General features: G+C 71.0%; 99 protein-coding genes and 7 pseudogenes (2 of these 106 cut by a window edge). 43 read left to right on the top strand and 63 right to left on the bottom strand.

Annotated features, from left to right (window positions below):
• From EOE48_RS03845 to EOE48_RS03780, 14 genes are all read right to left on the bottom strand, one after another.
• A protein-coding gene (locus EOE48_RS03845) for a hydantoinase/oxoprolinase family protein (RefSeq protein WP_127727452.1) crosses the window boundary here: on the bottom strand, positions 1-680 show its start. The gene continues 1417 nt to the left of window position 1, outside the view; only the first 680 of its 2097 coding nucleotides appear in the window; the start codon lies at positions 678-680; the stop codon falls past the left edge of the window.
• A gap of 79 nt (positions 681-759) precedes the next feature.
• Entirely contained in the window at positions 760-1554 is a 795-nt protein-coding gene (locus EOE48_RS03840) for an ABC transporter permease (protein ID WP_127727451.1), read from the bottom strand.
• A gap of 2 nt (positions 1555-1556) precedes the next feature.
• Positions 1557-2435: an ABC transporter permease gene (locus EOE48_RS03835; protein WP_127727450.1), complete on the bottom strand. Its 879-nt coding sequence runs from the start codon at positions 2433-2435 to the stop codon at positions 1557-1559.
• 17 nt (positions 2436-2452) lie between these two features.
• Positions 2453-3529: an ABC transporter ATP-binding protein gene (locus tag EOE48_RS03830; protein ID WP_127727449.1), complete on the bottom strand. Its 1077-nt coding sequence runs from the start codon at positions 3527-3529 to the stop codon at positions 2453-2455.
• Between the two features lie 11 nt (positions 3530-3540).
• A complete protein-coding gene (locus EOE48_RS03825) occupies positions 3541-4590 on the bottom strand; it encodes an ABC transporter substrate-binding protein (RefSeq protein ID WP_127727448.1) in 1050 nt (349 codons plus the stop codon).
• Between the two features lie 239 nt (positions 4591-4829).
• Positions 4830-5543: a TetR/AcrR family transcriptional regulator gene (locus EOE48_RS03820; RefSeq protein ID WP_187371310.1), complete on the bottom strand. Its 714-nt coding sequence runs from the start codon at positions 5541-5543 to the stop codon at positions 4830-4832.
• Positions 5544-5778: 235 nt separating this feature from the next.
• A complete protein-coding gene (glnT, locus tag EOE48_RS03815; protein ID WP_127727446.1) occupies positions 5779-7077 on the bottom strand; it encodes a type III glutamate--ammonia ligase in 1299 nt (432 codons plus the stop codon).
• Between the two features lie 90 nt (positions 7078-7167).
• Positions 7168-8517 carry an FMN-binding glutamate synthase family protein gene (locus tag EOE48_RS03810; protein WP_127727445.1) on the bottom strand — a complete coding sequence of 450 codons (1350 nt, stop codon included), beginning with the start codon at positions 8515-8517 and terminating at the stop codon, positions 7168-7170.
• A complete protein-coding gene (locus tag EOE48_RS03805; RefSeq protein ID WP_127727444.1) occupies positions 8517-9206 on the bottom strand; it encodes a GltB/FmdC/FwdC-like GXGXG domain-containing protein in 690 nt (229 codons plus the stop codon). The genes EOE48_RS03810 and EOE48_RS03805 overlap by 1 nt, the downstream gene beginning before the upstream one ends.
• On the bottom strand, positions 9206-10099 hold the full coding sequence (locus EOE48_RS03800) for a class II glutamine amidotransferase (protein ID WP_127727443.1): 894 nt from the start codon (positions 10097-10099) through the stop codon (positions 9206-9208). The genes EOE48_RS03805 and EOE48_RS03800 overlap by 1 nt, the downstream gene beginning before the upstream one ends.
• A 375-nt stretch (positions 10100-10474) precedes the next feature.
• Positions 10475-11080, bottom strand: coding sequence for a sarcosine oxidase subunit gamma (locus tag EOE48_RS03795; protein ID WP_127727442.1), 606 nt, complete (start codon positions 11078-11080; stop codon positions 10475-10477).
• The gene (locus EOE48_RS03790; protein WP_127727441.1) at positions 11073-14102 is read right to left on the bottom strand and encodes a sarcosine oxidase subunit alpha family protein; all 3030 of its coding nucleotides are present in this window, start codon (positions 14100-14102) and stop codon (positions 11073-11075) included. The genes EOE48_RS03795 and EOE48_RS03790 overlap by 8 nt, the downstream gene beginning before the upstream one ends.
• Entirely contained in the window at positions 14099-14386 is a 288-nt protein-coding gene (locus tag EOE48_RS03785; RefSeq protein ID WP_127727440.1) for a sarcosine oxidase subunit delta, read from the bottom strand. Before EOE48_RS03785 ends, EOE48_RS03790 begins: the two co-directional genes overlap by 4 nt.
• Positions 14387-14398: 12 nt before the next feature.
• Positions 14399-15649, bottom strand: a complete 1251-nt coding sequence (locus tag EOE48_RS03780; RefSeq protein ID WP_127727439.1) for a sarcosine oxidase subunit beta family protein — start codon at positions 15647-15649, stop codon at positions 14399-14401.
• Positions 15650-15870: 221 nt separating this feature from the next.
• Here EOE48_RS03780 and EOE48_RS03775 point away from each other — a divergent pair, with 221 nt between their 5' ends.
• Positions 15871-16785: a GlxA family transcriptional regulator gene (locus tag EOE48_RS03775; RefSeq protein ID WP_127727487.1), complete on the top strand. Its 915-nt coding sequence runs from the start codon at positions 15871-15873 to the stop codon at positions 16783-16785.
• 5 nt (positions 16786-16790) lie between these two features.
• Here the strand turns inward: EOE48_RS03775 and EOE48_RS03770 are convergent, their stop codons facing one another.
• Positions 16791-17396, bottom strand: a complete 606-nt coding sequence (locus EOE48_RS03770) for a helix-turn-helix domain-containing protein (RefSeq protein WP_127727486.1) — start codon at positions 17394-17396, stop codon at positions 16791-16793.
• A gap of 296 nt (positions 17397-17692) precedes the next feature.
• Here EOE48_RS03770 and EOE48_RS03760 point away from each other — a divergent pair.
• Positions 17693-18121: pseudogene (locus EOE48_RS03760) on the top strand (transposase); the annotation flags it as partial.
• On the opposite strand, the gene EOE48_RS03755 reads toward EOE48_RS03760, so the two are convergent.
• The 4 genes from EOE48_RS03755 to EOE48_RS03740 form a co-directional block, all read right to left on the bottom strand.
• A complete protein-coding gene (locus EOE48_RS03755) occupies positions 18087-19604 on the bottom strand; it encodes an FAD-binding oxidoreductase (RefSeq protein ID WP_127727437.1) in 1518 nt (505 codons plus the stop codon). The pseudogene EOE48_RS03760 and the gene EOE48_RS03755 overlap by 35 nt on opposite strands.
• A gap of 10 nt (positions 19605-19614) precedes the next feature.
• The gene (locus EOE48_RS03750) at positions 19615-20928 is read right to left on the bottom strand and encodes an MFS transporter (RefSeq protein ID WP_127727436.1); all 1314 of its coding nucleotides are present in this window, start codon (positions 20926-20928) and stop codon (positions 19615-19617) included.
• A gap of 81 nt (positions 20929-21009) precedes the next feature.
• Positions 21010-21762, bottom strand: a complete 753-nt coding sequence (locus tag EOE48_RS03745) for a glucose 1-dehydrogenase (RefSeq protein ID WP_127727435.1) — start codon at positions 21760-21762, stop codon at positions 21010-21012.
• A gap of 199 nt (positions 21763-21961) precedes the next feature.
• Positions 21962-22921 (bottom strand): LysR family transcriptional regulator, encoded by a 960-nt coding sequence (locus tag EOE48_RS03740; protein WP_127727434.1) that lies wholly within the window; start codon positions 22919-22921, stop codon positions 21962-21964.
• A gap of 136 nt (positions 22922-23057) precedes the next feature.
• On the opposite strand from EOE48_RS03740, the gene EOE48_RS03735 reads away from it, so the two are divergent.
• Positions 23058-25628, top strand: coding sequence for a 2-oxoglutarate dehydrogenase E1 component (locus tag EOE48_RS03735; protein WP_127727433.1), 2571 nt, complete (start codon positions 23058-23060; stop codon positions 25626-25628).
• A gap of 987 nt (positions 25629-26615) precedes the next feature.
• Positions 26616-27821, top strand: coding sequence for a helix-turn-helix transcriptional regulator (locus tag EOE48_RS03725; RefSeq protein ID WP_127727431.1), 1206 nt, complete (start codon positions 26616-26618; stop codon positions 27819-27821).
• 1 nt (position 27822) lies between these two features.
• Here the strand turns inward: EOE48_RS03725 and EOE48_RS03720 are convergent, their stop codons facing one another.
• The gene (locus tag EOE48_RS03720; RefSeq protein WP_127727430.1) at positions 27823-28752 is read right to left on the bottom strand and encodes a ribokinase; all 930 of its coding nucleotides are present in this window, start codon (positions 28750-28752) and stop codon (positions 27823-27825) included.
• 158 nt (positions 28753-28910) lie between these two features.
• On the opposite strand from EOE48_RS03720, the gene EOE48_RS03715 reads away from it, so the two are divergent.
• On the top strand, positions 28911-29615 hold the full coding sequence (locus tag EOE48_RS03715) for a GntR family transcriptional regulator (RefSeq protein ID WP_246153941.1): 705 nt from the start codon (positions 28911-28913) through the stop codon (positions 29613-29615).
• 311 nt (positions 29616-29926) lie between these two features.
• Here the strand turns inward: EOE48_RS03715 and EOE48_RS29730 are convergent.
• From EOE48_RS29730 to EOE48_RS03695, 4 genes and pseudogenes are all read right to left on the bottom strand, one after another.
• Positions 29927-30083 (bottom strand): annotated as a pseudogene (locus EOE48_RS29730) (pyruvate kinase); the annotation flags it as partial.
• Positions 30080-30205, bottom strand: coding sequence for a hypothetical protein (locus tag EOE48_RS30175; RefSeq protein WP_281292723.1), 126 nt, complete (start codon positions 30203-30205; stop codon positions 30080-30082). The gene EOE48_RS30175 and the pseudogene EOE48_RS29730, both read right to left, overlap by 4 nt.
• An 11-nt stretch (positions 30206-30216) precedes the next feature.
• Positions 30217-31296 (bottom strand): tartrate dehydrogenase, encoded by a 1080-nt coding sequence (locus tag EOE48_RS03700; RefSeq protein WP_127727428.1) that lies wholly within the window; start codon positions 31294-31296, stop codon positions 30217-30219.
• A gap of 44 nt (positions 31297-31340) precedes the next feature.
• On the bottom strand, positions 31341-32639 hold the full coding sequence (locus EOE48_RS03695; protein WP_127727427.1) for an MFS transporter: 1299 nt from the start codon (positions 32637-32639) through the stop codon (positions 31341-31343).
• 155 nt (positions 32640-32794) lie between these two features.
• Between EOE48_RS03695 and EOE48_RS03690 the strand changes: the two genes are divergently transcribed.
• Entirely contained in the window at positions 32795-33520 is a 726-nt protein-coding gene (locus EOE48_RS03690; RefSeq protein WP_127727485.1) for a GntR family transcriptional regulator, read from the top strand.
• Between the two features lie 134 nt (positions 33521-33654).
• On the opposite strand, the gene EOE48_RS03685 is transcribed toward EOE48_RS03690, so the two are convergent.
• The 10 genes and pseudogenes from EOE48_RS03685 to EOE48_RS03640 all read right to left on the bottom strand — a co-directional run.
• Positions 33655-34416, bottom strand: coding sequence for an SDR family NAD(P)-dependent oxidoreductase (locus tag EOE48_RS03685; protein ID WP_127727426.1), 762 nt, complete (start codon positions 34414-34416; stop codon positions 33655-33657).
• Positions 34417-34429: 13 nt separating this feature from the next.
• Positions 34430-35422, bottom strand: coding sequence for an acetamidase/formamidase family protein (locus tag EOE48_RS03680; RefSeq protein WP_127727425.1), 993 nt, complete (start codon positions 35420-35422; stop codon positions 34430-34432).
• 22 nt (positions 35423-35444) lie between these two features.
• A complete protein-coding gene (locus EOE48_RS03675; RefSeq protein ID WP_127727424.1) occupies positions 35445-36155 on the bottom strand; it encodes an ABC transporter ATP-binding protein in 711 nt (236 codons plus the stop codon).
• Positions 36148-36888 (bottom strand): ABC transporter ATP-binding protein, encoded by a 741-nt coding sequence (locus EOE48_RS03670; protein WP_127727423.1) that lies wholly within the window; start codon positions 36886-36888, stop codon positions 36148-36150. The genes EOE48_RS03675 and EOE48_RS03670 overlap by 8 nt, the downstream gene beginning before the upstream one ends.
• Positions 36885-37934 carry a branched-chain amino acid ABC transporter permease gene (locus EOE48_RS03665; RefSeq protein WP_425463616.1) on the bottom strand — a complete coding sequence of 350 codons (1050 nt, stop codon included), beginning with the start codon at positions 37932-37934 and terminating at the stop codon, positions 36885-36887. The genes EOE48_RS03670 and EOE48_RS03665 overlap by 4 nt, the downstream gene beginning before the upstream one ends.
• 11 nt (positions 37935-37945) lie before the next feature.
• On the bottom strand, positions 37946-38818 hold the full coding sequence (locus EOE48_RS03660) for an ABC transporter permease subunit (RefSeq protein WP_127727421.1): 873 nt from the start codon (positions 38816-38818) through the stop codon (positions 37946-37948).
• Positions 38819-38982: 164 nt separating this feature from the next.
• Positions 38983-40218, bottom strand: a complete 1236-nt coding sequence (locus tag EOE48_RS03655) for an urea ABC transporter substrate-binding protein (RefSeq protein ID WP_127727420.1) — start codon at positions 40216-40218, stop codon at positions 38983-38985.
• Between the two features lie 25 nt (positions 40219-40243).
• Positions 40244-40882: an ANTAR domain-containing response regulator gene (locus EOE48_RS03650; protein ID WP_127727419.1), complete on the bottom strand. Its 639-nt coding sequence runs from the start codon at positions 40880-40882 to the stop codon at positions 40244-40246.
• A complete protein-coding gene (locus EOE48_RS03645) occupies positions 40879-42036 on the bottom strand; it encodes a transporter substrate-binding domain-containing protein (RefSeq protein ID WP_127727418.1) in 1158 nt (385 codons plus the stop codon). The genes EOE48_RS03650 and EOE48_RS03645 overlap by 4 nt, the downstream gene beginning before the upstream one ends.
• Positions 42037-42264: 228 nt before the next feature.
• Positions 42265-42701 (bottom strand): annotated as a pseudogene (locus EOE48_RS03640) (LysR family transcriptional regulator); the annotation flags it as partial.
• Between the two features lie 105 nt (positions 42702-42806).
• Here EOE48_RS03640 and EOE48_RS03635 point away from each other — a divergent pair.
• From EOE48_RS03635 to EOE48_RS03625, 3 genes are all read left to right on the top strand, one after another.
• A complete protein-coding gene (locus EOE48_RS03635; RefSeq protein ID WP_127727417.1) occupies positions 42807-43529 on the top strand; it encodes an SDR family oxidoreductase in 723 nt (240 codons plus the stop codon).
• A 41-nt stretch (positions 43530-43570) separates the two neighbouring features.
• The gene (locus EOE48_RS03630; RefSeq protein ID WP_127727416.1) at positions 43571-44305 is read left to right on the top strand and encodes a 3-oxoacyl-ACP reductase family protein; all 735 of its coding nucleotides are present in this window, start codon (positions 43571-43573) and stop codon (positions 44303-44305) included.
• Positions 44306-44369: 64 nt separating this feature from the next.
• Complete coding sequence (locus EOE48_RS03625; protein ID WP_127727415.1) at positions 44370-44765, top strand: nuclear transport factor 2 family protein; 396 nt, start codon at positions 44370-44372, stop codon at positions 44763-44765.
• Between the two features lie 163 nt (positions 44766-44928).
• On the opposite strand, the gene EOE48_RS03620 is transcribed toward EOE48_RS03625, so the two are convergent.
• Complete coding sequence (locus tag EOE48_RS03620) at positions 44929-45675, bottom strand: pirin family protein (RefSeq protein ID WP_127727414.1); 747 nt, start codon at positions 45673-45675, stop codon at positions 44929-44931.
• Positions 45676-45953: 278 nt separating this feature from the next.
• Between EOE48_RS03620 and EOE48_RS03615 the strand changes: the two genes are divergently transcribed.
• The 4 genes and pseudogenes from EOE48_RS03615 to EOE48_RS03600 all read left to right on the top strand — a co-directional run bounded on the left by EOE48_RS03615 (position 45954) and on the right by EOE48_RS03600 (position 50598).
• Positions 45954-46571, top strand: a complete 618-nt coding sequence (locus EOE48_RS03615) for a glutathione S-transferase family protein (RefSeq protein WP_127727413.1) — start codon at positions 45954-45956, stop codon at positions 46569-46571.
• A 57-nt stretch (positions 46572-46628) separates the two neighbouring features.
• Positions 46629-48692 carry a 2Fe-2S iron-sulfur cluster-binding protein gene (locus tag EOE48_RS03610; protein ID WP_127727412.1) on the top strand — a complete coding sequence of 688 codons (2064 nt, stop codon included), beginning with the start codon at positions 46629-46631 and terminating at the stop codon, positions 48690-48692.
• 95 nt (positions 48693-48787) lie between these two features.
• Positions 48788-49239, top strand: a pseudogene (locus EOE48_RS03605) (nuclear transport factor 2 family protein).
• Positions 49240-49707: 468 nt separating this feature from the next.
• Positions 49708-50598 carry a LysR family transcriptional regulator gene (locus EOE48_RS03600; RefSeq protein ID WP_127727411.1) on the top strand — a complete coding sequence of 297 codons (891 nt, stop codon included), beginning with the start codon at positions 49708-49710 and terminating at the stop codon, positions 50596-50598.
• 66 nt (positions 50599-50664) lie between these two features.
• Here the strand turns inward: EOE48_RS03600 and EOE48_RS03595 are convergent.
• Both EOE48_RS03595 and EOE48_RS03590 read right to left on the bottom strand, forming a co-directional pair.
• A pseudogene (locus EOE48_RS03595) lies at positions 50665-51489 on the bottom strand (IS3 family transposase); the annotation flags it as partial.
• Between the two features lie 173 nt (positions 51490-51662).
• Positions 51663-53291, bottom strand: a complete 1629-nt coding sequence (locus tag EOE48_RS03590) for an ABC transporter substrate-binding protein (protein ID WP_127727410.1) — start codon at positions 53289-53291, stop codon at positions 51663-51665.
• A 141-nt stretch (positions 53292-53432) separates the two neighbouring features.
• Here EOE48_RS03590 and argE point away from each other — a divergent pair, with 141 nt between their 5' ends.
• On the top strand, positions 53433-54602 hold the full coding sequence (gene argE / locus EOE48_RS03585; RefSeq protein ID WP_127727409.1) for an acetylornithine deacetylase: 1170 nt from the start codon (positions 53433-53435) through the stop codon (positions 54600-54602).
• A 398-nt stretch (positions 54603-55000) separates the two neighbouring features.
• Entirely contained in the window at positions 55001-56701 is a 1701-nt protein-coding gene (locus tag EOE48_RS03580; protein WP_246153930.1) for a M10 family metallopeptidase C-terminal domain-containing protein, read from the top strand.
• Between the two features lie 66 nt (positions 56702-56767).
• Here EOE48_RS03580 and EOE48_RS03575 read toward each other — a convergent pair whose 3' ends face one another.
• A complete protein-coding gene (locus EOE48_RS03575; RefSeq protein WP_127727407.1) occupies positions 56768-57025 on the bottom strand; it encodes a hypothetical protein in 258 nt (85 codons plus the stop codon).
• 102 nt (positions 57026-57127) lie between these two features.
• Between EOE48_RS03575 and EOE48_RS03570 the strand changes: the two genes are divergently transcribed.
• A complete protein-coding gene (locus EOE48_RS03570) occupies positions 57128-60538 on the top strand; it encodes a DEAD/DEAH box helicase (protein ID WP_127727406.1) in 3411 nt (1136 codons plus the stop codon).
• 48 nt (positions 60539-60586) lie between these two features.
• Here EOE48_RS03570 and EOE48_RS03565 read toward each other — a convergent pair whose 3' ends face one another.
• From EOE48_RS03565 to EOE48_RS03555, 3 genes are all read right to left on the bottom strand, one after another.
• Positions 60587-60877, bottom strand: a complete 291-nt coding sequence (locus EOE48_RS03565) for a type II toxin-antitoxin system RelE/ParE family toxin (protein ID WP_127727405.1) — start codon at positions 60875-60877, stop codon at positions 60587-60589.
• Positions 60878-60880: 3 nt separating this feature from the next.
• Positions 60881-61126, bottom strand: coding sequence for a type II toxin-antitoxin system ParD family antitoxin (locus EOE48_RS03560; RefSeq protein WP_127727404.1), 246 nt, complete (start codon positions 61124-61126; stop codon positions 60881-60883).
• 65 nt (positions 61127-61191) lie between these two features.
• On the bottom strand, positions 61192-61866 hold the full coding sequence (locus tag EOE48_RS03555) for a cupin domain-containing protein (protein ID WP_127727403.1): 675 nt from the start codon (positions 61864-61866) through the stop codon (positions 61192-61194).
• Positions 61867-61979: 113 nt separating this feature from the next.
• Here EOE48_RS03555 and EOE48_RS03550 point away from each other — a divergent pair, with 113 nt between their 5' ends.
• The 7 genes from EOE48_RS03550 to EOE48_RS03520 all read left to right on the top strand — a co-directional run bounded on the left by EOE48_RS03550 (position 61980) and on the right by EOE48_RS03520 (position 67695).
• Positions 61980-62747 (top strand): ABC transporter substrate-binding protein, encoded by a 768-nt coding sequence (locus EOE48_RS03550; protein ID WP_127727402.1) that lies wholly within the window; start codon positions 61980-61982, stop codon positions 62745-62747.
• An 8-nt stretch (positions 62748-62755) separates the two neighbouring features.
• The gene (locus EOE48_RS03545) at positions 62756-63409 is read left to right on the top strand and encodes an amino acid ABC transporter permease (protein WP_127727401.1); all 654 of its coding nucleotides are present in this window, start codon (positions 62756-62758) and stop codon (positions 63407-63409) included.
• Positions 63406-64137: an amino acid ABC transporter ATP-binding protein gene (locus EOE48_RS03540; protein WP_127727400.1), complete on the top strand. Its 732-nt coding sequence runs from the start codon at positions 63406-63408 to the stop codon at positions 64135-64137. The genes EOE48_RS03545 and EOE48_RS03540 overlap by 4 nt, the downstream gene beginning before the upstream one ends.
• Before the next feature lie 12 nt (positions 64138-64149).
• Entirely contained in the window at positions 64150-65436 is a 1287-nt protein-coding gene (locus tag EOE48_RS03535; RefSeq protein WP_127727399.1) for an NAD(P)/FAD-dependent oxidoreductase, read from the top strand.
• Positions 65437-65488: 52 nt separating this feature from the next.
• Complete coding sequence (locus EOE48_RS03530; RefSeq protein ID WP_127727398.1) at positions 65489-66193, top strand: SDR family oxidoreductase; 705 nt, start codon at positions 65489-65491, stop codon at positions 66191-66193.
• A gap of 228 nt (positions 66194-66421) precedes the next feature.
• Complete coding sequence (locus EOE48_RS03525) at positions 66422-67105, top strand: hypothetical protein (protein WP_127727397.1); 684 nt, start codon at positions 66422-66424, stop codon at positions 67103-67105.
• Entirely contained in the window at positions 67102-67695 is a 594-nt protein-coding gene (locus tag EOE48_RS03520; RefSeq protein WP_127727396.1) for a PIN-like domain-containing protein, read from the top strand. The genes EOE48_RS03525 and EOE48_RS03520 overlap by 4 nt, the downstream gene beginning before the upstream one ends.
• A 35-nt stretch (positions 67696-67730) precedes the next feature.
• Here EOE48_RS03520 and EOE48_RS03515 read toward each other — a convergent pair whose 3' ends face one another.
• The 9 genes and pseudogenes from EOE48_RS03515 to EOE48_RS03480 all read right to left on the bottom strand — a co-directional run bounded on the left by EOE48_RS03515 (position 67731) and on the right by EOE48_RS03480 (position 76013).
• A complete protein-coding gene (locus EOE48_RS03515; protein WP_127727395.1) occupies positions 67731-68993 on the bottom strand; it encodes an ABC transporter substrate-binding protein in 1263 nt (420 codons plus the stop codon).
• 39 nt (positions 68994-69032) lie between these two features.
• The gene (locus EOE48_RS03510; RefSeq protein ID WP_425463619.1) at positions 69033-69863 is read right to left on the bottom strand and encodes a carbohydrate ABC transporter permease; all 831 of its coding nucleotides are present in this window, start codon (positions 69861-69863) and stop codon (positions 69033-69035) included.
• Positions 69863-70797 (bottom strand): annotated as a pseudogene (locus EOE48_RS03505) (carbohydrate ABC transporter permease). The gene EOE48_RS03510 and the pseudogene EOE48_RS03505 overlap by 1 nt, the downstream one beginning before the upstream one ends.
• Positions 70790-71287, bottom strand: a complete 498-nt coding sequence (locus EOE48_RS30450) for a TOBE domain-containing protein (RefSeq protein ID WP_425463618.1) — start codon at positions 71285-71287, stop codon at positions 70790-70792. Before EOE48_RS30450 ends, EOE48_RS03505 begins: the two are co-directional and overlap by 8 nt.
• A gap of 150 nt (positions 71288-71437) precedes the next feature.
• Positions 71438-71965, bottom strand: a pseudogene (locus EOE48_RS30445) (ABC transporter ATP-binding protein); the annotation flags it as partial.
• A complete protein-coding gene (locus EOE48_RS03495) occupies positions 71962-72801 on the bottom strand; it encodes a metallophosphoesterase family protein (RefSeq protein ID WP_127727392.1) in 840 nt (279 codons plus the stop codon). The gene EOE48_RS03495 and the pseudogene EOE48_RS30445, both read right to left, overlap by 4 nt.
• Before the next feature lie 370 nt (positions 72802-73171).
• Positions 73172-74083 (bottom strand): polyphosphate kinase 2, encoded by a 912-nt coding sequence (ppk2, locus tag EOE48_RS03490; protein WP_127727391.1) that lies wholly within the window; start codon positions 74081-74083, stop codon positions 73172-73174.
• A 103-nt stretch (positions 74084-74186) separates the two neighbouring features.
• Positions 74187-74936, bottom strand: a complete 750-nt coding sequence (locus EOE48_RS03485; protein ID WP_127727390.1) for a TerC family protein — start codon at positions 74934-74936, stop codon at positions 74187-74189.
• 147 nt (positions 74937-75083) lie between these two features.
• Entirely contained in the window at positions 75084-76013 is a 930-nt protein-coding gene (locus EOE48_RS03480) for a lipid kinase (protein WP_246153929.1), read from the bottom strand.
• A gap of 309 nt (positions 76014-76322) precedes the next feature.
• On the opposite strand from EOE48_RS03480, the gene EOE48_RS03475 reads away from it, so the two are divergent.
• The 3 genes from EOE48_RS03475 (at position 76323) to dnaQ (ending at position 79038) form a co-directional block, all read left to right on the top strand.
• A complete protein-coding gene (locus tag EOE48_RS03475; protein ID WP_127727388.1) occupies positions 76323-77168 on the top strand; it encodes a hypothetical protein in 846 nt (281 codons plus the stop codon).
• An 85-nt stretch (positions 77169-77253) separates the two neighbouring features.
• Positions 77254-78186, top strand: a complete 933-nt coding sequence (locus EOE48_RS03470; protein ID WP_127727387.1) for a thermonuclease family protein — start codon at positions 77254-77256, stop codon at positions 78184-78186.
• A gap of 129 nt (positions 78187-78315) precedes the next feature.
• Entirely contained in the window at positions 78316-79038 is a 723-nt protein-coding gene (gene dnaQ, locus EOE48_RS03465; protein ID WP_127727386.1) for a DNA polymerase III subunit epsilon, read from the top strand.
• Between the two features lie 39 nt (positions 79039-79077).
• Here the strand turns inward: dnaQ and secB are convergent, their stop codons facing one another.
• On the bottom strand, positions 79078-79581 hold the full coding sequence (gene secB / locus EOE48_RS03460) for a protein-export chaperone SecB (RefSeq protein WP_127727385.1): 504 nt from the start codon (positions 79579-79581) through the stop codon (positions 79078-79080).
• A gap of 372 nt (positions 79582-79953) precedes the next feature.
• On the opposite strand from secB, the gene EOE48_RS03455 reads away from it, so the two are divergent.
• The 9 genes from EOE48_RS03455 (at position 79954) to EOE48_RS03415 (ending at position 90143) form a co-directional block, all read left to right on the top strand.
• Positions 79954-80673, top strand: coding sequence for a Tim44/TimA family putative adaptor protein (locus EOE48_RS03455; protein ID WP_187371308.1), 720 nt, complete (start codon positions 79954-79956; stop codon positions 80671-80673).
• Between the two features lie 160 nt (positions 80674-80833).
• Complete coding sequence (gene mltA / locus EOE48_RS03450; protein WP_127727484.1) at positions 80834-82012, top strand: murein transglycosylase A; 1179 nt, start codon at positions 80834-80836, stop codon at positions 82010-82012.
• Entirely contained in the window at positions 82012-82599 is a 588-nt protein-coding gene (locus tag EOE48_RS03445; protein ID WP_127727383.1) for a Smr/MutS family protein, read from the top strand. Before mltA ends, EOE48_RS03445 begins: the two co-directional genes overlap by 1 nt.
• Before the next feature lie 325 nt (positions 82600-82924).
• The gene (gene rho / locus EOE48_RS03440; protein WP_127727382.1) at positions 82925-84235 is read left to right on the top strand and encodes a transcription termination factor Rho; all 1311 of its coding nucleotides are present in this window, start codon (positions 82925-82927) and stop codon (positions 84233-84235) included.
• A 215-nt stretch (positions 84236-84450) separates the two neighbouring features.
• On the top strand, positions 84451-85764 hold the full coding sequence (mnmE, locus tag EOE48_RS03435) for a tRNA uridine-5-carboxymethylaminomethyl(34) synthesis GTPase MnmE (protein WP_127727381.1): 1314 nt from the start codon (positions 84451-84453) through the stop codon (positions 85762-85764).
• Positions 85765-85862: 98 nt separating this feature from the next.
• On the top strand, positions 85863-87758 hold the full coding sequence (gene mnmG / locus EOE48_RS03430) for a tRNA uridine-5-carboxymethylaminomethyl(34) synthesis enzyme MnmG (RefSeq protein WP_127727380.1): 1896 nt from the start codon (positions 85863-85865) through the stop codon (positions 87756-87758).
• A complete protein-coding gene (gene rsmG / locus EOE48_RS03425) occupies positions 87755-88384 on the top strand; it encodes a 16S rRNA (guanine(527)-N(7))-methyltransferase RsmG (RefSeq protein WP_127727379.1) in 630 nt (209 codons plus the stop codon). The genes mnmG and rsmG overlap by 4 nt, the downstream gene beginning before the upstream one ends.
• Positions 88381-89223 (top strand): ParA family protein, encoded by an 843-nt coding sequence (locus tag EOE48_RS03420; protein ID WP_127727378.1) that lies wholly within the window; start codon positions 88381-88383, stop codon positions 89221-89223. The genes rsmG and EOE48_RS03420 overlap by 4 nt, the downstream gene beginning before the upstream one ends.
• 29 nt (positions 89224-89252) lie before the next feature.
• Positions 89253-90143, top strand: a complete 891-nt coding sequence (locus EOE48_RS03415; RefSeq protein WP_127727377.1) for a ParB/RepB/Spo0J family partition protein — start codon at positions 89253-89255, stop codon at positions 90141-90143.
• Positions 90144-90149: 6 nt separating this feature from the next.
• On the opposite strand, the gene holA is transcribed toward EOE48_RS03415, so the two are convergent.
• The 3 genes from holA to leuS all read right to left on the bottom strand — a co-directional run bounded on the left by holA (position 90150) and on the right by leuS (position 94514).
• Positions 90150-91178, bottom strand: coding sequence for a DNA polymerase III subunit delta (gene holA / locus EOE48_RS03410; protein ID WP_127727376.1), 1029 nt, complete (start codon positions 91176-91178; stop codon positions 90150-90152).
• Positions 91175-91714: an LPS assembly lipoprotein LptE gene (gene lptE, locus EOE48_RS03405; protein ID WP_127727375.1), complete on the bottom strand. Its 540-nt coding sequence runs from the start codon at positions 91712-91714 to the stop codon at positions 91175-91177. The genes holA and lptE overlap by 4 nt, the downstream gene beginning before the upstream one ends.
• A 208-nt stretch (positions 91715-91922) precedes the next feature.
• Complete coding sequence (gene leuS / locus EOE48_RS03400) at positions 91923-94514, bottom strand: leucine--tRNA ligase (protein ID WP_127727374.1); 2592 nt, start codon at positions 94512-94514, stop codon at positions 91923-91925.
• A 270-nt stretch (positions 94515-94784) separates the two neighbouring features.
• Between leuS and EOE48_RS03395 the strand changes: the two genes are divergently transcribed.
• Both EOE48_RS03395 and EOE48_RS03390 read left to right on the top strand, forming a co-directional pair.
• A complete protein-coding gene (locus EOE48_RS03395) occupies positions 94785-95462 on the top strand; it encodes a YggS family pyridoxal phosphate-dependent enzyme (protein ID WP_127727373.1) in 678 nt (225 codons plus the stop codon).
• A gap of 80 nt (positions 95463-95542) precedes the next feature.
• Positions 95543-96652, top strand: coding sequence for a PLP-dependent cysteine synthase family protein (locus EOE48_RS03390; RefSeq protein ID WP_127727372.1), 1110 nt, complete (start codon positions 95543-95545; stop codon positions 96650-96652).
• A 273-nt stretch (positions 96653-96925) separates the two neighbouring features.
• On the opposite strand, the gene EOE48_RS03385 is transcribed toward EOE48_RS03390, so the two are convergent.
• The gene (locus EOE48_RS03385; protein ID WP_127727371.1) at positions 96926-99670 is read right to left on the bottom strand and encodes a bifunctional acetate--CoA ligase family protein/GNAT family N-acetyltransferase; all 2745 of its coding nucleotides are present in this window, start codon (positions 99668-99670) and stop codon (positions 96926-96928) included.
• Between the two features lie 231 nt (positions 99671-99901).
• On the opposite strand from EOE48_RS03385, the gene EOE48_RS03380 reads away from it, so the two are divergent.
• Positions 99902-100765, top strand: a complete 864-nt coding sequence (locus tag EOE48_RS03380) for a peptidylprolyl isomerase (protein ID WP_127727370.1) — start codon at positions 99902-99904, stop codon at positions 100763-100765.
• Positions 100766-100786: 21 nt separating this feature from the next.
• Here EOE48_RS03380 and EOE48_RS03375 read toward each other — a convergent pair whose 3' ends face one another.
• Positions 100787-101836 (bottom strand): acyltransferase family protein, encoded by a 1050-nt coding sequence (locus EOE48_RS03375; RefSeq protein WP_246153928.1) that lies wholly within the window; start codon positions 101834-101836, stop codon positions 100787-100789.
• 223 nt (positions 101837-102059) lie between these two features.
• On the opposite strand from EOE48_RS03375, the gene EOE48_RS03370 reads away from it, so the two are divergent.
• On the top strand, positions 102060-102782 hold the full coding sequence (locus EOE48_RS03370) for a DUF4142 domain-containing protein (protein ID WP_187371307.1): 723 nt from the start codon (positions 102060-102062) through the stop codon (positions 102780-102782).
• 89 nt (positions 102783-102871) lie between these two features.
• Here the strand turns inward: EOE48_RS03370 and modC are convergent, their stop codons facing one another.
• Genes modC through EOE48_RS03355 form a run of 3 tightly spaced genes read right to left on the bottom strand, consistent with a single transcriptional unit; the run spans position 102872 to position 106090 of the window.
• Positions 102872-103978 (bottom strand): molybdenum ABC transporter ATP-binding protein, encoded by a 1107-nt coding sequence (modC, locus tag EOE48_RS03365; RefSeq protein WP_127727368.1) that lies wholly within the window; start codon positions 103976-103978, stop codon positions 102872-102874.
• Positions 103975-104658: a molybdate ABC transporter permease subunit gene (gene modB / locus EOE48_RS03360; protein ID WP_127727367.1), complete on the bottom strand. Its 684-nt coding sequence runs from the start codon at positions 104656-104658 to the stop codon at positions 103975-103977. The genes modC and modB overlap by 4 nt, the downstream gene beginning before the upstream one ends.
• Before the next feature lie 49 nt (positions 104659-104707).
• Positions 104708-106090 carry a class II 3-deoxy-7-phosphoheptulonate synthase gene (locus EOE48_RS03355; protein ID WP_127727366.1) on the bottom strand — a complete coding sequence of 461 codons (1383 nt, stop codon included), beginning with the start codon at positions 106088-106090 and terminating at the stop codon, positions 104708-104710.
• 446 nt (positions 106091-106536) lie between these two features.
• On the opposite strand from EOE48_RS03355, the gene EOE48_RS03350 reads away from it, so the two are divergent.
• Entirely contained in the window at positions 106537-107085 is a 549-nt protein-coding gene (locus tag EOE48_RS03350; RefSeq protein WP_127727365.1) for a ComEA family DNA-binding protein, read from the top strand.
• Between the two features lie 12 nt (positions 107086-107097).
• Here the strand turns inward: EOE48_RS03350 and EOE48_RS03345 are convergent, their stop codons facing one another.
• The 3 genes from EOE48_RS03345 to EOE48_RS03335 all read right to left on the bottom strand — a co-directional run bounded on the left by EOE48_RS03345 (position 107098) and on the right by EOE48_RS03335 (position 110664).
• A complete protein-coding gene (locus tag EOE48_RS03345; RefSeq protein ID WP_127727364.1) occupies positions 107098-108714 on the bottom strand; it encodes an adenylate/guanylate cyclase domain-containing protein in 1617 nt (538 codons plus the stop codon).
• Between the two features lie 90 nt (positions 108715-108804).
• Positions 108805-109767 (bottom strand): CobW family GTP-binding protein, encoded by a 963-nt coding sequence (locus tag EOE48_RS03340; protein WP_127727363.1) that lies wholly within the window; start codon positions 109765-109767, stop codon positions 108805-108807.
• A 60-nt stretch (positions 109768-109827) separates the two neighbouring features.
• A complete protein-coding gene (locus EOE48_RS03335; RefSeq protein WP_127727362.1) occupies positions 109828-110664 on the bottom strand; it encodes a creatininase family protein in 837 nt (278 codons plus the stop codon).
• A gap of 283 nt (positions 110665-110947) precedes the next feature.
• Here EOE48_RS03335 and EOE48_RS03330 point away from each other — a divergent pair, with 283 nt between their 5' ends.
• From EOE48_RS03330 to EOE48_RS03320, 3 genes are all read left to right on the top strand, one after another.
• Positions 110948-111535 carry a MarR family winged helix-turn-helix transcriptional regulator gene (locus EOE48_RS03330; RefSeq protein WP_127727361.1) on the top strand — a complete coding sequence of 196 codons (588 nt, stop codon included), beginning with the start codon at positions 110948-110950 and terminating at the stop codon, positions 111533-111535.
• Between the two features lie 104 nt (positions 111536-111639).
• Positions 111640-112329, top strand: coding sequence for an SDR family NAD(P)-dependent oxidoreductase (locus EOE48_RS03325; protein WP_127727360.1), 690 nt, complete (start codon positions 111640-111642; stop codon positions 112327-112329).
• Positions 112330-112516: 187 nt separating this feature from the next.
• Positions 112517-112873 carry a c-type cytochrome gene (locus EOE48_RS03320; protein WP_127727359.1) on the top strand — a complete coding sequence of 119 codons (357 nt, stop codon included), beginning with the start codon at positions 112517-112519 and terminating at the stop codon, positions 112871-112873.
• Between the two features lie 54 nt (positions 112874-112927).
• Here the strand turns inward: EOE48_RS03320 and aroB are convergent, their stop codons facing one another.
• Positions 112928-113177 carry the 3' end of a 3-dehydroquinate synthase gene (gene aroB / locus EOE48_RS03315; RefSeq protein WP_127727358.1) on the bottom strand. It continues 878 nt past the right edge of the window, so 250 of the gene's 1128 nt are visible here — the last part of the coding sequence; its start codon lies beyond the right edge, outside the window; it ends in the stop codon at positions 112928-112930.

The raw sequence follows: 113177 nt of genomic DNA, 5'->3' as shown, positions 1-113177 counted from the left end.
AGGGAGCCGAGATAGGTCTCCATGATCGGGCGCAGATACGCGTTGAGCACCGCGGTCGAGGCGCGCTCGAACTCGCGGAACTCGGCGACGATCTCGGTCGAGGCGCAGACCGGCACGCCGGGCAGGAGGCGCTCCAGCAGGGCCTTGGCGGCGCGCTCGTGCGCCGGGTTGGCGTAGGAATGCAGGAACGTCACGGCGACGGCCTCGACGCCGCGCGCCCGCATGTCGGCGGCGGCCGCCTCGAGGTCGGCGAGCGAGAGCGGCTCGATCTCGCGGCCGGCGGCGTCGATCCGGCCGGCGGCGGCGTAGCACAGCTCCTCCGGCACCAGCGGCGGCGGCCGGACGTCGTCGAGGTCGAACAGGCTCGGCCGATCCTGACGGCCGATCAGCAGGAGGTCGCGAAATCCGCGATTGGTGACGAAGGCGGTGCGGCCGCCCTTGCGCTGGATCACCGCGTTCGTCGCCGTGGTCATGCCGTGGCCGACATAGGCGATCGCGGCGCCGGAGAGACCCTGCGCGGCGACCGCCCGCTTCAGGCCCGCCACGGTGCCGAGCGCGCGGTTGCCGGGCGTCGTCGGCACCTTGGAGACGCTGATGCGGCGGCTCGCCTCGTCGTAGGCGATGCTGTCGGTGAATGTACCCCCGACGTCGGAGGCGACACGAAGCCGGGGGGCGGCCATGATCACTCCCTTGAGGTTGACTGTAACAGTACCGTTTCCGTTACTTTTTCCCGATGAGGTGGGCTCGAAATCCCGTCCCCTACTTCACGAAGGTTCGCGACAGCCCGGCGGTGCGGTCGACGACGAGCACGATCGCCACCGTGAGCGCGATGAGCAGCACCGAGACGGCGGCGACGAGCGGATCGGCCTCGTTCTCGACGTGGTGGAACATCCAGACCGGGAGGGTCGACAGGCGCGGCCCGGTGAGGAACAGCGAGATCACCACCTCGTCGAAGGAGACGAGGAAGCAGAGCGCGGCCGAGGCCGCGAGCCCCGGGCGGATCGCCGGCAGGGTCACGCGCCAGAACACGCGCAGGGGCGAGGCGCCGAGCGTCGCGGCCGCCTCCTCCGCCGCGAGCGGCGCCGCGGCGAGCGCGGTCGAGAGGATCCGCAGGGCGTAGGGCAGCGTCACCACGAGATGGGCGGCGACGAGGCCCGGGAAGGTGGCCAGCAGCCCGAGGGGCGCGAAGACGATCAGGATCGCGAGACCGAGCACGATCGCCGGCAGCAGCAGCGGCGCGGTGAGGAAGCCCTCGAGGGCGCTCACCCACCCCCAGCGCAGCCGCACCAGCGCGACTGCCGCCGGCAGGGCGATCAGCAGGCTGAGCGTCGTCACGATCACCGCCAGGACGACGCTGGTCGCGAACGCGTCGAGGACGGCTCCGCCCGAGAAGGCGGCGCGGTACCAGCGCGTGCTCCAACCGGAGGGCGGGAAGGACAGGTACGGATCGGCGCTGAACGAGATCGGGATGGTGATCAGCACCGGAGCCAGCAGGAAGGCCAGCAGCGGCACCGCGAGCAGGATCAGGGCGGCGGACACCTTGCGCTCGTCCATGGTCATCCGATCCTTCGCACGAGACGGCCGTAGAGGACGAGGGCGAGGCCGAACATCGCCAGGATGACGATCGACAGGGCGGCGGCGAGCGGCCAGTTCAGCGTGACCATCGCTTGGTCGTAGATCTCGGTGGCGAGCAGGAAGACCCGGCCGCCGCCGAGGAGCTTCGGTGTGATGAAGGAGCTGAGCGCCAGCACGAAGGTGAGCAAGCAGCCGAGGGCGATCCCCGGCAGGGTGAGCGGCAGGACGACCCGCAGAAAGATGCGCCAGGGCGGGGCGCCGAGGGTCTGCGCCGCCTCCTCGCAGCGCGGATCGAGGCGCCCGAACCCGGCGAGCAGCGACAGGATCATGTAGGGCATCAGGATCTCGGTGAGCCCGATCACCACCCCGACCGTGTTGAACATCAGCCGCAGCGGGGCCGACATCCCGAGCGCCATCAGCACGCCGTTGACGAGGCCCTGGTCGTAGAGGAGCGCGACCCAGCCATAGGTGCGCACCACCGCCGAGGTCAGGAGCGGGGTGACGACCATGACGAGGAGCAGGGTGCGGACGGTGCCCCGGCAGCGGTGGATCAGCAGCGCCACCGGGTAGCTCAGGACCAGGGTGAGCCCGGTGATGAGCGTGCAGGTGAGCACGCTGTCGGCGAGGAGCCCGGCATAGAACCCGTCGGTGAGGATCGCGTGCCAGCTCGACAGGTCGAAGGTCTGGCGCAGGGTTCCGATCGCCTCGACCTTGAGGAAGGACAGGCGCAGCAGGTTGAGCACCGGCGCGACGAAGCCGAGCAGGTTGACGGCGACGATCGCCGCCAGCAGCGCCGGACCGGCGGGCAGGCGCGCCGGGTTCGGCATGTCGGGGGGCGGCACGGCGAGCGCGGCGGTCATGGGCGCATCCTCCCGGCTCACGCTGCGGCAAACAGCAGGGTGTCGTCCGGCCGCCACGACAGCCGGACGGGCGTGCCGGGCGCCACCGGCCGGGCGTGGGAGCGCGTCGCCTCCTCGACGCAGACCGTAGTGCCGCCGACGGCGACCTCGTAATGCAGCACGTCGCCCGCGAAGGTGGTGCGCGCGACGGTGCCGGCGACGGTGTTGAGGCGGTCCTCGGCCTCCCCGGCCGGCACCGAGACCGGGCGCAGGGCGATGCGGTGGGGTCGGATCATCACGTCGACCGGCCCCTCGGCCGGGACCGTCCCGGTGATGCGCGCCTCGCCGAGGCTCACGGCACCGCCGGCGGCCCGGGCCCGGAACTGGTTGATGCGGCCGACGAAGCGGGCGACGAAGGGGGTCGCGGGCCGCTCGTAGAGGTCGAGGGGAGTGCCGAGCTGCTCGAGCCGCCCGCCATTCATCACCGCCACCTTGTCGCACATCGTCAGCGCCTCGACCTGATCGTGGGTGACGAAGATCGCCGTGATGCCGAGGCGCTGCTGGATGTCGCGGATCTCCACCCGCATCTCGTCGCGCAGCTTGGCGTCGAGGTTCGACAGCGGCTCGTCGAGGAGCAGGATCTGCGGCCGGATCACCAGGGCGCGGGCGAGCGCCACGCGCTGCTGCTGCCCGCCGGAGAGCTGAGCCGGGCGATGCTCCTCCTTGCCGGTGAGGCGCACCAGGGCGATCGCCTCACGCACGCGGGCCTCGCGCTCGGCCCGGCCGATGCCGCGCATCTCGAGCCCGAAGGCGACGTTGCGGGCGACCGAGAGGTGCGGGAACAGGGCGTAGGACTGGAACACCAGGCCCATGTCGCGCCGGTGGGTCGGCACGCCGGTGAGGTCGCGCCCGCCGACGACGATCCGTCCGCCGCTCGCCGGCACCAGCCCCGCCACCATCCTGAGCGACGTGGTCTTGCCGCAGCCCGAGGGGCCGAGGAAGGCGAGGAGCTCGCCGCGGGCCACGTCGAGATCGAGGCCGTCGACGGCGGTGAAGCCGCCGTAGCGCTTCGACAGACCGCGGATCGCGAGGTAGCCGGGCGCGTCGGTGGTCATCGTCGCCTCCCTCAGCGGCTCAAGGGGATGACGCGGCGGCGCCACTGCTCCAGGATCGCGTCGCGCCGTCCGGCCATGGCGATCCAGTCGAGGGGGATCATCCGGTCGGTGTACTTGAGCGCCGTGCGATCGATCGCCTCGGGCGAGACCGCCGCCCGCGCCTTGGCGTTCGAGGGGGCGTAAAACATCTCCTCGGTGAAGGCCTTCTGTGCTTCGGCGCTCAGAGCATAGTCGATGAACTTCTTGGCGGCGGCGGCATTCGGGCTGTTCGCCGTCAGGTTGATGGTGTTGGCCTGGAAGACGCTGCCCTCCTTCGGCAGCACGGCCGCTAGCTTGCCGCCGGAGATGTCGTGGTTGAGCTGCGCCCGGGCGTTCCAGCCGGCCCCGATCGCGGCCTGCCCCGAGACGATCGGCGCGTAGACCTCCGGCCGCGGGTCCCAGGTCTGGACGCCCGGCGCGATGGTGCCCAGAGCCGCGATGCCCTTGTCGACGTCCTTCAGCGGATCCTGCCCGCCCTCCGCCTTGTCGAGGATCACCGTCAGCGACAGCCCGACGATGTCGGGCATGGCCGGGATCGCGACGCGGCCGGCATACGCCTTGTCCCGCAAGGCGTACCAGGAATCCGGGCGCTCCTTGACGAGGTCGGTGTTGGTGAGGAGCACGAGGTTGTCGAAGGTGACGCCGACCCCGGCGAGTTCCGGGCGGCGCGCCTCGGGCACCAGGTCCTTCATGTTCGGGATCTCGGCCTCGTCGAGCTTGGCGAGCAGTCCCTCGTCGGTGCCGGCCTTCGAGACCGCCAGGTCCATGATCACGACGTCGACCTGAGGCGCGGCCTTCTGGGCGCGCAGCGTGCCGAGCATCTGGGCGGAGCTCGGCAGGCCGAAATAGCTGACCTTGATGCCGGGATTGGCCTTCTCGAACGGCGCGATCACCGCCTTGGTGTAGCGCTCCTGGAACAGCACCGGGAACGACATCAGGTTGACGGTCTCGGCGGCGGCGGGCCGGGCGAGCAGCCCGAGCAGCAGGGCGGCGCCGGACAGGATCCGGATAACAGGGCTCATCGAACACCTCGCGGGAACGGGGTTGCCGGGACGCGCACTTCTCGGGATTTGTTTTTTGCAAAAGACGCCACGCTCTGATCTTCGCTGCTCGCGAAAATCGGGCGGATAACACTGTCGAAATAACCCGGGGATGGGGATCCCGCGTCACTTTCCTCGGGCGTGCCGCCCATCCGTTCGGGGCCGCGGTCCGTTCGCTCAGCGGCTCACCCAGAGGAAGGTAACAGTAACGGTTCCGTTACTCAAGTGGACATCGCATCCGAAGGTGCGGGTTTGTCCGCCAACGGTGCGAGAAAGGCGTGCACCACGCTCAGGATGTGAGCGAGACGATCCTCGCCGATCGCGGGATTCGCCGCCGCCTGCCCGAAGGTCGCCGCGATGGTGTGCTTGTTGGCGACCGAGAACCAGCACATCGCCGAGATCGAGATCCACAGTTGCACCGGGTCGAGGCCGGGGCGGAACTCGCCGCTCGTCTCGCCGCGCCGCACGATGTCCCGCATCAACTCGACCAGCGAAGACCGGAGGCGCGGCAGGTGCTCGGAGGCGGCGATGTGCTCGGCCTTGCAGAGATTCTCGGTCGCCACGAGCGAGATGAAGTCCTCATGCTCGAGGTAGTACGTCCAGGTGAACCGGATCAGCCGGGTGACGGCGTCCCGGGGCGCCAGCAGGTCCAGGCCGAGACCCTGTTCCGCCTGGCGCATCGCCGCGTAGGCGGTCTCGAGCACCGTCCGGAACAACTCGTCCTTGCCGCCGAAATGGTGGTAGACGAGGCGCTTGTTGGTCTTGGCAGCCTCGGCGATGTGCTCGATCTTGGCGCCGGCGAACCCTTCGCGAACGAAGACCGCGTGGGCGGCTTCGAGAATGCGCTGGCGCGTGCGCATCGAGCGCTCGGCCTGGCTGCCGGGCCGGTGAGCCGGCTCGAGATGGTCCTTGGACGCGCGATCTGTCATCGTCATCCCGTCCATCCGCGGCGAGCGACCGCCCGCCGGCGCGGGACCGCCCCCGTCCTAAGCAGACTTGCGTCGGCAAGCCAACGCTTCGTCCGCTCAGGTTGCTGTTTTGTCGCAGATCTTTGTCGCAAAACCGGGGGCCACTTTTGCGAGATCTGCTGAGCCGGGGGACGTGGTGCGAACAGCCGGCGCGGCTCCGATCACGGGGCAATCGCTCTGAGGCGATTGCCCTGCCCCGGACTCAGCAATCCAGCGTCGTATCCCGTTCCCACTGGGTCAGGTGGCGGCAATAGGCGTTCCATTCCTCGTGCTTGAGCTTCAGGTAGCTCGGCACGAAGTCCCCCAGGGCCTCGTTCAGGACGGCATTGCCCTCCAGCGCCCGCATCGCGTCGAGGAGGTTGAGCGGCAGGCGCTTCACGCCCGCCACCGTGTGGCCGTCGGTGTACATGTTGAGGTCGAGCCGCGGGCCGGGGTCGCGGCGGTGGCGCATCCCGTCGAGGCCCGCGGCCAGGAGCGCGGCCTGGAGCAGGTAGGGGTTCACCGCCCCGTCGGCGAGGCGGAACTCGAAGCGGCCGCCGCCGGGGATGCGGATCATGTGGGTGCGGTTGTCGCCCGCATAGGTCACGGTGTTGGGCGCCCATGTCGCCCCGGAGGCGGTGCGCGGGGCGTTGAGGCGCTTGTAGGAATTGACGCACGGGTTGGTGATGGCGGCCAGTGCCTCGGCCGAGTGGATCAGCCCGCCGATGAAGTGGTAGCCGTCTTGCGACAGGCCGAGGGTGTCGCTGCGGTCGGAAAAGGCGTTCTCGTCCCCGCGCCACAGCGAGACGTGGGCGTGGCAGCCCGTCCCGGTCAGGTCGGCGAAGGGCTTTGGCATGAACGTCGCCCGCAGGCCGTGCTTCTCGGCGATCGAGCGGGCCATGTACTTGAAGAAGGCGTGGCGGTCGGCCGTGACGAGGGCGTCGTCGTACTCCCAGTTCATCTCGAACTGGCCGTTCGCGTCCTCGTGGTCGGTCTGGTAGGGCTTCCAGCCGAGACCCAGCATCGCGTCGGAGATCTCGCTGACGACGTCGTAGCGCCGCATCAGGGCCGCCTGGTCGTAGCACGGCTTCATCTGCCGGTCGGCGGTGTCGGCGGGCGCCGCGCCGTCGGGGGTGATGAGGAAGAACTCGCACTCGACGCCGGTCTTCATCTGCAGGCTGTCGCGGGCGGCCTCCGCGATCAGGCGCTTGAGGAGGTTGCGCGGTCCCTGCGCGACGGGGCGGCCCGCCATCACGAGGTCGGCCGGCAGCCAGCCGACCTCGGGCTTCCACGGCAACTGGATCAGGCCGTCGGGATCCGGCACGGCGACGAGGTCGGGATCGGCCGGGCTCATGTCGAGCCAAGTGGCGAAGCCGGCGAAGCCCGCCCCGTCGCGGCATGCGCCGGCGATTGCCGCCGCCGGCACCAGCTTGGCGCGCTGGGTGCCGAACAGGTCGGTGTAGGACACGAGGAAGTACTTCATGCCGCGCTCCCTGGCGGCAACCTCGAGATCGAGCGGCATCGCGTGAACCCTCTGGCGGGCGGGCATCGGCGGAAGCCCCACCGCGCGGGCTTCGAGACGATTTTCGGAACTGATCGTCCGAAAATCGTCTCAGAACGGCCCGTTGCCCGGGGCTTCCCGGCCGGGAATCCAGCCGGTCCCGGCGAGCGGCACCTGCGCCATCGCGGCAGCCTCGATCGTCAGGGCGACGAGGTCCTCGGGCTCGAGGTTGTGCAGGTGACTCTTGCCGCAGGCGCGGGCGATGGTCTGGGCTTCCAGCGTCATCACGGCGAGGTAGTTGGCGAGCCGCCGCCCGGCGAGTTCAGGGTCCAGGCGGGCGGCGAGGCCGGGATCCTGGGTGGTGATGCCGGCGGGGTCCTTCCCCTCGTGCCAGTCGTCGTAGGCGCCGGCGGTCGTGCCGAGCGCCTCGTACTCGGCCTGCCAGCGCGGGTCGTTGTCGCCGAGCGCGATCAGCGCCGCGGTGCCGATCGCGACCGCGTCGGCCCCCAGCGCCAGCACCTTGGCGACGTCGGCGCCCGAGCGGATGCCGCCGGAGACGACGAGTTGCACCTCGCGGTGGAGACCCAGGTCCTGAAGCGCCTGCACGGCCGGACGAATCGCCGCCAGCGTCGGGATGCCGACATGCTCGATGAACACGTCCTGCGTCGCCGCGGTGCCGCCCTGCATGCCGTCGAGCACCACCACGTCGGCGCCGGACTTCGCCGCGAGCGCGGTGTCGTAATAGGGCCGCGAGGCGCCGACCTTGACGTAGATCGGCTTCTCCCAATCGGTGATCTCGCGCAATTCCTCGATCTTGATCGCGAGGTCGTCGGGCCCGGTCCAGTCCGGGTGGCGGCAGGCCGAGCGCTGGTCGATGCCCGGCGGCAGGCAGCGCATCCCGGCGACCCGCTCGGTGATCTTCTGGCCGAGCAGCATGCCGCCGCCGCCCGGCTTGGCGCCCTGGCCGACCACGACCTCGATCGCGTCGGCCCGGCGCAGGTCGTCCGGGTTCATGCCGTAGCGCGACGGCAGGTACTGGTAGACCAGGGTCCGCGAGTGCCGGCGCTCCTCCGGCGTCATGCCGCCGTCGCCGGTGGTGGTCGAGGTGCCGGCGAGGCTCGCGCCGCGGCCGAGCGCCTCCTTGGCGTTGGCCGAGAGCGAGCCGAAGCTCATCCCGGCGATCGTGACCGGGGTCTTCAGGTGGATCGGCTTCGAGGCGAAGCGGCCCCCCAGCACGACCTCGGTGCCGCAGCGCTCGCGGTAGCCCTCGAGGGGATAGCGGCTGATCGAGGCGCCGAGGAACAGCAGGTCGTCGAGATGCGGCAGGGCGCGCTTCGCCCCGGCGCCGCGGATGTCGTAGATGCCGGTCGCCGCGGCGCGGCGGATCTCGGCCATCACCTCCGGGGTGAAGGTCGCCGAGAGACGCGGGGCCGTGCGCGGGGCGGGCGGATGCTCGGCCATCAATAGGCTCCGGCGTTGTCGACGTGGAAGTGGTAGAGCGAGCGGGCCGAGCCGTAGCGGCGGAACTCGCCCGCATCGACCTCGCCCGCGAGCCCCGCCGCCTCGAGCCGGGCGAAGAGCTGCGCGCGGTGCTCGTCGCGCATCGCCTTCTCGATGCAGTCGGCGCCGAGGCTCGTGACGCTCCCGCGCACGTAGAGCCGGGCCTCGTAGAGCGAGTCGCCCAGAGCCTCGCCGGCATCGCCCAGCACGGTCAGGGTGCCGGCCTGGGCCATGAAGGCCGACATGTGGCCGATCGAGCCCTTCACCAGGATATCGACGCCCTTCATCGAGATGCCGCAGCGCGCGCCGGCATTGCCGTCGATGAGGAGCATCCCGCCATGGGCGGTGGCGCCGGCCGCCTGGCTGGCGTCGCCGCGCACGTGGACGAACCCCGAGATCATGTTCTCGGCGACGCCGACGCCGGCATTGCCGTTGACGACGACGCTCGCCTGCTTGTTCATGCCGGCGCAGTAATAGCCGACATGACCGTCGATCTCGACGCTCACGGCTGCGTCGAGCCCGACAGCGACGGCGTGGCGCCCGTCCGGGTTCTCGACGATCCAGCGCGTCTCGTTGGTGTCGGGCGCGAGGGCGTGCAGCGCCCGGTTCAGGTCTCGAAGGGCCGAGGTCCGCAGGTCGATGGTCGGCATCAGTGGCGCTCCCAGACGTAGACCCGGGCCGGCTCCGGCTCGAACACGCTGGCCGCCGCGATGCCCGGCAGGCCGACCAGCGCCCGGTACTCGGACCCGAAGGCGACGTAGTCGTCGGTCTCGGCCATCACGGCGGGCTTGCAGGCGATCGGGTCGCGCAGGACGGCGAAGCCCGTCTCGGTGCCGACCACGAAGGTGAAGAAGCCGTCGAGGTCGTCGAGGCTCGCTTCGAGGGCCTGACCCAGCGAGGCGCCCTCGCGCATGCGCCAGGTCAGGTAGCCGGCCGCGACCTCGGTGTCGTTCTGCGTCGCGAAGGACAGGCCGGCGCGGCCGAGGCGCCGGCGCAGGTCGTTGTGGTTCGACAGCGAGCCGTTATGGACCAGGCACTCGTCCGTGCCGGTGGAGAACGGGTGGGCACCGCGGGTGGTCACCGCGCTCTCGGTCGCCATCCGGGTATGGCCGATGCCGTGGCTGCCCGCCATCCCGGCGAGGTCGAAGCGCGCAGCGACCGCCGCCGGCAGACCAACCTCCTTGTAGATCTCCATCCGCCGCCCGGCGGACACGACGTCGAGTCCGGGGGCGTTGGCGCGGAGCCAGGTCCGGACCTCGTCCTCGGCCTCGGCGGGCATCGACAGGACGGCGTGGGTGTCGCGCATCTCGGCCGCGTGGGGCCGGCCGGTCGCCGCCGCGAGCGCCGCGATGCCGGCCCTCAGGGCCGCCTCGCCCGGTCCCCGCAAGGTCAGCTTCAGGTCTTCCGTAGCGGAGCCGTAGACGGCGAAGCCCGCGCTGTCGGGGCCGCGATCCGTCATCGTCCCGAGCATCGATGCAAGGAGCGCGCCGAGCTGTGGCTCGAGCTGCGGATTCTTGAGAAACAGCCCGACGATCCCGCACATCCGGAGATTTTCCCGCGCCGCGTGACGGGAATACGGTTCGCACAGGGACCGGCGCACGTCAACTGAGGATCACAAAAATTTCTTCTCAGGAAAATAAACGCGGTCGGGAGATCCCGTGCAACAGCCGTGCCGGCCGGTGGAGCGACTGGCTGCCGGCCGCCTGCACCGACGCGATCCAGGGGCGAGTGTGCACCCGCGGGGATCAGGGAGGACCGGGCTCCCGCTCCGAGACGGGCGGGTATGCGGACAGGGAGAAGCGCGGCCTCCCTCGGACACGCACGGAAGGAAAGAACTCGCGGCTCCCGGTCGCCGGCGCGGTCGAACGACGACGTCGGCGGTCGGCACCGCTCCAAAAGCCGATCACCGCACCACAGGTCACCCTGCCGCGACGACGTAACCGAACTCCGCCGCCGCCCCGTCGAGCCAAGTCCAGACGCTGACGGCGAAGCTGCGCGGCACCGCGAGGTCGTAGGTCGGGGCGGCGTCGCGCTGCCAGAGCTGCGCACCGACGTGGGCGATCACCGTGACGGCGGCGTCGCCGGGCTCGAAGGCGCGGGGGTGCAGGTCGACCGCGACGCCCTTGCTCAGGGTGTCGCGCGCGCGCGGACCGGTGAGGCGCAGGACGGCGCGGGACCCGCTCTGCTCGGTCACGGCGGCGAGCCCGCGCAGGTCCTCGGCGAGGCCGGCAAGCGCGCGAGGGTCTTCGGCGACGGCGAGCCACTGGCCGGGCGCCGACCAGACGAGGCCGCGCTCGCCGGACATGCAGGCCTTGCCGGGCTCGGGCAGCCCGCCGAACGCCGCGAGGCGACCGGCTAGAGCCCCCTCCCGCCCGTTCGCCGCGACGATCGTCGCGAGGCCGAGGCGATCGCGCGGCGCGACGTGGAGGCCGGGCGCGCCGGCCGTCGCGCCGTACCGGCCCGGCCGCGCGACGCCTCCCCACGGGCTGCACGGTCGCCACAGGGTACCGGCCGCCTCAGCCATGATGTCTCTCCCCCTGCGGGTCGATGAAGGTGGGGGCGCAGATCTCCACCACGATGTCGCCGCCGCGCACCGGATCGTACGCGCGCACCCGCTCGCCGTGCCGCTCCGGCCCGCGCCGGATCAGGCCGAGGCCGATCCAGTGGCCGAGGCTCGGCGAGTAGGCGACCGAGGTCATCGTGCCCTCGTCGGCCTTGAGACTCGGGGCGGCGCCGAGCGCGAGGAAATGGGCGCCGGCGCGCAGGCGCTCCCCCCGCTCGACCGGGCGGAAGCCGGCGAGCGCCGGCCGATCGGGATCGATCAGGCCCGGCCGTCCCGCCATCCGGCGCCCGACGAAATCCTTGTCGCTCGCGACCATGCCGGCGAGGCCGAGGTCGCGGGCGGTGGTCCGGCCGTCGATCTCGGGCCCGGCGGCGTAGCCCTTCTCGATCCGCATCACCCCGAGCGCCTCCGAGCCGTAGGGCGCGATGCCGAACGGAGCGCCCGCCGCCATCAGCGCCGTCCAGGCGGCGTCGCCGCAGGAGGCCGGCACCGCGATCTCGAAGGCGAGCTCGCCCGAGAACGAGAGCCGGAACAGCCGCGCCGGAACGCCGCCCCCGACCGTGACCGCGCCGCAGGCGAGGAACGGGAAGGCGTCGTTCGACAGGTCGAACCCGTCGTCGATCACCGCCCGCAGGGTGTCGCGGGCGCGCGGGCCGGCGATCGCGAACTGCGCCCATTGCTCGCTCACCGAGGCGAGCTGCACGTCGAGTTCCGGCCACAGCCATTGGCGGCCGTATTCGAGGTGCTCCATCACCTTGGCGGCGTGCACGGTCGATGCGGTCATCACGAAGTGCCGCTCGCCCAGGCGGGCGATCGAGCAATCGTCCTTCAGGAACCCGTCCTCGCGCAGCATGAAGGCGAAGGCCGTGCGGCCGACCGCCAGACCCGCGAGGCGATTGGCGCAGACGCGCTCCAGGAAGGCGAGGGCATCCGCGCCCTGGATATCGATCTTGCCGAGGGTCGTGACGTCGCACAGCCCGACGCGGGCCCGCACCGTCTCGACCTCGCGGATCACGGTCTGGAGCCAGTCGGCCTCCCCCGTCCTCGGGTAGTAGGCCGGGCGCAGCCACAGACCGGCCTCGACGAACACGGCGCCGTGCTCCTCCGCCCAGGCGTGCGAGGCGACCCGGCGGGTCGGGCGGAACTCCCGGCCGCGATGCGTCCCCGCGAGGGCGCCGATCGCCACCGGGGTGACGGGCGGGCGGAACACCGTGGTGCCCGCGGCCGGGACCGGCTGCCCGGTCAGCTCGGCCATGAGGCCGAGGCCCGCGAGGTTGGCGGTCTTGCCCTGGTCGGTCGCCATGCCGAGGGTCGTGTAGCGCTTGAGGAGCTCGACCGCCCCGAAACCCTCGCGGTGGGCCAGCGCGACGTCGTCGGCGGTGACGTCGTTCTGGAGATCGACGAAGGCCTTGCCGGCCGCGCGCCGGCCGGACGGGTGCGCCGCCCGCCACACGGGCGTGTGGGCAGTGCTCTCGGGGTCGGTCGCGGGAGCGGGGGCGGGGTCTCCGGCGAACCCGCATGCCGTCGCCGCGGCGGCGCCGGCGGCGCTCCCCGTCTCCAGGCACTCGGCCAGGGTCAGGCGGCCCGCGGCGGCGCCGGCGGCGATCATGCCGCCCGGCGCCGGGCCCGGCACGAAGGCCTGGATCGCCTCCGACCAGACCGGCCGGCGCGACAGGTGCGAATCGAGATGGATCGCGGGGTTCCAGCCATTGGCGGTCGCGAGGCAGTCGCACGCGATGGTGGCGCCGACGCCCCGCCCGTCCACGACCTCGATCGCCGCGAGCCCGAGGCGGCCGCGGGTGCCGGTGACGCCGCCGCCGAGGATCACCCGGGCGCCCGCCGCCTCGGCCCGGCGGCGCAGGGCCTCCGGCGCCCGCGGCCGCGAGTCGATCACCGCCGTGACCTCGCCGCCGGCGGCGAGCACGTCCGCCACCGTGCGCCAGCCGTCGTCGCCGGAGGTGAGGACCGCGATCCGGCGGCCCGGCAGCACGCCGTAGCGGTGGAGGTAGGTCCGTACCGCGCCGGCCAGCATCACGCCGGGCCGGTCGTTGCCGGGAAAGACGTGCGGGCGCTCGATGGCGCCGGCGGACAGCACCGCGCGACGCGCCGCGATCCGCCACAGCCGCTGGCGCGGGGCGTGGGCGGGCGGCACCGCGAGGTGGTCGGATACCCGCTCGACCGCCCCGTAGGCGCCGTGATCGTAGACGCCGAACAGGGTGGTGCGGGTGAGGAGGCGCACCTCCGGCAGGCCGCGCAGCTCGGCGAGGGTCGCGGCGAGCCACTCGGCGGCGGGTCGCCCGGCGATCTCCCGGCGCTCGCCGTTGAGGCGGCCGCCGGGCACGAAGTCCTCGTCGACCACGATGACCCGGGCGCCGGCCCGCCCGGCCGCCAGCGCCGCCGCGAGGCCGGCCGGACCGGCGCCGATCACCAGGACGTCGCAATGGGCGTGGGTCCGATCGTAGCGGTCCGGATCGGCTTGGATCCCCGCCCGGCCGAGCCCGGCGGCGCGGCGGATCAGCGGCTCGTAGAGCGTCTCCCAGAAGGCCGACGGCCACATGAAGGTCTTGTAGTAGAATCCCGCCGAGAGGACCGGGCCGACGAGGCCGTTCACCGCGAGCGCGTCGAGGGCGAGGGAGGGCCAGCGGTTCTGGCTCGCGGCCTCGAGGCCGTCGTAGAGTTCCGCTACCGTGGCGCGAGTGTTGGGCTCGCGCCGGGCGCCGCCCCGCAGCTCCACGAGGGCGTTCGGCTCCTCGGAGCCCGCCGACAGGATGCCCCGGGGCCGGTGGTACTTGAAGGAGCGGCCAACGAGGCGCACGCCGTTGGCGAGCAGCGCCGAGGCCAGGGTGTCGCCCTGGAAGCCGCCGTAGCGGCGCCCGTCGAAGGTGAAGGCCAGGGGACGGATGCGGTCGATCAGGCCGCCGGCGACCCGCTGCGCCTGCGCGGAGGGCGGCGCGTCGGCGCGCCGGAGGGCGGGCGCGGTCATGGAGCGTCTCCGGTCTGCCGGGCGCGGGCGACGGCGCGGGCGGGCGCGACGGAGGCGATGGCGTGGGTGCGGGTATCGCGGGTCACGACGAGCCAGGCGCGACAGCCGGCGGCATGGAACCACAATTCGTCGATCGGCCCCGCCGGGTTGTCGCGCAGGTAGACGGCGTCGTGCAGGGCCTCCGGCGTGGCGGCGTCTCCCCCGGCGATCCTCGGGGCGGCGTCGCCGCGATAGCTGAACTCGCCGTTGTCGCGCTCGCCGCAATACGGGCATCGGATGCGCATCGGTGCGGGTCCTCAATGCAGGTTCGGTTGCGCGCCCACGCCCTTCTCGTCGATGAGATGGCCGGTGGCGAAGCGGTCGAGGCGGAAGGCGGCGGCGTCCGGGTGGGCCTCGTCGCGGGCGACGAGATGCGCGAAGCAGAAGCCGGCGGCAGGCGTGGCCTTGAAGCCGCCGTAGCACCAGCCGGCATTGAGGTAGAGGCCGTCGATCCCGGTGCGGTCGATGATCGGCGAACCGTCCATCGACATGTCCATGATGCCGCCCCAGTGCCGCAGCAGGCGCAGGCGGCCGAGCGCCGGCCACAGCGCCATGCCGCTCTCCATCACGTCCTCGATCGTCGCCAGGTTGCCGCGCTGGGCGTAGGAATTGTAGCCGTCGATGTCGCCGCCGAACACGAGCCCGCCCTTGTCCGACTGGCTGATGTAGAAGTGGCCGGCGCCGAAGGTCATCACGCAGTCGATCAGCGGTTTCACGCCCTCGCTGACGAAGGCCTGGAGCACGTGGCTCTCGATCGGCAGGCGCAGGCCCGCCATGGCGGCGACGAGCGAGGACGATCCCGCCACCGAGAGCGCGATTTTCTTCGCCCGGATCGGCCCGCGGCTCGTCTCGACGCCGACGACGCGCCCGCCCTCGCGCCGGATCCCGGTGACGGCGCAGTTCTGGACGATGTCGACGCCGCGGGCATCCGCCGCCCGGGCGTAGCCCCAGGCGACCGCGTCGTGGCGCACGGTGCCGCCGCGGCGCTGCAGGAGGCCGCCCTTCACGGGAAAGCGCGCATTGTCGAAGTCGATGAACGGGACCATCGCCCGCACGCCGTCGCGGTCGAGGAGCTCGGCATCGACGCCGGCGAGCCGCATGGCGTTGCCGCGCCGGGCATAGGCGTCGCGCTGGCCGTCCGAGTGGTAGAGGTTCAGGACGCCGCGCTGGCTCACCATCGCGTTGTAGTTGATGTCCTGCTCCAGCCCTTCCCACAGCTTCATCGACCGCTCGTAGAACGGGATGTTGCCGGGCAGGCCGTAATTCGAGCGCACGATCGTGGTGTTGCGCCCGACATTGCCCGAGCCGACGTGGCTCCTCTCCAGCACGGCGACGTCGGTGATGCCGTGCTCCTTGGCGAGGTAGTAGGCGGTCGCGAGGCCGTGGCCGCCGCCGCCGACGATGACGACGTCGTACGCGTCGCGCGGGTCGGCGTCCCGCCAGTGCGGCGCCCAGCCCCGCTGCCCCCGCAGGGCTTGAGCCAGGACACTGAGGAGCGAGAAGTGCATCGGGGAACCTGTCGGGAGCGCCGGGCGACCGACCTTCGTTAGCCGGCATCCAGGCCGTCTCGGCTTGCATTTCGCGACGTCTTTCCCGCAAATCGCGCCGAAATCCTCGTCGTGTCCCTCGGAGGCGGCCCTTGGCGACGATTCCGGGAACGGCGATCGCGTGCGGGACGGAGCGGGTCCGGCGGACGATCGGGTTCGTGCTCGTGCCCGACTTCCCGCTGATGGCCTACGCGGCGGCGGTCGAGCCGCTGCGGGCCGCCAACACCCTGTCGGGCGCCGATCTGTACCGTTGGTGGCACGCCGCACCGGGGGGCGGCCCTGCGCGGGCCTCGAGCGGCGTCGCGATTCCGACCGACGTCGCGGTCGGCGCCGCGGTCCCGGGCACCGACCGGGTCTTCGTCTGCGCCGGCGCCAACCCGGCGGCGTTCGACGATCCCGCCCTCTCGGCCTGGCTGCGCGACCTCGCCCGGAGCGGCGCCGTGGTCGGCGGGATCTCGGGCGGTCCCTATCTCCTCGCCCGGGCCGGCCTGCTCGATGGCCGCCGCTGCACCCTGCACTGGGAGCACGTGCCGGCCTTCGAGGAGCAGTATCCCGAGGCGGACGTGGTCCGCTCGCTGTTCGAGATCGCGGGCACCCGCGTCACCTGCTCGGGGGGAACCGCCGCCCTCGATCTGATGCTCCACCTGATCGAACGCGACCACGGCTCGGGCCTCGCCACCGGCGTCGGCGACTGGTTCCTGCACAACCGGATCCGGGAGGGCCTGAGCCCGCAGCGGATGGACCTGCGCCAGCGCCTCGGCGTGCGCGATCCCCGCCTGCTGCGGGTGCTCTCCGCCATGGAGGCCAACCTGGAGGGCCCTCTGGCGCGGACGGCGCTCGCCGCGCTCGCGGGCGTCTCGGTGCGTCAGCTCGAACGGCTGTTCGCCGACGGGCTCGGGCACGGGCTGCACCGGCACTATCTCGGCCTGCGGCTCGACCGGGCGCGCCAGCTGCGCCGCGAGACGGCGCTGACAGCAGCGCAGATCGCCGCGGCGACGGGCTTTGCCGGGGCGGACGAGCTGTCCAGGGCCGAGCGACGGCGGGCGGCTGGAACCCGCGGCGCGACGGTGAACGGCCGAGGCCGTGGACGGGCCTGAAGGGTCTACGTCCGCGGATACGCGATGATCGAGAGATAGGTCATCGGCCGCTCGATCAGCTCGCGCGGCCCGTGCAAGGCCTCCGCGTCGAACAGCAGCGCGTCGCCGGGCTTCAGGTGGTAGTCCTGGCCGGCATGGTGGTAGCGCACCTCCCCGCTCAGCATGAAGATGAACTCGACGCCGGCGTGGCGAAAGCCCGTATAGGCCTCGGCATCCTCCTGCAGCGTGATGAGGTAGGGCTCGAGCACGGTCTCGCCGCGGATGCCGGCACCGAGAAGCTCGTAGATGTGGCCGACCTTGGTGCCGCGCCGCTCGATCACGACGCCCGTCCCCTTCCGGACGTGGGAGCAGTCGCGGCTCTCCTCGAACGCGGCGAACAGGGTGGTGATCGGCACGTTCAGCGCGCGCGCCACGGCGTTGATCGTGGCGAGCGACGGCGAGATCTGTCCGTTCTCGATCTTCGAGACCATGCCGTGCGAGATGCCGGCCGCGGCCCCGAGGTCGGCGAGCGAAAGCTCGCGTTCGCGGCGCAGCGTCCGGACCTGATGCCCCAGGGCGCGCTCGAGGCTCTTGTCGTCTTCGATGGGCGCATTCGAACCGGTATTCAACATGGCGTGCCCGCAAGCTTCGGACGAAGGCGAAGCGGGGGGCTCCCGGTCCGCACGATCGGCTCCGTCATAGCGGATCTGGGCTCGTCGCACCGCGCCCTCCAGCCGGCAAGACCGCGCAGGGAATCACCGCGCGGGTGGTGTCCCTTGGAGTGGTGTAGCTGACCGAGAGCGGGAGAGCCCGCCGGCGCGCCCTCCACAGCGCTGGAGCAGGCGGGATCTCCCGCGGGGGGGGCCATCGGCGGTGCCGGGTCAGGACCGGGCTGCGAGCCACCAACCCCGAACCCGGGAGACCCCCGATGACCGATGCCATGATGAGCCTGCGGGCGCTGGCCGAGAAGAGCGCCGACGCGGACGTGCCGCGCGAGATGATCGGCTTTGCCGCGCAGCGTCTGATGGAACTGGAGGTGGGCGGCCTGACCGGCGCGGCCCACGGCGAGAAGAACCCAGAGCGGCTGGCCCAGCGCAACGGCTACCGTGACCGGGACCGGCAGCCGCGGGCCGGCACGGTCGAGCTGCGCGTCCCGAAGCTGCGGACGGGGAGCGACTTCCCGAGCTTCCCCGAGCCGCGTCGCATGACCGAGAAGGCGCGGGCCGCCGTGATCCAGGAGACCTGCATCCAGGGCATCTCGACCCGCGCCGTCGATGATCTCGTCCAGGCCCTGGGCGGGACGGGCATCTCCAAGCGCCAGGTCAGCCGGCTGTGCCGGGAGACAGACGAGCGCGTGTGAGCAATTTGCCGGGATTCATGATATTATATGGATCGAAGCAGTTCTTTAACTTGCGCATCATCATCATTTCGACGTCGCTTTTGTAGCGCTCGACTTCGCCGATGCGCAGACGGCCGATACCATGTTCCGCCGTGATCGATCCGCCGAGCTTGGCGACGATGTCGTGGACGATCTGATTGACCTCCGGCAGGTAGGACTGCCAGACGCTCCCGTCGCCGCCCTCCGCCTGCAGCGGATTGTAGTGGATATTGCCGTCGCCCAGATGGCCGAAGGCGAAGGATCGCAGGCCCGGAAAGCGTGTTTCGAGCGCTCCGTTCGCCTCCTCGATGAATTGAGCCACCTTCGAGATCGGGACCGAGACGTCGTGCTTGTAGGATGCGCCTTCGAGACGCTGGCCCTCCGGCGTGCCTTCCCGGATGCGCCAGAGGGCAGCGGCCTGCTCGGCCGAACTGGCGACCGTGCCGTCGACCAATTCGCCACCGTCGAGCCCGGCTTCGAGAGCCGACAGCAGGTGGGCTTCCAGAGCGTCGTGCGTGCTTTGATCGGCAACCTCGACCAGCAGGTACCAGTCGTGGCGCGTCGGCAGCGGATCGCGGATGCTCGCATTGTGCTTGATGGCGACGTCCAGGCAGCGTCGCTCCATCAACTCGACCGTGGTGATGCTGTCTCCGAGCGAGGATTTGGCGCGCCGCAGCCAGGAGACCGCGGTGGCCGGTGACGGCGTCGCGAGGAAGGCCGTGGCGGAAGCTTTCGGCAACGGCAGCAGCTTCAGCGTCGCCGCGGTGATGATGCCGAGGGTGCCCTCGGCGCCGATGAAGATCTGCTTGAGGTCGTAGCCTGCATTGTCCTTGCGCAGACCGCGCAGGCCGTCCCAGATCTGACCATCCGGCAGCACGACTTCGAGCCCGGCGACGAGCGCGCGCGCCGTGCCGTAGCGCAGCGCCTGCACGCCGCCGGCATTGGTCGAGAGGTTTCCGCCGATCTGGCAACTGCCCTCGGCACCGAGGCTCAGCGGGAACAGGCGGCCGTTCGCTCTCGCGGTTTCCTGGATGACCTGCAGCACGACGCCGGCATCGACCGTGATGGTGTCGTTCGCGAGGTCGATCTCGCGGATCCTGTTCATCCGTCGCGTCGAGACGACGATCTCAGAGTCGTCGCCGTGCGGCTGGCCTGCACCTGTCAGGCCGGTATTGCCGCCTTGCGGCACGATCGGCGTGTTCGTCCTCGCGCAGATGGCGACGACCGCCGCCATCTGCTCGGTTGTCGCCGGCATGACGACGAGCGGGACCCGACCGTTCCAGTTGTCGCGCCAAGCGACCATCATGGGCTGCATGGCGGCGCGATCGGTGATCACGCCACGCTCGCCCACGACCGCGCGGATCGGATCCAGGATCTCGCGTGCGAACCTCGCGGGATCCGCCGTCAGGTCGCGGGTCGTGGCGCCTTGCGCGATCGAAGCGGTCGGTTCGGCTGTCGTCATACGCGTCATCTCACTCTGCCGGCACGATCTTGGCGACGTCGTGCTTGCGGGCGTGGCCGAGATACAGGGCGATGAAGCCTGCGAGAAGCATCAATGATGCAATCGCGAGCAGCGCGATCTCAATGCTGTTGGTGCTTTGTTTCACGATTCCGATCAGCTGCGGTCCGAGGTAGCCGCCGATATTGCCGATGCAGTTGATGAGAGCGATGCCGACGGCGGCCGCCGCCCCGGTGAGAAAGGCGGTCGGAAGGGTCCAGAACACCGGCAGCGAGACGTTGACGCCGATCAGCGCGATGGACAGCGCGATCAGGCCGCCGACCGGGCTGCTCATGTAGGCCGACATCACCATCCCGGCGGCGCCGACGAACAGGGGCCCGACCAAGTGCCAGATGCGCTCGCCGGTGCGGTCGGAATGCCGGGTCCAGTAGACCATGCCGATCGCCGCCCCGACGCTCGGAAGGCCCGTCAACAGGCCGAGATAGAACGGGTTCGTGATGCCGTGCGACTGCACGAGACCCTTGACGATCTGGGGCATCCAGAAGCCGAGGCCGTAGAGGCCGATGACGGGTCCGAGATAGACGAGCCCGAGCAGCCACAGGCGGCTACTCCTCAGCGCATCCATCAGATGGACGGTGCCGTGGTCGTGGGTCCGGGCGGCCTCTTCGGCACGCATCGTGCTGGTCAGCCAGTCGCGCTGCTCCTTGGTCAACCACGTCGCGTCTTCCGGCTTGTCGGTGAGGTAGTACAGGCAGACCACGCCGAGGACGACGGCCGGAATGGCCTCGATCAGGAACATCCAGCGCCAGCCTTCGAGGCCGAGCAGGCCGTGCATCCCGAACAGCGCCCCGGAGATCGGAGCGCCGATGACACTGGCGAGCGGCGTCGTCAGGATGAACAGGCCGAAGGTGCGGCCGCGGTACTTCGCGGGAAACCACAGCGTCAGGTACAGGATGATGCCAGGGAAGAAGCCGGCCTCGGCGATGCCGAGCAGCAGGCGGAGCGACAGGAAGCTCCACTGGCCCTGGATGAAGGCCATCGCGCCCGAGATGACGCCCCAGGTGATCATGATGCGTGCGATCCAGACGCGCGCACCGAACTTGCGGAGCGCCAGGTTGCTGGGCGGCTCGCACAGGACGTATCCGATGAAGAAGATGCCGGCGCCGAGACCGAAGAGCGCCGGCGAGAACCCCATATCCGCGTTCATGGCGATCGCAGCGAAGCCGACGTTCACGCGATCGAGCCAGCTGATGAAGTAGCAGAGGCACAGGAACGGGATCAATCTCCATGTGATGCGCCGAATCGTGGCCGTCTCGATCTCGTGCATTGGCGTTTCCTCCCTCGGATATTATTGCTAACAATGGGCAGTTATTCTTGTCGTGCTTGATATTCGCCGTCGGCGAATGCGTCAGATGCTCCGGCCGCCATCGATGTCGAGGATGACGCCGGTCAGGAATTCCGCCTCGTCGGATGCGAGAAACAGCGCCGCATTGGCCACGTCTCGGGGTTGGGCGAGTCGCCCGAGCGGCACGATGGCGCGCATCTGCGCACGCAGCTCCGGCGTGTCGTCGCCACCGATGAACGTCTTCAGGAGAGGGGTTTCCGTCGCGACCGGCGCCAGCGCGTTGACGCGGATCCGGGCTCCGGCGAGTTCGAGCGCCAGGGTCTTGGTGAGATTATGCACCGCCCCCTTGCTGGCGTTGTAGTAGGCAAGGCCGGGACGCGGCCGATTTCCGGCCGTCGATCCGACATTGAGGATCACGCCGCCGCCCTGCTTGCGCATGACCGGCGAGATCGCCGCACAATAATGAAAGATCGACTTGAGGTTGACGTCGAACATGCGGTCGAACTCGGCCTCGGGAACGCCCTCGAACGGGCCCTTCTCGTGGCTGGTGCCAGCGTTGTTGACCAGGATGTCGATCCTGCCGAATGCTTCCCGGCCCTGGTCGATCGTCCGCTGCACATCGGCAACCTGAGTGACGTCGGCCTGCACGGCGATGGCGCCTCGACCGATCGTCTCGGCCGCGCGCGCGGCGGCTTCAGGATTCCAGTCGACGACGAGGAGGCGTGCGCCTTCCGCAGCGAAACGTTCGGCGATGGCGAAGCCGATCCCGGAGCCGGCGCCCGTGACGAGCGCGACCTTATCCTGCAAACGCGGCAAATTTTCCTCCCGATTTCCATCCCGTGCGGATGCGACTCCGCCGTCGTTCCGTAGGGAAGCGACAGGGAGCAGTCCGGGGTGGATTGCCGGATATTCACCCCGATCCGAGCATTCGCGAAAAGCCCGGCTGCGCTGATATCAGCTATAACGGTACCGAGCAGGCCGCCCGCCGCGGCTGGGGCTGCCGCGCGCCGGATGGCTATTTCGGTGATCGCAGCGCCCTACCGTCCGCCTTGCGGGTCACGCCGCGCAACACGTCGAGGGGAACGCTGGTCTCGACCGCATCCTCGATGATGCGGACGACCGCACGGACCAGCGGCGTCACAGGCTTGTTGCTCGGCGTGGCGATCACCAGCAATGCGCGCATCGCCGGGGAGGCGAAGGGGCGTACGCGCAGCTTGCCGTCCTTCACTTCGCGATGCACCGACCCGAAGGGCAGCACCGTCGCGCCGACGCCGCGTTCGACCAGTTGCTTGAGCGCCGCAACGCAATCGACCTCGGTCACCACGTGGGGACGAATGCCTTCCGAAGCGCAGGCCGAATCCAGCACGCGCCGCAAACCGTTCTCCGGGCCGGGCAGCACGCATTCGCGACCCGCCAGTTCGGAGAGCATGACCGGATCGTCGTGGTCGTCTCCGTCCGCGGCCGGACGCTCGACGAGAAACAGATCCTCCAACAGCAGCGGCGTGGTAATCAAGCTCGGGCTGCTGCGCGCATCGTAGAGAACGGCGACATCGATCCTCTGCGCTTCGGTCCATTCCAGCAGAATCGCGCTGAATGCTTCGCGGATGCGGAGGCGCGCTTTCGGAAACTCCGCGGCGAAGCGCAGCGCCAGATCGGCACCGAGGCTCGCCGCCAGCGAGGGCGGGATACCGAGCGTGATCTCACCGGACACGTCGAGCGTGCCCGCGGCCAATTCCTCGCGCAGGTCGGAGAGCTGCTGGATCACGCTCTGGCCGACATCAAGGAAGCGCCGGCCGGCTGCCGTCAACGTGACGCCGCGCCCGTGCCGGTAGAAGAGCGGCCCGCGGAGCTCGGTCTCGAGCTTGCCGATCTGCCGGCTCAACGCCGGCTGGCTGACTCCCAGCCGCACGGCCGCGCGCGACAGCGAACCGACCGCAGCGACCTCCAGAAAATACCGGATCTCGAGGAGGTCCACGGCAGATCGCTTCCAGCACCGACACTCCGGTTATATCTTCTATCTCCCAGGGCGCATAGGTCGCGGCGGCGCCGGTGCCTATCATCGCGCGAGCGAGCGCGATCTCGCACATTCCAACGGCTTCGGGGACTTGCCAATGCGGTCATCGCCGCTCTCGAGCGTCAGCTATGCCTATCTCGACGCGATGCAACGGGCCTTCGACGCCGATCCGCAATCGGTCGAGCCCGGCTGGCGGGTCGTGTTCGAGGTTCTCGCCGAGACCGGCTCCCCGGGCGCCGACCTCCGCACGGGGCAGGACGCGCTGTGGCGCGACCGCGGCCACCTGCAGGCGCAACTCGATCCGTTGGCGCCACGAACGGCGACGCACGACCCGCTACAGGCCGTCTATGCCGGTACGCTGGCGATCGAATCCGCCCATATCGACGACGAGTCGCGACGCAGCTGGCTGCGCTCGGCGGTCGAGACCGGGGCCGGCCTGCCCGCGCCCGAAACGCCTCACAGGCTGCTCGCCGATCTGATCGCGGCGGAAGAGTTCGAAGCGTTTCTCGCCAAGAAGTTTCCCACCAAGAAGCGCTTCGGCGCCGAGGGGGCGGAGGCCATCGTGCCCCTGCTGCGCCGCGTGCTGACCCGTGCCGCCAACGAAGGCGTGACGCGCGCGATCATCGGCACGATGCACCGCGGTCGGCTGTCCCTGATGCACAATGTGCTCGGACGTCCCTTCGCCCGGCTGATCGCCGAGATCAAAGGCGCGCATCCCTTCCCGGCCGACGCTGCACGCCCGGCCGACGTTCCGTACCATCTCGGCTACGAGACCGAGCTGATGCTGGACGGCCGCACGATCTCCGTCAGCCTGCTGGCCAATCCATCCCACCTCGAGGCCGTCGATCCGGTGGTTCTCGGCCGCGCCCGCGCAGCGCAGGACGAGGCCGGCGATGCTCGCACGGTTCTGCCGATCATCATCCACACCGATGCCGCCGTGATCGGCCAGGGCCTCGTCGCCGAATGCATTCAGCTCGGCGGTCCTGCCGGCTACAGCGTCGGCGGGACCGTGCATCTGATCGTCAACAACCAGATCGGCTTCACGACGCCGCAGCAGGAAGCGCGCACGTCGCGCTACTGCACCGGGTCATGGAAGGCGGTCGACAGCGTCATCCTGCACGTCAACGGCGACGATCCGGCCGCCGTCGCGAAATCCGCCGACATCGCCGTCGCATGGCGCCAGGTCCAGGGATGCGACGCCGTCGTCGACCTCGTCTGCTACCGTCGCAACGGCCACAACGAGATCGATGAACCAGCCTTCACGCAGCCGACGCTTTACGCCCGCATCGCCGAGCACCCGCCGGTCGCACAGGGATTCGCGCAGCAGGAGATCCGGGCGGGCAGGCTGACGCAGGCCGAGGTGACCGCGATGCGAGACGCCGCGCGGGCGCGACTTCAGGCGGGCTACGACGAGGCTCCGGGCTACCCCATCGAGGCCGATCGCCGTCGGCCCCGGCCGACGTCGCGACCGACCGACGTCGGCGTCAGCGCCGGCACGCTGCAGACGCTCTCCGACCTGCTCGCGGCCGCCCCCGCCGGCATGACGCTGCACCCGCGTATGGGCCGCGTGCTGAAGCAGCGACTGATCGATGCCGCGGGCGTGCCATGGCCGTCCGCCGAGAGTCTCGCCGTCGGCAGTCTGTTGCGCGACGGCGTGGCCGTGCGACTGTCCGGACAGGATGTGGTGCGTGGCGCCTTCTCGCATCGCCATTTCGCGCTGGCCGATTACGACACCGGCGTCACGCATACGAGTCTCGCCCATATCGGCGCGCAGCCGAGTTTCGAGGCCTTCAATTCGCCGCTGTCGGAATATGCCGTGCTCGGCTTCGAATACGGATACAGCCTCGAGCGAAGCGATGCGTTGGTCATCTGGGAAGCGCAATTCGGTGATTTCGCGAACGGCGCCCAGATCATGATCGATCAGTTCGTCGTGGCTGCCGAGGCGAAATGGTGCAATCCCTCTCGTCTCGTCATGCTGCTGCCGCACGGACTCGAAGGGCAGGGACCGGAGCACTCGTCTGCCCGTCTCGAACGGTATCTCCAGCTTGCCGCCGACAACAACATCCGTATCGTCAATCCCTCGACTCCGGCCAACTACTTCCATCTGCTTCGCGCGCAAGGGCTCGGCCGGTACACCTGTCCATTGATCGTGATGGCGGCCAAGAAGCTGCTGCGCCTTCCGGCAGCGCTGTCGCCCGTGACGGATTTCCAGCCGGGCAGCGCGTTCGAGCCGGTGATATCGAGCGTGCCCGACGGCCCGATCGACACCGTGCTGATGTGCTCGGGCAAGATCGCCTACGACCTCGAGGAAGAACGCGCCAGACGCAACGCGACGACCGTCGCCATCCTGCGCCTCGAATGTCTCTATCCGCTGCCGTCCGAGCAGATCGGGGCGCTTCTCCAGCGCTGGCCGGACGCCCGGCTCGTCTGGGTGCAGGAGGAGCCCCGGAACATGGGCGCGTGGAACTGGCTGGACCGCCGGCTCGAAGCCATCGCAACGGATGTCGCCTGCAAGCAGCCAACCTTCGCGTATGTCGGCCGCCCGGAATCGGCATCTCCCGCAGGAAGCTTCCACGGCAATCACGATGCCGATCAGCGAATGATCGCCGCATATGCGTTCTCGTTGAGCGCAGGTGCGGGTTCGAAGGCCAAGAGGCAGGCTGCATGATCGCCGGCCTCGCGAACGAGGTTCGCTTGGTCGGTGGTGAGTCAACGTGCACCTGCGCCTTTCCAGGTCGCCGCCAGGGAGACGTCGCGGACGATTTCCCGGGTCGCCGCGCCCTGTTTCTTCATCGCCGCGGCGATCAAGGCGGAGACCTAAGCAGATTTCGCAAAAGTTTTTGCCGGTTTTGCGACAAAAATCTGCGGCAAAACAAAGACCTGAGCGGACGAAGCGTTGGCTCTCCAACACAAGGCTGCTTAGCTGATCTCGCGGATGCGCATGCCGATGCCGCCGATCGCCTCCGCCGCCCGGCCCGTGGCACCTCGGATTGTCGAACGGCATCGGAACGGGGCCCCTGATCGGCGTCCAATCGGGCCCCCTGTTGCGCGTGGCGCGACGCCCCTGACCAGCCCGGCGAAGCGGGTCGGGGTGGCGCCCGTTGGCGGGCCGGGATGTCGAGCACCACGTCGGCCGAGTGCACGCCCTCGCGCAGCGCCTCGGCACGGGCCGCCTCGAGTTCGCGGCGGATCCGTTCGAGGGCGGCGGGCAGGGCCCAGTGGCCTGCGCGCCGGCTCACGCTGGGAGAAGGGGCAGGTCGAGAACCAGGTCGGGCGGTTGCGCGAGCGCCTGTTCACCCGGAGGCGCGGCGCATGAGCGAAGTCGATTTCCGCGTCGCGAAGCGATCCCGCAGGGATCGCCAGAAGCGATCAATCGGAAATCGTATGAGAAGCCACGGCGAGCTCAACTCCCTGCTGCTCGACAGGGGCGTCGCCCAAGCAGACTTGCGTTGGCACGCCAACGCTTCGTCCGCTTAAATTCTTGTTTTGTCGCAGATTTTTACCGCAAAACCGGCAACCCCTTTTGCGAAATCTGCCTAGCCGAGCCCCCCTGCAGCGCCTCGAAGATCCGGGGCAGCGTCACGCCCCTTGGCGTCCGGAGGCCGTGTCGTTCCCCCGTCCGATGGCGCGAAGGGACGGCGGACTTGCTTGAGAGATGCTCGGCGCACCGTCCCTCGCCGGCGGCATCATCTGTTTGGAGGATGCCGCTGCCTGTTTTGGACTGATATTGGTATTACCGCAACCAGCGAGATCATCGTGGGGCGTCTTGATGCGGGAAGCGCTTATCGACCGGATCTACGAGGCTGCGGGAACCCCGGAGCTCTGGCCGGAAGTCCTTCAGTCGCTCGGCGATACGGCAAACTCGGACGGCGCCGTGCTCACCGTGCTGCCCCCCGTCGGTACGCCCCGCTGGATCGCCTCGCCGGCTTTGGAGCCGCCTCTGGGTCATCGGACGGCCTCGACCTCCTGGCGCAGCGGCAGGCGCACGGCGCAATGGCGCGCCGAGGCCCAAGCGGGCTTCATGCGCGACATCGACCTCGTGTCGGGCTCCTGTGATGGCTGGCCCTGCGAGATCGAGACGCCGTTCTGGCAGGTAGGGACGACGATCCCCCTGCCGACAGGTGACGTGGCGATCGTCACCGCCGAACGTCGGGCCCAAACCGGCCCCCACGAAGCCTCCATCCTGCCCAGGCTCGACGCCTTGCGGCCCCATCTCGTGCGCGCCTGTCATCTCAGCGCCCGGTTCAACTGCGAGCGCTCCCACCTCACCAGCATGACCCTCGACCAGATCGGACTCCCCGCCGCGGTCCTGTCGGCTTCGGGGCGGGTTCTCACCATGAACGCTCGTCTGCAGGAGCGGGAGGAGGTCCTGCCCCCGGGCCAGCACGGCGGTCAGTTGTTCAAGAGCCCGATCAACAGCAATCTGCTGCAGGAGGCGATCGGCAACGTCGTCGGAGGCCGGCATGCGGCGCAGACCATGCCGGTGCGCAGCTATTCCGACCACCGCCCTCAGATCGCTCATATCATGCGCTTGAAACGGCACCCCGGCGACGTCTTCGGTGCCTCGGCGGTGCTGCTCGTCCTCGTGCACGTCGGCGCGCGGGCCGTTCCGGACGACGGCCTCCTGAACATGCTGTTCAACCTCACCCCGGCGGAGGCGCGGCTGCTCCAGGCGCTGGCCGGGGGCTTGCGCCTGCAGAGCTACGCCGAGAGCGTCGGCGTCCAGACGAGCACGGTCCGCACCCAGCTCACCTCGATCTTCAACAAGACCGGGACCAAGCGGCAGGCGGAGTTGCTGAGCATCGTCGCCTCGCTCGCGCTGTTCAGTGGGCAGACGACGAAGTGCTTGGGTGCGGCGTAGATCAAGCCGCGTCGCCGTCCAGGAAGGCGGCCAACGCCTGCGCGGTCGGAAAGGCGTCGAAGGTCCCGAATCGGCAGGTGGTGAGCGCACCGCACGCCGCGGCCTGTCGCAGGGTCGCGGCGAGAGGCTCGTGCGCGAGCAGGCCCGCCATCAGCCCGGCCGTGAAGGCGTCCCCCGCACCGACCGTATCGACTGCCGCCACCGCGAAGGCCGGCTGGTGCAGGGGCGGCGATCCAGGGCGGAACGCCATCGCGCCGCACTCTCCCAGGGTCACCACCAGAAGTTCGAGGCCGCCGTCCAGCAGTGCGGCAATGGCCGGCGTCGCGGCCCGGGCGTCGGCGATGGTGTCGGGAGTTCCGAGGCCGAGGTCGGCGGCCTCGACCGCATTGACGACGAGGATCGCCGTGTCGGCAAGGATCCCCGGATCGATGGGGCGCACCGGCGACGGGTTGAGCAGCGTGGGCCGGCCCAGCGCCCGAGCCAGGGCGAAGGCCTCGCGGGTGGGGGCGTCCGGCGATTCGAAGGTCGCTGCCACGAGGTCCGCCCGCCCGACACGGGCGGCGACGGCTCGGACGTCGTCCGCATCGAGGGCGAGGTTGGCGCCGAGACACACCGCCAGGCAGTTCTCGCCGGAGGCATCGACGAAGGCGACGCCGGCGCCCGTCGAGCCTGCATGTGGCACCAGCATCTCCTCGGAGAACCCGACTTGCGCGAAGGTCGAGCGGACCATCGGGGAGACCATGTCCGTGCCGACCGCAAAGAGTCCGTCCACCGTGATGCCGAGCCGATGCGTGGCGAGCGCGAGGTTGAAGCCCTTGCCGCCAGGCTCCGCCAGGAAGGCCAAGCCATTGAGGGACTCGCCCGCCTGCGGCAGCCGCGCGACCTTGACCGAGCAGGCCATCACGAAGCTTCCGATGACGAAGACGCGCATGGAGTGCTCCGAGCCTATCCGATATAAGCATCTGTAGCGGAGGTCGATCGGACGTGCGCCCCAAAAATCGGACGACAGGCGGTGAGGTCGAGCCGGATTTCGCGGGAGACGAGCGTCCCTCGGTGCTCTCTCTCCTGCGACTGCGCAGCGACACGGCGATGCCGCTGTACCGGCAGATCGAAAGCCAACTGCGCGAGCTCATCCTGTCGGGTTCGCTGCCGCCGGGCGTCATCCTGCCGGCAGAGCGCCAGCTCGCCGACAGCCTCGGGGTCAGCCGCGTCACCGTCCAGCGCGCCTATGCCGAACTCAGCGACAACGACTTCCTTGTGCCGCGCGGGCGCTCCGGCTTCCTCGTACGCCGCCCCCCCGAGCCCGTGCGCCCGGGCATGGACCGGCTCAAGGGCTTCACGGAGGAGATGCGGGAGCTGGGGAAGATCCCGTCCTCGCGCATTCTCGATCGGGCGGTCACCCAGGACCGCTCGATCGCTTCGATCTTCGGCCTGCCCTCGACGGCCCCGTTCCTGCGCCTGACGCGCGTTCGTTCCGGCGACGGCGTGCCGATGTCCCGCGAGGTCGCTTGGTACAACATCCGCGCGGTGCCCGCCCTTGAGACCGGCGATCTCTCCGGCTCCGTCTACGCCTTCCTGGGCGGGCACCCGAACGGCCGTCTCGTGCGCTGCGAGCAGACGGTGGAGGCGACGATGCCGACGGCGGACGAATGCGAGATCTTCGCCTTCGAACGGCCGCTCCCGTGCCTGCTGATCAAGCGCCACAGCTACAATCAGGACTCAGTCATGATCGAGTATGTCGAGGGCCTGTTCCGGGGAGATGTATACCGCTATCGACTGAATTTGAGCGCTTAGTGAATTCAATTGATATATCTCCACGCTCGGCAGGGCGTAGTCGGCTGTATAAATATATCTGCTTATTTTGAATGATTATTAATATCTATGCTTGCGGATTCAGCCGGAAGATCTGTAACGGCGACAGGCGAGCATTGTCGGGAGGCGTTTCCCTGCGGCCGGCGTAGAATACAAGAGGTCATTGAAAATGACCTCTGGTTCCGTTTTCGGATTCCTGCCAAGCCTTTGGCTCGGTATCGAAAATTCGAAATGGGTCGATAGCCCTGTCGATCTCGGGCTTGCCCGAGATCGGAGTCGATGCGTCAGCATCCTGGGCCGTTGGCATAAGTCCTGGAGGATGCCGATCGGGCGACCGACCTCCGTCCCCAGGGCCCGGATCGCGGCGCCAACCCGGGCGTGATCATCCTGCGTGCCATGACCGACGTCGAGGCGGAACGTGTCGACCCCAGCCAGGAACAGGGCCCTCAGCCGGCCACGATCGTGCGGCCGCGCGGCGGCTCCGGCAGGGCCCGGGCGAGGCTGACGGCAGGATCGGCCGCGGCCAGGGCGGCCGCGAACAGCCGCCGCAGGAAGGCTCCGGGCTCGGTCACGGCGCGTCCCCCTACTCGTTGTCGCCCCGGATCGCGGCGATGACCGCATCCGTGACCTGCCGGGTCGTCGCCTTGCCGCCGAGGTCGGGGGTGTGCAGGTTCGGGTCGGCGGTGACGCGCTCGACGGCGCGCATCAGCCGGTCGGCCGCCGGCTTCTCGCCGAGGTGCTCGAGCATCTGGCAGGCGGTCCAGAACGTCGCGACCGGGTTGGCGATGCCCTTGCCGGCGATGTCGAAGGCCGAGCCGTGGATCGGTTCGAACATCGACGGGAAGGCGCGCTCCGGGTTGATGTTGGCGGTCGGCGCGATGCCGAGCGAGCCGGCGAGCGCCGCGGCGAGATCCGACAGGATGTCGGCGTGCAGGTTGGTGGCGACGATGGTGTCGAGGGTCTCGGGCTTGATCACCATGCGCATCGTCATGGCGTCGACCAGCATCTTGTCCCAGGTCACGTCCGGGAAGTCCTGCGCCACCTCGGCGGCGATCTCGTCCCACATCACCATGGCGTGGCGCTGGGCGTTCGACTTCGTCACCACGGTGAGCAGCTTGCGCGGGCGGCTCTGCGCCAGTCTGAACGCATAGCGGATGATGCGCTCGACGCCGCTGCGGGTCATCATCGAGACGTCGGTGGCGACCTCGTTGGGATGGCCCTGATGCACCCGGCCGCCGACCCCGGCGTACTCGCCCTCCGAGTTCTCGCGCACGATCACCCAGTCGAGCTCCGGGCCCGAGACGTGGCGAAGCGGGCTGGTGATCCCGGGCAGGATCCGGGTCGGGCGCACGTTGGCGTACTGGTCGAAGGGCTGGCAGATCGCGAGGCGCAGGCCCCACAGGGTGATGTGGTCGGGCACGTCCGGCGCGCCGACGGCGCCGAAGTAGATCGCGTCGTGGTAGCGGATCTGCTCGCGGCCGTCCGCCGGCATCATCACGCCGTGCGTCTTGTAGTAGTCCGAGCCCCAATCGAAGTGATCGAACTGGAACCGGAACGTGCCGGTCTTCTCGGCCAGGGCGTTGAGCACCTCGACGCCGGCGGCGATGACCTCGATGCCGATGCCGTCGGCCGGGATCGCGGCGATCTTGTAGGTCTTGGTCATGATCGAACTCCGGGTGGGATGAGAGATGCCATCTGAACAGGGGATCAGTGGGCGGTGACGTCGGCTGCTCCAGCACGCCGCCCCGCACGGGCGACGGTGAGGGTCAGCACCGCGGACACGACCAGCAGGCCGGCCACGAAGACCAGTCCGCCGGTGAAGCTGCCGGTCTTGTCCTTGATCCAGCCGATCGCCCAGGGGCCGACGAAGCCGCCGAGATTGCCGATCGAGTTGATCGTCGCGATGCCGACGGCCGCCGCCGAGCCCGACAGGAACATCGTCGGCATCGCCCAGAGCGGAGGCTTGGCCGCGCTGATGCCGACATTGACCAGGCTCAGCGCCGCGATCACCGCGGCGACCGAGGTGGCGCCGCCGGCCAGCACGAGACCGGCCGAGGCGACCAGACACGCGATGGCGACGTGCCACTTGCGCTCGCCGGTCCTGTCCGAGTGACGTGCCCACAGGATCATCGCCACGACCGCGATGGTCGGCGGCACGCCGTTGAGGAAGCCGACCGCCATGGTGGAGAGCCCGAAGCTCTTGATGATCTGCGGCGCCCAGATGCCGAGCGTGTAGAGGCCGGCCGAGGTTCCGAAGTAGATCAGGGCGAGTGACAGCACGCGGATATCGGCGAGACCCGCCATGATGCTGTGCTTGGCGGCCGTCTGCTTGGCGGCCCGCTCGGCGTTCATCTCGGCGACGAGCCATGCCCGCTGGTCGTCGGCGAGCCACTTCGCCTTCTCGGGCCGATCGGTCATGTAGAACAGCACGACGACCCCGAGCACGACGGCGGGCGCCGCCTCGACGAGGAACATCCACTGCCAGCCGTGCAGGCCGAGGATGCCGTCCATGTCGAGCAGCGCGCTCGAAACCGGCGAGCCGAGCACGACCGAGATCGGGGCAGCGGCCATGAACAGCGAGACGACGCCGGCGCGGTATCGGGCCGGGAACCAGTAGCTCAGATAGAGGATGATGCCGGGAAAGAAGCCGGCTTCTGCCGCGCCGAGCAGGAAGCGCAGGGCGTAGAAGCTGTATTCGCCTTTCACGAAAGCGAAGGCGCCCGAGATGATGCCCCAGGTGATCATCACCCGGGCGATCCAGAGCCGCGCGCCGACCTTGTCGAGGATGACGTTCGAGGGCACCTCGAACAAGAAGTACCCAAAGAAAAATATTCCTGCCCCGAAACCGAAGACGGCCGAGGAGAAGCCGAGATCCCTGTTCATCGTCAGCGCGGCGAAGCCGATGTTCACGCGGTCGAGGAAGGCGATGAAATAGAGCAGGCAGATGAAGGGAACCAAGCGCCACGCGACCCGGCGCATGGTCGCTGTCTCGAGCGACACGTCCATCGTTTCCTCCTGCTGCGGCTGCGCTCCATTCATTCTTGAGCGCTATCTTCCATGCAAGCTGGAATGCTGGTTAAAAGGCCGTGAACGCGGTGTCAATCGCTGTTCCGCCGCTGGTATGGAAGATAACAGGCATGCTGCATCGCAGGAGGCGCGGGATGGTGCGGGCGCGGCCCAAGGGACCACGGGAAGGCGGGCAGCAGGGCGAAGACGGCGAGAGGCGGACCTCGCTCGTCGACGACGCTTACGCAGCGATGCGCGCCAACATCCGCGACGCGACCTTCGCGCCCGGCTACCAAGCTTCCGAACAGGAGATCGCGTTGCGGCTCGGGATGAGCCGGACGCCGGTCCACGAGGCGGCGATCCGGCTTCAGGAGGACGGTCTGGTGCGCGTCCTGCCGCGCAAAGGCATCCTCATCCTGGCCCTCGCCCCCGACGACGTGCGGGAGATCTACGACGTGATCATCGCCATCGAGGGTCGCGCGGCCGAACTCGTCGCGGCTCTCCCGGAGGCCGGGCGGGCTGCCGCTGCAGAGGATCTCGACGCACACACGACGAGGATGGAGGAGGCATACGCCCGCCAAGACCTTCCGGCTTGGGGTGGAGCGGATGCGGCGTTCCACGCCGCGCTGATCGAGCACGCCCGGAACGGGCGGATGAGCCGGATCGTGCAGACGGTCAACGATCAGTCACACCGTGCACGCATGCTGACGCTCAACCTGCGGCGCGGTCTCGATGCTTCGATCGCGGAACACCGGGAGATCGCCCACGCGATCCGTTCGGGAGATCCTGGCGCGACGCTGGACGCGGCTCGTCGCCACCGTCTTCGCGCTCGCGATGAACTTCTGCCTCTTCTCGCGAGCTACGGCTTGAAGCACTTGTAGATGCTGCAGGCCTGGAAAACGAATTTTTCAGCCACTTTGAACCGCCCGGAGACTCGAACCGCAGCGCCCTCCCCTGCCCTGCCCCGGTGACCGGCCGGCGCCACGGAACCAGCCCGAGGCGGGAGGGCGCATGCTCAGAACTGAACCCCCCGGGTCAATGCGCCGTCGACGACGAGGTTGGTGCCGGTGATGAAGCTCGCGGCCGGGCTCGCCAGGAACACGGCGGCGCGGGCGATCTCCTCCGGGCGGGCCATCCGGCCGGTCGGGTTGAGGCGCAGGGCCTCGGCGAACAGCGTCGGGTTGCCCTCCTGGATCCGGTGCCACACCCCGCCCTCGAAATAGGTGTTGCCCGGCGACACCGTGTTGGCGCGGATGGCCTTGCCCGCGAGCTGGAAGGCGAGCCCCTGCGCGTAGTGGATCAGGGCCGCCTTGAAGGCGCCGTAGGGCCCGGCCGCGAAGTCGATCTCGCGGCCCGACACGCTCGAGATGACGACGATCGACCCGGCCTCCGAGCGTTCGAGGAACGGCATCGCGGCCTCGACCGCCGCGACGGTGCCCATGATGTCGACCGAGAAGCCGGAGCGCCACGCCGCCTCGTCGGCCCCGACCGCGAGCGCGCTGACGTTGGGCACCAGGATGTCGAGGCCGCCGAGTTCCTCCCCGGCCTGCGCGATCCAGGCCCTGAGGGCATCGGAATCGGCGACGTCGACGGCGCGGCCCGTCGCCGCCACGCCCCTGGCGCGGAGCGCCGCCACCTTGGCGGCGACCTCCTCGTCGCTGCGGGCGCAGAGCGCGACGGCGGCGCCCTCCTCCGCCAGGAGGTCGGCGATGGCGCCGCCGATCCCCTTGGTGCCGCCGGTGACGAGGGCCCGAAGCCCCTTCAGACCGAGATCCATGGCGCGCTCCTGCTCAAGCCAGCGCGATCGACTTCGCGATCGAGGCGCCGAGAGTGTATTTCGGATCGACCATGTTGCCGAGGCGCACCCGCCCGCACTGGGTGAGCAGCATGTAGGCGTCGATCTCCTCGAAGCCGAAATCGCTGGCAAGCCAGCGCACCAGCTCGCGATAGGCGATGCGGGCGGCGTCCTCCATCGGCCGCGACGAGCCGACGGTCATGAAGAAGTCCTGCGTCTCCAGGCGCGGCCATCGGATCGTCCAGCCCTTGATGAGGTCGATCTGCACCGTGGTGTGGGTCGGGTGCTCGACCGCCACGCCACAGAGTTCGCCGTCCCCTTGCGCGGCGTGGCAGTCGCCGAGATAGAGCAGCGCCCCCTTGGTGTTGACCGGCAGGTAGATCACCGCGCCGACGCCGACATCGGGCAGGTCCATGTTGCCGCCGTAGTAGTCGGGCTGGAGCGAGGAGATCGCCTCGATCTCCGGCGAGGTGCCGATCGTGCCGATGAACGGCTGGTACGGCAGGGTGATGCGGTCGTTCCAGCGCACGCCGGTCTCGGCCGTGACCTCGAGCTTGCGCACCCGCTCCGGCAGCGACGGGTTGAGGAGCGCGGTGTCGGCCGTCGCGACGAGGCCGCCGAACTCCGGCATGATCAGCGTCGTGCCGCAGGGCTGGGGCCCGCGCGGGCGGATCGACCTGATGGCGACCGCCAGGCAGTCGCCCTTCTCGGCGCCGTTGACGTAGATCGGCCCGTTCTGCGGGTTGAGGTAGGGGAAGTTCAGGATCTTGGTCGGGCTGTCGGTCTCGTGGCGGATCTTGCCCTCGAAGGCGTCGTGGGTCTCCACCGTGACCACGGCGCCGGGATCGACGGTGAGCACCGGATCGACGAAGGGTCCGTAGACGTAGTGGTAGCGGCCCTGCTCGGCCTCCGTGATGGTGTGCTCGGCGCCCGGCTTGCCCTGGGCCACGCCCTTCTTCGCCATGATCGATTGGTCGAGCCACTGCATGGTCGTCTCTCCCTTGGTTGTGTCAGACGGCGAGGTGGCGCCGCACGAGGTCGCGGTCGTCGAGGTCCCGCGCCGTCAGCTCCGCGACGATCCGGCCCTTGTCCATGACGTAGCTGCGCTGCGCCATCGCACGGATCAGGTCGAGGTTCTGTTCCACGAACACCACCGTCACCCCGGTGCGGCGGTTGAGGTCGACGAGGGTGCGGCCGATCTCCTGCACCACCGAGGGCTGGATGCCCTCGGACGGCTCGTCGAGCAGGATCAGCGACGGGGCGCCGACCAGCACGCGGCCGATCGCGAGCTGCTGCTGCTGCCCGCCCGACAGGGTGCCGGCGCGCTGCCCCCGGCGCTCGCGCAGGATCGGGAACGGGCCGTAGGCGCGCTCGATCTCGAACGGCGTGCTCGGCGGCAGCAGCGAGGCACCGACCGCGAGGTTGTCGGCGACGCTCATGCGCGGGAAGACGTCGCGCCCCTGCGGCACGTAGCCGATGCCGAGGCGCGCCCGCCTGTGGGCGGCGAGACGTTCCACCGCCTGTCCCTTGAAGGCGATGGCGCCCGCGGCCGCCGGCAGGAGACCGATCAGGCTGCGCATCAGGGTCGACTTGCCGACGCCGTTGCGGCCGATCACCGCCACGATCTCGCCGGCCCGGATGCTGAGGTCGACGCCCTGCAGCACCGGCTTGCCGCCGTAGCCGGCGCGCAGGCCCGCGGTCGAGAGGAGCACGTCAGGCATCCTGGGTCCTCCGCGCTGCGTCCGTCTCCCCGAGATAGATCGCCGCGACCGCCTCGTTCGCCACGATCTCGTCGGTCGACCCTTGCGCGAAGGTGCGCCCGACATGGAGCACGGTGACCCGCTGCGCGATCTGCCGGACGAAGGCCATGTCGTGCTCGATCGCCAGGATCGCGACGCCGTCGCGGTTCAGCGCCTGCACCATCTCGCCGGTGGCGAAGGTCTCGGCCGGCGACATCCCGGCGGTGGGCTCGTCGAGGAGCAGGAGGCGGGGTTTCAGGCTGATCGCCATGCCGATCTCGAGCCACTGCTTCTGGCCGTGGCTGAGGGTGCCGGCCCGCTCGCCGGCCGACTCCGCGAGGTTGAGGAAGGCGAGAAGCCGCCGGATCTCGGCCCCGAGGGAGGCGCCCTCCAGGTGGTGCTGGAGCGCGATCTCGAGGTTGTGGGCGACCGTCAGCCCGGGGAAGATCCCCGGAACCTGGAACTTGACGCTGAGGCCCCGGCGCACCCGCTCGAAGGGCTTGAGCGCCGTGATGTCCTCGCCGCGATAGAGCACCTGCCCGCGCTCCGGCGCGTACTCGCCGATGAGCAGGCGGAAGAAGGTGCTTTTGCCCGCGCCGTTCGGCCCGATCAGGCAGTGGACCTCGTTCTCGCGAAGCGCGAAGTCGACGTCGTTGGTGACGTGCAGGCCGCCGAAATGCTTGTTCAGACCCCGGGTTTCGAGAATGGCGGTCATCGCGCGGGCGCCTTCCTGCCGAGGCGCGCGAGCCCGCGCATCAGCGCGACGACGAGGCCCTCGGGGGCGGCGAGCACCACCACGACGAGGAGCAGGCCCATCACCACCAGCGCGTACTGGCTGCCGTAGATCGTCAGGGCCTGGAAGCCGCCCAGCACCGCGAGCGTGCCGACGAGGGTGGCGGTCAGGTCGCCCCGGCCGCCGACCGCGACCCAGATGACCGGGAGCGCGGCCGCGGTGAGCCCCATGCTGGAGGGCGTGATGTACTGGCCCCAGGCCGTGTAGAGCGTGCCGGAGAGGCCGGCCAGCGCCGAACCGATCACGAAGGCGCCGAGCTGGTAGCGCCGCACGTCGTAGCCCAGCATCTCGGCCCGCTCGGGGTTCTCGCGGATCGCCACCAGCACGTTGCCGAACCGGGCGTTCACCAGGATCCGCAGGCCAAGGTAGGTGAGGACGAGGAGGCCGAGCAGCGCGTAGTAGAGCGCGACGTCGGGAAACAGCACGAGGTCGCCGTCGAACCACGGCACGGTGAGCGGCGGCATGCCGCTCATGCCGTTGTAGCCGTTGAGGCGCGCCGCCCCGATGCGCCAGTCGGGTCCGGCGGTCTGCGCCATGAAGCGCTCCATGGCGAGCGTCACCGACAGGGTGATGATGCCGAGGAACACGCCGCCGATCCGGCCGAAGAACAGGAAGTAGCCGAGCAGCGCGGCGAACCCGGCCGCCAGCGCCACCGCCAGCACGACCGCCGCGATGGTGAAGCCGTAGGCCGCGCCGACATTGAGGGTGAGCACGCCGTAGGCGTAGCCTGAGAGGCCGAAGAACGCGGTCTGGCCGAAGCTGAGCGCGCCGCCGTAGCCCCAGATCAGGCACAGGCCGAGCGCCATGAACACCCAGCAGAAGAAATAGGCGGTGTTGCCGACCGTGTAGCCGTCGGCGAACCACGGATAGGCGACCGCCAGGGCGAGCACGACCGCGAAGGCGGCCCAGAAGGCGGGGCCGCGGCCGAGGGTCTGCGGCCCTTCGAGCCGCCGGAGGAGGCGAAGCATCGCGAAATCCCTCATGCCCGCTCGCGCAGGATCAGGCCGGAGATCCCCCGCGGCAGGACCCGGATCACCAGGATCACCGCGACGAGGAGCCCGATCTGGCCGAAGAGCTGGCCCTGCCACGAGGTCAGCCCCGCCCGCACCGCGCCGAGCACCAGGGCGGCGGGCGCCGTGCCGAGGAAGATGTCGGCCCCGCCGACCACCACGGTGACGAAGGCCTCCATGATGAAGGTGGTGCCCATGGTCGGCACGATCGTCATGGTCGGGGCGTAGAGGCCGCCGGTGAGGCCGGCGAGCGCCGCCCCGATCCCGAAGGTGAGCGCGTAGACCTTGCGGGTGTCGACGCCGAGCGCCTCCGCCATGTGCGGCACCTGGATCGTCGCCCGCGCCAGGGTGCCGAAGCGGGTGGCGTTGAAGGCGAGGTAGAGCCCGGCGAGCACGGCCAGCGCCGCCAGCATCAGCACCACCCGGTAGGTCGAGTAGGAGTAGCTGCCGAGCGTGAAGCTGCCGAGGGGCGTGCCGACACCCGGCATGCTGGAGCCGAGCACGATCAGCGTCCCTTGCGTCGCCGCCAGGCTGACGCCCCAGGTCGCCACGATCGTGTCGAGGGGCCGGCCGTAGAGGTGGCGGATCACCAGGCGCTCCAGCACCATGCCGATTGCCCCGGCGACGAGCGCACCCGCCAGGATGCCGAGCGGCAACGGTAGCCCGGCCCGGGTCGTCGCGACGGTGACGTAGGCGCCGCACATGATGAACTCGCCGTGGGCGAGGTTGATGACGCCCATCATGCCGAACACCACCGCGAGGCCGCAGGCGGCGAGCACCAGGAACGCGAACGCGTCCCCGAGTTGGTAGAGGAAGGCGAAGACCGTATCGAGGAGGACCATGCGGGAGCTGTCTCAGGAGTGATCCGCGTTCCGCTCGATCTGCCGAACGAAGATAGAGCGCCCTCCCCTCTCCCGGGTGGGAGAGGGGATCCCGCGCTTTACTCGTTTCGGATCAGATCAAGCGGCGTTCACATGAACCGAAGTTGAAGCCCCGGCAGGGGCCGTCACGGCTTGGGCGGGTTGCTCGGGGTGTACTGCGCCATCGGGTCCTTCTTGGTCAGGTCGCAGCCCGCCTGGCCGAGCCAGTACGGCTTGATGTCGGTCCAGGTCTTGGGGAATGAGATCTTGTGCTTCTCGTCGACCTTGGCGAGGTAGATCGTGTGCGAGACGTGCTGGCTCTTCGGGTCGATGCAGACCCGGCCCTCGGGGGCGTCGACGCAGACGTCGCCGGCGGCGATGACCTTGCGCAGGTCGGCCCGCTTGGTCGAGCCGTTCGCCCGCTCGACCATCTGCTTGTAGAGGTAGACCGCGTGGTAGGAGTTCTCGGCCTCCTGGTTGACGTAGGGCTCGTTGGGAAACTTCGCCTTCCACTTGGCCAGGAACGCCTTGCTCTCGGGGGTATCGACCTCCTCGATGTAGTTGGTCGTCACGTACATGTTGGCGAGGCTCGGCGGCTGGAAGCGCTTGTGCTCGTAGCCCTGGCCGACATTGACCGAGGAGCCCATCGGCACCTTCAGGTTCGCGGCCGCCGCCTGCTCGTAGTACGACGCCTGGGCGGTGCCGACGAGCAGCGTCATCAGGATGTCGGGCTTGGCCTTCTGGATGTTCTGGATCGTCTGCGAGAATTGCGACACGCCGAGCGGGATGAACTCCTCGCCGACCATCTCGCCGCCGTTCTCCTTCACGATGTTGCGTACCCACTCGGCCGAGATCTGGCCGAAGTTGTAGTCGGCCGCGATGGTGTAGACCCGCTTGCCGAACTTCTCCATCATCCACGGGATCAGGGTCGAGAATTGCTGCTCGGGCACGGCGCCGGTCACCACCATGTGGCCGTCGCAGACGCCGCCCTCGTACTGGTTGTTGTAGAAGGCGAAGCCGTCGAGCTGGTCGACGATCGGCCGGTAGGCCTCGCGCGAGGCGGAGGAGAAGCCGGCGAAGACGACGGCGACCTTGTCGCGCTGGAGCACCCGGCGCATGAACTCCTGGTAGCGGGTGTTGTCGGACTGGGTGTCGTAGATCACCAGCTCCAACTTGCGCCCGGCGATGCCGCCCGCCGCGTTGATCTCGTCCGCCGCGAGCTGGATGCCGTGGACCTTGCCGATGGTGGCGACGGCGAAGTCGCCGGACTGGTCCTCGAGCACGCCGAGCTTGATCGGGTCGGCGGCCTGCGCGCCGGTGGCGCCGAGCATCAGGGCGGCCGCGAGGGCGGTCAGGCGGGATCCGTTCCTGGGTCTCGTCATGGTGGGCGTCCTCGTGCTGATGGGGTTACTCGGAAAGGGCGATGCGCCGTGCCGGCGCCGGCACGGCGGGGCGGGCCTGCACCAGGGCCTCGCAATACTGTTCGAGCGGCACGCGGGCGCGCATGCTGTCGCGGCGCAGCAGCTCGAAGGCCGCGTCGTCGTCGAGGCCGCGCTCCTGCATCAGCCGCAGGATCGCCTTGACGACGTGGCGCCGGCCGCGCCGGCGCTCCTCGTGGCGTGCCAGCTGCTCCTCGAGCGCGCGGCGCCGCCCGTGCTCGTTCACCGTGAGGTAGAGGGCGGCATAGACCGAGGCGCCGTGGATCGGCTTGCGCAGCAGGCCGGTGGCGCCGAACTGGAGCAGGCCCTTGAGCCGGCTCGGTGCCTCGACCCCGACGAGTCCGAGTACCGGCACCGGCGGCAGGTCGCGGACTCCGCTCGCCGCCATGCCGGGCAGCGGCAGGTCGCCGTCGACGATCACCAGTGCGCGCTCGGATTCGAGGCCGGCCGGATCGAGACGCGGCGTCTCGCCCGTCGGCCGCACCGAGGCGACCGAGAGACCGAGCTTCAAGAGGGTCGTCACGAGCGTGTCGGTGGCGGTGTGCGGCGCCACGATCAGGTGGGCCTGCATCCCGCTGAAGTTCTGGATCAGCCGGGTTCCGGTCATGACGGCACCACCCTGAGCCGCGGCCGCCGGAGCACCGGGACGATGCGGGGAGCACTGCGCACGAGGTAGGGGTCGGGCGCGACCGGAGCCGGAGCCTCGGCCAGGATCGTGAAGCGCGCCGACGCGGTCGAGAGGCCGATGCGCGGCGTCAGCGCGGCGTGCAACGTGGTCTCGTCGAGGCGCACCGGGCCCTGCGGGGCCTCGACGGCGACCTCGCAGGCGGCCCGCCGCACGGCGGCGACCTCCCCGGTTCCCGCCCGGGCGAGCGCCCGGGCGAGGAGATGGACGGCGATGTAGGCGGATTCCGTATCGGCCGAGGGCGTCGGCCCGTCGGGAAAGCGCGCGGCGTAGGCCGCCGTGAAGGCGCGGTTGCGGGGCGTGTCGATCGACGAGAAGTAGACGCTCGAGCTGAGATGACCGTCGACGGCCTCCGGTCCGATCGCCTCGAGCTCCGGCTCGGCGAGGCTGCAGCTCGCCACCGGCAGCGCGCGCGGCTGGTCGATGCCGCGCGCCCGGCAGGCGCGGCGCAGCTCGCGGAGGAACTGGTAGGCCGAGACGCCGATCAGCGTGTTGAACACGAAGTCCGGCCGCGTCGTCAGGATCGCGTCGATCACCTGCCCGAACTCGGTCTCGCCGACGGCGAAGTAGCGCTCCGCCGCGACCCGCCCGCCGGCCAGCGCCAGCGCCTCGCGCAGGATGCGGTTGTTCTCCCAGGCCCAGATATAGTTCGACCCGACGCAGAAGGCGGTGCGGCCGCCGCGGGCGAGCAGGTGCTGCACCAGCGGCACGATGTGCTGGTTCGGGGAGGCGCCGGTATAGACGACGTTCTCGGAGGTCTCGAATCCCTCGTAATGCGAGGGATACCACAGGAGCCCGTCGCGCTTCTCGAAGATCGGGATGATCTCCTTGCGGCTCGACGAGGTGTAGCAGCCGACGACGTGCCGGATCCCGGCATCCAGGAGCCGGTCGGCGCCCGCGGCATACCCGGCGATCTCGCCCTTCGGGTCCACGACCTCGGGCTCGAGGGCGATCCCGAGGGATCCTGCATTCACCTCCTCGACCGCCAGGACGGCGCCGTTCTGCATGGCACGTCCGACGAGGCCGTAAGGCCCGGTCGTGGAAAACAGGACGCCGATGCGGTGTCTCTCGGTCATCGATACCTTCGGAACGCAAAACGCCCGTCAGCGCGAAGCGCTGCGGGCTGCATTGCCGGACAGGAGTGGGTCGTCTGGCGCAGCAATGGGCATCTTTGCCCTGCGCCTCAAAAACAGGCTCCGCTGTAACGCCGGCGATGTCAAGCCGGTTTCTGCGCGTGCCCAGGGCGATTCAGAGAAGGGGTTTGATGGGGTGACGAGCCGCGGGGTCTGATTCATTCAGGATCGGACGTCGATGCCCTCCTCGATCAGGTCGGCGAAGCGGTCACCGAGGCGGAGGTCGACCGACAGCTTCGGGTGGCGCTCGCGGAGCCGCGGCAGGGCCGGGGCGATCAGGTGCAGGCCGACCGGAAACGGCGCCGTCACCTTCAAGGTGCCGGCCGGCTCGGAGCGGGCGGCGACCGCGGCCTGCTCGATCTCCTCGGCCTCGCGCAGGAGCCGGAGCGCCCGCTCGTGCAGGTCGCGGCCCTCCGGGGTCCGGGTGAGCGAGCGGGTGGTCGGGTGAACAGGCTCAAGCCGAGCGGCTCCTCCAGCCGCTGCACGCTCTTGCTGACCGCCGAGGGCGAGATGCCGAGCGAACGGGCGGCGGCGGTGTCGCTGCCGGGAGAAGCGGAGCGCGCGAAGGCAATGATGCCGGTGAGACGGTCGAGGCCGATCTGTTCCATGACGGCATGATTGAAGCGAAGATCGGCCCGATTATCAAGCTGGGGATGTCGGGCCACTCTCCTCCCACAGGCGCTGCATCGGCGCCGCCGGGAAGGACCACCGTCATGACCAGCACCCTCAGGAGCCGCACCGTCGTCGTCTTCGGCGGCACCTCGGGCATCGGCCTCGCCGCCGCACGGCAAGCCAAGGATGCAGGCGCCCAGGTCATCGTGGTCGGATTCAACGCCGAGGGCGCCGAGCGCGTCGCCGCGGAGAACGGGTTCACCGGTTGGCGCGCCGCCGACGTGACCCGCCCCGAGACGGTCGCGGCGGCGCTGGCCGACATCCCGCACGTCGACCACCTCGTGCTGCTCGCCGGCACGTTCGTGGCCGGCAAGATCCTGGAGGCCGAGGTCGACTACCTGAAGCGGGCCTTCGACGAGCGGATCTGGGCCGCGGTCCACACCTTGCGCGCCCTCGGCGACCGCCTGGCCAAGGACGGATCGGTGACCTTCATATCCGGCGCACTGGCCGACCGTCCCAGTGCCCAGGGCACCGCGGTGCTCGCCGCCGCCTCGGCCGCGATGGAGGCGTTCGCCCGGGGCCTGGCGCTGGAACTGGCGCCGGTGCGGGTCAACACCCTGTCGCCCGGCACGACCGACACCCCGCTGCTCGCCCGCACGCTCGGCGCCCACCGCGACGCCTACGTCGCCGCGCTGACCGAGAAGCTCCCGCAGCGGCGCCTCGGGACGGCCGAGGAGGCGGGCGCCGCGGTCGTCTTCCTGATGAGCAACGGCTTCATGAACGGCGAGACCCTGCACGTCGACGGCGGAGCCCGCCTCGTCTGACCGACCCTCGCCGTCTGGGCGAACGTCCACGGAGATATCCCATGACACATCCCCTCGCCGGCAAGGTCGCCCTGGTCACGGGCGGCTCCCGGGGCATCGGCGCCGCCATCGTGCGGCGCCTGAGCCAGGACGGCGCCGCCGTGGCCTTCACCTACGCGAACTCTCCGGATCGCGCCGAGGCGCTCGCGGCGGAGATCACCGCATCCGGCACCTCCGTGACAGCCCTTTGGGCCGACAGCGCCGATCCGGACGCAATCCGCGGGGCGGTGCAGGCCACCGTCGAGCGGTTCGGGCGCCTCGACATCCTCGTCAACAACGCCGGCATCCTGGTGCCCGGCACGGTCGAGGACGTCACGCTCGCGGACTTCGACCGGCAGGTCGCGGTCAACGTCCGGGCGCCATTCGTCGCCGCGCAGGAGGCCGCCCGCCACATGCGGGAGGGTGGGCGGATCATCTCGGTCGGCAGCGTCGGGGCGGACCGCAGTGGCTTCCCGGGGACCACGGTCTACAGCATGACCAAGGCGGCGGTGGCCTCGCTGACCCGCGGGCTCGCGCGCGACCTCGGGCCCCGGGGCATCACGGTCAACACGATCCAGCCGGGCCCGGTCGTGAGCGAGATGTCTGCCGGGATGGAGGCGATGCTCACCCCGCTGATCGCCCTGGGGCGCATGGGGCAGGACACCGAGATCGCGGCGCTCGCGGCCTTCCTCAGCGGCCCGGAAGCCGGCTTCATCACGGGTGCGGCCCTGACCGCGGACGGCGGCTACCTTGCCTGAACCGACCAAGGTCCCGGCCGGCACCATCCGGCCCGGCGGCATCCAGATGTGAAGGAGAACACCCATGCCCGACACCGAGACCCCAACCGCGGCGGAGCCGGACTACGACCGGCTCCTGCGTGCCAACCTGGATCGCGTCTTCAACGAGCGGGACGCCGGCAAGCGCGCCGCGGCCCTGGACGAGCTCTTCGTGGACGAGCCCGTCATGTACGAGCCTCACGATGTCGTGCGGGGGCGCGCTGCCATCGCCGACGTCGCCGGCAAGCTGCTGGAGCAGTTCGGGCCGACCTTCCGGTTCAGCCCGGTCGGCGCGGCCGTGGGGCACCACGGTCTTGGCACGCTGCGGTGGGAGGCCGGCCCCGATGGTGGGCCGGTTGCCGTTACCGGGACCGACGTCGCCGAGATGGCCGGCGGAAGGATCGCGCGCCTCTGGGTACTGCTCAACCCGCCGTCGACCTGAGGCGCCGGCCGCGTCAAGGCCCTAAGCAGCCTTGCGTTGACAAGCCAACGCTTCGTCCGCCTAGGTCTCTGTTTTGCCGCAGATTTTTGTCGCAAAACCGGCAACCACGTTTGCGAAATCTGCTTAGTTCGAGCGGGTTCGGGCAGGTCAGCGGCCGTGTCGCTCACTGAGCCAGCACGTTCCCGCTGAACATACCGCCCCGGAACACCGGTGCACCCGGATCGGTCGCGAAGAGGACGAGGTCGGCATCGGATCGGGCCTCCGCGCTCCCGCCATCCTCCGTCAGGTAGGCCGTCTCGCCCGCCCGCAGCGCCAAGCCGCCGACCGCGACTTCCCCGCTGAAGACGTGGAGCAGGCGAACCGCTCGGGTTGCCGGAAGCGGAGGCAGGGACAAGGCGGCTCCGGCCGGAACATGCGCGTCAGCGACCCACGCCTGCGCGCGAACCTCCAGCGGCGCGCCCTCAGGTGCCGCGAGGAGGCGCCAAGCGCCGCGGCTGACCGCCTCCCCGAACTCGTGGAACTGCACCCGGGGTTCGAGATCCGCGGCGCGCGGCCGCAGGAAAATCTGCAATGCCTCGACCGGGTCCGGGTCGAGCATCCGCTCCTCGTGCTGGAAGGTGTGGCCGGCACCCATCATCATCAGGCGCGTCGCCGTGATCTCCTCCTCGTTTCCCACCGTGTCCCGGTGCAGCATCCGTCCGGCCCGGACGTAGGTCAGGATCTCGTCGTCGCGATGCGGGTGCATCCCGATGACGTGCCCGGGCGCCACGGTGGCGCGGTCGATCCGCCCGATGGCGCCCAGGCCGCTGTCCCCGCCGCCAAGGCTCAGTCCGGGACGGATGATCTCGACGGCGAAACCGCGGGCCGGGTCGCCCATGCGGTCGCCGCGTCTGAGCGTGGTCACATCCATGGTCGTCGTCCTTTCCCGATAGGCCACCTTCGCCGAGGACCGTAGCGTCGTCGTACCGGCAACAACTACGCCGGCTTCCTGGCCGCGAAGAGACAGGCGTGACCGATCCGAGGGGGCTCGGCCATCCATCCGGTGCCGGTCGAGCCCTCCACGGTCAATTATTCCATCCAAGACAACAATGAACTGCGGAGAGCGACCATTCTCTCGTCCTCCGGATCGCGTCACCTTGCCCATGCGGTCCGGGACTTCTCCCGGCCGCCAAGTCAGGGAACGCGGTCATGAAGCTCTACCATCACCCCCTCTCGGGCCACGCACATCGGGCTCGCCTGTTCCTCTCGCTGCTGGGCGTGCCCCACGAAGCGGTCGAGGTCGACCTGAAGGCCGGCGCGCACAAGCGTCCCGAGTTCCTCGCCCTCAACCCGTTCGGACAGGTGCCGGTCCTCGACGATGACGGGACGGTCGTCTCGGACTCGAACGCCATCCTCGTCTACGTGGCACGCAAGCTCGGGCGAACGGACTGGCTGCCCTCCGACCCTCAAGGCGAGGCCGCCGTGCAGCGCTGGTTGTCGGTGGCGGCAGGCGAGCTCGCCTACGGCCCGGCGGCCGCGCGGCTCGTCACCGTGTTCGGCGCCAAGTTCAACCCGGAGGAGGTGATCGGCCGGGCGCACACGCTGCTCGGTCGCCTGGAGGCCCATCTCACCGGGCGTGATTGGCTGGTCGGCGAGCGCCCCACCATCGCGGACGTCGCGCTCTACAGCTATCTGGCGCGCGCTCCCGAGGGCAACGTCGACCTGTCCGGCTATCCCGCCGTCAACGCGTACCTTCGCCGGATCGAGACCCTGCCGGGCTTCGTCCCGTTCGTCCAGACGCCGGCAGGCCTCACGGCCGCCGCGTGACCTCGCGGGTCCGGGCGCACCCCTGGGTGCCCCCGACCGGAATGGATGGGAAGCACCATGAGCGACGGTACGACGATGACGAAGCTCTCGACCTGGCACCCGGGCGAGACGGCCATCCAGCAGCAGGTCGGCGTCGCCGAGCGCATGGAGGACGTGGGTCGCCGCGTGGTGTGGGACTTCATGCCCGACCAGCACCGCGCCTTCTACGAGCAGATCCCCTTCATCGTGGCCGGCACCGTCGACCCGCAGGGCGACGCCTGGGCGACGCTGGTCGCGGGTGCCCCCGGCTTCATCGGCTCCCCCGGCCCGGTGGCCCTGGAAATCGCGGCGCGGCCCGACCCGAGCGACCCAGCGAGCGCGGGCCTGCGCGACGGCGACGCACTCGGCCTCCTCGGGATCGAGCTGCACACCCGCCGCCGCAATCGCGTCAACGGCCTGATCCGTTCGATGTCGGACGGCGTCATACGCTTCGCCGTCGACCAGAGCTTCGGCAACTGCCCCCAGTATATACAACTGCGCGACCTCGCCTTCGTCCGCGACCCGCGGCTGCCCTTCTCGGGCTCTGTCGAGGAGCGCGCAATGCTCGACGCCGATACGCGCGCCATGGTCGAGGCCGCCGACACCTTCTTCGTCGCGTCCTACGCCGAGCGCGACGAGCGCAGCCAGGTCGACGTCTCGCACCGCGGCGGCAAGGCCGGCTTCGTCCGGGTGGCCGAGGACGGCACGCTCACGGTCCCCGACTTCGCCGGCAACCTGTTCTTCGCGACGCTGGGCAACATCCTCCTGAACGGCAAGGCCGGCCTCGTCTTCGCCGATTTCGAGACCGGCGACCTGCTGCAGATGACCGGCGACGCCGAGGTCGTCCTGTCCTCGCCCGAGATCGCGGCCTTCCAGGGCGCCGAGCGGCTCTGGACGTTCAAGCCGCGCCGGGTCGTGCGGCGGCGGGGCGCGCTGCCCCTGCGTTGGAGCTTCCGGGCGGACGGCTGGTCGCCGAATTCCCTGATGACCGGCGACTGGCGCGAGGCCGCCGACCGGCTCCGGGCCGCGGACCTCGCGACGCAGTGGCGCCCGTTCACGGTCACGAAGATCGTCGACGAGAGCCGCGCGATCCGCTCCTTCCATCTCCAGCCTGCGGACGGGTCCGGGCTGATCCCGCACCAGGCGGGGCAGCACCTGCCCATCCGCGTGCCGCTCGCCGGCGCGGACAAGCCGGTCATCCGCACCTACACGCTCTCGGTCGCCCCCTCGGACGCGGTCTACCGCATCAGCGTCAAGCGGGACGGCGCCGTGTCCCGGCACCTCCACGACATGCTGCGGGTCGGCGACGTGGTCGAGGCGCGCGCGCCGGCCGGCGGCTTCACCATCGACGCCCGGGCCAAGCGGCCCGCCGTGCTGCTCGCAGGCGGCATCGGCATCACGCCGCTCCTCGCGATGCTGCGCCACGTCGTCTACGAGGGTCTGCGCACCCGCGGCATCCGGCCGACCACCCTGATCCAGGCGGCACGCTCCAGGGAGGAGCGTCCGTTCGACCGGGAATTGGCGGAGCTCGCGGGTGCGGCCAAGGGCGCGGTGAAGGTCGTGCGGGTGCTGAGCGCGCCCGGGGATGCCGTGGAAGGCGTCGACTACGACGTCGCCGGCCGGATCGACATGGCGCTGCTCGCCCGCGTGCTGCCGTTCGGCGACTACGACTTCTATCTCTGCGGCCCGACCGCCTTCACGCAGGCGCTCTACGACGGGCTGCGCGGACTGAACGTTGCCGACGACCGCATCCACGCCGAGACCTTCGGCCCATCGTCGCTCGTTCGGAGTGTGCCGGCGGATGCCGAGGCGGCCAAGCTGCCGCCCGCATCGACGGAGCCGGTCCCGGTCGCCTTCCTGAATTCTTCGAAGGAGGCGCGCTGGACACCGGGTTCGGGGTCGCTGCTGGAACTTGCCGAGGCGCGGGGCCTCAGCCCGGAGTTCAGCTGCCGGACCGGGACCTGCGGCACCTGCCGGACCAAGCTCCTGAAAGGTGCCGTCACCTACGCGAAGGCCCCCACCGCGCCCCACGCCGACGACGAGGTGCTGATCTGCTCGGCCACCCCGGCCGCGGGTCGCGGGCCCGTCCATCTCGCCCTCTGACCGGCGGCGATGGCGCAGGGGCCCCTCCCGCCGACCGCCCTCTCGACACGCGTCCACCCCGGGAATCCCGAGGAGAAGCCGACGTCCCGCCCCCGCTGCCGCCGTTCACAGAGGAGAGCGCCATCGAGAAGGTCCGCCTCGCCGAGGACACGGCTGGAACAGCCGCGACCCGGCCAAGGTCGCCCTGGCCGACACGACCGACACGCGTTGGCGGAACCGGGCCGAGTTCGTCACCAGCCGCGACGAGGCCCAGGCCTTCCTCACCCGCAAGTGGAACCGCGAGCTCGACTACCGCCTGATCAAGGAGCCCCGGGCCTTCACCGGCAACCGCATCGCGGTTCGCCACGCCTACGAGTACCGTGACGACAGCGGCCAGTGGTTCCGGGCCTACGGCAATGAGAACTGGGGGTTCGCCGAGGACGGGTTGATGCGTGCGCGCCATGCCAGCATCGATGAGCACCCGATCCGGGACGAGGACCGCAAGTTCCGCTGGCCGCTCGGACGCCGTCCCGACAACCACCCGGGTCTCAGCCGGTTCGGCTTCTGAACCCCCTCTCCAAGACCAGGAGCCCGGCCATGTCGTCCTTCACCCTGGATGGGCGGGCACGCCTGTCCATCGCGCTCGCCTGGGTCGACGGGAACCGTGACGTGCCCGTTCCCCCTGACCGAGGCCCGCAGGCTGGGGCTATGCGGTGCCGAGATCGACGCCGCGGGGCAAGGTCGCAGCTTCGACGCGCGGACGTCTCGCGTCCTGGCGCTCGCCCTCGCGGCCGCCGCGCATGACGGCGACCGTGTCGCCGATGAGCATCGGCTTGCGGTCAAGTCTGGCCTATCCGAGGACGTCTGCCGCGAGATCGAGCGCCCGCCGAAGGCTTCGCCGCGTTGCCTGCCGGCTAGGGGCACGAGCCTCTCGCGCGGTTTACCATGCGGTCGCGGCACCGCGGCGCGCTGACGCGAACGTCTGTATTCTTCACGGCCACGATGGTCGGGCCGCCCGGGACGGGGGAGCAGGGACATGGACCGCTGGCAGGCCATGCGCATCTTCGCCAAGGTCGCGGAGACCGCGAGCTTCGCCGAGACGGCGCGCCTGATGCACATGAGCCCGCCGGCGGTGACACGGGCCGTCGCCGCGCTTGAGGAGACCATCGGCGCCCGCCTGTTCGTGCGCACCACGCGCTCGGTGAAGCTCACCGAGGCCGGTGGGCGCTACTACGAGGATTGCCGGCGCATCCTGGCCGACATCGTCGAAGCCGAAGCGGCCGCCGCAGGCTCGTACGCGACGCCGTCCGGGACGCTCGCCGTGACCGGATCGGTCCTCTTCGGCCACATGCACGTGCTGCCCATCGTGACCGACTACCTCGACGCCTACCCAACCATGTCCGCTCGGACGCTCTTCGTCGACCGGCCGGTCAACATCGTCGAGGAGGGCATCGACGTCGCCGTCCGCATCGGCCACCTTCCCGATTCCGGCTTCACGGCGATCAGGGTCGGCTCGGTGCGCCGCGTCGTCTGCGGCGCGCCGGCCTATTTCGAGCGGCACGGGCTCCCGGCGACGCCGCAGGACCTGAGGGACCACCGCCTCGCGACGTCGACGGGCGCCTGGGCGTCGACGGAGTGGCGCTTCGGGCAGGACCAGCGCGTGACGGTCCATCCCGCACTGGTGAGCAACACCAACGAGGCCGGCATCGCCGCGGCCATTGCGGGCTGGGGCCTGACCCGGGTGCTGCACTATCAGATCGGCTCGGCCCTGCTCGAAGGGACGCTGCAGATCGTGCTCGCCGACTACGAGGAGCCGCCGCTGCCCATCCACGTGCTGTACCCCGAGGGGCGCCAGGCGCCTGCCAAAGTCAGGACTTTCGTCGACATGGCGGTCGCGGCGCTCCGGGGAAGCCGCCTGCTCAACTGAAGCGCCGCGCCGACGCCCCGGACGCACTGAACCGCTCCGGGTTTGTCGGAGGCTGATTGACTTGGGTCAGGCGGCCCAGGCTTGGTCGCCGACGTGGGCATGATAGCGCGCTTCGGCCTCGGCGGGAGGGACGTTGCCGATCGGCGCGAGGAGGCGACGGTGGTTGTACCAGTCGACCCACTCCAGGGTGGCGGACTCGACGGCCTCGAAGGAGCGCCACGAGCCGCGCCGGTGGATGACCTCCGCCTTGAACAGGCCGTTGATCGTCTCCGCGAGGGCATTGTCGTAGCTGTCGCCGACGCTGCCGACCGACGGCTCGATGCCCGCTCCGGCCAGGCGCTCGGTGTACCGGGGAGCCAAGTCTTGCGAGCCGCAGTCCGAGTGATGCACCAGCCCGCTGCCCTGGACGGGACGTCGCTCGTGCAGGGCCTGCTCCAGGGCATCCAGAACGAAGCTCGCATGAGCGCTGCGTGAGGCCCGCCAGCCGACGATGCGCCGGGCGAACACATCGATGACGAACGCCACATAGACGAAGCCCGACCGCGTCGCCACGTCCGTGAAGTCGCTGACCCACAGGGCGTTCGGCCGTGGAGCCTCGAACTGACGGTTGACGCGGTCGAGCGGGCAGGCTGCGGCCGGGTCGGGGGTCGTGGTGTGCACGGTCCTGCCACGCACCACCCCCGCCAAGCCCATCCGGCGCATCAGCCGCGCCACCGTGCATCGCGCGGTCACGCTGCCCTCCCGGGCCAGTTGCCGCCAGACCTTGCGCACGCCGTAGACGCAGAAATTCGCCTCGAACACGCGCTTTATCTCGATCATCAACGCAGCGTCGCTGCGCGCACGAACCGGCTGCTTGTCCGGATCGGCGCGCCGGGCGGCATGCGCGTAGTGTCATGGCTCCATCCTCTCAGAAGTTGGAGCCTCCGGGAAACCCGGGGCGGTTCAATCTCGGGCAAGCCCGAGATCGACAGGCCCCTGACCCATCTCGGATTTTCGATCGCAAGCCAGAGGCTTAGCGAACATCCGAGAACGCAACCGAAGGTCGCTTTCAACGACCGCTGGTATCACTTCGCCACCACGTCCATCGCCAGCGTGTACTGGTCCACCCGCGGCGTGTAGCTCAGCCCCTTGGCGGTGGCCCAGGGCGTGACCTCGAAGTGCAGCGGGATCAGCGGGTAGTCGGCCATCGCGAGCGCCGAGGCCTTGCGCAGCAGCGCCTCGCGGGCGGAATCGTCGATGGTGCGCATCGCCTCGACGGTGAGCGCGTCGACCTCCTTGTTGCAGTAGCGGCCGCGGTTGGTGAAGCCGAGCCCGGCCTCCGGGTTCAGGCACAGCACCAGCGAGTTGAGCGAGTTCGACAGCTCGCCGGAATCGGCGCCCCAGCCGGCGAGGTAGGCCGAGAAGTCGAACTTGTTGCGCCGGGTGAAGAAGGTCGAGGCGGTCGAGGCGTCGATGCTCGTCTTGACGCCGATGCGGGTCCACATCTGCGCCACCGCCTGGGCGATCTTCTCGTCGTTGATGTAGCGGTCGTTGGGGGTGCCGAGCGTGATCTCGAAGCCGTTCGGGTAGCCGGCCTCGGCCAGCAGCGCCTTCGCCCGCGCGGGATCGTAGGGGACTACGGGGAAGTCCCTGGTGGTGCCGAACAGCGGGAAGGGCAGCAACTCGCCCGCCGGCTGCGCCACCCCGCCCATCACCCGCTCGACGATCGCCTTGCGGTCGATCGCCTTCGACAACGCCTCGCGCACCCGCTTGTCGAGGAGCGGGTTCTTGTCCGTCCCGCGGATGGTCGGGGTCTTCCAGCCGGCGCCGTCGAACTGGTCGAGGTGGATGTAGATGATGCGGTTCGACAGTCCTTGCGTCACCGTGAACCCGGCCGCCCTGATCCGCGGCAGGTCCTGGATCGCCGGGGTCTCGATCAGGTCGACGTCGCCGGCGAGCAGGGCGGCGACCCGCGGGCCGGACGAGGGGATCGGCTTCATCGTCACGGTGCCGAAGGCCGGCGCGCCGCCCCAGTAGGTCGGGTTCCCGCTCAGCACGACCTGGGTGCCGCGCTGGTACTCCTTGAGCCGGTACGGCCCGGTGCCGACCGCGACCGCGGGGTTGCCGAAATCGGTCGATTTCGGCGGCGTGCCCATGCCCTCGCAGCCGCCCTTGCGGAAGCGCACGGTCTCGGCCGCCCCCGACGCCTTGGCGCTGAGGATGCCGAGCGCCGTCAGGTTGGTCGGCAGCAGCGGCAGCGGGTTGGCGGTCCTGACGACCAGGGTGAGGGGATCGGGCGTCTCGACCGAGTCCATCGGCCGCACGAAGGTGGCGAAGGAGGACGGCGAGTTCTCGACCAGCGGGATGCGGCAGAAGGTGTAGACCACGTCGCGGGCGGTGAACGGCGTGCCGTCCGAGAACGTCACGTTCGGCCGCAGCTTGATCTCCCAGGTGGTCGCGTCCCGGGGCGTCCACGACAGGGCCAGCGCCGGCACGAGGCGCTGGTCGGGATCGGTGCCGATCAGCCCCTCGAAGACGTGCCGGCGCAGGGCGTTGTTGGGCCCGAGATTGTGGAAGTGCGGATCCATCGAGGTCGCTTCCGCGGACAGCCCGACGCGCAGGTCGCGGGCCTGGGCGCCGCCGGGCAGGGCGGCGAGGCCGGCCAGGAGGCCGAGGGCGGCCACGGAGCGTCGGGAGAACGGCGGACGATTCATGCGGGGATTTCCGTGGGAGGACTGGCCGGGCAAGCAACGATCGTGCGAGGGTTGCCCGGGCCCGCCGGCAGCGTCAATCGCGCCGCCCGGCCGGCCTCTTGCTTCGTCCGGTTTTCCTCGCCCTCCGTTCCGCACGCCCCCATGACCGCTCCCGTCCGCCTCGGCCCCGTCGATCTCCTCGCCACCCTCGTGGGGTTCAGGACGATCAGCGCGTGCTCGAACCTCGATCTCGTCGCCTTCGTGGAGGAGCACGCCCGCGCCTGCGGCGCCGCCGTCGAGCGGGTCACCGACGCGACCGGCGAGAAGGCGGCGCTCTGGATCACGATCGGCCCGGCGGACCGGCCGGGCTACGTGCTGTCGGGCCACAGCGACGTGGTGCCGGTGGCCGGCCAGGACTGGACGCACGACCCGTTCCGGCTCACCGCCGTCGAGGGCCGGCTCTACGGCCGCGGCACCTCGGACATGAAGGGGTTCCTCGCCGTCTGTCTCGCGCTGCTGCCCGAGATGGCGGCGGCATCCCTGACCCGGCCGATCCACCTCGCGGTGTCCTACGACGAGGAGGTCGGCTGCCTCGGCGTGCGGCCGCTGATCGCCCGCATGCGCGAGCGTGGCGTGCAGCCGCTGGGCTGCTTCGTCGGCGAGCCGACCGGCATGGAGGTGGTGATCGGCCACAAGGGCAAGCACGCCGCCCGGGTCACTTTCCGGGGGCTCGCGTGCCACTCCTCGCTGGCGCCGCGGGGCGTCAACGCGGTCGAGTACGCCGCCCGCTTCATCGACCACGTCCGGCGCACCGCCGAGGGGATCGCCCGCGACGGCGCCCGCGACGAGCTCTACGACGTGCCCCACACCACCGGCCTGTCGGCGATCGTGCAGGGCGGCAGCGCGCTCAACATCGTGCCGGACCGCTGCAGCGTCGATTTCGAGTTTCGCGCCATCGCGGCCGACGACCCGAAGGCGCTCGCCGAGGCCGCCATCGCCTTCGCGCGCGACGCGCTGGCGCCCGAGATGGCCCGGGTCGACCCCGCCTGCGGCGTCGAGACCGTGCCGCTCCTCGACTATCCGGGCCTCGACGTGGCGCCGGACCAGCCGATCGTGACCCTCGCCAAGCGCCTCGCCGGCCGCAACAGCCACGCCAAGGTCTCGTACGGGACCGAGGCCGGCCTGTTCCAGAGCCTCGGCGACGTGCCCTCGGTGGTGATCGGCCCCGGGCGGATCGACCGCGCCCACAAGGCCGACGAGTACGTCGAGATCGCGGAACTGGAGTCCTGCACCGCCTTCGTGCGCCGGCTCATCGCCGAGAGCTGCGCGTGAGCGAGGCCGGCTTCCGCAACGCGACAGCAACCGCGTAGCGGTCGCCACGATCCCGCCGGGATCGCCGAGCGATCGATCAGAAACCAGTGACCGCCCGCGATCGGCGGGGTCCGGCCTGAACGCCGCTCCGGCTCGATGTCGCTTGAACGTCCGCCCCGGATCGCAGCTCGTCCGGCGCGGCCCCGCACGGAAACGGACGGGCATTCCTGCCGACGGCCTCGATCCTTCCAGATCCGGAACCGCGCCGGCAGAGCTTTCTTCCCCTTGGTAACTCCCGATCAACATCCATCCCTGATCATCGCGCGTCGTCAGTGCTATTTCGATCAGGAATCAATATTTCCATGTCCAGCATCGGTAGATCGGCAGGAATTTCAGGCAACAATGTCATCGACGGCTTGATGCTGGGAGGAGCGTGGAGCGGTCCCGCGATCGCCTACAGCTTCATGCCCGGCGACATGAATGGAAACGGCATCAAGGATTTTGAGGAAGGCGACTGGAAGCAGTTCTACCGCGAGATCCTCGACGGGATAGAGCATTTTGCCAATATCAGATTCGAAGAGGTCGCCGGACGCGGCAACATCAACTTCAGGTTGGACGAGGGCGGCGGCGGGGAATCCGGTGTTCCCGTGGAGGGAACCACCGACGTCGAGACCGCGGTCGGCATCAACCCCGACGTGGCGGGGTCCGCGGCGGCCGTCCGGCTCGGAACTTTCTCCGTCACCTGGTTCCATGAGATCGGCCACGCCCTCGGCCTCAAGCATACCCACGATGAATTCTCGATCTTTCCCACGCTACCAGGCGTGTCCTGGCCCGGCGACCAGGGAACGACCTACCTGAACTCCCAGATCAACACGGTCATGGGATACACCTATTCGTTTCTCGGCGAGGACAATCCGTTCACGGCAGCGATCGACTTCGGGACCGAAGTCAACGCCCAGCCGGGGTCGTTCGGGGCGATTGACATCGCCGCCCTGCAATTCCTCTACGGAGCGCGCTCGCACAACACCGGCGACGACACCTACCGGTTCGGCGACGACGTCGACGTCAACCGCGGCTATACGACGATCTGGGACACGGGTGGGACCGACACGATCGCGTATGCCGGAACCAGCCGGGCCAAGATCGACCTGCGCGCCGCGACGCTGAGGAACGAGATCGGCGGCGGTGGCTGGGTCTCGACCTCCGAGGGGCTGACCGGCGGCTTCACGGTCGCCAACGGCGTCACGATCGAGAACGCCAGCGGCAATCTCGGCGACGACATCCTGATCGGCAACGACGTCGGCAATCTCCTGTCGGGCCTCGACGGCGACGACCGCCTCGACGGTGGCCGCGGCGTCGACACGCTGATCGGCGGGTCCGGCGACGACACCTACCTCGTCGACGATGCCGGCGACGTCGTCACCGAGCAGGCCGGCGCGGGCTTCGATACGGTGCGGACCTCGCTGTCGGCCTACACCCTCGGCGGAAACGTCGAGGCGCTGACCACCACCGGCACCGGCTCCTTCGCCGGCACCGGCAACGATCTGGCCAACCTCATCACCGGCGGCAGCCGCGGCGACCGCCTCGACGGCAAGGCTGGCGCCGACACGATGGTGGGTGGCCTCGGAAACGATACCTACGTCGTCGACACCATCAACGACGTGGTGGTGGAGCAGGCGGGCGAGGGGGTGGACCGGGTGCTGACGGGCATCAGCTACACGCTCGGCGACCATGTCGAGAACCTCGGCATGGGCACCAGCGCCTCGCTCAGCGGCACCGGCAACGCACTCGCCAACCTCATCGTCGGCAACAAGGGCAACAACGTCCTCGACGGACGCGGCGGCGCCGACACGCTGACCGGGGGATTGGGCCGGGACACCTTCGTGCTGCGGGCGGGCGAGACGGCGGGCGACACGGTGACGGACTTCGTGCGCGGGGCGGACACGCTCGCGTTCTACGGCTTCGGAGCCGACGCGGTGCTGTCGCGCGAGTCGGGCGGCGACCTCTACACCGTGACGAGCGGGGATGGCCTCACGAGCGGCAGCTTCCGGCTGACGGGCGTAGGCAACCTCGACCTGTCGGCGGGGGCCGGCAACACCGACGCGCGGTTCTTCGCGTGAGATGATCCGCGCGGGGAGCGGCCGGCTGCCTCCGCAGGGCCTCGCCGTTCGATCGACCGCCGCGCCTCACCGCCGGCCGGCGAGGCCGTTCATCCGGGCCTCGCGGCCCTGCTCGACGTGCCAGCGCGCCTCCGCCACCTGCCGGCGCAGGCTGTTGCGGCGCCAGCGGTGGAACAGCCGCAGCACGAACGGCCCGCCCCCGCTCCCCGCCTCGTGGCGGGCGAGCCGGCGCAGCAGCCCCGGCAGGCAGGCGGCGGCGGCCTCGCCGGTGGCGATGTCGACGAGGCGGACCTGCCGCAGGAGTTCGGCGCGATAATCCTCCACGGGACGGTTTCCCTTCACCCCGGCTGACATCGCCCTATGCTGATCCTGCCGGCGCGCAGGTCAAGGGTCCCGGGTCTCGCGCGCAACGGATGACGAGCGAGCATGAGCTTCACCGAGGACGACATCCTCCGGGCCTGCGGCCCGCGGGCCCTGGCCGCCGGCCGGGAATACTACGACCAGAACCGCGTCCGCCTCGTCGACGAGGCCGACGACAACGAGTTCGTCGAGGTCGTCTCGACCCGGGTCCGCGGCAGCGGGCGCAACGTCTACGACCAGTACATCGCGATCGAGCCCGCGGATCCGCCGATCATCGAGGGCGAATGCACCTGTCCGGTCGGCTTCAACTGCAAGCACGTCGCGGCCGCGCTGCTGTTCTGGCTCGACATCGAGGGACCGATCGAGACGGCGCCGCCGCCGCCGAGCCCGGAGCAGCGCATCGAGCGGCTGCTGGCGGCGGGCCTGCGTCCGGCCGACGTCTCCCGCGACGGCCTGCCCTACGACCTCGCGCAGTGGCTGGACGCCCTCGGCGAGGCGCAGGTCTCCGGCGTCGAGGCGTATCCGCCGACGGTCAACCAGCGCCTGATCTACATCGTCGCACCGATCTCCGGGGCCCCGCGCGCCGACCGGCTCGGCCTGCGCCCGGTCTCGACCCGCCTGCTCAAGGACGGCACGCCGTCGACATCCGTCATCGGCGTCGATCCCGGCGGGATCTACAACCGCCAGCCGGCCAAGTACCTGCGCCCATCCGACCTGCGCATCCTGCGCGTCCTCGCCCGGGCCCGCGACGGGAACCTGTCGGGCGTCGTCCCGCTCACGAGCGAGGAGGCCGGCGAGGTGCTGCCGGCGGTGCTGGCGACCGGGCGGGCGCGCTGGGGCGCGGTGGACGGCCCGGTCCTGGCGGAGGGCCCGCCGCGGCCGGGGCGGGTGACGTGGCAGACCCTCGACGACACCGCGACGGTGCCGCGGATCGCGATCGAGGGCGACGGCCTCGTGCTCGCCGCCACGCCGCCGGTCTATGTCGACCCCGCGGCCGGGCTGGTCGGGCGGGTCGAGAGCGGCCTGCCGCCGCGGGTCGCCGCCGCCCTCCTCGACGCGCCGCCGGTCCCGGCCGCGGCGGTGCCGGACCTCGACGCGGCCCTCGCCCGCCGGGCGCCCGACCTCGCCGCCCTGCGCCCGCCGCCGCGCGAGACCGAGCGCCTGGAGGGCGTCGCCCCGGTGCCGGTGCTGCGGCTGTTCCGGGCCGACTTGCCGCAGCCGGGCTGGGCGAGTATGGTCATCTCCTCGACCACCGCGTTCCGGCCGCCGACCGATTCGCTGCTGCTGGCGCGGCTGGCCTTCCGCTACGGACCGGTGCGTGTCGCCCTCGGCGAGCCGCGCGCGGCCGTGACGCGCCTGAGCGGCGACCGCCTCGTCACGGCGACCCGCGACCCCGCCGCCGAGCGCGCCGCCCTGCGCCGGCTGATCGGGCACGGCTTCGCCCCCCTGACCGAGCGCCGCCCGCAGGTGCCGCCGGCCCACGTCCACGACCTCGTGCCGGAGGGCGAGGCGGACTGGCGCGAGATCCAGTACCGGGTCGTCCCGGTCCTGCGCGAGGCCGGCTTCGCGATCGAGGTCGCCGACGACTTTCCCGGGCGGGTGGTGCGGGTCGACGGCCGCGTCGAGGCCGAGATCCACGAGGGCTCTGGCATCGACTGGCTCGAACTCGACCTCGGGGTCGAGGTCGACGGCGAGCGGGTCGATCTCGTCGAGCCGATCGTCGCGATGATCGCCGCGCCGGACTTCGACGCCGCCCGGTTCGCGGACGGCGCCGAGGGCGAGGCCCCGGTCTACCTGCCGCTGCCGGACGGGCGCGTCCTCGCCCTGCCGGCCGCGCGCCTCGTGCCGATCGTCGAGGCGATCCGGGAACTCGCCCTCGGGGGCGCCGCCGCCGAGGGCCTGTTGCGGCTGTCGCGGGCGGATGCGGCGAGCCTCGCGCAGTTCGAGGACGCGACCGCGGCGGCGGGCCTCGTCTGGCGCGGCGGCGAGCGCATCCGCGAGATGGGCCGGCGCCTCACCGCCAGCGGCGGCATCCCGCCCGTCGCCCTGCCGGAGAGCTTCCGCGCCACCCTGCGCCCGTACCAGGAGCAGGGCGTGGCGTGGCTCGCCTTCCTGCGCGACGTCGGTTTCGGCGGCATCCTCGCCGACGACATGGGGCTGGGCAAGACCGTGCAGGCGCTCGGCCTGATCGCGATCGAGAAGGCGCGCGGGAGCCTCGACCGGCCGGTCCTCGTCGTCGCGCCGACGAGCCTGATGGCGAACTGGCGCCGGGAGGCGGAAAAATTCGCGCCGGACCTGCGGGTCCTCGTCCTGCACGGCTTCGAGCGCAAGGCGCAGTTCGGCGCCATCGCCGAGCACGACCTCGTGCTCACCACCTACCCGCTGATCGCCCGCGACCACGAGGTGCTGAGCGCGCAGGACTGGCACATGGTGCTCCTCGACGAGGCGCAGACGATCAAGAACCCGGACGCCACCACGACGCAGCTCATCCACGGGCTGAAGGCCGGGCACCGGTTCTGCCTCAGCGGCACCCCGCTGGAGAACAACCTCGGCGAGTTGTGGTCGCTGTTCTCCTTCGCCTGCCCGGGCCTGCTCGGCGAGCGGCGCCACTTCACGTCGAACTGGCGCACGCCGATCGAGAAGCGCGGCGACGCCGAGCGCGGGCGCCTGCTCGCCCGGCGGGTGCGGCCGTTCCTGCTGCGGCGGACCAAGGAGGCGGTCGCCACCGAACTGCCGCCGAAAACCGAGATCACCGAGACGGTCGAGTTCGACGGGCCGCAGCGCGACCTCTACGAGTCGATCCGCCTGTCGATGCACGCGCGGGTGCGCGAGGCGATCGCCGCCAAGGGCTTCGCCCGCAGCCGGATCGTGATCCTCGACGCCCTGCTCAAGCTGCGCCAGGCCTGCTGCGACCCGCGCCTGCTGAAGCTGGAGGCGCGCCAGGCCAAGGCCCGCGCCCGGCAGGCCGGCTCGGCCAAGCTCGACCGGCTGGAGGAGCTGCTCTCGGCCCTGGTCGAGGAGGGCCGGCGGGTGCTGGTGTTCTCGCAGTTCACCTCGATGCTCGACCTGATCCGCCCCCGCCTCGACAAGGCCGGCCTCGCCTACGCGCTGCTGACCGGCCGCACCCGCGACCGCGAGGCCGCCGTGCGGGAGTTCGAGGAGGGCCGCGTCCCGGTCTTCCTCATCAGCCTCAAGGCCGGCGGCACCGGGCTCAACCTCGTCTCCGCCGACACGGTGATCCTGTACGACCCGTGGTGGAACCCGGCGGTGGAGGAGCAGGCGATCGACCGCGCCCACCGCATCGGCCAGGACAAGCCGGTCTTCGTCCACCGGCTCGTCGCCGCCCGCACCATCGAGGAGAAGATGGAGCTGCTCAAGGAGAAGAAGAGCGCGCTCGCCGAATCGCTGTTCGACCCCGACGGCACGCCGACGCTGGCGATGACGGAAGCCGATCTCGACGTGCTGCTGGGGTCGTGAGGGGGACGACTGGATTGGTGCCGCCTGCCCGCCGTCGCACCGGCGGGATCAAAGGTGCCTGCCGACATCCATGCGTTGATGCAGGATCCGCACGACATCGATGGTGGTGGTCCCGCTGATCCGGTAGAAGACGAAGTGCGAACCGATCGCGAGCTTGCGGTAGCCCGGTCGCACATCCTCGGCACTGCGTCCGGCAACCTTGCCGACGGCAAGATTCTCGAAGCCTTCGGCGATCAAGCGCACGTAGCGGTCGGCCTGTGCCTCATCCCAACGCTTGGCGGAATAGGCCCAGATCGCGGCAAGATCGCGCCGTGCTTCGGCCGATAGGCGGATGCGCACCTCTTAACGTTCGGCTGGCTCGCGCATGGCGGCCAGGAACCGGTCGGCGTCGAATTCCTGGAAATCGCCGCTGGCCTCGCCCTCGGCCAGCGCGGCACGAAGTGCGCTCAGCCTGACTTGGCGTTCCTCAAGGAGGCGAAGGCCGGCCTGCACCACCTCGCTGGCCGAGCCGTAACGGCCGTCCTCCACCTGCTGATCGATGAAGCGCAGGACATCGTCGCTCAACGCGATCGGCGTGTTTCGGGTCATCCGTCACCTCCTGCCAGGGTAGTGTACCCAAGAATGGCGTTCTCGGGAACGTGGTGCGCCTCGTCTCAGGTCTTCCTGTCCGCACCACCCGTCGCCTCGGCTGTCGTCCCCACAAAGGGGAGTTGGACCCGCCCCGGCACCGCATTCACCCACACCACCACCGCATCCCCCGCCGCCGCCGGGTTGCCGTAGCGGTGCGGGCGGCGGCTGGCGAAGCGGAAGCTGTCGCCGGCGGCAAGCTCGTGGGTCGCCGCCTCGACGGTGAGCGACAGGCGCCCCTCCAGCACCAGCCCGGCCTCCTCGCCGTCATGGGCGACCATCTCGTCGCCGGTGCTGGCGCCGGGGGCGAGCCGCATCAGGAACAGGCTCAACGCCCCGTCGCCGTCCGGCCGGGTGAGGAGCTGCTTGGTGATGCCGGAGCGCCACAGGGTCAGCTCGGCGCGCTCGTCCGCCCGGGTCACGAACCCCGCCGCCTCGGGCGCCTCGGGACCGAACAGCGCCGAGAGGCCGACCCCGAACAGGTCGGCGATCTGGGTCAGCACCCGCAGCGACGGCGACGACAGCCCGCGCTCGACCTGGCTGAGGAAGCCGATCGACAGCCCGGTCCCCTCCGCCACCGCCTTGAGCGGCAGGCCGCGCTCCCGGCGCAGCGCCCGCAGCCGCCCGCCCACCGCGAGGTCGGCGGCCGCCAGCGCGGGCAGCTCGTGCCCATTCCTTCGCCCTCGGTCAGCCTGTTTCATGAACATGAAATTCGGTTGCACCAGCGATGAGAATATGGCCTGATGTTCATGTCAATGAAATCCTCCCGACCGGCGCCGCCCCAGCTTTCCGCCTCTCGCACAGGAGCACGACGATGAAGCGTCTGGTTCAGGCCGCCTGCGCGGCGGTCGCCCTCGGCCTCGCCGGGCCCGCCGCAGCCCAGAGCGTGCTGAAGGTCGGCTCGACCCCGACCGGCGTGCCGTTCACCTTCCTCGACACCAAGACCAACAGCATCCAGGGCGTGATGGTCGACGTCATCACGGCGATCGGCCGCGAGGCCGGCTTCACCGTGCAGATCGAGCCCTTGCAATTCTCGACCCTGATCGCGGCGCTGACGGCGAAGAAGATCGACGTCATCTCGGCCGCGATGTTCATCACCCCGCCGCGCAAGGAGGTGATCGACTTCTCGGAGCCGGTCTACACCTACGGCGAGGGGCTGGTGGTGCCGAAGGCCGACACCCGCGACTACGCCGCCTTCGCCGACCTGAAGGGCGAGACGGTCGGCGCCCAGGTCGGCACCGCCTTCGTCGAGCCGCTGAAGAAGTCCGGCCACTTCCCCGAGGTGAAGGTCTACGACACCAGCTCGGACCTGATGCGCGACGTCAATGCCGGACGGATCAAGGCCGCCTTCGCCGACGCGCCGATCCTCGCCTACAACATCAAGCTCGGCAACTTCCCGAACCTGCGCCTCGTCGAATCCTACAAGCCGGTGGTGATCGGCTCGGTCGGCATCGGCCTGCGCAAGGAGGACAAGGTCCTTCGCGACAAGATCGATGCCGGGCTCGCCAAGCTCAAGCAGAGCGGCGAACTCGCCAAGATCCTCGACAAGTGGGGCCTCCAGCCCACCGCGAACCCGACCTGAGCGGCCCCATGCAAGCGTTCCTCGCCGATGCGCGCGAGTTCGTGCCGATCCTGCTCCAGGGCGTGCAGCTCACGATCCTGATCACGGTCGGCTCCCTCGTCGTCTCGACGCTGCTCGGCCTCGTCTGGGCGATGATGCGCGTCTCGGGCGTGCGGCTGCTGTCGGGGATCAGCGCCACCTTCATCAACGTGATCCGGGGCATCCCGATCATCGTCCAATTGTTCTACATCTACTTCGTGCTGCCGGATTTCGGCGTCTCGTTCTCGGCGGTCCAGGCCGGCATCATCGGGCTCGGGGTCGCCTACTCGGCCTATCAGGCCGAGAACTTCCGCGCCGCGATCGAGGCGATCGACAAGGGCCAGATCGAGGCGGCGCAGACCATCGGCATGGGCTGGTGGCTGACCATGCGCCGGGTCGTGCTGCCGCAGGCGTTCCGGGCCGCGCTGCCGCCCTACGGCAACGTGATGATCATGATGCTGAAGGACTCGTCCCAGGCCTCGACCATCACGGTCGCGGAACTGGCGCTCCAGGGCAAGCTGATCGCCTCGGCGACGTTCAAGAACACCAGCGTCTTCACCCTCGTGGCGCTGATGTACCTCGGCCTGAGCCTGCCGCTGATCCTGGCGGTGCGGCACTTCGAGAAGCGGACGGGGCGGCCGTGATCGAGCTCGACGACGTGCGCAAGTCCTACGGCGCGGTGCCGGTGCTCAAGGGCATCACCGCGTCGGTCGCCCGGGGCGAGGTGGTCTGCGTCATCGGCCCGTCGGGCTCGGGCAAGTCGACGCTGCTGCGCTGCGTCAACGGGCTGGAGAGCTACGACGGCGGCGCGATCCGGGTGAACGGCCGGCGGGTCGACCGGGCCGACCGCTCGATCCGCGCCGTGCGGGTCCAGGTCTCGATGGTGTTTCAGCGCTTCAACCTGTTTCCCCACCGCACCGCGCTCGAGAACGTCGTCGAGGGCCCGATCTTCGTGAAGGGCGAGAGGCGGGCGGAAGCCGAGGCGCGCGGGCGCGACCTCCTCGCCCGGGTCGGCCTCGCCGGCCGGGAGGAGGCGCGGCCGCCGCAGCTCTCCGGCGGCCAGCAGCAGCGGGTCGCCATCGCCCGGGCGCTGGCGATGCGGCCGGACGCGATCCTGTTCGACGAGCCGACCTCGGCCCTCGATCCCGAACTCGTCGGCGAGGTGCTCGGCGTGATGCGGGCGCTCGCCGAGGACGGCATGACCATGCTGGTGGTCACCCACGAGATCGGCTTCGCCCGCGAGGTCGCCGACCGGGTGCTGTTCCTCGACGGCGGCGTGATCGTCGAGCAGGGCCCGGCCCGCCGGGTCCTCACCGAGCCGGAGCATCCGCGCACCCGCGACTTCCTGCGCCGGGTGCTGAATCCCCTGTAGAGAGTCCCCGCCATGGCCGAGCCGTTCCCCCTCGGGCCCTCGCTCTGGGCCACCACCGCCGCCCCGGCCCCCGAGACCGTGCCGCTCACCGAATCCGGCCGCGCCGACGTCGTGGTGATCGGCGGCGGGTTCTGCGGCCTGTCGACCGCGCTCCACCTCGCCGAGGCCGGCGTGAGGCCGGTGCTGCTGGAGGCGCGCGAGATCGGCTTCGGCGGCTCGGGCCGCAACGGCGGGCAGGTCATCCCCGGGCTCAAGTACGATCCCGACGAACTGGTCGAGCGATTCGGGCCGGAGCGCGGCGAGCGCCTCGCCGCCTTCGGCGCCGGCACCGTCGACACGGTGTTCGACCTCATCGAGCGCCACCGGATGGACGTGCCGCGGACCCGCACCGGCTGGATCCAGGGCGCCCACACCGACGAGGGGCTGGCCCTGGCCGAGCGGCGCGCCGCGCAATGGGCGCGCCGGGGCGCCCCGGTGCGGCTGCTCGACAAGGCCGAGACCGACCGCCTGACAGGCTCGCCGCGCTACCGCGGCGGCTGGCTCGACGAGCGCGGCGCGGCGATCCAGCCGCTGTCCTACGCCCGCGGCCTCGCCCGGGCGGCGCTGGCGGCGGGCGCCCGGATCCACACCGACTCGCCGGTCGCGGGCATCGCGCGCGCCGGCGACGACTGGGTGGTGACGACGAAGGCCGGTCCGCACCTGCGCACCGCGAAGGTGGTGATCGCCACCAACGGCTACAGCGGCGGGCTGTGGCCGGGCCTCGCCCAGACGATCATCGCGGCGAACTCGTTCCAGGTCGCGACGACGCCGCTCTCCGACAACCTGCGCCGCTCGATCCTGCCGGAGGGACAGGTCTCCTCCGACACCCGCAAGCTGCTGCTGTATTTCCGCCTCGACCATACCGGCCGGCTGCTGCTCGGCGGGCGCGGTCCGTTCCGCGAGCCGAAGGGGGCGTCCGACTGGGCCCATCTGGAGCGGATCGTCGGCAAGATGTTCCCGCAGCTCGGCGAGGTGGCGTTCGACCACCGCTGGTGCGGCCGCGTCGCGGTCACCCGGGACTACCTGCCCCACCTGCACGAGCCGGCACCGGGCCTCGTCATCGACATCGGCTGCCAGGGCCGCGGCGTCGGCCTGCAATCGAGCATGGGCCGGGCGATCGCGGCCTATGTCCGCACCGGCGATGCCGGGGCCCTGCCGCTGCCGTTCAGCCCGATCACGCCGCTGCCGCTGCACGGCCTGCACCGCCTCTACGCCTCGGCGGTGATCGCGTGGTACCGGATCAGCGACGGGGGGCTGTAGGGCGCTGCGTTCCGGACTACCGTCGCGTCCGGATCTTTCCCGGAGGGACGCCATGGCAGAGGACAGGGTCGCGATCGTCACCGCGGGCGGCAGCGGCATGGGCGCCGCCGCGGCGCGCCGGCTGGCGCAGGACGGGTTCCGGGTCGCGATCCTGTCCTCGTCCGGCAAGGGCGAGGCCCTGGCGCAGGAACTCGGCGGGTTCGGCCTCACCGGCTCGAACCAGTCGGTGGAGGACCTGACCCGGCTCGTCGAGGGCACGCTCGATCGCTTCGGCCGCATCGACGTGCTGGTCAACAGCGCCGGCCACGGGCCGCGGGCGCCGATCCTCGAGATCACCGACGCGCAGTGGCATGCCGGGCTCGACACCTACCTGATGAACGTGATCCGGCCGGCCCGCCTCGTCGCCCCGGTGATGGTGCGCCAGGGCGGCGGCGCGATCGTCAACGTCTCGACCGCCTGGGCCTTCGAGCCGAGCGCGCAGTTCCCGACCTCGGCGGTGTTTCGGGCCGGCCTTGCCGCTTTCACCAAGATCTTCTGCGACCAGTACGCCGCCGACAACCTGCGGATGAACAACGTCCTGCCCGGCTGGATCGACAGCCTGCCGGCGACGGAGGAGCGCCGCCAGGGCGTCCCGATGCGCCGCTACGGCCGCGCCGAGGAGGTCGCCGCCACGATCGCGTTCCTCGCCTCGGAAGGCGCGGGCTACATCACCGGCCAGAACATCCGGGTCGATGGCGGGCTGACGCGGTCGGTGTGAGGGGGCAGCTTCGAGAAAGTGATGTCCACGCCTCGCAAATCGGCGAAGGGACGGCCGAGTCGAAGCATTCGCGCCGTTCCCCACCACCTATCCTTTCGGCACTAGTTCCTGCTATCAAGCTGGTATGAGACTCGGTATCCAGGACGTCATGCAGGCAGAACGTGGTCTTTGGCTAGGAACGTATGCGATGAGCCGAGAATTGTTCGCAAGGAAGGCTCGAGGCGGCTGATGCTGCACCCTGGCCTCCTTTCATCAGGCATCTACACGGTCCCAGATGCTGCCCGCCTTGTCGAGGCAGAGCAGAACGAAATGCGCGTCTGGATCGAGGGGCGCAAAGGCGCTCAGGATCCGATGATCGAGAATCAACTCGGAAAAATCGGCAATAAGACTGCGATCAGCTTTACGAACCTCATGGAGGTTCGCTTTATATCATTATTCATTGATGCCGGCGTGCGACTCAAGGCGATACGCTCCATTATGAACGAGGCAAAAAACCTTCTCGAACATGCGCACCCTTTTGCAACGAACACTGTCTTCAAAACCGATGGTCGGCGCGTTGTTGCGGAAATAGAGCGGCTCAACGAAGCCGTGAGCATCTACGATCTCAAGCTAAAACAATACGAGATGCCGGAAATTGTCAGAAATTTCCTTCTCAAAGATGTCGTATTCGACCCCAGGGGAGATGCAGTGTCTTGGAAGCCCAGACCGAAAATCGCTCCGAACATCATCATCCATCCAGCGCATTCTTTTGGCAAGCCCATTCTCCTTGAGAGCTTGGTGCCTGCTGAAACGATTGCCAAGGCATTCAAAGCGGAACAAGACGCAGAAATAGTAGCAGAGATGTTTGAAATACCTGAAGCTCACGTTATCGAGGCCGTCAGGTTTCATGAAGCTCTGCACGGGATCGAGTGAGAGTCGCTTTCGACGAGCATATTCCAAGCGCACTCGTGCGAGTTCTCCAGTCGTTTTCGAATGAGCGCCAATTTCTCAAGTTAACGGGTGGATACACGATCGAGCGCGCACGGGACTATGCGCCTAAAATCGACGATGCTGACTACCTTAAGGGCTCAGACGTCCCCTGGATTCGGCGCTACGCAGCCGCTGGGGGACAAGTAATCATTTCTGGCGACACGAACATGATGGCAGAGCACCATGAAAGATTGGCTCTTCTTGAAGAAAGAATGATCGTCTGCTTCTTTGGGTCGCAATGGTCCGGATGGAAATTTTACAAGAAATGCGCCCTGGTCATTAACTGGTGGCCGGCAATCGTTAAGACGATGACGATTGCGGAGAGTTCTACGTTCTGGCGCGTGCCGACAAGCTGGCAAGAGGGCGGCGAGTTGGACGCGCTTCCGACCGAAGACAAGAAACTTACGCGTATGATCCGTCAGCGGGAAAGGCAAACAAAGATCGCTGCCGAGCGGAAGGCACGACGCGAGGCATCACCAGCCGATGGTCAAGGGACTCTCAAGCTTGCTCCACGCGAGGATACCGATGAATAAGGCGGCGGCCCGTCCGTCCGGGCCGCCGCCTCCGCTCACCGCCGCGGCAGCAGCTTCGTCACCTCGGCGCTCATGTCCTTGAGCGCCTGCTCGGGCGTCGCCTTCTGCTCGGCGACCCGCGACAGGGTGTCGACGATGGTCTGGGTGATCTTGACGCCGTTGGTGCCCGGGAAGGCGTACCACGGCACCATGCGGTCCATCTGCGACAGGCCGGCGCGGTAGGTCGGGTTCTTCTCGTAGAAGCCCTTGAGGTAGCGCTCGTCCTTCGGCGCCAGGTCGTTGGTCGGCACGTAGCCGGTGCCCGGCACCACGACGGTCTGGCCGAACGGGCCGGCGGCGAACTTGATGAAGTCGTAGACCGCCGCCTGCTTGGCCGGGTCCCTGGTGAACATCACCGCGGCGTTGCCGCCGGTCGGCAGCCGGCCCTTGTCCGGATTCAGCAGCGGCAGCGTCGCGGTGCGCAGCTCGAACTTGTCGCCGACGCCGTTGAGGATCGAGCGCAGGGCGCCGGTGGTCCAGAAGAACAGGCCCATCCGGCCGGCCTGGAAGGTCTGCACCATCGCGTCGCCGGTGAGTGCCGGCATCCGGCCCTCCTTCACCATCCGGTCGAGCAGGCGCAGGGCCGCCAGACCCTCGGGGCCGTCGAACGAGACCCGGCTCTCGTCCGGGGCCATCATCCGGCCGCCGTCGCCGAACAGCAGCGCCGAGAACATCCAGTCGTCGAGCATCCAGCGGTAGCCCATGCCGACGGTGCCGTCGCCGAGCGCCTGGATCTTCGCCGCGAGCGCGATGATTCCGTCCCAGTCGGTCGGCATGGCGTCCGGGTCGCCGCCGGCTTTCCGCACGAGGTCGGCGTTGTAGTAGAAGATCGGGTTGGAGGTCGCGAAGGCGAGCCCGACCTGACGGTCGCCGATGCGGGCGAGCGACAGCAGGTGGTCGGAAAAGCCCTCCTGCGTCAGGCCCGCATCCTTGGCGACGAGGGGCGCGAGATCCTCGCCGACCTTGCGCTCGGCCAGCACCCGCAGGCGGTTGAGGCCGACGAATGACACGTCGGGCATCTGCGGCGAGTTCGCCTGCCGCAGCATCAGTTGCAGCCCCTCCTCGTAGGTCGGCGAGGGCGCCGCGAAAGTGATCCTCACCTCCGGCTTGCGGCGCATGTACTCGGCCGAGATCGTGTCCATGACCGACTTGAAGAAGCCGGGCATCGGGTAGTGGACGACGATCTCGGTCTGCTCGGCCCGGGCCGGGGCGGCGGCGAGCATCAGCCCTGTCGCGAGGGCGGCCAACCAGCGGCGCATGACGATTCCATCCTGTTGCGGGGGAGGGGGAGGCGGGCATCAGCCCTTCACGCCGGTCATCGTCATGCCGTCGATGAACCGGCGCTGGGCCATCAGGAACAGGGCGACGAGGGGGAGCGTGACGATCACGGTCGCGGCCATCAGCGCCCCGTAATCGTCGCCGGCCTCGGCGGCCCGGAAGAACAGCAGGCCGAGCGGCGGCGTCGCCAGCCGGGTCTGCGAGACGGTGATGAGCGGCCAGTACAGGTCGTTCCAGTGCGCCACGACCGAGAACACCGCGAAGGCGGTGGCGGCGGGCCAGGCGTTGGGCAGCACCACCCGCCAGACGATCGCGCTCTCCGACAGCCCGTCCATCCGGGCCGCCGCGATCAGGTCGTCGGGCAGCGCCCGGATGAACTGGCGAAACAGGAAGATCGCGAAAGTCGAGAGAAGGAAGGGCACCACCAGCACCGCGTAGGTGTCGAGGAGGGCGAGGTCGCGGGCGGCGGCGTAGAGCGGGATCGAGATCGCGTGGATCGGCACCAGCAGCCCGAGCAGGACGAGGGCGAACAGCACCTCGCGGCCGCGGAAGCGCAGCTTGGCCAGCGCGTAGGCGCAGGGCAGCGCGAACACGATCTGGAACACCAGGATCGCGGCGCAGACGCCCGCGCCGTTGGCGAGCACCCGCAGCATCGGGATGCGGGTCATCGCCTTGCCGTAGTTCTCCGCCGCGAACCACTGCGTCGGCCACAGCGACAGGCTGGCGGAGAAGATCTCGGTCTGGGGCTTGAGCGAGGCCGAGATCATCCAGAGGTAGGGGTACAGCACGACCGCGGCGCCGAGGCCGAGGATCGCGAGCCGGGCGAGCCGAAAGGCGGGGCTGGGCGGCATCATCCGTAATGCACCCGGCGGTCCATGACCCGGGTCTGGATCAGGAGCAGGACGAGGAGGACGGCGACGAACGCGACCGCCATGGCGGAGGCCGGGCCGATGCGCAGGAAGACGAAGCCCTCCTGGTAGATCGTCCACAGCAGCACCTCGGACGCCTTGTTCGGCCCGCCCTGGGTCAGCGCCGCCACCGGCTCGAACACCTTGACGGCGTTGATGATGGTGATCGTCACGACGAACAGGGTGGTCGGCCCGAGCATCGGCCAGGTGACGAGACGGAACCGGTCGAACGCCGAGCGCCCGCCGTCGATCTCGGCGGCGGCGTAGAGCTCGCGGTTGATCGCGGTCAGGCCGGCGAGGAACAGCACGACGTTGAAGCCGAAGGCTGCCAGATGCCGATCAGCGCCAGGGCGACCAGCACCGTGTCGGAGGAGCCGAGCCAGTTCGGGCCGGCCAGGCCCAGGGCCGTCAGCAGCGCGTTCACCGGACCGCCGACCGGGTTGAGCAGGAACTGCCACACCGTCGCCATCGCGACGGTGAGCGAGACCACCGGCAGGAAGTAGGCCGAGCGAAACACCGAGCGCAGGGGCAGGTCGGCCTCGATCAGCAGGGCGAGGCCGAGGCCGAGCCCGACCGAGACCGGCGTCACCAGGGCGACGTAGAGCGCGGTGTTGACGATCGAGGTCCGGAAGCCGCGGTCGGCGAGCAGGTCGCGATAGGCGTCGAGGCCGACGACGTGCCAGTCCGGCACCCCGAGTTCGGCGTCGGTGAGCGACAGCACCAGCACCGCGACGGTCGGCAGCACGAGGAGCGCCAGCATCAGCAGCAGCGCCGGCCCGGCCAGCACCAGGGCGGCGCGCTCCTCGCTGCGGTCGACCGGGACCGCGGCGGCCTCCGGTGGCGCGGCAGGGGCGGAGAGGCGGGCGGCGTCAGCCATGGCGCAGGGCCTGCCGGTCGCCGACGCTGAGGATCTCCGCGCTCGGGCGCAGGCGCTCGCCGCCGGGGCCGAAGGCGAGCCACGCGCCGTCGTGCCCCGAGACGTGGAGGTCGCGGCCGGCCTCGATCCCGGGCCGGCCCGCGGGCAGGCGGGCGGTCAGCCGCTCGTCGCCGTCGAGGACCCGCAGATGGGCAAGGATCTCGGCGCCCTGGAATTCCAGCCGCTCGACGCGCGCCGGCAGCGAGGCCGGTCCGGACTCGGCCGCCAGGACGACGTGCTCGGGCCGCAGGGCGAGCTGCACCGGTCCCGGCGCGTCGGCGGCGAGGCCGGCGAGCAGCGCGGTGCCGCCGCGGCGCGCGACCCCGTCGGCATCGACGGAGCCGGCCACGAGGTTGATCCGCGGCGCGCCGACGAAGGTCGCGACGTCGAGATGGGCCGGGTCGCGGTAGACCGCGTCGGGCCGGCCGACCTGGAGCAGGCGCCCGTGCATCAGCACGGCGACCCGGTCGGCCATCGACAGCGCCTCCTCCTGGTCGTGGGTGACGTAGACCGTGGTGGTGCCGAGCCGGCGGTGCAGGTCGACGATCTCGCCGCGCATGTGGTGGCGCAGCGCCATGTCGAGATTCGACAGCGGCTCGTCCATCAGGAAGGCGCGGGGATGGCGCACCATCGCCCGCCCGAGGGCGACCCGCTGGCGCTGGCCGCCGGACATCTGCGACGGGCGCCGGTCGAGCACCGGCCCGAGCCGCAGGGAGGCCGCCGCCGCCTCGATCTCGCGGGCGACCTCGGCGAGGCGCGGGCCCGCCCCGAACCAGCGGCCGACGACCGGTAGGCGCTGGAGCCGGCCGAGGCGGCGCATCACCAGCGGCACCGCCATGTTCTGCCGGGCGGTGAGGTGCGGATAGAGGGCGTAGGACTGGAACACCATCGCGACGTCGCGGTCGGCGGCCCGCACCGTGGTCACGTCGCGCTCGCCGATGCGGATCCGGCCGCGGTCGGGCCGGTCGAGCCCGGCGATCAGGCGCAGCAGGGTGGACTTGCCGCAGCCGGAGGGGCCGATCAGCGCCGTGAACTCGCCCGGGGCGATGGCGAGCGAGATGCCGTCGAGGACCCGGGTCGGGCCGTAGCCCTTGCTGACCGCGTCGAGGTGGATCGCGGCGGCCGTCATGCCACCGCATCCCGGTCGTCGGCGGCCGAGGGGCCGGGATAGATCCGGTCGAGCCGCGGCTCGATCAGCAGCGGCTCGGCACCGGCCGGGAACACGAACCGGCTCTCGACCCGGTCGGGGGCGAGTTCGTGCACGACGTAGCCGATGCGGCGCTCGCCCGGCACGCCGATCTGGCTCGGCCCGCACACGAAGGCGGCCGACGGGCACCACACGTGGTCGGTCTCGCCGAAGCGGGCGTGCCGGGCGACGTGGAGGTGGCCCGAGGCGATCAGCCGGACGTCGGCGCGGGCGAGCAGGTCGAGGATCCGGCGGCGCGGCGCCGGCGGGATCGTCCAGTAGCCCCGCGCCGGCTCGTTCGGGTCGTCGACGAAGAGCGGCTTGTGCAGGAACAGGGCGACCGGGCCGGTGACGGCGAGCGCCGCTTCCAGCCACTCGTATTGCCGGTGCTCGTCGGGGTGGCCGGTGGCGCACAGCATCGCGTCGAGGCCGATCAGCCGCCAGCCGCCGGCGTCGCGCATCCACCGGTCGTCGCCGGCGCGGTCGCGGTAGCGGGCGAGGCGCGCGTCGTCGAGGCGCTGGTCGGCGCGCAGGTCGGGCAGGTCGCCGACGTCGTGGTTGCCGGGCAGCCACAGGGCCGGCTGCGGCAGGGTTCGCATCCACGCCAGCGCATCGTCGAGATCGTCGGGCCCGACCGCACCGTTCATCGACAGGTCGCCGGTGTGGATCACGAGGTCGGCCGCGGTGGCGGCGACCTCCGCGCGCACCACCGCGAGGTTGGCGGAAAAGTCGTCGTGCTCCCGCGAAAGGTGGGTGTCGCTGATCTGAATGATGCGCATCGCGTGCTCCGATGCGCCGCGCTGGTAGTGACGGCGTGTAACAGTCGGGTGACGGCGGGCCGGGGCGGTTCGTCGGCGGCGTGACTGTCCGTGGCGCGTGTCACCTGGCGGGGTTTATTGGCGCCCGTTGCAGGCGCTGCTGGTCTTCGATCGGGCGCCGCGCCCCTCTCCCGGGTGGGAGAGGGGTTGGGGTGAGGGTGGCTCGGGTTCAGGACAATGCATCCAGCGTCGAGCTGCGCAGCTCAACGGCTGGTGCTCCATTCTGTACCGTCTCCACCCTCACGCGGGATCTTCGATCCCCCGGCTCACTCGGGGAGAGGGGGGATGCACCCGATATTCCGACGTCGAATCAGTCGCTCGACACCGGCCCTCAATACCGCGCCGGCACGAGCATCTCGGGCGCCACCGGCGCGCGCACGTAGTCCGGGTGGCGCACGCGGTCGGGCAGGTGGACGGCCGGGTGCTCGACGTCGCCGTAGGGGATCTGCCCGAGCAGGTGAGCGATGCAGTTGAGGCGCGCCCTCTTCTTGTCCACCGCCTCGACCACCCACCACGGCGCCTCGGGGATGTGGGTGCGGGCGAGCATCTGTTCCTTGGCCCGAGTGTAGTCCTCCCAGCGCCGGCGCGACTCGACGTCCATCGGCGAGAGCTTCCACTGCTTGAGCGGGTCGTGGATGCGCATCTGGAAGCGCATCTCCTGCTCCTCGTCGGTGATCGAGAACCAGTATTTCAGCAGCACGATGCCGGAGCGCACCAGCATGCGCTCGAACTCGGGCACCGAGCGGAAGAACTCCTCCACCTCGGTCTCGGTGCAGAAGCCCATCACCCGCTCGACCCCGGCACGGTTGTACCAGGAGCGGTCGAACAGCACGATCTCGCCGCCGGCCGGCAGATGGGCGACGTAGCGCTGGAAGTACCATTGCGTGCGCTCGCGCTCGCTCGGCGCCGGCAGGGCGGCGACGCGGCAGACGCGCGGGTTGAGCCGCTGGGTGATGCGCTTGATGACCCCGCCCTTGCCGGCCGAATCGCGGCCCTCGAACAGCACGACGACCCGCAGCCGGTTGTGCTGGACCCAGTCCTGGAGCCGCACCAGCTCGTGCTGGAGCCGCAGCAATTCGCGGAAGTAGACCCGGCGGTCGAGGCCGTCGCCGGAGGCGAAACCGAGCTGCGCGAGGCGCTCGTCCTCCAGTTCGAGCTCGATCTCCTCGTCGTAGCTGTCGGCGATGTCGCGGCGGACCGCCTCGACGGTGGCGGCGAAGGAGCGGTCGGTGATGTCGGTCATGGGTGCGGGGTCCGGCGGAAGGCAAAGCCTCCGCCGTTAGAGCACCCGCCTGTGACAGGCCTGAGAAACGGGTGCCGGATCGTCCGGCACCCGGGTCCGCGCCTCAGCCGCCGGCGCTGCGTCGCCGGGCCTGACGGGCGCGGCGGCCGAAGATGTTCAGCACCTCGACGCCAGCCGAGAACGCCATCGCGGTGTAGACGTAGCCCTTCGGCACGTGCGCCCCGAAGCCCTCGGCGATCAGCGTCATGCCGATCATGATGAGGAAGCCGAGCGCCAGCATCACCACGGTCGGGTTGGCGGCGATGAAGCGCGACAGCGGGTCGGCGGCGAGCAGCATCACCGTGACGGCGGCGACGACCGCCACGACCATGATCTCGACGTGATCGGTCATGCCGACCGCCGTGATGATGCTGTCGATCGAGAACACGAGGTCGAGGAGCAGGATCTGGGCGATCGCGGCGGAAAAGCCGATCCCCGGCCCCTTGGGGGCGTCGTCCGCGTGGGCGCCCGGATCGACGCTGTGATGGATCTCCTTCGTCGCCTTCCACAGCAGGAACAGGCCGCCGGCGATCAGGATGATGTCGCGCCAGGAAAAACTCTTGCCGAGCAGCGTCACCACCGGCTCGGTGAGGTGGACGATGTACGCGACCGTCCCGAGCAGGGCGAGCCGCAGCCCCAGCGCGAGGCCGATGCCGATGCGCCGGGCCCGGGCCTGCTGGTGCTCGGGCAGCTTGTTGGTCAGGATCGAGATGAAGATCAGGTTGTCGATCCCGAGCACGACCTCCATCACCACCAGGGTCGCGAGCGCGACCCAGGCCGCCGGGTCGGCGGCGAGCTGCATGACGTTGTCCACGCGGTCTTCCTCTCGTGTGCGTGAGTGTGTGGAGACGGTCGGCTCTAAGCAGACTTGCGTTGGCGGGCCAACCCTTCGTCCGCTGAGTTCATTGTCGTGTCGCAGGTTTTTCTCGCAAAAAGCGGCAGCCGCTTTTGCGAAACCTGCTCAGGGCAGCAGCGCGTGGCGGCCGCGGACCACCGGCTCGGGCGCGTGCACCCGCACCGCCTGGGGCACCACCTTGACGTGGGCCGGGGTGTAGGTGGTCAGCTCGCCGTCGGTGTTGACCGGGCGCGGCTTCTTCGTGCGCAGCACGACCTCGGTGGTCTTGAACGCGCGCACGTCCGCGGCCTGCCCCTGGGTGCCCCGGCGCAGGGCCGGCAGCAGCGCCACCAGCCGCCACCAATGCGCGACCTCCAGGCTGTAGAAGTTGAGCAGGCCGTCGTCGACGGTGGCGTTCTCCTCCACCGTCATGCCGCCGCCGTAGTGCCGGCCGTTGCCGACCGAGACCTGGATGGTGCGGACCGTCTCGATCTCTCCGTCGTGCTCGATGTAGACGGTGAAGGGCCGCGAGCGGCGCAGCAGCCGCACCGCCGCCATGGCGTAGCCGACCGTGCCCCACTGGCGCTTGAGGTCGGCGGTCAGCTCGCCGGCGAGGTCGGCCGAGAAGCCGACGCTGGCGACGTTGAAGAAGTAGTGCCCGTTGACGCAGCCGAGATCGATCGGCCGGGCCGGCTCGGTCGCGATCACCTCGGCGGCCGCGACCGGGTCGAGGGGGAGGCCGAGGCTGCGGGCGAGGTCGTTGGCGGTGCCGAGCGGCAGGATGCCGAACGGCAGCTTGCGCTCGGCCAGGGCCTGCGCCGCCGCGTTCAGGGTCCCGTCGCCGCCGCCGAGCACCACGAGATCGACGTCGGAGGCGGCGCGGATCAGGTCGGCGCAATCGGCCTTCTCCGGCGGCTCGACGGTGGCGATGCCGCCGCGGCCCAGCGCCTCCCTGATGCCGGCGAGGTCGAGCCCGCCGTTGCGGGCCTTCGGGTTGACGATGAGCAGGGCGCGGCGCGCCGCGCCGGGCGATGCGGGGGTGGTCGAGCCGGTCAAGGCGCGGGGCCCTCCCGTGCGATCGTGCCGCGTCAGCACAAAGGCGGGGAAGGGGTCCGACATCACGGCCGACGCCTCGACCGCCAGAGGGGCCCGGACCCGGGTTGTCCCAGAGGTGGGATGCCCTGACGCAATGGCAAGGCCCGTGGCCACGCTTCCTGGCAAGCCCCGTGGCCGCGTTTCGGGCCCGGCCGTCACGGTCAACGGCCCCGGCCGGTGCGGAACCAATCCTCAAGCACGTTGGCAGATGGAACCGTCAAGGTAGCCGGGAACGTTCTATGGTGCAGTCCCGCCTTTTCCGGTGCCGCCATGCCTCGCCGCCTCCGCCCGACCGTGATGCTCGCCTCGCTCCTCGTGACGACGGCCCTCCTGCCCGGCGCCGCGGCGGCGCAGGGCGGCAACGGCTGGGTCGACCCTCCGCGGGCCGGCGAGACCGCGAAGGTCGACACGCCCAAGGTCGACACGCCCAAGGCGGAGGCGCCCAAGGCCGAGGCGCTCAGGGCCGACCCGGCGAAGCCCCGGCCGGAGCCGGTCCAGGCCGAGGCGCCGAAGGCCGACGCCACCCGGGAGGCCGCGACGCCCCAGCCCCGCGCGCCCCGGCACGGCGAGCGCCTCGCCTTCGAGCCCCAGCGGCGCGAGGCGCGGCGCGCGGTCGAGGGCCCGCGCCCGGCGCCGGTCCCGGTCCCGCTGCCGATGACGGTGCGCGCCGCACCCGACGGATCGATGCGGGCGCTCGCCGCCGCGGCCCAGACCCTGAACCGCGACTACTTCGCATCGATCTCAGAGTCCAACGGCGCCACCCTCGGGGACGCGCCGCGCTTCTACGGCGACAGCGTGGTGTTCCACGGCCGGCCGATGAGCATGGGCGCGCTGCTGGCCGAGAAGCGGCGCTTCGTGGCGCGCTGGCCCGAGCGCCGCTACCGTCTGCGGCCGGATTCGGTGCGCACCGCCTGCAACGCCGAGCTCGGCCTGTGCCGGGTCCAGAGCACGGTCGACTTCTCGGCGGCGAGCCCGGGCCGCGGCACCCGCTCGCAGGGCACGGTGGCGGTCGAGCTGGCGGTCCGTTTCGTCGGCGAGCGCCCGGTGATCGTGTCGGAGAATAGTTGGGTCATGCACCGCGAGCGGCTCGCCGGCGGATCCCCGCTGCAGCCGTGATCCGCCCCACGATCGTCGCAGTTCCTTCCCCTGATGCCCTCGGCAACCCCCGCCTGCCGGTGCGACGGCCAGGATCCAGACCCGCATGAGCGCGCGTGACCAGATGAGGGCCCTGATCCGGGCCGAGATCGACCGGCAGCGTCCCGTCGAGGGCGCCCGGCGCACGCTCGAATTGCTGGTGGAAGCCTCGGCCCGCCCGAGCGAGGAGGCGCCGGGCTACCGCGTCGTCGACCGCGAGGGCCGGCCGCGCCGCCACGGCGAGGATGGCGGCCCCGTCACATTGGCGGACCTGGTGGGCGAGCTGCGCCGGCAGCATCCCGGGATGTTCCGGGCCGAGCCCCCCGCCGCGCCGCGCCCGCCGGCACCGGCCGAGGTTCCGGCCGAGACCGCCGCCGAGGCCCCCGCCGCCCCTCCGGTCGCCGCCCCGCCGGCGCCGGCGGCCCCCGCTCCGGTCCCGCCGCCCCGGGCGGAGCCCGGGCCCGGGCTGAAGCCGGGTCTCGCCCGGCCGCAGCGGGTCGCCTCGCGCCGCCTCGGCCGCCGGCCGCTCTACGCGGCGGGAATCCTCGCCGGGCTCGCCGCGGTGTATCTCGTCACCCGGCCGGCTCCGGAGGCGCCTCCCGCCCCCGATCCGGCGCCCCGGCGCGACCCGCCGGCGACCGGCGCCGTCGCCCCCGAGGCGGCTCCGCCCGCGCCGCCGCCGCCGCCGCGGGCGCTGGCCGGCGTCGCCGAGGTCGTCGACACCGCGACCCTGAAGCTCGGCGGCCGGGTCGTGCGCCTGTTCGGCGTCGAGTGGGCGAAGGGCGGTCAGGCCCAGGACCTCACCGGCTACCTCGCCGGCCGGCCGGTGAACTGCCAGCCGGCGGCCGGCGACAGCTACCAGTGCGCCGTCGACGGGCACGACCTGTCGGAGGTCGTGCTCTACAACGGCGGCGGCCGCGCCAGCGCCGACGCGACGCCCGACCTCATGGAGGCGGAGCGCCGCGCCCGCACCGAGAAGGTCGGCATCTGGCGCAAGTAGCCTTGGAGCGAGTCGCCTTGGAGCGCGTAGCCCCGGGGCTGGCGTCGATGCCGGGGGCCGGTTAACCCTCGGGCGCTACAACCGGCCCGGCCCCGGCCCGCGGGCCCGGCCGAACATGGAGTGTCAGGCGTGCTGCGCGAGATCGTCCTCGACACCGAGACCACAGGCACCGATGCCAAGACGGACCGGCTGATCGAGATCGGCGGCATCGAACTCCTCAACCACATTCCGACCGGGGTCGAGTTCCACCGCTACGTCAACCCGCAGCGGCCGGTGTCGCAGGGCGCCTTCGCGGTCCACGGCCTCTCCGACGCCTTCCTGGCCGACAAGCCGGTCTTCTCCGCGATCGCGGCCGAGTGGCGGGACTTCTGCGGCGACGCCACCCTGGTGATCCACAACGCCGCCTTCGACGTCGGCTTCCTCAACGCGGAATACGCCCGGCTCGGCGAGACCGGACCGCCGCCGATCGACCTCGCGGCGGTGGTCGACACCCTGGCCCTGGCCCGGCGCCGGCACCCGGGCGCCGCCAACAACCTCGACGCCCTGTGCTCGCGCTACGGCATCGACAATTCCCGCCGCACCAAGCACGGCGCGCTCCTCGACGCGCAGATCCTCGCCGAGGTCTATATCGAGCTGCTCGGCGGCAAGCAGACCAGCCTCGGCCTCGCGATGGAGAGCGGGGCCGACCTGCGGCGCGGGACGGAACGGACCGGCGCGGCGCGGCGCGGACCGCGTCCGGCCCCGCGCGCGCGCATCGACGACGCCGAGCGCGCGGCCCATGCCGCCTTCGTGGCCGGCCTCGGCGCGGGCGCGATCTGGCACGAGTATCTCGGCGAGACCGGCCCGGACTGAGGCGGGTCGTGACTGCCGGGGGTCCGGCAGTCACGGATCTCAGGACAGCGGCCCGCCGGCGGCCTGCGCCTCGGCCGCCTTCTGGCGGTAGAGGCCGACGAAGTCGATCGGATCGATGTAGAGCGGCGGGAAGCCGCCGTTGCGCACCGCGTCGGCGATGATCTGGCGGGCGAACGGGAACAGCAGCCGCGGGCACTCGATCATCACCGCCGGGTGGATCTGGTCCTGCGGGATGTTGCGCAGGCGGAAGATGCCCGAATAGGTCAGCTCGAACGCGAACAGCACCTCGGCGCCGATCTTCGCATCGCCCTCGAGGCGCAGGTCGACCTCGAAGTCCACCTCGGCGAGCTGCTTGGCGTTGACGTTGACCTGGATGTTGATCTGCGGGCCCTGGCCCTGCTGCGGCTGCAGCGAGCGCGGCGCGTTCGGGTTCTCGAAGGAGAGATCCTTGGCGTACTGGGCCAGCGCGTTGAGGGAGGGCGTGAGGTCGTCGGGCTGCGCGGCGGCGCCACCGTTGCCGTTCGGCACAGGGGAATCGGCCATGGTGGAGGTTCCTTCGAGAAGACTGGCAGAAGACGGTCGAGTGGTTCGGGCCCCGCGGGCTGGCGCGAAATGCGGCGCGCGCGCGGGCGGCGAAGGCGCTATCATGCCCGCCCCACGCGAACAAGCTGAGGCGCCGATCATCCCGCCGGTCCCGGTTTCCCCTGCACGTTCCCTTGCGCGATCGTCCGGACCGCCCGCAGATGCGGCCCGGCGTCGGCTGGATACGGCCGCCGGAGCACCCCATATGACAGGGGTTGCCGGAGTCGCAGGCCGGCCCTCGGCTTGTCTTCCACCCGTGCCGATGTCAAAGCCGCCATCCCGGCGGCGCGGGGCCCGGGCGGTTCGCGAGCGACCGCCACCAACGGATCGATGATGCAGGACTCCTTCGACCTCACGACCCTCATCTTCCTCGGGCTCGCGGTCTTCGTGATCTGGAAGCTGCGCTCGGTGCTCGGGCAGAAGACCGGCAGCGAGCGGCCCCCGTTCAACCCGCTGATGCGCCGCCGCGAGGAGCCCCCGGCGGCCCCGCGGGACGGCGACAACGTCGTGCGCCTGCCCGGCGCCGGGCCCGAGCGCGCCGGCGCCGCCCCGGTCGCGACGGTGCCGCGCAACTGGAAGGGCGTGGTCGAGCCGAACTCCGCCGCCGCCCGCGGCCTCGACGCGATCTTCCAGCAGGAGCCCGGCTTCGACCCCCGCGCCTTCGCCGACGGCGCCAAGCTCGCCTACGAGACCATCGTCACCGCCTTCGCCAAGGGCGACCGCAAGACCCTGAAGACGCTGCTCTCGCGCGAGGTCGCGGACGGTTTTGAGCGGGCGATCCAGACCCGCGAGCGCGCCGGCCAGACCGTCGAGACCACCTTCGTGTCGATCGACAAGGCCGAGATCGTCGGCGTCGACGTGCGCAACCGCGTCGCCCAGATCACCGTGCGCTACCTCTCGAAGCTCATCACCGCGACCCGCAACGCCCAGGGCGCGGTGGTCGACGGCAGCCCCGAGGCGGTGGTAGACGTGACCGACGTGTGGACCTTCGCCCGGACCCTCGGCAGCCGCGATCCGAACTGGCAGCTCGTCGCGACCGAAGCCGGCCAGTAGCTCCCCGTCCGCCGTGCCGGCCCCCGGTCTCCTCCCCGCGCCGGCACGCCTCGCCGCCCGAGGGCCATCGCTCCGGAGCGATCGCCCTTGTTCCTGGCTCGGCCTCGGGCGCCGGCGTTCGCGACGCCTTGCGGGCCACCGCCGGACACTCGCTGGAGCGCTGGCCCTGCTCGTCGCCGGGCCGGCGCTCGGCGCCGGGGCAGCGCTCGGCGCGCCCCTGCGGGTCGGCGAGGCGGTGCTGGAGCCGGTCGCCTTCGCCGACCTGCCCGGCTTCGCCGGGGACGACCTCGCCGCGGCGCTCGCGGCCTTCCGGCTGTCCTGCGCGCAGCCCGCCCGGCCGGTGCCGGCGGAAGCCGCCCCCGACGCCCCGTCCCAGGATCTCGCCGCCGCCTGCGCCGCCGCCGCCGACACCCCGGACGCCCACGCCTTCTTCACCGCCCGCTTCGCCCCCTACCGCGTGACCCGCCCGGCCCGGGCCGCGGCGGCGGAGCGGCAGGCTGGCTTCCTCACCGGCTATTTCGAGCCCGAACTCCGGGCCTCCCTGGAGCCGTCGCCCGAGTTTTCCGTGCCGGCGCTCGCCCGGCCCGACGACCTGATCGTGCCGGAGCCCGGCGAGACGCTTCCGGGCCTCGAACCCGGCCTGCGCGCCGGCCGCCGGGACGGGGAGCGGGTGGTGCCCTATCCCGACCGGGGGGCGATCGAGGACGGGGCGCTCGGGCCGCTGGCCCGGCCGCTGCTCTACCTGCGCGACGCGGTCGACCTGCTGGTGCTCCAGGTCCAGGGCTCGGGCCGGGTCCGCCTGCCCGACGGCCGGGTGCTGCGCCTCGCCTATGACGGCCGCAACGGCCGGCCCTACACCTCGGTCGCCCGCCTGATCGTCGCCGAGGGCCACCTCCCGCTGGAGGGGCTGACCCTCGACCGCTGGACCTCCTGGCTGCGCGCCCATCCCGACACCGCCCGGCGGCTGATCCGCCGCAACGCCTCCTACATCTTCTTCCGCCTCGAAGACCTGCCCGCGGCCGATGGCGCCGCCACCGGGCCGACCGGCGGCGGCGGCACGCCGCTGATCCCCGGGCGCAGCCTCGCGGTCGATGCCGGGCTGTGGCGCTACGGCCTGCCGTTCTGGCTCTCCGGGCGCCTGCCGACGCCGGACGGCGGCAGCGTCCCCCTCGCCCGACTGGTGATCGCCCAGGATACCGGGTCGGCCATCACCGGGCCAGCCCGGGGCGACCTCTATCTCGGCACCGGCACCGAGGCCGGCATCGTCGGGGGCCTGCTGCGCGACCCGGCCGGCTTCGTCGTGCTGCTGCCGCTGCCGCAAGCGGGCGCCGTGCGCTGATGCGCCCGCCCCGCCGCCCGCGCCAGCTCAGCGCCGAGGAGCGCAGCCTCTGGGCCGAGATCGCCCGGCTCATCAAGCCCCTGCGCCGGCCCGAGGCGCCCGCTCCGACGCTCGCACGACCCCGCCCGGCCCCCGAGCCGGCACCGGTCGCGAAGGCGCCGCCCCCGCCGCCCGCGCCCCTGCCGCGCCCGCCTTGGGCCGCGCCCGCGGCGCTGCGGCCCTCCCCTCCCCCGCCGGCCCTGCCGCCGCTGGCGCCGCTCGAACGCCGGGTCCGCACCGGCCTCAAGCGCGGCTCGCGCAGCGTCGACGCGGTCATCGACCTGCACGGCATGCGCCAGGCCGAGGCGCACGGCGCCCTGATCGGCTTCCTGAACCGCTCGCGCGGGGCCGGGCACACGGTCGTGCTCGTCGTCACCGGCAAGGGCGGGGCCGGCGGCGACATCGACCGCGAGCGCGGCGTCCTGCGCCGCAGCGTCCCCCATTGGTTGCGCCTGCCGGAGATGCGCGCCCTCGTGCTCGGCTTCGAGGAGGCGTCGCTCCATCACGGCGGCAGCGGCGCGCTCTACGTGCGGCTGCGGCGGCGCTGAGCCCGCGGCCGCGCTCGACATGGGTTAAGGCGCCCGCCGGCGCGACCTGCCATACGGGGAGAGGGACGCGGCAGACGTCCCGTCGTGACTAGTCCCGAAGATCCATCGCCGGGGACTTGAGCCGGCGACCGGAAGCCGCTACATATCGATCATCCCTCCTCCTAGTCAGGTCACGTCGCGCCGAGCTTCTCCGCTCACCCGCAGCGACTTCCGGGACACAATCAGGCGACGACGCGCGTTCGGTCCTCCGCCCCATCCGGCCGTCTCCCGGCCGCGGTGATCCCGGCATGACGCCTCCCTCGACGACCCTCACGCCCGATATCCCATGATCGAAGAAACCCTCGCACCGCTCGACACCCTGGCCCCTGCCATCCGGGAGGTGAAGCTCCAGGACCTGAAGTCGAAGACGCCGACCGAACTCACCGCCTTCGCCGAGGAGGTCGAGGTCGAGAACGCCTCGACCATGCGCAAGCAGGAGCTGATGTTCGCGATCCTGAAGCAGCTCGCTGCCAAGGACGTCGAGATCATCGGCGCCGGCACCGTCGAGGTGCTGCAGGACGGCTTCGGCTTCCTGCGCTCCTCCGAGTCGAACTACCTGCCCGGCCCCGACGACATCTACATCTCGCCGACGCAGATCCGCCGCTTCGGCCTGCGCACCGGCGACACCGTCGAGGGGCCGATCCGGGGCCCGAAGGACGGCGAGCGCTACTTCGCGCTGCTCAAGGTCAACACGATCAACTTCGAGAACCCGGACAAGATCAAGCACAAGGTCCACTTCGACAACCTGACGCCGCTGTTCCCGACCCAGCGCTTCAAGCTCGAACTGAGCGAGCCGCAGCGCAAGGACTTCTCGCCCCGCATCATCGACATCGTGGCGCCGATCGGGAAGGGCCAGCGCGCCCTGATCGTGGCGCCGCCGCGCACCGGCAAGACGGTGCTGATGCAGAACATCGCCCAGTCGATCACCCTCAACCATCCGGAATGCTACCTCATCGTGCTGCTCATCGACGAGCGGCCGGAGGAGGTGACGGACATGATCCGCTCGGTGAAGGGCGAGGTGATCGCCTCGACCTTCGACGAGCCCGCGACCCGCCACGTCCAGGTCGCCGAGATGGTGATCGAGAAGGCCAAGCGCCTCGTCGAGCACGGCCGCGACGTCGTCATCCTGCTCGACTCGATCACCCGGCTCGGCCGCGCCTACAACACCGTCGTGCCGTCCTCCGGCAAGGTGCTGACCGGCGGCGTCGACGCCAACGCCCTGCAGCGGCCCAAGCGCTTCTTCGGCGCCGCCCGCAACATCGAGGAGGGCGGCTCGCTCACCATCATCGCGACCGCACTGATCGACACCGGCTCGCGCATGGACGAGGTGATCTTCGAGGAGTTCAAGGGCACCGGCAATTCCGAGATCATCCTCGACCGCAAGGTGTCGGACAAGCGCACCTTCCCGGCGATCGACATCACCCGCTCCGGCACCCGCAAGGAGGAGCTGCTGGTGCCGCCGGACATGCTCAAGAAGACCTATGTCCTGCGCCGCATCCTCAACCCGATGGGCGTCACCGATGCGGTCGAGTTCCTGCTCGACAAGCTGCGCCAGACCCGCAGCAACAGCGACTTCTTCGACTCGATGAACACCTGATACGGTTTTTGGACGATTCGTTCAAAAGCCGTATCACAGCCCGCGCGGCGCCTGAGCGAAGCCGAAATCCGCATTGCGAAGCAATCAATCGGATTTCGTATGACCGGCGCGGGGCTTGCCCCCGGCTTTGTGAACGAGGGAGGCCGGCAGCGCAGGTTGCCGGCCTTTTCTGTGCCCGCTTCCCGGCCGGCCCGGGACCGGGCAGGAGGGACGCCATGGCCGACACGATCTTCGCCCCCGCCTCCGGCTTCGGCCGCGCCGCCGTCGCGGTCCTGCGCCTCAGCGGCCCCGGCGCCGGCCCGGCCCTCGCCGCGCTCACCGGCCGCCCCCCTCCCCCGCCGCGCCGGCTGTCGCTGCGCACCCTGCGCGATCCCGCCGGCGGCGAGACGCTCGACCGGGCGCTCGTCGTCTGGATGCCGGGCCCCGCCACCTTCACCGGCGAGGATCAGGTCGAACTGCACCTGCACGGCAGCCCGGCGGTGCGCGCCGCCGTGCTGCGCGTGCTCGCCGGCCTGCCCGGGATGGCGGCCGCCGAGCCCGGCGCCTTCACCCGCCGGGCCTTCCTCAACGGACGCATGGATCTCACCGCCGTCGAGGGACTGGCCGACCTCATCGACGCCGAGACCGAGGCCCAGCGCCGGCAGGCGATGCGCCAGCTCGACGGCGCCCTCGGCCGCCGCGTCGAGGCGTGGCGCGCCGGGCTCCTCGACCTGCTCGCCACGACGGAAGCGGCCCTCGACTTCTCCGACGAGGGGGACGTCGACGACGAGGCCCTGTCGGACCGGGCGATGCGTGCCGCCGCCGCGATCCGCGACGCCATCGCCCTCGCGCTGGCCGACGGCCGCCGCGGCGAGCGGCTGCGCGACGGATTCGTCGTCGTGCTCGCCGGCGCGCCGAACGCCGGCAAGTCGACGCTGCTCAACGCGCTGGCCGGCCGCGACGCCGCGATCGTGTCGTCCCGGCCCGGCACCACCCGCGACGCGATCGAGGTGCGCTGCGACCTCGGCGGCCTCCCGGTCGTGCTCGTCGACACCGCCGGCCTGCGCGACAGCGACGATGAGATCGAGGCCGAGGGCGTCGCCCGCAGCCGCGCCTGGATCGGCAAGGCCGACCTCGTCCTGTGGCTGGCCGCGCCCGGCGAGGCCGCGGCGGCACCGGACGACACCGCCCTCCCCTGCCTGCGGGTGCGGACCAAGAGCGACCTCGGCGCCGATGCGGCCGGGGGCGGCCTCGCGATCTCGGCCGTCACCGGCGCCGGTCTCGACCGGCTTCTCGCGGCGATCGAGGAACGGGCGCAGGCGAGCCTCGGCGCGGGCGACGCCCTCGTCACCCGCGAACGCCAGCGTCGCGCGCTCGAACGTTGCGTCGCCCATCTCGATCGGGTGGTCGCCTCTCAGGGCGCGAGTGCGCCGGAACTCGTCGCGGAAGACCTTCGACTCGCCGTGCGGGCGCTCGGCGAAGTCGCCGGTCGGGTCGGGGTCGAGGAGGTTCTCGATCGGCTGTTCTCGAGCTTCTGCATCGGCAAATGACGCGACGGCCGGAGGATTGTTTCACGTGAAACGTGTTGCGATCCCTCAAGCCTTCACGATCCATTGACGCGATCGCGGGCCCGGCCCTAATCACCCGCATGACCATCCAGACACCAGCGCGCTTCGACGTCATCGTCGTCGGCGGCGGCCATGCGGGCGCCGAGGCCGCGGCCTGCGCCGCCCGATCCGGCGCCGCGACCGCCCTCGTCACCCACCGCCTCGACACCCTCGGGGCGATGTCCTGCAACCCGGCGATCGGCGGCCTCGGCAAGGGTCACCTCGTGCGCGAGGTCGACGCCCTCGATGGCCTGATGGGCCGGATCGCCGACCGTGCCGGGATCCAGTTTCGCCTGCTCAATCGCCGCAAGGGACCGGCGGTTCGCGGGCCGCGCACCCAGGCCGACCGCAAGCTCTACGCCCGCGCGATGCAGGCCGCCTTGCGCGCGACGCCGAACCTGACCCTGATCGCCGCCGAGGCCGACGACGTGATGCTGCGCGACGGCCGGGTGACCGGCCTGCGCCTCGGCGACGGCCGCGCCCTGTCCTGCGCCGCATTGGTGCTCACCACCGGCACGTTCCTGCGCGGCCTGATCCATATCGGCGAGACCCGGATCCCGGCCGGGCGCGTCGGCGAGGCGCCGGCGCTGGGCCTGTCGGTGACGCTCGACCGCCACGGCTTCGCCCTCGGCCGGCTCAAGACCGGCACCCCGGCCCGTCTCGACGGCCGGACCATCGACTGGCACGGCGTCGACAAGCAGGCTGCCGACGACGTGCCGGTGCCGTTCTCGACGCTGACCGACCGGATCACGACGCCGCAGATCGAGTGCGGCATCACCCGCACCACCGCGGCGGTCCACGACCTGATCCGGGCCAACCTGCACCGCTCGCCGATGTATTCCGGCGGCATCCAGAGCCGCGGCCCGCGCTACTGCCCGTCGATCGAGGACAAGGTGGTGCGGTTCGGCGACCGCGACGGCCACCAGATCTTTCTCGAACCCGAGGGCCTGGACGACCCGACCGTCTACCCGAACGGCATCTCGACCTCGCTGCCCGAGGAGGTCCAGCGCGCGATGCTGGCGCTGATCCCGGGCTGCGAGCGCGCCACGATGCTGCGCCCCGGCTACGCGATCGAGTACGACTACGTCGATCCGCGCGAACTCGACCCGACCTTACAGACCCGCCGCATCGCCGGCCTTTTTCTCGCCGGCCAGATCAACGGCACCACCGGCTACGAGGAGGCGGCCGCGCAGGGGCTGGTCGCCGGCCTCAACGCCGCCCGACTCGCCGCCGGCTCCGGTCTCGCGGTGTTCGACCGGGCCGAATCGTATCTCGGCGTGATGATCGACGACCTCGTCACCCACGGGGTCAGCGAGCCGTACCGGATGTTCACCTCGCGCTCCGAATACCGGCTCAGCCTGCGGGTCGACAATGCCGACGAGCGCCTGACCGGGCGCGGCGTCGCCCTCGGCTGCGTGTCGGGGCACCGGGCCGCGCATCACCGGGCCTCGCAGGCGACACTGGCGCAGGCGCGCGCACGGCTCGACGGCCTGAGCCTGACGCCGAGCGAGGCCGAGCGCCATGGCCTCGCCCTCAACCGCGACGGCATCCGTCGCACGGCGTTCCAGCTCCTGTCCTATCCGGAGATCACCTGGGTCCGCCTCGCCGCGATCTGGCCGGATCTCGCGGCGGTGCCCGCGCCCGTCGCCGAGCGGCTGCGGACGGATGCGACCTACGCGGTCTATCTGGATCGGCAGCACGCCGACATCGCGGCGTTCCGGCGCGACGAGGCCGCGACGCTACCCGCGAGCCTCGACTATGCCGGGATCGCCGGCCTGTCGAACGAGCTGCGGAGCAAGCTCGAAGGCGTGCGGCCGGCGAGCCTCGGGCAGGCGGCGCGGATCGAGGGCGTGACCCCGGCGGCCCTCACCCTGCTTGCCGCCCATGCCCGCCGCGGCCGTGCCGTCCCCTCCCCTGCCGCCGAGCCGGTCCCGTGACCGGTCGCGAGGCCGTCCTCGCCGCCCACGCCGTTTCACGTGAAACAGCGGCGGCGCTGGACCTCTACGTCCGGCAGCTCGCCCGCTGGCAGACGATCAAGAACCTCGTCGGCCCGTCGACCCTGGCCGAGGTCTGGACCCGCCACGTCGCCGATTCGCTGCAACTGCTCGCCCTCGCGCCCGACGCCCGGCGCTGGCTCGACCTCGGCAGCGGCGCCGGCATTCCCGGCCTGCTCATCGCCATCGCCGGCCGCGAGATCCCGGGCTTCCGCGTCGATCTCGTCGAGAGCAACGCCCGCAAGGGCGCCTTCCTCCAGGAGACCGCCCGCCTGACCGGCGCACCCGCAACGATCCACGTCGCACGGATCGAGGCGGTCATCGGCAACTTCGCCGAGGCCGAGGTGGTCTGCGCCCGGGCCCTCGCCCCGCTGCCGCAACTCGTGGCCTGGACGGCACCGCTCCTGAAAAACGGCGTGATCGGGCTGTTTCCGAAGGGCCGCGAGGCCGGAACCGAATTGACCGCAGCGCGGGAAGAATGGAGATTCGAGGCCGACCTGATCCCGAGCCGGACCGATTCCGAGGCCCGGATCGTGCGCATCTCCAGCTTAGGCGGCCCGCTTCCATGACCGTGGATCCTCCCGAAGCGCCGGCGGCGGTCACCCCGCGCCCGCTGCGCGTCCTCGCGATCGCCAACCAGAAGGGTGGCGTCGGCAAGACCACGACCGCGATCAACCTCGGCACCGCGCTCGCCGCCATCGGCGAGCGGGTGCTGATCGTCGACCTCGACCCGCAGGGCAACGCCTCGACCGGCCTCGGCATCGACCGGCACCAGCGCCGGCTCTCGACCTACGAGGTGCTGGCGGGCGAGGCCGACCTCGCCGAGGCCGTGCAGGCGACGGCGGTCCCCCGCCTCTCGGTCGCGCCCTCGACCATGGATCTGCTCGGCCTGGAGATGGAGATGGCGAGCGCCCCCGACCGGGCGACGCGCCTGCGCCGGGTGCTGGCGCCGCTCGCCGAGGCGCCGGGGTCCGAGCCTTTCAGCTACGTGCTGATCGACTGCCCGCCCTCGCTCAACCTGCTGACGCTCAACGCCCTCGCGGCCGCCGACGCGGTGCTGGTGCCGCTGCAATGCGAGTTCTTCGCCCTGGAGGGCCTGAGCCAGCTCCTGCGCACCGTCGAGCAGATCAAGACCGCGCTCAACCCGCGCCTGACCATCCAGGGCATCGTCCTGACGATGTTCGACCCGCGCAACAACCTGTCGAGCCAGGTCGTCGCCGACGTGCGCGAGTTCATGGGCGACAAGGTCTACGAGACCATGATTCCGCGCAACGTCCGGGTGTCCGAGGCGCCCTCGCACGGCAAGCCGGTGCTGCTCTATGACCTCAAATGCGCGGGCTCGCAGGCCTATCTGCGCCTCGCCTCGGAACTGATCCAGCGCGAGGGCCGGCTTCCGGCCGCGGCCTGACCGCTCCCGACGACGACAAGGACGAGATGATGGCGGACGAGGTGGCCCGGCCGAGGCTCGGGCGCGGGCTCGCGGCACTGATCGGGGATTTCGGCGAGGCGCCGGTCCAGGCGGGAGCCGACCGCAGGGCCGGGCCGCAGCGCCGGGTGGCGATCGAGTTCCTGCGGCCGAACCCGCGCAACCCGCGCCGGACCTTCGCCGACGCGGAACTCGAGGAACTCGCCGCCTCGATCCGCACCCGCGGGGTGATCCAGCCGATCGTCGTGCGGGCGGTGGCCGGGGTGCCGGACGCGTTCGAGATCGTCGCCGGCGAGCGGCGTTGGCGCGCCTCGCAGCGCGCCGGGCTGCACGACGTGCCGGTGGTGGTGGTCGAGGTCGACGACCGCACCTCGCTCGAATACGCGATCCTCGAGAACGTCCAGCGCGCCGACCTCAACGCGATCGAGGAGGCCGCCGGCTACGAGCGGCTGATGTCGGAGTTCCGCTACACCCAGACCGAACTCGCGGAGATCATCGGCAAGAGCCGCAGCCACCTCGCCAACACCCTGCGGCTGCTGCAATTGCCGCCCGGCGTGCAGGAGCACGTCGTCGCCGGCCGCCTCACCGCCGGCCACGCCCGGGCGCTCCTATCGGTCAGGGATCCCGACGCCGTCGCCCGCCGGGTGATCGACGAGGGCATGACGGTGCGCGACGTCGAGGCGCTCGCCGCCGAGCACAATGCCTCGTCCGGCCCGCGGCCCGGCCGGCCGCGCAAGGTGCCGGCGGCGAAGGACGCCGACACCCGTGCCCTGGAACGGCGCCTGGAGGACCTTTTGGGCCTCGCGGTCTCGATCGAGGCGCGCGGCGAGGGCGGCGAGGTGCGGCTGCGCTACGGCAGCCTCGACGAGCTCGACGAGCTGTGCCGCCGCCTCGAACGGTAAACCCGCTCAGCCGCGGCGGTTCGCTTCCGCGGCGAGCTTCAGCACGGTGTCGAGGGCGACCGCGTGGGCGAAGCCGGCCTCGCTGCGCCGGCACGCCAGAACCGCCTCCTGCAGCAGGCCGACCGAGCGCCGCAATCCCTCGGCATTCCACCGGGCGAGCTGGGTCTCGACGGTCCTTTGCCGGCGAAAATGCAGGCCGCGCCAGCCCGCCACCATCGCGGACGGGCTCTTGCCCTCGCCGTCGATGCGGGTGGCGAGCAGCGTCAGGGCGTGGCGTAGGGCGGAGCCCAGCATCACCGAGGCGTCCATGCCCTCGACCTGGAACCGGCGGTACTGCCGCTCGGCGTCGCCGAGGCGGCCCGCGAAGGCGGCGTCGATCAGCGCGTTGAGCACCGAGCCCGACACGTCGCTCGCCACCGCCTCGACGTCGTCGAGGGTGATCTCGCCCTGGCCGCGGGCGTAGAGGGCGAGCTTCTCGATCTCGCCGAGGCTCGCCCTGCGGTCGCCCCCGAGCCCGGCCGCCAGGGTCTCGCGGGCCTCGCGGGAGATGCGCAGACCCTCGGCCTTCAGGGTGCGGTCGATGAGGTCGGCGAGCTGGCCGGCATCGTCGGGGTAGCACGGGATCGCCAACGCCCGCGGCGAGCGCTCGCACAGGGCCCGCAGCGGCGCCGACTTGGCGAGGTCGCCGGCCTCGATCACGATGCGGGTGCCGGTCGGCTCGGCCTTCAGCACGAGGTCGACGGCGGGGGCGATCGGGCGGCTGCCGGGCCGGACCCAGACCGAGCGCTGGCCGCCGAACAGCCCGACCGTGCCGGCCTCATCGATCAGCCGGCCGGGATCGCCGGCGAGGACGTCGGCGTCGATCTTGACCAGCGCGAACGGGTCGGACGGGTCCTCGACGGCGCTCTCGGCGAGCTTGCGCGCCCGTTCGGCGACGAGGCCGGTATCCGGCCCGTAGACCAGGATCACGGCGATGCGGGGATCGGGGCCCCGCCGCAGCAGGCCCTCGACCTCGCCGGCCTTGACCGCCGTCACGGCGCCTGGGTCGCCAGGATGGCGGAGACGCGGGTCTTGATCTGGTCGGCCAGGACCTTCGCGAGCCGGATCTCGGCCTCGCGGGCGGCGCGGACGCTGGCGAAGCGCTGCACCGAGCGGTCGTAGGTCGCCGAGCCCTGGGCCACGCCCTCGGTGAGGATGCGGCTGCCGTCGAGGGTGACGACCCGGTAGGTGGCGGTGCCGATGAGCGTCGCGGATTCGGCCCGGCCGGTGATCGAGCTGACGATCGGCGTCTGGACCTGTTCGCTCGCCACCAGGGTGAGGCGGTAGCGCTTCTCCGCCGACTGGCCGGCGCCGTCGAGGTCGAACACGAGTTCGCTGCGCAGGTAGTGGCCGAGGCGCTCCTGGCCGGCCGCGGTCTGAGCCGGATCGACCTGGATCGAAGCCAGCATCGCCGCCAGCGGCACGCCGGAGGGCGTCGGTCCGTAGAGCGGGCGGAAGCAGGCCGACAGGCTCAGCGCCAGCGTTCCCGCCAGGGCGAGGCGTGCCGCGATCGTCGCCGTGCTGCGTGCCATGCCGGTCCGTCCCACCCCTTAAGAAACCTGCCGTGCGATCCTGCCGGATCCGCACGATCGCGGCCGAGCCTGTGCCTTACGCACGGCCCGGGCCGCAAGCTAGAGCGGCAGACTTAACGAAAGCCTGCGGCAGGATCGTGATCCTGCGCGGGGTCGTGATCCTGCGCGGGATCGTGGTGGCGGGTGCCCGTTGGCACCCGCCGAGGCTTCACGCCACCACGTTGACGATGCGCCTGGGGATCACGATGACCTTGCGCGGCGCCTTGCCGTCGAGGGCGCGCTGCACCGCGTCGAGGGAAAGCACCGCCGCCTCGACCATCGCGGCATCGGCATCGGTCGGCACCGTCACGTCGGCGCGCTTCCTGCCATTGACCTGCACCGGCAGGGTCACGCTGTCCTCGACCAGCAGCCCGGCCTCGACCGCCGGCCACGCCGCCTCGGCGACCAGCCCGTCGCGGCCGAGCACCGCCCAGCACGCCTCGGCGAGGTGCGGCATCATCGGGGCGATGATCTGCACCAGGATGCCGGTCGCCTCCAGCAGGGCAGGGCGCCCGGGCTTGGTCGTGGCGTTCAGCGCCTCTTGGATCGCGTTGGCGAGCTCGTAGGCGTGGGCGACGCAGCGGTTGAAGCGCAGCCGCTCGATATCCTCGCCGACCGCCGACAGGGCCTTGTGGGCCGCCTTGCGGACCCCGAGATCCGTCGGGCCGTCGCTGCCCTGGTGCTCCGCGGCCTCGTTGGCGAGGCGCCAGACGCGCTGGACGAAGCGGGACGCGCCCTGCACGCCCTCCTCGGTCCAGATCACATCGCGCTCGGGCGGCGAGTCGGAGAGCATGAACCAGCGCGCGGTGTCGGCGCCGTAGGAGGCGATGATGTCGTCGGGGTCGACGACGTTCTTCTTCGACTTCGACATCTTCTCGATCGGGCCGATCGAGAGCGCCGCGCCTGTTTTCACGTGAAACGCCTTGCGGGTCCCGTCCTCGCTGGCGAGGCGGATCTCGGCCGGCTGGACCCAGGCGCCGGAGGCGTCCTTGTAGGTCTCGTGGACGACCATGCCCTGGGTGAACAGGCCAGCGAACGGCTCGTCGATTCCGGCCCAGCCGGTCTCGCGCATCGCCCGCATGAAAAAGCGCGAGTACAGCAGGTGCAGGATCGCGTGCTCGATGCCGCCGATATACTGGTCGACGGCGAGCCAATGGTCGGCGGTCTTCGGGTCGGTCGGGGCGTCGTCGAGCCACGGCGCGGTGAAGCGGGCGTAGTACCAGGACGAGTCGACGAAGGTGTCCATCGTGTCGGTCTCGCGCCGCGCCGCCGCCCCGCAGGTCGGGCAGGAGATGGTGCGCCACGCCGCGTCCCGCTCCAGCGGGTTGCCGGGCACGTCGAACGAGACCTCCTCCGGCAGCGTCACCGGCAGGTCGGCGACCGGCACCGGCACCACGCCGCAGGCGTCGCAATGGATCACCGGAATCGGGCAGCCCCAGTAGCGCTGGCGCGAGATACCCCAGTCGCGCAGGCGGAACTGCACCTTGCGCTGCGCCACGGCTGTGCCGTCGAGGGTCTCGGCCTCGAGCCGGTCGGCCACCGCCGCGAAGGCGGCGTCGGTGGTCATCCCGTCGAGGAAGCGCGAATGGATCATCCGGCCGTCGCCGTCATAGGCGGTGTCGGTGACGACGAAGCTCGCCGGGTCCTGGTCGGGCGGGCACACCACCGGGGTGTTGCCGAGCCCGTACTTGTTGGCGAAGTCGAGGTCGCGCTGGTCGTGCGCCGGGCAGCCGAACACCGCGCCGGTGCCGTACTCCATCAGCACGAAGTTCGCGACGTAGACCGGCAGGGTCCAGGACGGGTCGAGGGGGTGGCGCACCCGCAGGCCGGTATCGAAGCCGAGCTTGTCGGCGGTGTCGATCGCCTCCTGGGCGGTGCCGATGCGGCGGCATTCCTCGATGAAGGCGCGCAGCCCGCTCGCCGCCTCGTCGCCGGCCAGCACCTTCGCGAGCGGGTGGTCGATCGAGATCGCCAGGAACTTGGCGCCGAACAGCGTGTCGGGCCGGGTGGTGTAGACCTTCACCTCCGAGGCGGCGCCGGTGGGCGCGGATTCCAGGGCGAAGCGGACCTCCAGCCCCTCGGAGCGGCCGATCCAGTTCTTCTGCATCAGCCGGACCTTCTCCGGCCAGCGGTCGAGGGTGTCGAGCCGGTCGGTGAGATCCTGGGCGAAGTCGGTGATCTTGAGGAACCACTGGGTCAGTTCGCGCTGCTCGACCAGGGCCCCCGAGCGCCAGCCGCGGCCGTCGATGACCTGCTCGTTGGCGAGCACCGTGTGGTCGACCGGGTCCCAGTTCACCTTGGCGGTGCGGCGCGCCACCAGCCCCGCCTTCAGGAAGTCGAGGAACATCCGCTGCTGGTGCTTGTAATAGGCCGGGTCGCAGGTCGCGATCTCGCGGCTCCAGTCCAGCGACAGGCCCATCGATTGCAGTTGCGCCCGCATCGTCGCGATGTTGGCGTAGGTCCACTCGCGCGGGTTGACCTTGTTCTGCATCGCGGCGTTCTCGGCCGGCAGGCCGAAGGCGTCCCAGCCCATCGGGTGCAGGACGTTGAACCCCCTGGCGCGCTTGTAGCGGGCCACGACGTCGCCCATGGCGTAGTTGCGCACGTGGCCCATGTGGATGCGCCCCGACGGGTAGGGGAACATCTCCAGCACGTAGTATTTCGGCCGCGGGTCGTCGTTGCGGGTCCGGTAGATATCGCGTTCGGCCCAAACCGCCTGCCAGTGGGGTTCGGAGTCCTTTGCGTTGTAGCGTTCGGCCATGGCGGGCGTCTTGGGTTCGGAACCGGGGGAAACCAGGAAAACGGCGGCCCGGAGGGCGGTCGAGCTTGCCCGGCGCGGCATGGCCGGACTAAGCAGGGCCGCCCGGCCCGACCTGCCGCGATGTCCCTGGTGGCGCATCGTTGTTCGCGCCGAGACGTCGGACGCCGTCGGCGGATGGATGCTTAGGACACGGTTGCTTTCCAGGGTCAACGGCCGTGCCGGCGGGCCTGCCCTGCCTCTCTGCCCCCCGACCTGGATGAGGATTGCCCGATGAGCGAGAGCGTCGTGACGCAGTGGCAGGCGGTGCGCGACGAGATCGCCCGCGCCGCCTCCGACAACGAGCGCACGCCCGGCGACGTGACGCTGGTGGCGGTCTCGAAGACCGTGGCGGCCGAGGGCATCCGGCCGGTGCTGGAGGCCGGCCAGCGGGTCTTCGGCGAGAACTACGTCCAGGAGACCGCGGCGAAGTGGCCGGGCCTGCGCGAGGCCTATCCGGACGTGGAACTGCACCTGATCGGCCCGCTGCAATCGAACAAGGCCCGCGAGGCGGTGGCGCTGTTCGACGTCATCCAGACCCTCGACCGGACCTCGCTGGCGGCGGCGCTCGCCAAGGAGGTCCGCCGTGCCGGCCGCCAGCCGGTGCTGCTGGTCCAGGTCAATACCGGCGACGAGCCGCAGAAGGGCGGCGTCTCGCCGTCCGCAGTCGACGCCTTCCTGGCCGAGTGCCGCGATACTCACGGCCTGACCGTGTCGGGCCTGATGTGCATCCCGCCGGCGGAGGATCCGCCCTCCGCGCATTTCGGGATGCTCGCCGCCATCGCGGCCCGGCACGGCCTGACGTGGCTGTCGATGGGGATGAGCGCCGATTATCCGGCAGCGATCCAGATGGGCGCGACCCATGTCCGGGTCGGCAGCGCCATCTTCGGGGCGCGGCCTGCGAAGACGTAAGCCCGGCCTTTACTGCTCGGCCCGAGGATGCCCGGGAGCGGACCGGCCTGGGTTCCGCCGCAGCGGACCGGGGACCAGGGATGAGCGAGGCTGAGGAGCACCGAGGCGGGCCGGACCGGGCCTGGATCGCGCAGGCCATCGAGGCGATCGAGGCGGACGTCAACCGCTCGGCCGACACCCACCTGCTGCGGCTGCCGCTGCCCGCCTGTCCCGGCATCAGCCTCTACGTCAAGGACGAGTCGACCCATCCGACCGGCAGCCTCAAGCACCGGCTCGCCCGTTCGCTGTTCCTCTACGCCCTGTGCAGCGGACGGATCGGCCCCGGCACCACGATCGTCGAATCGTCGAGCGGCTCGACGGCGGTGAGCGAGGCCTACTTCGCCCGCATGCTCGGGCTGCCCTTCGTCGCGGTGATGCCGCGCACCACCTCGGCCGAGAAGGTGGCGCAGATCGCCCGTTACGGCGGCCGCTGCCACTTCGTCGACGGGCCGGGCGCGGTCTATGCCGAGGCCGAGCGGCTCGCCGCCTCTCTGGGCGGTCACTACATGGACCAGTTCACCTACGCCGAGCGGGCGACCGACTGGCGCGGCAACAACAACATCGCCGAGTCGATCTTCGCCCAGATGGCGCGCGAGCCGCAGCCGGTGCCGGCCTGGATCGTCGTCGGGGCCGGCACCGGCGGCACCTCGGCGACGATCGGCCGCTTCCTGCGCTACCGGCGGCTCCCGACCCGGCTGTGCCTCGCCGACCCCTCCGCCTCGGTCTTCCACCGCCACCTCGCCGACCCGTCGGTTTGCACCACGAACGGACCCTCGTCGCTGATCGAGGGGATCGGGCGGGGCCGCTGCGAGCCGTCGTTCCTGCCCGAGATCATCGACCGGGCCGAGGCGGTGAGCGACCCGGCGAGCCTCGCCGCCGCGCGCGTGCTGTCGGACCGGCTCGGCCGCTCCTGCGGCGGCTCGACCGGCACCAACCTGTGGGCCGCCGCCCGCGTGATCGCCGGGATGGCCGCCGCCGGCGAGACCGGCTCGGTGGTCACCCTCCTGTGCGATTCCGGCGAACGCTACCGCAGCACCCATGCCGACGATGCCTGGCTCGCCGGGCGCGGGATCGTGCTCGACCGCGAGATCGCGGCGGTCGAGGCGTTCTTCGCCCACGGGACCTCGCCCGACGCGGCCCAGGCGGGGTGAAAGGGGAGGGGAGTTCCGACGCCCCGGGCGCCGTAGGCCTGTTCGAGCGGCCGTCCATCATGTTTGCCGCGCAAAGCACCCCTTTCCCGGACGACTGAAGCGTCAGCGGAAGGAGATCCGGGATCCAGCGCAAGATGTGCCGCGAAGCGGCTCTGAATCCTGCACCGTTGCAAAGCTTCGGACGCTTCGCGACTCATCGTGCTGGATCCTGGATCTCCTTCCACTCCGTTTCAGTCGTCCGGGAAAGGGGGTGGTTACTCTGAAGATCGTGCGTCAAACGGGCGCCGCGGCGAGGTCGAGTTCGGCCCGCACGAGGTCCGGGTCGTCCGGGTCGGTGCGGATCGCGAAGCCGAGGGCGCGGCACAGGGTCAGCATCGCGCGATTCTCGCGCAGCACCTGCCCGTCGATGCGGGTGATGCCCTCGACCCGGGCCCAGTCGATCATCAGTCGCATGAGGGCGCGGCCGAGGCCGAGGCCCTTGAGGTCGGACCGGATCATGATGGCGAACTCGCCGCTGCGGTGGTTGGCGTCGGCGTGCAGGCGCACCGCCCCCATCATGGTCCCGTCGGGTTCGGCCGCCACGGCCGGATCGATCGCCACGAAGGCGATGGCGCGGGCGTAGTCGAGCTGGGTCAGGCGGGCCAGGAAGGCGTGGTTGAAGTCGCGCACCGGCGCGAAGAAGCGCAGGCGCAGGTCGTCGGGGCTCGCGGTGCGGAAGAACGCCGCGAACATGCCCTCGTCCTCCGGCCGCACCGGGCGGATCAGCACCGGCCGGCCGCGCAGAGTGGTGCGGCGCTCCCACTCGGTCGGGTAGGGGCGCACGGCGAAGCGGGCGTGGCTCGGGCCGCTGCCGGCGTCGCGCCGCGCCGCCGTCGCGAGCGGCGCCACCGCCGCGCGGGCGTCGAGGGCGATGACGCCGGCCTCGTCGGCCAGCAGCGGGTTGATGTCGAGGTCGCGCAGTTCCGGCAGGTCGGCCGCCGCCTGGGCGAGCTTGACCAGCACCAGCGCCACCGCGTGCTCGTCGGCGGCGGCGACGTCCCGGTACGCCTTGAGCCGGCGGGCGACCCGGGTGCGGCCGATCAGTTCCGCGGCGAGGCGCAGATCGAGGGGCGGCAGGGCGAGCGCCCGGTCGTCGATGACCTCGACCGCGGTGCCGCCGCGGCCGAACACCACCACCGGGCCGAAGACTGGATCGTCGGCGAGCCCGGCGATGAGTTCCCGCGCCTTCGGCCGCCGCAGCATCGGCTGGACGGCGAAGCCCGTGATGCGCGCCTCCGGCCGGTCGCGGGCGGCGCGGGCGAGGATCGCGGCGGCGGCCTCGCGCACCGCCGCCTCGCTGGTGAGATCGAGATGGACGCCGCCGACGTCGGACTTGTGGACGATGTCGGGCGAGACGAGCTTCAGCGCCACCGTGCCGCCGGCCGCGATCACCGGCCACGCGGCTTCCGCCGCCGCGTCGGCATCGGGTACCACCTGGAGCGGCAGGGTCGGGATGTCGTAGGCGGCGAGCAGCCCGGTCACCTCCTGCGGGTCGAGCCAGGTGCGGCCCTCGGCCAGGGCCGCCGCGACGATGCGGCGGGCCGCCGTCACGTCGGGCGAGAAGTCGCGCGGCAGCGAATCCGGCGTCTTCATCAGGTCGTCCTGCGCCTCGCGGTAGCGCACGAGGTGCATGAAGCCCTCGACGGCCTCGGCGTCGGTGGCGAAGCGCGGGATGCCGGCGCGCTTGAGCGGGTCGTCGGCGCCGCCGCCCATCGTCACCGCGAAGACCGGCTTGGCGCGGAAGCTGCCGCGGCGGTGGCGCCCGGTCGCCTCGGCGATCGCCGCCACCGCCTCGCCGCCGTCGGAGAGTGCGGTCGGCACGTTGATCACCAGCACCGCGTCGCTGGCGCGGTCGGCGAGCAGGGCGGCCAGCGCCGCGGCGTAGCGGTCGCCGCCGGCATCGGCGCCGAGATCGAGCGGATTGCGCCACGAGACCGACGCGGCGAGTCCTGTTGCCGGCAAAGTCTCGTCGAGCAGAGCGTGGGTCTCGGGCGACAGGTCGGCGAGGCTGCCGCCGAGATCGGCGAGCCGGTCGACCGCCAGGGAGCCGACGCCGCGGCCGTTGGCAAGGATCGCGAGGCGCTTGCCCGGGAAGGGTCTTTGCCGGCTCAGTGTCTCGACGGCGGAGAACAGCGTGTCGAGGTCGTCGACCCGCAGCAGGCCGGCGCGGCGCAGGGCGGCGTCGTAGACCGCGTCCGGCCGCGCGAGCATCCCGGCATGAGTCGCGGCGTTCTCCGGTCGGCTCGGGTCGCTGCGTCCGGTGCGCAGCACCACCACCGGCTTGGCCCGGGCGGCGGCGCGGGCGGCGGACATGAATTTCGGCGCGTCGGCGACCCCGTCGAGGGAGAGCAGGATCGCCCGGGTGGTGCGCTCGGACGCGAAATGGTCGAGGCAGTCGGCGATGTCGACGTCGAGGGCCTGCCCGAGGGAGAGGACGGCCGAGAAGCCGTGCCCGCGCGCCGCAGCCCAGGCGACGATGCCGGCCGCGACGGTGCGCGACTGCGAGATCAGCGCGAGGTCGCCCCTGGGCGGCGCCTCGGCGAGCAGGCTGGCGTCGAGCCGGGCCCCCGGCACCGCGAGTCCCATGCAGTCGGGCCCGACGAGGCGCAGGCCGTGGGCGCGCGCCGCCTCGCGGGTCGCGTACCCGAGCGAGCCGGGTTCGCTGCCGAGACCCGCGGTGACGATGACGGCCGCGCCGCAGCCGAAGCCGCCCGCCGCCGCGACGATGCCCGGCACGCTCGCGGCCGGCGACGCCACCACGACGAGGTCGGCCGGCTCCGGCGTGGCATCGATCGCGGGATAGCAGGGCAGGTCGGCGACGACGGCGTGGTTGGGATTCACCGGCCAGATCTGGCCCGCGAACCCGGCCCGGCGCAGGTTGCGCAGGATTGCGCCGCCGAAGGACCGCTCGCGGGCACTCGCGCCCACCAGGGCGACCGAGCGCGGCGCGAGGAGGCGGTCGAAGCGGTAGGTGCTCATCGCGGGGCCTGCGGGGTGAGGCGTCGGGCGGTCCGGGATCCGGGTCCCGGGGCTGCCGGACGCCGACGTCGGCGGGTCGCAGCCTAGATGGGCGGTCCTCCGGGCTGTGACCAGCGGCGGCGCTTGTGTTGGCGGGGGATCTGCGTCACCTGTCCGCGCGACGGACGATGTCCGAGGCTCCCCGGGCGCGATGGTCCCGGGTCCGATCGCCACGGTTTTCGAGGTTCAGCGATGTCCACCTTCACCCCTCTCTGGCGCACGGGCGCCGTCGTGCTCGCCCTCGCCCTGCCGGCCGCCGCCCTGGCCCAGACGGCGCCCGCCGACAAGGTCGTGGCGCGGGCCAACGGCGCCCCGATCACCGCCGGCGACCTCGCGGTGGCGGCCGACGACCCGGCCCTGTCGCTGCCCGGCGTCGGCGAGGACCAGAAGCAGACCCTGCTGCTCGACTACATGATCGACCTCAAGCTCGGCGCCCAGGCGGCCGAGAAGGCCAAGGTCGCCGAGAATCCGGACTTCGTCCGCAAGCTCGCTTATTTCCGCGACAAGCTCCTGCTCGACGAATACCTCGAGCGCGAGGCCAAGAAGGCGGTGACGCCCGAGGCGGCGCGCAAGCTCTACGACGAGACCGTCAAGGCGATGAAGCCCGAGGAGGAGGTCCACGCCCGCCACATCCTCGTCGAGAACGAGGCCGAGGCCAAGGCGATCGCCGCCCGGCTCAAGGGCGGCGAGGACTTCGCCAAGGTCGCGGCCGAGGTGTCGAAGGATCCCGGCTCGAAGGCCGAGGGCGGCGACCTCGGCTGGTTCACCAAGGACCGGATGGTGGCGCCGTTCGCCGACGCCGCGTTCAAGCTCGAGGCCGGCAAGATCTCCGACCCGGTCAAGACCCAGTTCGGCTGGCACGTCATCAAGGTCGAGGAGAAGCGCACCAAGCCGGTGCCGAGCTTCGAGGAGATGCGCGAGCAGGTCGACGCCTACCTCACCCGCAAGACGCAGCAGGAGGTCATCACCAAGCTGCGCGAGCAGGCGAAGATCGAGAAGACCGACGCGCCCGCGAAGCCCGCCGACGCCAAGCCGGCGGAGCCGAAGAAGCCCTGAGGACCGCGATCGCCGGGGCGCTCAGCGTCCCGGCGCCGCCGGATCGAGCCGGCGGCGCAGGACTCGGTCGAGCGGGCGCTCGACGAGGCGGTGGACCGCCAGCGCCACCGCGCAGGACAGGCCGATCATCGCGGCGACGAGGAGAGGCAGGCTCGACCCGGCCGCGCCGGCGAGGCCGACCGCCCTGACCACGAAGGGGTGGACGAGATAGAGCGCGTAGGAGGCGTCGCCGAGGTGCGACGCCGCCCGGACGAGGCGCCCCTCCGGCTCGCGCCGTCCCAGGGCCGCCGCGGCCACGAGCAGCGCCGCCGGGCCGCCCCAGGCCAGCGCCCGCGGCAGGGCCGTGTCGCCGGCGAGCGCCAGGAGGACGAGGCCGCCCGCCGCGAGCCCCGCCCGGACCGCGCCCGGCAGGCGCAGGCCCTCCGCCCGCAGCAGGCCGAGGCCGAGCCCGACGGCGAATTCGAGCACGATCGGGTCGCCCCAGAAGGCGAGGGGGGTCGGCAGCCCACCGACGAGCCGGGTCGCCACCACCAGGGCGACGAGGCCGGCGGCGACCGCGGCGACCGCTTGGCGCCGCGGCCACGGCAAGGCGAGGGCGAAGACGGCGTAGAACGCCATCTCGTAGTTCAGGGTCCAGCCGAGGGAGTAGAGCGGCGTCACCGCCCCGTCCGGCCGCGCCATCGGCCAGAACAGGTAGGAGGCGACGACGAGGGCCGGGTCGGTTCCGCCCGGCGCGTTCAGCATCCCCGGGCGGGCGAGCGCCAGGGCGAGGTAGAGGCTCGTCACCAGCCAGTACAGCGGCACCACCCGGGCGACCCGGTGGGCGAGGAAGCGCCGCGGCCCGCCGGGCCGGCCATGCAGCGGGCCGGCCGCGTGGACGATGATGAAGCCGGAAATCACGAAGAAGACGTCGACGCCCGCCGGCCACGGCAGCCACCCGGCCGGCGGGAACGCGAGGCCGAGCCGCGCCGCCAGCGCCGCGGCCTCGGCCTGCCCGTGGCTGATGACCACCATCAGCGCCGCGACGGCGCGCAGGACCTGGATCAGCGGCAGCTTCGAGGGTTGCGACACGGGGCGGGGAGGGGGCTCGCGGAAGGGGCGGGGACCCGCGTTCTAGCGGAACGCTCCGGCCGGGGCGCCCTCGAACCCGCCGCGGCCGGATGAATTTTTTCGGGAACCAAGCCGGAGAACTTCGGTTGTTGGGGCAGGTAACTTGACCGGTCAGCGCGCGCCGGGGCGTGGTCTATCCTCGCCCATCCCTGCCGCTGACGCAGTTATTCCATTCGGAGATTTCATGATGAAGAAGACCGTTGTCCTCTCGGGTCTGATCGTTGCCCTTGCGACCCCCGCCTTCGCGCAGCAGCTCGGTAACTTCAACGAGTTCCGCTCGCAGGCCCTGATGTCGAATGCGTTCGAGGTCAAGTCGAGCCAGATCGCCCTGGAGAAGAGCCGCAACCCGCAGGTCCGCGCCTTCGCCCGCGAGGCGATCCGCGATCACCGCGCCGCCAACGTCGCGCTGCTCGGCGGCCGTGAGAACGTCGCCCGCGGCACCAACGGCGGCCTCGTCGGCGGCCTGATCGAGGCGCCGTTCCAGATCGCCGGCACCGCGGTCGGCGCCGCCACCGGCGCGGCGGCGGGCGTCGTCGGCGGCACGCTCCAGGGCGGCCCGGTCGGCGCGGTCGAGGGCCTCGGCACCGGCATGTCGCGCGGGGCCCGCGCCGGCGCGGCCGCGGTCGACATGGACGGCGACGTGACCACCACCGCCGCGACCCAGGTCGTGCCGCTGAGCCCCGAGCAGCAGGCGATGCTGAACGAGCTCGCCGCCGCCCCGGCCGGCCCGCGCTTCGACCAGACCTACGGGCAGATGCAGGTCCAGTCGCACCGCATGACCGTCGCCAGCTACCAGGCCTATGCCCAGACCGGACCGAACCCGGCCCTGCGCGCCTATGCCGAGCAGGCCCTGCCGGTGATGCAGCAGCACCTCGCCCAGGCCGAGCGCCTGCCGGGCGCCCGCTGAGCGGCACCCCTTCATCGCCGACGATGCGGCGGCGGGTCCTTCGGGGCCCGCCGTTCTCGTATGAGCGGGCACGTCTTCCCCGCTCCGCCTCACACCTCCACCTCGCCCGCGATCCCGATCGTGTCGCTGTCGAAGGCGACGCTCTTCACGACTGCAACCACCTCCTGGCCCGGCGCCAGCCCCATCGCGTGCGCGGCCTGCCGGGTGATGCGGGCGGTCAGGCGGACCGGCCCGCAGGCGATCTCCACCAGCGCATGCGGTCCGCTCCCCTCCGCGGTCACGGCGACGATCCGTCCGGCAAGGCGGTTGCGGGCGCTGAGATCCGGGACGGGCGGCCGGGCGATCAGCACGTCGCGGGCGCGCACCCGCACCCGCACCGGCGTGCCGGGCGGCTGCGGCAGGAGCGGGACCGACAGCGATCCGGCCGGCCCGTCGAGGCGAGTGAGGCCGAACCCGGGATCGTGCGCGGCGACCCGCAGGTCGAGGAGCGTGCCCGCCTCGGCGCCGTCGCGGCCGTGGAAGAGGTCGGCCCGGCGCAGGATCTCGGCCGCCGGCCCGGTGGCGGCGACGCGACCCTCCGACAGGACCACCACCGTCCCGGCGAGTTGCGCCACCTCGGCGACCGCGTGGCTGACATAGACGATCGGCACCCCGGCCTCGTCGCGCAGGCGCGCGAGATACGGCATGATCTCGGCCTTGCGCGCCTCGTCGAGGGCGGCCAGCGGCTCGTCCATCAGCAGCAGGCGCGGACGGGCGAGCAACGCCCGCCCGATCGCGACCCGCTGGCGCTCGCCCCCCGACAGCCCGGCCGGCCGCCGGTCGAGGAGCGGCGCGAGGCCGAGCAGGCCGGCGACGTCCGCCAGGGACGCCCCGCCCGCGGCATCGCGCGCGAAGCGGCGGCCGAAGATCAGGTTGCGGCGCACGTCGAGATGCGGGAACAGGCGCGCGTCCTGGAACACGTAGCCGATCCGGCGTCGATGCACCGGCACGTCGAGGCCGGCCGCGGTATCGAGCAGCACCTGGCCGTCGACCGCGATGCGTCCCCGCTCGGGCCGCAGCAGGCCGGCGAGCACGTTGACCAGGGTGGTCTTGCCCGAGCCCGAGCGGCCGAACAGGGCGGTGACCCGGCCCCCGGCCGTGAAGGCGGCGTCGAGGGTGAAGCCGCCCTGCCGGTGGACGACCGCGACCTCGATCATGCGCCGAGCCGGAGCCGGGCGCGGCGGGCCAACCCCTCGGAGGCCAGGAGGGCGAGCATCGAGACGGCGATCGAGACCAGCGTCAGGCGGAACGCCCCGGCCTCGCCGCCGGGCACCTGGAGCAGGGTGTAGATCGCCGCGGGCAGGGTCTGGGTCTCGCCCGGGATGTTGGAGACGAAGGTGATGGTGGCGCCGAACTCGCCCATCGCCTTGGCGAAGGCGAGCACCGCCCCGGCGAGGATGCCGGGCAGGGACAGCGGCAGGGTCACCAGCAGAAACACCATCGCGGGCCGCGCGCCGAGGGTCGCGGCCGCCTGTTCGAGCTTGCCGTCCACCGCCTCGATCGACAGGCGCATCGCCCGTACCATCAGCGGAAAACCCATCACCGCGCAGGCGAGCGCCGCGCCGGTCCAGCGGAACGAGAACACGATGCCGAGTTCGGCGAGCGCCGGGCCGATCCAGCCGCGGCGGCCGAAGGCGAGGAGCAGGAGGTAGCCGGTCACCACCGGCGGCAGGATCAGCGGCAGATGCACCAGCCCGTCGAGGACGGCCCGACCGCGGAACGACCCGCGGGCGAGGAGATAGGCCACGGCGAAGCCGGGGACGAGGCTCGTCAGCGTCGCGACGCCGGCGACCTGGAGGCTCAGCCGCAGGGCGGTCCATTCGTCGGGCGTCAGCAGGGGGGCCTCCGGACAACGAGAGGGGCGGCCCGGGCCGCCCCTCTTCAGATCATTCCGCCGCCTCGATCCGCGGCCGCTCCTTGTCCTTGCGCTCGCGCTTGACGAGGTCGGCGGTCAGGAACGCCACCTCCAGCGCCTGCTCGGCGTTGAGCCGCGGGTCGCAATAGGTGTGGTAGCGGTCCTGCAGATCCTCGGCGGTGAGCGCCCGGGCGCCGCCGGTGCACTCGGTGACGTTCTTGCCGGTCATCTCCAGGTGGATGCCGCCGGCATGGGTGCCCTCGGCGCGGTGGACGTCGAAGAAGCCCTGGATCTCCTTCATCACCCGGTCGAACGGCCGGGTCTTGTAGCCGTTCGCCGTCACCGTGTTGCCGTGCATCGGGTCGCACGACCACACCACCTTGCGGCCCTCGCGCTCCACCGCCCGGATCAGGCCGGGGAGGTGGTCGCCGACCTTGTCGGCGCCGAAGCGGCAGATCAGGGTCAGGCGCCCGGCTTCGTTGGTCGGGTTGAGCAGGTCCACGAGCCGGATCAGGTCGTCGGGCTTGAGCGAGGGGCCGCATTTGAGGCCGACCGGGTTGCGGATGCCCCGGGCGTACTCGATGTGGGCGTGGTCGGCCTGACGGGTGCGGTCGCCGATCCACAGCATGTGGCCCGACGTGGCGTACCAGTCGCCGCTGGTCGAATCGACCCGGGTCAGCGCCTGCTCGTAGCCGAGCAGCAGCGCCTCGTGGCTGGTGTAGAAGTCGGTCTGGCGCACCTCCTGGTGCGTCTCCGGGTTGATGCCGATCGCCTGCATGAAGTCGAGGGTCTCGGTCATGCGCTGGGCGAGGTCGGCATAGGCCGAGGACTGGGGCGAGTCCTTGACGAAGCCGAGCATCCAGCGATGGGCGTTCTCGAGGTTGGCGTAGCCGCCGGTGGCGAAGGCGCGCAGCAGGTTCAGGGTCGCGGCCGACTGGCGATAGGCCTCGAGCTGGCGCTGCGGGCTCGGCACCCGCTCCTCCTCGGTGAAGCCGAGGCCGTTGACGATGTCGCCGCGGTAGCTCGGCAGCGCGACGCCGCCGCTGGTCTCGGTCGGCGACGAGCGCGGCTTGGCGAACTGGCCGGCGATGCGCCCGACCTTCACCACCGGCGAGCCGCCGGCGAAGGTGAGCACCAGCGCCATCTGGAGGAAGACGCGGAAGAAGTCGCGGATGTTGTCGGCGGAATGCTCGTCGAAGCTCTCGGCGCAGTCGCCGCCCTGGAGCAGGAACGCCTCGCCGGCCGCGACCTTGGCCAGACTCGCCTTCAGCTTGCGCGCCTCGCCGGCGAAGACCAGCGGCGGAAAGCTCGCGAGCTGACGTTCGACCGCCTCCAGGGCCGCCGCATCCGGATAGTCCGGCACCTGCTGGATCGGCAGCCGCCGCCAGCTCGTCGGGGTCCAACGCTCGCTCATCGTCCTCTCCTGCACACCTCATACGATTTTCGATGGATCACTTCTGGCGATCCCTGCGGGATCGCTTCGCGATGCGAAAATCGGCTCCGCTCCGGCGCCGCGCGGACTTCGATACGGTCTCCGAACGAATCGTCCAAAACCGCATCATCCGCCCTGGGGATCGCGCGGTGTCCGGCGGAGCGCGGCTTATAGGGCGGATTCGAGCCGGAGGCGAGGCGGCCGTTACGGCACCGTCCGGCTCGGGGCGCAGACCCGATCCGCGGCCGGGCGGTGCCGTTTTCACGTGAAAACGGAACCCGTCGCCTTTTCCGCCGCCGGTGCGACACCGGGAAGCCGGCAAGAGCCTGAGGATGACGCCGCTCGGGAGCGTCCGCCAACTGTTCGCGACGGTTGACCCACGTTAATCATGACGGGGTATCGTTCCTGACCCGCGGAGTCCGCACGGAATGCTGACCGGTTCGGCCGTGACCCGCGCCCTCGTCATCGTCGTCCTGGCCGCGGGGCTGGCGCTGCTGTGGCAGACGCTGTCGGCGCGCTTCGGCGAAGCGCCGGTCTCGCAGCCGCCGAAGGTCGGCGAGGCCGCCAGGGTCGATCCCGCCAAGCCCGCCGAGGAGCCGGTGCGCTCGGTCTATCCCGGCGCCCGCCCGCCCGAGCCGGCCCCGCCGCGGCCCGAACCGGCGCCGGTGCCGCCGGTCGCCCAGGTTCCACCGCCCGCGATCGTGCAGGCCCCGCCCCCGGTCGCGCCGGCGCCGCCGCCGGTCTTCTCGCCGCCGGCCGATCCCGCGCCCGCCGATCCGGCGCCGCTCCCGGCCGCCGGCGCCGTCGACCTCAACACCGCGACGCTCGCCGAACTGAACGGCCTGCGCGGCGGCGGCATGATCGGCAAGGCGATCATCGGCGGGCGGCCCTATGCCCGGCCGCAGGACCTCCTGTCGAAGCGCATCCTCAGCCGCTCCACCTTCGAGCGGATCAAGGATCAGGTCACGGTCCGCTGACCGCGCCGAGGCTCACGCGGAGGTCGCTCCCGCGGAGGCCGGCTGCGCCTTGCGGTCGAGGGCCTGCAGCGCCTCGGTGAGCCGGCGCCGGGCGAGGTCGACCGAGGCGCCGTCGATCGCGTCGACGTCGAGGAACAGTTCGAGGCCGGCGGCCTGCTCGGCGATCACCGTCGGGGCGACCACGAGGTCGCCGGTCAGCCCGCGCACGGCGTAGGGCACGACCTCGCGGCTGATGCCCTTCATGCGGATCGGCGGCTGCGGCGCCGCCTGCACCACGTCGCGGACCTGGGAATAGGTCTCGAAGCTCAGCATGATGCCGCCGGGCTCGGCGATGGATTGCAGCCGCGCGGCGAGGTTCGCCTCGGCGCCGATGATCGTGTAGTCGAGCCGGTCGTCGCTGCCGAAATTGCCGACGTTGCAATAGCCGGTGTTGATGCCCATCCGGGCCCGGAACGGCGCCTCGATGCCGCGGCTGCGCCACACCGTGTTCAACTGGTCGAGGCGGCGCTGCATCTCGACCGCCATGGCGAGGCAGGCGCGGGCGTCGCCCTTGACGCCGAGGGTCTCGGGATCGCCGAAGAACACCAGCATCGCGTCGCCGATGAACTTGTCGATCGTGCCGCCGTGGCGGGCGGCGATCGCCGCCATCTCGGTGAAGTACTCGTTGAGAAGCGCCGTCAGCTCCTCCGGCTGCAGCCGCTCGGTCGAGGCGGTGAAGTCCTTGATGTCGGAGAAGAAGATCGTGAGCTTCTTGCGCTCGGTCTGCACCACCACGTCCTTCTCGCCGCTGAAGATCCGCTTGTAGATCTGCGGCGGCAGGTACTTGGCGATCTTGAGCGAGATCGCGGCCAGGAAGTCGTTGGCGGTGGAGAGTTCGCGGTTCATCGCCCGGATCAGGCGGGCCTGCCGGCCCTGGAGCAGGATGACGCCGATGCCCGCCGCCGCCGCCAGCGCGAGGTAGCCGAGCAGGAACTTGAACGCGAAGACGTTGGCCTCGATCGGCTGGCGGATCGTGACCTCCTGGATCCCGCGCACGTCGCCGACCGCCCAGTCGGTCTTCGGGCTCAGCGGGTGGCTGTTGTGGCAGGAGACGCAGACCGGACCCATCAGGATCGGGCTGGCGATCCGCACCTGCCGGTCGAAGACCGAGCCGGAGACCTCGACCACCGGCTGCCCCGGGCTGCCGGCGGGCCGCCGGCGCAGGGTGTCGAGGGCGGAGCGCTCGAACGGGTCGAGGGCGTAGGGGTCGCGGTTCCTGAACGGCAGGTCGGAGACGAACTTGTAGCCGACCGCGCCGTCGCGGTGACTGATGCGGCGGCCGAGCTCGATCGACAGGGTGGCGGGGATCGGGATGCCGCCCGGCACCGCGCGGAACTCGTGCGTCACCGAAACCGGCCGGTCGGCCTTGAGCACCCGGTCGACCACCTCCTCGGCGTAGAAGCCGCGCATGTCGTTGATGAGCCGGCCGGTCTCGCTCGCCTGCTGGCGCAGGATCCGCTCCGACAGCAGGCTGAGGTCGAGCCAGAGGGCGACCGGCAGGCCGAGCAGACCGAGGACCACCGCCACGACGACGAGGGGCAGCAGCCGCCGCTGGCTCTGCTCGACGCCTCGATCCGACCGCTTCGACATGATCGCGCATTCCGCTGGTGACGGATGCGTGTAGCCCAAGTCGACGGAGGCGGCGAGGCGACGAAGATGACCCGCCCCGCCGTCCCCACGTCAGGCCCGGCAGGCCTCGAAGCCGCTGCGGATCCGCTCCGGGTCGAGGTTGCGGCCGATGAACACGACGCGCGACTCGCGCGGGTCGCCGGGCTTCCACTCGTCCTGGAGGTCGCCGTCGAGGATCATGTGCACGCCCTGGAACACGAACCGGCGCGGCTCGTCGGGGAAGCTGACGATGCCCTTGCAGCGCAGGATGTCGGGGCCCTGGACCTGGGTCAGGTCGGAGATCCACGGCATGAACTTGTTCGGGTCGACCGGGCCGGCCATCTTCGCCGAGACCGACCGGATCTCGTCGGAATGGTGGTGATGGTGGCCCTCCTCGAGGAAGTCGGGCTCGACCGCGATGATCCGGTCGAGGTCGAAGGCGCGGCGGTCGAGCACCCGGTCGAGGGGGATCGCGCAGCGCTCGGTACGGTGGATCTCGGCCGACGGGTTGATCGCCCGGATCCGGCGCTCGACCGCCGCGAGGTCGTCGGGCCCGACGAGGTCGGACTTGTTGAGCAGGATCACGTCGGCGAAGGCGACCTGGTTCTTGGCCTCGGGCGCGTCCTTCAGGCGCTCGCTCAGCCATTGGGCGTCGGCGACCGTCACCACCGCGTCGAGGCGCGCGGCCTCGCCGACGTCCTGGTCGACGAAGAAGGTCTGGGCGACGGGGGCCGGGTCGGCGAGGCCGGTCGTCTCGACGATGATCGCGTCGAACTTGCCCTTGCGCTTCATCAGCCCGTCCATGATGCGGATGAGGTCGCCGCGGACGGTGCAGCAGATGCAGCCGTTGTTCATCTCGAACACTTCCTCGTCGGCGCCGACCACGAGGTCGTTGTCGATGCCGATCTCGCCGAACTCGTTGACGATCACGGCGTAGCGCTTGCCGTGCGGCTCGGTGAGGATGCGGTTGAGCAGCGTGGTCTTGCCGGCGCCGAGGTAGCCGGTCAGGACGGTGACGGGGATCTTCTCCGACATGCGGGACTCTTCGAGACGGGGTGGGCCGGGCGCGGCGCCGAACCCGACTGATATAGTGTATCAGCCGCCCGGCCGGGAGGGTGGCGCTGCACCGGCACCCGGCACGGCGCCCCGCGCCGCCGGCAGGGCGAAGCGGGCGACGTCGCGCAGCAGTTCCACGAAGGCGCCGGCGCCGTGGGCGAGCGCCGCCTCGCCGGCCTCGGCGGTGCCGAGGGTGGCGTCGCCGATCGCGCCCGCGGGATTGAGGTCCTCGGCCCGCCACGCGAAGGCGGCCGGGCGCCCGGCGCGCAGGTGGGTGTAGTCCCGCTCCATCGCCCGGGTCAGGGGCACGAAGTCGGCCACCGCCTCGCGCCGGACGAGGTCGGGGCGCAGCGCCAGCATCAAGGCGGTCTCGACGCCGCCGCCATGGATGCCGTGGCGGATCTCGTCGTCGGGAAACAGGCCGGGCGGGTAGCCGAACCGGCTCCAGGCGGTGGTGACCGCGACGAGGCCGTGGCGCCCGCGCAGGTCGAGCGCCACGAGGTCGATCAGCGCGCTGTTGCCGCCGTGCGAGGTCACGATCACCAGCCGGCCGCAGCCGGCCCGCGCCACCGCGCCGCCGATCTCGCCCCAGGCCCGCAGAGCCGTCTCCGGCGACAGGCTCAGCGTGCCGGGAAAGCCCGCATGCTCGGCCGAGGCGCCGACGGTCTGCACCGGCAGGATCAGCACGTCGAGGTCGTCGGGCACCCGCCCGACGACGCGGGCGAGGTAGCCCTCGGCGATGATCGCGTCGGTGCCGAGCGGCAGGTGCGGCCCGTGCTGCTCGACCGCCGCCACCGGCAGCACCGCGACGGCGGCGCGCAGGCGCTCCGGCGGCAGGTCGGCGGTGGTGAGTTCGTGCCAGTGATGCGCCGGCATGGCGGGGCCTCCGTGTCGGCCGGGGAGGATAGGGCCGGGCTCCGCCGCCGGCGAGGCGAAGACCGGGGACAACCGCCGCCGGGCCGGCGACCGTCATCGCAACGTCATCGCCGGGCGGGCAGAAGCCGCGTGATCGGTCGCCCTGTCGGTGACGGCACGGTCGCGGCAGGATCGGTCCCGCAGGGCGCGGCCCTTGCGCGGAGCCGGGCCGCGGCGTCCATTGGTTTCGCATCGTCCGCCCTGTGGCGACCGCTTCGCGGACGATGCCAGGGGGGCATCCGTCATGTCGGTGGCCGAACAGGACCTGCCGGGCCGGTCCGGCGACGCGGCCCGGCGCAAGTCGTCCAAGGCCCTGCGCCCGCCGGGCTCGCGCAGCGTCGGCTGGGCCCTGGTCCAGGCGGCGCGGATGCATCGCGGCCGGGTCGGCGACCGCCTCGCCTCGCTCGACCTGTTCGCCGGCCAGGAGCAGGTGGTGCAGGCGCTCGCCGCCGCCGGCACGATGACGATGGGCGACCTCGCCGCCACCCTGCGGGTGCGCCCGCCAACCGCCTCGAAGACCATCACCCGGCTCGCCGCCCTCGGGGTGGTGGAGCGCCGGACCGAGGCCGGGGACGGGCGCATCGTGCGGGTGCGGCTGACCGAGTCGGGGCTCGCCAAGGCGGCGGCGATCGAGCGGCTGTGGGAGGAGGTCGAGGACGAGATGCTCGACGGCTTCGACCCCAAGGAGAAGCGCCGCCTGCGCAAGCTGCTGCGCCGCGCCACCCGCAACCTCGCCGAGGCCGCCGGCCTCGAGGCCCACGCCGCCGCCGACGCGGCCGAGGATCTCGAGACCGAGGCGCTGGAGGCGGCGGGGGACGACGACCGCGACTGAGCGGCGGGGATCGGGCGCCCCCTGCCGATCGCGACGACGAACCTATCTCCCCCGGGGATGGCGACCGAGGACGGTCGCGCGGACCGCTCGGGAGACGATCGCTCATGACGGACACACCCAACACCTCGGCGCTGGTGGTCGGCGCCTCCCGCGGCCTCGGCCTCGGCCTCGTGACCACCTTCCTCGACCGCGGCTGGGACGTGACCGCGACCGCCCGCGGTCCGGCGCCCGGCCTCGACCGCCTGGATTCCCCGAACCTGCGGCGGGAGCGGGTCGACATCGACGACGACGCGGCGGTGGCGGCGCTCCACGACACCCTGGCGGGGACGCGGTTCGCCGTCGTGTTCGTGGTCGCGGGCGTCGCCACCGACGCGCACCGGCCGGCGCCGGAGGTCGAGCGGGCCACCGCCCTCAAGGTCTACGAGACCAACGCGATCAGCCCGATCCGCTTCGCCGAGACCTTCGCCGACCGGGTCGCGCCCGGCGGGCTGGTGGTGCTGATGAGTTCGGTGCTCGGCAGCGTCGGCGGCAACGAATCCGGCGGCTGGGAGACCTACCGGGCGAGCAAGGCGGCGCTCAACACCCTCGCGCGCAGCTTCGCGCTCCGCCACGGCGACGCGGACTTCGGCGTCGTGCTGATGCATCCGGGCTGGGTGCGCACCGACATGGGCGGGCCGGAGGCCGACCTCGACGTCGCGACCAGCACCGCCGGCATGGTCCGGGTGGTGGAAGGGCAGCTCGGCCGCCGGGGCTGCGTCTATCTCGACCATGCCGGAGCGACGGTGCCGTGGTGAGCGGACGGAAGCTCGTCCCGGCGCGGACCGGTTGCCGCGCCGGACTTTGGTCCGCTTGATTCGGACCCTTCCGGTGAGCTTCCTTTCGTCGCACGCACCGGCCGGCGGCCGGTCGCGTTTTTAAGGCTAACAGTTCTAAAGCTCGGCCGTGACGGTGACCAAGCCGTCAGTTCTCGGAGGAAACCCTATGCGTCAGATCATCCTGGGTGCGGTCGTGGCGGTGCTCCTGCCCGTGGCGGCGCAGGCGCAGGACGCCGCGGCCGGCGAGAAGGCGTTCGCGGTCTGCAAGGCCTGCCACGCCTTCGGCAAGAACGGCGTCGGCCCCGACCTCAAGGGCGTCATCGGCCGCAAGGCCGGGACCCACGAGGGCTACAACTATTCGGCCCCGATGAAGAGCTCCGGCCTGACCTGGGACGAGCCGACGATGAAGAAGTGGCTCGCCGATCCCAAGGGCACCGTGCCGGGCACCAAGATGGTCTATGCCGGCATGAAGGACGAGAAGAAGCTCGACGACCTGGTCGCCTACCTCAAGACCCAGCAGTAAGCCGCAGCGGCCCGGTGCGCGGCACCGGGCTTTCCCGGGGTCGGGGCTCCCGGTTCAGGAGCGGGGATCCCGCTCCAGTTCGTCCGCCAGGAACGCCCGCACCTCCCCCGGATCGATGCCGGGGGCGATGAAGCTGCGGCCGATGCCGCGGGCGAGGATGAAGGTCAGCGCGCCGTCGCGCACCTTCTTGTCCTGGCGCATGGCGTCGAGGAGGCTGTCGGCGTCGCCGCAGCCGCCGGGCACCGCCCGCAGCGTCGTCGGCAGGCCCGCGAGGGCGAGGTGGTTGGCGACGCGGCCGGCCTCC

Origin of the sequence: Methylobacterium oryzihabitans (genome assembly GCF_004004555.2) — a bacterium.
In the GTDB taxonomy this organism is placed as follows: domain Bacteria; phylum Pseudomonadota; class Alphaproteobacteria; order Rhizobiales; family Beijerinckiaceae; genus Methylobacterium; species Methylobacterium oryzihabitans.
Note: the sequence above shows the minus strand (reverse complement) of the source record. Positions and strands in the feature narration are given on the sequence as shown.

Bases quoted from the DNA above. Each gene is read 5' to 3' on its own strand.
- EOE48_RS03840 (WP_127727451.1), bottom strand. From the start codon at position 1,554: ATGGACGAGCGCAAGGTGTCCGCCGCCCTGATCCTGCTCGCGGTGCCG.
- EOE48_RS03835 (WP_127727450.1), bottom strand. From the start codon at position 2,435: ATGACCGCCGCGCTCGCCGTGCCGCCCCCCGACATGCCGAACCCGGCG.
- EOE48_RS03830 (WP_127727449.1), bottom strand. From the start codon at position 3,529: ATGACCACCGACGCGCCCGGCTACCTCGCGATCCGCGGTCTGTCGAAG.
- EOE48_RS03825 (WP_127727448.1), bottom strand. From the start codon at position 4,590: ATGAGCCCTGTTATCCGGATCCTGTCCGGCGCCGCCCTGCTGCTCGGG.
- EOE48_RS03820 (WP_187371310.1), bottom strand. From the start codon at position 5,543: ATGACGATGACAGATCGCGCGTCCAAGGACCATCTCGAGCCGGCTCAC.
- glnT (WP_127727446.1), bottom strand. From the start codon at position 7,077: ATGCCGCTCGATCTCGAGGTTGCCGCCAGGGAGCGCGGCATGAAGTAC.
- EOE48_RS03810 (WP_127727445.1), bottom strand. From the start codon at position 8,517: ATGGCCGAGCATCCGCCCGCCCCGCGCACGGCCCCGCGTCTCTCGGCG.
- EOE48_RS03805 (WP_127727444.1), bottom strand. From the start codon at position 9,206: ATGCCGACCATCGACCTGCGGACCTCGGCCCTTCGAGACCTGAACCGG.
- EOE48_RS03800 (WP_127727443.1), bottom strand. From the start codon at position 10,099: ATGTGCGGGATCGTCGGGCTGTTTCTCAAGAATCCGCAGCTCGAGCCA.
- EOE48_RS03795 (WP_127727442.1), bottom strand. From the start codon at position 11,080: ATGGCTGAGGCGGCCGGTACCCTGTGGCGACCGTGCAGCCCGTGGGGA.
- EOE48_RS03790 (WP_127727441.1), bottom strand. From the start codon at position 14,102: ATGACCGCGCCCGCCCTCCGGCGCGCCGACGCGCCGCCCTCCGCGCAG.
- EOE48_RS03785 (WP_127727440.1), bottom strand. From the start codon at position 14,386: ATGCGCATCCGATGCCCGTATTGCGGCGAGCGCGACAACGGCGAGTTC.
- EOE48_RS03780 (WP_127727439.1), bottom strand. From the start codon at position 15,649: ATGCACTTCTCGCTCCTCAGTGTCCTGGCTCAAGCCCTGCGGGGGCAG.
- EOE48_RS03775 (WP_127727487.1), top strand. From the start codon at position 15,871: ATGGCCTACGCGGCGGCGGTCGAGCCGCTGCGGGCCGCCAACACCCTG.
- EOE48_RS03770 (WP_127727486.1), bottom strand. From the start codon at position 17,396: ATGTTGAATACCGGTTCGAATGCGCCCATCGAAGACGACAAGAGCCTC.
- EOE48_RS03755 (WP_127727437.1), bottom strand. From the start codon at position 19,604: ATGACGACAGCCGAACCGACCGCTTCGATCGCGCAAGGCGCCACGACC.
- EOE48_RS03750 (WP_127727436.1), bottom strand. From the start codon at position 20,928: ATGCACGAGATCGAGACGGCCACGATTCGGCGCATCACATGGAGATTG.
- EOE48_RS03735 (WP_127727433.1), top strand. From the start codon at position 23,058: ATGCGGTCATCGCCGCTCTCGAGCGTCAGCTATGCCTATCTCGACGCG.
- EOE48_RS03725 (WP_127727431.1), top strand. From the start codon at position 26,616: ATGCTCGGCGCACCGTCCCTCGCCGGCGGCATCATCTGTTTGGAGGAT.
- EOE48_RS03720 (WP_127727430.1), bottom strand. From the start codon at position 28,752: ATGCGCGTCTTCGTCATCGGAAGCTTCGTGATGGCCTGCTCGGTCAAG.
- EOE48_RS03715 (WP_246153941.1), top strand. From the start codon at position 28,911: ATGCCGCTGTACCGGCAGATCGAAAGCCAACTGCGCGAGCTCATCCTG.
- EOE48_RS03700 (WP_127727428.1), bottom strand. From the start codon at position 31,296: ATGACCAAGACCTACAAGATCGCCGCGATCCCGGCCGACGGCATCGGC.
- EOE48_RS03695 (WP_127727427.1), bottom strand. From the start codon at position 32,639: ATGGACGTGTCGCTCGAGACAGCGACCATGCGCCGGGTCGCGTGGCGC.
- EOE48_RS03690 (WP_127727485.1), top strand. From the start codon at position 32,795: ATGGTGCGGGCGCGGCCCAAGGGACCACGGGAAGGCGGGCAGCAGGGC.
- EOE48_RS03685 (WP_127727426.1), bottom strand. From the start codon at position 34,416: ATGGATCTCGGTCTGAAGGGGCTTCGGGCCCTCGTCACCGGCGGCACC.
- EOE48_RS03680 (WP_127727425.1), bottom strand. From the start codon at position 35,422: ATGCAGTGGCTCGACCAATCGATCATGGCGAAGAAGGGCGTGGCCCAG.
- EOE48_RS03675 (WP_127727424.1), bottom strand. From the start codon at position 36,155: ATGCCTGACGTGCTCCTCTCGACCGCGGGCCTGCGCGCCGGCTACGGC.
- EOE48_RS03670 (WP_127727423.1), bottom strand. From the start codon at position 36,888: ATGACCGCCATTCTCGAAACCCGGGGTCTGAACAAGCATTTCGGCGGC.
- EOE48_RS03665 (WP_425463616.1), bottom strand. From the start codon at position 37,934: ATGCTTCGCCTCCTCCGGCGGCTCGAAGGGCCGCAGACCCTCGGCCGC.
- EOE48_RS03660 (WP_127727421.1), bottom strand. From the start codon at position 38,818: ATGGTCCTCCTCGATACGGTCTTCGCCTTCCTCTACCAACTCGGGGAC.
- EOE48_RS03655 (WP_127727420.1), bottom strand. From the start codon at position 40,218: ATGACGAGACCCAGGAACGGATCCCGCCTGACCGCCCTCGCGGCCGCC.
- EOE48_RS03650 (WP_127727419.1), bottom strand. From the start codon at position 40,882: ATGACCGGAACCCGGCTGATCCAGAACTTCAGCGGGATGCAGGCCCAC.
- EOE48_RS03645 (WP_127727418.1), bottom strand. From the start codon at position 42,036: ATGACCGAGAGACACCGCATCGGCGTCCTGTTTTCCACGACCGGGCCT.
- EOE48_RS03635 (WP_127727417.1), top strand. From the start codon at position 42,807: ATGACCAGCACCCTCAGGAGCCGCACCGTCGTCGTCTTCGGCGGCACC.
- EOE48_RS03630 (WP_127727416.1), top strand. From the start codon at position 43,571: ATGACACATCCCCTCGCCGGCAAGGTCGCCCTGGTCACGGGCGGCTCC.
- EOE48_RS03625 (WP_127727415.1), top strand. From the start codon at position 44,370: ATGCCCGACACCGAGACCCCAACCGCGGCGGAGCCGGACTACGACCGG.
- EOE48_RS03620 (WP_127727414.1), bottom strand. From the start codon at position 45,675: ATGGATGTGACCACGCTCAGACGCGGCGACCGCATGGGCGACCCGGCC.
- EOE48_RS03615 (WP_127727413.1), top strand. From the start codon at position 45,954: ATGAAGCTCTACCATCACCCCCTCTCGGGCCACGCACATCGGGCTCGC.
- EOE48_RS03610 (WP_127727412.1), top strand. From the start codon at position 46,629: ATGAGCGACGGTACGACGATGACGAAGCTCTCGACCTGGCACCCGGGC.
- EOE48_RS03600 (WP_127727411.1), top strand. From the start codon at position 49,708: ATGGACCGCTGGCAGGCCATGCGCATCTTCGCCAAGGTCGCGGAGACC.
- EOE48_RS03590 (WP_127727410.1), bottom strand. From the start codon at position 53,291: ATGAATCGTCCGCCGTTCTCCCGACGCTCCGTGGCCGCCCTCGGCCTC.
- argE (WP_127727409.1), top strand. From the start codon at position 53,433: ATGACCGCTCCCGTCCGCCTCGGCCCCGTCGATCTCCTCGCCACCCTC.
- EOE48_RS03580 (WP_246153930.1), top strand. From the start codon at position 55,001: ATGCTGGGAGGAGCGTGGAGCGGTCCCGCGATCGCCTACAGCTTCATG.
- EOE48_RS03570 (WP_127727406.1), top strand. From the start codon at position 57,128: ATGAGCTTCACCGAGGACGACATCCTCCGGGCCTGCGGCCCGCGGGCC.
- EOE48_RS03560 (WP_127727404.1), bottom strand. From the start codon at position 61,126: ATGACCCGAAACACGCCGATCGCGTTGAGCGACGATGTCCTGCGCTTC.
- EOE48_RS03555 (WP_127727403.1), bottom strand. From the start codon at position 61,866: ATGAAACAGGCTGACCGAGGGCGAAGGAATGGGCACGAGCTGCCCGCG.
- EOE48_RS03550 (WP_127727402.1), top strand. From the start codon at position 61,980: ATGAAGCGTCTGGTTCAGGCCGCCTGCGCGGCGGTCGCCCTCGGCCTC.
- EOE48_RS03545 (WP_127727401.1), top strand. From the start codon at position 62,756: ATGCAAGCGTTCCTCGCCGATGCGCGCGAGTTCGTGCCGATCCTGCTC.
- EOE48_RS03535 (WP_127727399.1), top strand. From the start codon at position 64,150: ATGGCCGAGCCGTTCCCCCTCGGGCCCTCGCTCTGGGCCACCACCGCC.
- EOE48_RS03530 (WP_127727398.1), top strand. From the start codon at position 65,489: ATGGCAGAGGACAGGGTCGCGATCGTCACCGCGGGCGGCAGCGGCATG.
- EOE48_RS03525 (WP_127727397.1), top strand. From the start codon at position 66,422: ATGCTGCACCCTGGCCTCCTTTCATCAGGCATCTACACGGTCCCAGAT.
- EOE48_RS03515 (WP_127727395.1), bottom strand. From the start codon at position 68,993: ATGCGCCGCTGGTTGGCCGCCCTCGCGACAGGGCTGATGCTCGCCGCC.
- EOE48_RS03510 (WP_425463619.1), bottom strand. From the start codon at position 69,863: ATGCCGCCCAGCCCCGCCTTTCGGCTCGCCCGGCTCGCGATCCTCGGC.
- EOE48_RS30450 (WP_425463618.1), bottom strand. From the start codon at position 71,287: ATGCACGGGCGCCTGCTCCAGGTCGGCCGGCCCGACGCGGTCTACCGC.
- EOE48_RS03495 (WP_127727392.1), bottom strand. From the start codon at position 72,801: ATGCGCATCATTCAGATCAGCGACACCCACCTTTCGCGGGAGCACGAC.
- ppk2 (WP_127727391.1), bottom strand. From the start codon at position 74,083: ATGACCGACATCACCGACCGCTCCTTCGCCGCCACCGTCGAGGCGGTC.
- EOE48_RS03475 (WP_127727388.1), top strand. From the start codon at position 76,323: ATGCCTCGCCGCCTCCGCCCGACCGTGATGCTCGCCTCGCTCCTCGTG.
- EOE48_RS03470 (WP_127727387.1), top strand. From the start codon at position 77,254: ATGAGCGCGCGTGACCAGATGAGGGCCCTGATCCGGGCCGAGATCGAC.
- secB (WP_127727385.1), bottom strand. From the start codon at position 79,581: ATGGCCGATTCCCCTGTGCCGAACGGCAACGGTGGCGCCGCCGCGCAG.
- EOE48_RS03455 (WP_187371308.1), top strand. From the start codon at position 79,954: ATGCAGGACTCCTTCGACCTCACGACCCTCATCTTCCTCGGGCTCGCG.
- EOE48_RS03445 (WP_127727383.1), top strand. From the start codon at position 82,012: ATGCGCCCGCCCCGCCGCCCGCGCCAGCTCAGCGCCGAGGAGCGCAGC.
- rho (WP_127727382.1), top strand. From the start codon at position 82,925: ATGATCGAAGAAACCCTCGCACCGCTCGACACCCTGGCCCCTGCCATC.
- mnmE (WP_127727381.1), top strand. From the start codon at position 84,451: ATGGCCGACACGATCTTCGCCCCCGCCTCCGGCTTCGGCCGCGCCGCC.
- mnmG (WP_127727380.1), top strand. From the start codon at position 85,863: ATGACCATCCAGACACCAGCGCGCTTCGACGTCATCGTCGTCGGCGGC.
- EOE48_RS03420 (WP_127727378.1), top strand. From the start codon at position 88,381: ATGACCGTGGATCCTCCCGAAGCGCCGGCGGCGGTCACCCCGCGCCCG.
- EOE48_RS03415 (WP_127727377.1), top strand. From the start codon at position 89,253: ATGGCGGACGAGGTGGCCCGGCCGAGGCTCGGGCGCGGGCTCGCGGCA.
- lptE (WP_127727375.1), bottom strand. From the start codon at position 91,714: ATGGCACGCAGCACGGCGACGATCGCGGCACGCCTCGCCCTGGCGGGA.
- leuS (WP_127727374.1), bottom strand. From the start codon at position 94,514: ATGGCCGAACGCTACAACGCAAAGGACTCCGAACCCCACTGGCAGGCG.
- EOE48_RS03395 (WP_127727373.1), top strand. From the start codon at position 94,785: ATGAGCGAGAGCGTCGTGACGCAGTGGCAGGCGGTGCGCGACGAGATC.
- EOE48_RS03390 (WP_127727372.1), top strand. From the start codon at position 95,543: ATGAGCGAGGCTGAGGAGCACCGAGGCGGGCCGGACCGGGCCTGGATC.
- EOE48_RS03385 (WP_127727371.1), bottom strand. From the start codon at position 99,670: ATGAGCACCTACCGCTTCGACCGCCTCCTCGCGCCGCGCTCGGTCGCC.
- EOE48_RS03380 (WP_127727370.1), top strand. From the start codon at position 99,902: ATGTCCACCTTCACCCCTCTCTGGCGCACGGGCGCCGTCGTGCTCGCC.
- EOE48_RS03370 (WP_187371307.1), top strand. From the start codon at position 102,060: ATGATGAAGAAGACCGTTGTCCTCTCGGGTCTGATCGTTGCCCTTGCG.
- modC (WP_127727368.1), bottom strand. From the start codon at position 103,978: ATGATCGAGGTCGCGGTCGTCCACCGGCAGGGCGGCTTCACCCTCGAC.
- EOE48_RS03355 (WP_127727366.1), bottom strand. From the start codon at position 106,090: ATGAGCGAGCGTTGGACCCCGACGAGCTGGCGGCGGCTGCCGATCCAG.
- EOE48_RS03350 (WP_127727365.1), top strand. From the start codon at position 106,537: ATGCTGACCGGTTCGGCCGTGACCCGCGCCCTCGTCATCGTCGTCCTG.
- EOE48_RS03345 (WP_127727364.1), bottom strand. From the start codon at position 108,714: ATGTCGAAGCGGTCGGATCGAGGCGTCGAGCAGAGCCAGCGGCGGCTG.
- EOE48_RS03340 (WP_127727363.1), bottom strand. From the start codon at position 109,767: ATGTCGGAGAAGATCCCCGTCACCGTCCTGACCGGCTACCTCGGCGCC.
- EOE48_RS03335 (WP_127727362.1), bottom strand. From the start codon at position 110,664: ATGCCGGCGCATCACTGGCACGAACTCACCACCGCCGACCTGCCGCCG.
- EOE48_RS03330 (WP_127727361.1), top strand. From the start codon at position 110,948: ATGTCGGTGGCCGAACAGGACCTGCCGGGCCGGTCCGGCGACGCGGCC.
- EOE48_RS03325 (WP_127727360.1), top strand. From the start codon at position 111,640: ATGACGGACACACCCAACACCTCGGCGCTGGTGGTCGGCGCCTCCCGC.
- EOE48_RS03320 (WP_127727359.1), top strand. From the start codon at position 112,517: ATGCGTCAGATCATCCTGGGTGCGGTCGTGGCGGTGCTCCTGCCCGTG.